The organism is Paracoccus haematequi (assembly GCF_900631945.1).
In the GTDB taxonomy this organism is placed as follows: Bacteria; Pseudomonadota; Alphaproteobacteria; order Rhodobacterales; family Rhodobacteraceae; genus Paracoccus; species Paracoccus haematequi_A.
The window spans coordinates 1-87,631 of the sequence record NZ_UZWE01000031.1 but is presented as its reverse complement, the minus strand read 5'-3'; the positions used below and the strand labels follow the sequence as shown (position 1 = coordinate 87,631).

Annotated in this window: 90 protein-coding genes and 1 pseudogene; 50 read left to right on the top strand and 41 right to left on the bottom strand. The window is 66.8% G+C overall.

Annotated elements, in window-relative coordinates; all coding sequences use genetic code 11:
• Positions 1-271 precede the first annotated feature (271 nt).
• Entirely contained in the window at positions 272-646 is a 375-nt protein-coding gene (locus PARHAE_RS11495) for a DUF2237 family protein (protein WP_126154756.1), read from the top strand.
• The gene (locus PARHAE_RS11490) at positions 633-1,232 is read left to right on the top strand and encodes a DUF4893 domain-containing protein (RefSeq protein WP_164555221.1); all 600 of its coding nucleotides are present in this window, start codon (positions 633-635) and stop codon (positions 1,230-1,232) included. Before PARHAE_RS11495 ends, PARHAE_RS11490 begins: the two co-directional genes overlap by 14 nt.
• Positions 1,233-1,234: 2 nt before the next feature.
• Here PARHAE_RS11490 and trpB read toward each other — a convergent pair whose 3' ends face one another.
• The 6 genes from trpB to rpsA all read right to left on the bottom strand — a co-directional run bounded on the left by trpB (position 1,235) and on the right by rpsA (position 6,224).
• Positions 1,235-2,461: a tryptophan synthase subunit beta gene (gene trpB / locus PARHAE_RS11485; RefSeq protein WP_126154754.1), complete on the bottom strand. Its 1,227-nt coding sequence runs from the start codon at positions 2,459-2,461 to the stop codon at positions 1,235-1,237.
• Positions 2,462-2,483: 22 nt separating this feature from the next.
• The gene (locus PARHAE_RS11480) at positions 2,484-2,930 is read right to left on the bottom strand and encodes a GNAT family N-acetyltransferase (protein ID WP_241232782.1); all 447 of its coding nucleotides are present in this window, start codon (positions 2,928-2,930) and stop codon (positions 2,484-2,486) included.
• Positions 2,927-3,559, bottom strand: coding sequence for a phosphoribosylanthranilate isomerase (locus tag PARHAE_RS21680; RefSeq protein WP_126154752.1), 633 nt, complete (start codon positions 3,557-3,559; stop codon positions 2,927-2,929). Before PARHAE_RS21680 ends, PARHAE_RS11480 begins: the two co-directional genes overlap by 4 nt.
• Positions 3,560-3,562: 3 nt before the next feature.
• Positions 3,563-3,985, bottom strand: coding sequence for a lipopolysaccharide assembly protein LapA domain-containing protein (locus tag PARHAE_RS11470; protein ID WP_126154751.1), 423 nt, complete (start codon positions 3,983-3,985; stop codon positions 3,563-3,565).
• A gap of 63 nt (positions 3,986-4,048) precedes the next feature.
• Positions 4,049-4,333 carry an integration host factor subunit beta gene (gene ihfB / locus PARHAE_RS11465; protein WP_089388111.1) on the bottom strand — a complete coding sequence of 95 codons (285 nt, stop codon included), beginning with the start codon at positions 4,331-4,333 and terminating at the stop codon, positions 4,049-4,051.
• A 211-nt stretch (positions 4,334-4,544) separates the two neighbouring features.
• Positions 4,545-6,224, bottom strand: a complete 1,680-nt coding sequence (gene rpsA, locus PARHAE_RS11460; RefSeq protein ID WP_126154750.1) for a 30S ribosomal protein S1 — start codon at positions 6,222-6,224, stop codon at positions 4,545-4,547.
• A 289-nt stretch (positions 6,225-6,513) separates the two neighbouring features.
• Between rpsA and modA the strand changes: the two genes are divergently transcribed.
• From modA to modC, 3 genes are read left to right on the top strand one after another with little or no spacing between them, the layout of a single operon-like run.
• Positions 6,514-7,257: a molybdate ABC transporter substrate-binding protein gene (gene modA, locus PARHAE_RS11455; RefSeq protein ID WP_126154749.1), complete on the top strand. Its 744-nt coding sequence runs from the start codon at positions 6,514-6,516 to the stop codon at positions 7,255-7,257.
• A 1-nt stretch (position 7,258) separates the two neighbouring features.
• Positions 7,259-7,954 carry a molybdate ABC transporter permease subunit gene (gene modB, locus PARHAE_RS11450; protein ID WP_126154748.1) on the top strand — a complete coding sequence of 232 codons (696 nt, stop codon included), beginning with the start codon at positions 7,259-7,261 and terminating at the stop codon, positions 7,952-7,954.
• Positions 7,951-9,039, top strand: a complete 1,089-nt coding sequence (gene modC / locus PARHAE_RS11445) for a molybdenum ABC transporter ATP-binding protein (RefSeq protein WP_126154764.1) — start codon at positions 7,951-7,953, stop codon at positions 9,037-9,039. The genes modB and modC overlap by 4 nt, the downstream gene beginning before the upstream one ends.
• On the opposite strand, the gene PARHAE_RS11440 is transcribed toward modC, so the two are convergent.
• The 10 genes from PARHAE_RS11440 to PARHAE_RS11395 all read right to left on the bottom strand — a co-directional run bounded on the left by PARHAE_RS11440 (position 8,979) and on the right by PARHAE_RS11395 (position 22,106).
• The gene (locus PARHAE_RS11440) at positions 8,979-9,827 is read right to left on the bottom strand and encodes a metallophosphoesterase family protein (RefSeq protein ID WP_126154747.1); all 849 of its coding nucleotides are present in this window, start codon (positions 9,825-9,827) and stop codon (positions 8,979-8,981) included. The genes modC and PARHAE_RS11440 overlap by 61 nt on opposite strands.
• On the bottom strand, positions 9,824-10,732 hold the full coding sequence (locus PARHAE_RS11435; RefSeq protein WP_241232781.1) for a diacylglycerol/lipid kinase family protein: 909 nt from the start codon (positions 10,730-10,732) through the stop codon (positions 9,824-9,826). The genes PARHAE_RS11440 and PARHAE_RS11435 overlap by 4 nt, the downstream gene beginning before the upstream one ends.
• Positions 10,733-10,845: 113 nt before the next feature.
• Complete coding sequence (locus PARHAE_RS11430) at positions 10,846-11,046, bottom strand: formate dehydrogenase subunit delta (RefSeq protein WP_126154745.1); 201 nt, start codon at positions 11,044-11,046, stop codon at positions 10,846-10,848.
• The gene (gene fdhD, locus PARHAE_RS11425; protein ID WP_126154744.1) at positions 11,036-11,860 is read right to left on the bottom strand and encodes a formate dehydrogenase accessory sulfurtransferase FdhD; all 825 of its coding nucleotides are present in this window, start codon (positions 11,858-11,860) and stop codon (positions 11,036-11,038) included. Before fdhD ends, PARHAE_RS11430 begins: the two co-directional genes overlap by 11 nt.
• A gap of 3 nt (positions 11,861-11,863) precedes the next feature.
• Positions 11,864-14,770 (bottom strand): formate dehydrogenase subunit alpha, encoded by a 2,907-nt coding sequence (fdhF, locus tag PARHAE_RS11420; protein ID WP_126154743.1) that lies wholly within the window; start codon positions 14,768-14,770, stop codon positions 11,864-11,866.
• On the bottom strand, positions 14,767-16,284 hold the full coding sequence (locus PARHAE_RS11415) for a formate dehydrogenase beta subunit (protein WP_126154742.1): 1,518 nt from the start codon (positions 16,282-16,284) through the stop codon (positions 14,767-14,769). The genes fdhF and PARHAE_RS11415 overlap by 4 nt, the downstream gene beginning before the upstream one ends.
• On the bottom strand, positions 16,281-16,757 hold the full coding sequence (locus tag PARHAE_RS11410; protein ID WP_126154741.1) for a formate dehydrogenase subunit gamma: 477 nt from the start codon (positions 16,755-16,757) through the stop codon (positions 16,281-16,283). The genes PARHAE_RS11415 and PARHAE_RS11410 overlap by 4 nt, the downstream gene beginning before the upstream one ends.
• Before the next feature lie 89 nt (positions 16,758-16,846).
• Positions 16,847-17,734 carry a LysR family transcriptional regulator gene (locus tag PARHAE_RS11405; RefSeq protein WP_126154740.1) on the bottom strand — a complete coding sequence of 296 codons (888 nt, stop codon included), beginning with the start codon at positions 17,732-17,734 and terminating at the stop codon, positions 16,847-16,849.
• Positions 17,731-20,853 carry an efflux RND transporter permease subunit gene (locus PARHAE_RS11400; protein ID WP_126154739.1) on the bottom strand — a complete coding sequence of 1,041 codons (3,123 nt, stop codon included), beginning with the start codon at positions 20,851-20,853 and terminating at the stop codon, positions 17,731-17,733. Before PARHAE_RS11400 ends, PARHAE_RS11405 begins: the two co-directional genes overlap by 4 nt.
• Before the next feature lie 29 nt (positions 20,854-20,882).
• Positions 20,883-22,106, bottom strand: coding sequence for an efflux RND transporter periplasmic adaptor subunit (locus PARHAE_RS11395; RefSeq protein WP_126154738.1), 1,224 nt, complete (start codon positions 22,104-22,106; stop codon positions 20,883-20,885).
• Between the two features lie 189 nt (positions 22,107-22,295).
• On the opposite strand from PARHAE_RS11395, the gene PARHAE_RS11390 reads away from it, so the two are divergent.
• Both PARHAE_RS11390 and PARHAE_RS11385 read left to right on the top strand, forming a co-directional pair.
• The gene (locus PARHAE_RS11390; RefSeq protein WP_126154737.1) at positions 22,296-22,622 is read left to right on the top strand and encodes a DUF1330 domain-containing protein; all 327 of its coding nucleotides are present in this window, start codon (positions 22,296-22,298) and stop codon (positions 22,620-22,622) included.
• Positions 22,623-22,700: 78 nt separating this feature from the next.
• Complete coding sequence (locus PARHAE_RS11385; protein WP_126154736.1) at positions 22,701-23,450, top strand: WecB/TagA/CpsF family glycosyltransferase; 750 nt, start codon at positions 22,701-22,703, stop codon at positions 23,448-23,450.
• Here the strand turns inward: PARHAE_RS11385 and PARHAE_RS11380 are convergent, their stop codons facing one another.
• Complete coding sequence (locus PARHAE_RS11380; protein WP_126154735.1) at positions 23,451-24,128, bottom strand: sugar transferase; 678 nt, start codon at positions 24,126-24,128, stop codon at positions 23,451-23,453.
• 316 nt (positions 24,129-24,444) lie between these two features.
• Here PARHAE_RS11380 and PARHAE_RS11375 point away from each other — a divergent pair, with 316 nt between their 5' ends.
• From PARHAE_RS11375 to lexA, 9 genes are all read left to right on the top strand, one after another.
• Positions 24,445-25,617 carry a toxic anion resistance protein gene (locus PARHAE_RS11375; RefSeq protein WP_126154734.1) on the top strand — a complete coding sequence of 391 codons (1,173 nt, stop codon included), beginning with the start codon at positions 24,445-24,447 and terminating at the stop codon, positions 25,615-25,617.
• Positions 25,614-26,639, top strand: a complete 1,026-nt coding sequence (locus PARHAE_RS11370) for a DUF2927 domain-containing protein (RefSeq protein ID WP_126154733.1) — start codon at positions 25,614-25,616, stop codon at positions 26,637-26,639. Before PARHAE_RS11375 ends, PARHAE_RS11370 begins: the two co-directional genes overlap by 4 nt.
• Before the next feature lie 58 nt (positions 26,640-26,697).
• Complete coding sequence (locus tag PARHAE_RS11365) at positions 26,698-27,810, top strand: SPFH domain-containing protein (protein ID WP_126154732.1); 1,113 nt, start codon at positions 26,698-26,700, stop codon at positions 27,808-27,810.
• 7 nt (positions 27,811-27,817) lie between these two features.
• A complete protein-coding gene (locus tag PARHAE_RS11360) occupies positions 27,818-29,077 on the top strand; it encodes a TFIIB-type zinc ribbon-containing protein (RefSeq protein ID WP_126154731.1) in 1,260 nt (419 codons plus the stop codon).
• 12 nt (positions 29,078-29,089) lie between these two features.
• Positions 29,090-30,001 carry a carbohydrate kinase family protein gene (locus PARHAE_RS11355; protein ID WP_126154730.1) on the top strand — a complete coding sequence of 304 codons (912 nt, stop codon included), beginning with the start codon at positions 29,090-29,092 and terminating at the stop codon, positions 29,999-30,001.
• A 42-nt stretch (positions 30,002-30,043) separates the two neighbouring features.
• Positions 30,044-30,835: an indole-3-glycerol phosphate synthase TrpC gene (trpC, locus tag PARHAE_RS11350; protein ID WP_126154729.1), complete on the top strand. Its 792-nt coding sequence runs from the start codon at positions 30,044-30,046 to the stop codon at positions 30,833-30,835.
• Entirely contained in the window at positions 30,832-31,305 is a 474-nt protein-coding gene (gene moaC, locus PARHAE_RS11345; protein ID WP_126154728.1) for a cyclic pyranopterin monophosphate synthase MoaC, read from the top strand. Before trpC ends, moaC begins: the two co-directional genes overlap by 4 nt.
• Positions 31,302-32,480 (top strand): molybdopterin molybdotransferase MoeA, encoded by a 1,179-nt coding sequence (locus tag PARHAE_RS11340; protein WP_126154727.1) that lies wholly within the window; start codon positions 31,302-31,304, stop codon positions 32,478-32,480. The genes moaC and PARHAE_RS11340 overlap by 4 nt, the downstream gene beginning before the upstream one ends.
• Positions 32,481-32,581: 101 nt before the next feature.
• Complete coding sequence (lexA, locus tag PARHAE_RS11335; RefSeq protein ID WP_126154763.1) at positions 32,582-33,301, top strand: transcriptional repressor LexA; 720 nt, start codon at positions 32,582-32,584, stop codon at positions 33,299-33,301.
• Between the two features lie 14 nt (positions 33,302-33,315).
• On the opposite strand, the gene hemC is transcribed toward lexA, so the two are convergent.
• On the bottom strand, positions 33,316-34,248 hold the full coding sequence (gene hemC / locus PARHAE_RS11330; protein ID WP_206436936.1) for a hydroxymethylbilane synthase: 933 nt from the start codon (positions 34,246-34,248) through the stop codon (positions 33,316-33,318).
• Between the two features lie 83 nt (positions 34,249-34,331).
• Here hemC and hemE point away from each other — a divergent pair, with 83 nt between their 5' ends.
• The gene (hemE, locus tag PARHAE_RS11325; protein WP_126154725.1) at positions 34,332-35,360 is read left to right on the top strand and encodes a uroporphyrinogen decarboxylase; all 1,029 of its coding nucleotides are present in this window, start codon (positions 34,332-34,334) and stop codon (positions 35,358-35,360) included.
• The gene (locus PARHAE_RS11320; RefSeq protein ID WP_126154724.1) at positions 35,357-36,232 is read left to right on the top strand and encodes a DMT family transporter; all 876 of its coding nucleotides are present in this window, start codon (positions 35,357-35,359) and stop codon (positions 36,230-36,232) included. Before hemE ends, PARHAE_RS11320 begins: the two co-directional genes overlap by 4 nt.
• Here PARHAE_RS11320 and hemF read toward each other — a convergent pair whose 3' ends face one another.
• A complete protein-coding gene (gene hemF / locus PARHAE_RS11315) occupies positions 36,233-37,087 on the bottom strand; it encodes an oxygen-dependent coproporphyrinogen oxidase (protein ID WP_126154723.1) in 855 nt (284 codons plus the stop codon).
• A gap of 77 nt (positions 37,088-37,164) precedes the next feature.
• Here hemF and PARHAE_RS11310 point away from each other — a divergent pair, with 77 nt between their 5' ends.
• Positions 37,165-37,584: a hypothetical protein gene (locus tag PARHAE_RS11310; protein ID WP_126154722.1), complete on the top strand. Its 420-nt coding sequence runs from the start codon at positions 37,165-37,167 to the stop codon at positions 37,582-37,584.
• Here the strand turns inward: PARHAE_RS11310 and PARHAE_RS11305 are convergent, their stop codons facing one another.
• From PARHAE_RS11305 to clpS, 3 genes are read right to left on the bottom strand one after another with little or no spacing between them, the layout of a single operon-like run.
• Complete coding sequence (locus PARHAE_RS11305; RefSeq protein ID WP_126154721.1) at positions 37,585-38,391, bottom strand: SDR family NAD(P)-dependent oxidoreductase; 807 nt, start codon at positions 38,389-38,391, stop codon at positions 37,585-37,587.
• Positions 38,391-39,389, bottom strand: coding sequence for a class I SAM-dependent methyltransferase (locus tag PARHAE_RS11300; RefSeq protein WP_241232780.1), 999 nt, complete (start codon positions 39,387-39,389; stop codon positions 38,391-38,393). The genes PARHAE_RS11305 and PARHAE_RS11300 overlap by 1 nt, the downstream gene beginning before the upstream one ends.
• A gap of 8 nt (positions 39,390-39,397) precedes the next feature.
• Entirely contained in the window at positions 39,398-39,715 is a 318-nt protein-coding gene (gene clpS / locus PARHAE_RS11295; RefSeq protein WP_126154762.1) for an ATP-dependent Clp protease adapter ClpS, read from the bottom strand.
• A gap of 217 nt (positions 39,716-39,932) precedes the next feature.
• Here clpS and PARHAE_RS11290 point away from each other — a divergent pair, with 217 nt between their 5' ends.
• Positions 39,933-41,576: a serine hydrolase gene (locus tag PARHAE_RS11290; protein WP_338142923.1), complete on the top strand. Its 1,644-nt coding sequence runs from the start codon at positions 39,933-39,935 to the stop codon at positions 41,574-41,576.
• An 84-nt stretch (positions 41,577-41,660) separates the two neighbouring features.
• Here the strand turns inward: PARHAE_RS11290 and ccoS are convergent, their stop codons facing one another.
• From ccoS to ppk2, 5 genes and pseudogenes are all read right to left on the bottom strand, one after another.
• Entirely contained in the window at positions 41,661-41,822 is a 162-nt protein-coding gene (gene ccoS, locus PARHAE_RS11285; RefSeq protein ID WP_126154718.1) for a cbb3-type cytochrome oxidase assembly protein CcoS, read from the bottom strand.
• An 11-nt stretch (positions 41,823-41,833) separates the two neighbouring features.
• A complete protein-coding gene (locus PARHAE_RS11280) occupies positions 41,834-44,023 on the bottom strand; it encodes a heavy metal translocating P-type ATPase (protein ID WP_126154717.1) in 2,190 nt (729 codons plus the stop codon).
• A 1-nt stretch (position 44,024) separates the two neighbouring features.
• Positions 44,025-44,489, bottom strand: a complete 465-nt coding sequence (locus PARHAE_RS11275) for a FixH family protein (RefSeq protein WP_126154761.1) — start codon at positions 44,487-44,489, stop codon at positions 44,025-44,027.
• Positions 44,489-46,039, bottom strand: coding sequence for a cytochrome c oxidase accessory protein CcoG (gene ccoG / locus PARHAE_RS11270; RefSeq protein ID WP_126154716.1), 1,551 nt, complete (start codon positions 46,037-46,039; stop codon positions 44,489-44,491). Before ccoG ends, PARHAE_RS11275 begins: the two co-directional genes overlap by 1 nt.
• 99 nt (positions 46,040-46,138) lie before the next feature.
• Positions 46,139-47,142, bottom strand: a pseudogene (ppk2, locus tag PARHAE_RS11265) (polyphosphate kinase 2).
• 144 nt (positions 47,143-47,286) lie between these two features.
• On the opposite strand from ppk2, the gene PARHAE_RS11260 reads away from it, so the two are divergent.
• The 5 genes from PARHAE_RS11260 to PARHAE_RS11240 all read left to right on the top strand — a co-directional run bounded on the left by PARHAE_RS11260 (position 47,287) and on the right by PARHAE_RS11240 (position 51,862).
• Entirely contained in the window at positions 47,287-47,946 is a 660-nt protein-coding gene (locus PARHAE_RS11260) for a glutathione S-transferase family protein (protein ID WP_126154715.1), read from the top strand.
• A gap of 191 nt (positions 47,947-48,137) precedes the next feature.
• Positions 48,138-50,096, top strand: coding sequence for a DNA topoisomerase IV subunit B (parE, locus tag PARHAE_RS11255; protein ID WP_126154714.1), 1,959 nt, complete (start codon positions 48,138-48,140; stop codon positions 50,094-50,096).
• Position 50,097: 1 nt separating this feature from the next.
• Positions 50,098-50,931 (top strand): thymidylate synthase, encoded by an 834-nt coding sequence (locus PARHAE_RS11250; RefSeq protein WP_126154713.1) that lies wholly within the window; start codon positions 50,098-50,100, stop codon positions 50,929-50,931.
• 1 nt (position 50,932) lies between these two features.
• Entirely contained in the window at positions 50,933-51,412 is a 480-nt protein-coding gene (locus PARHAE_RS11245; protein ID WP_126154712.1) for a dihydrofolate reductase, read from the top strand.
• 21 nt (positions 51,413-51,433) lie between these two features.
• A complete protein-coding gene (locus tag PARHAE_RS11240) occupies positions 51,434-51,862 on the top strand; it encodes a VOC family protein (RefSeq protein WP_126154711.1) in 429 nt (142 codons plus the stop codon).
• A 12-nt stretch (positions 51,863-51,874) separates the two neighbouring features.
• Here the strand turns inward: PARHAE_RS11240 and PARHAE_RS11235 are convergent, their stop codons facing one another.
• Together PARHAE_RS11235 and PARHAE_RS11230 are read right to left on the bottom strand one after the other, a co-directional pair.
• Entirely contained in the window at positions 51,875-52,375 is a 501-nt protein-coding gene (locus tag PARHAE_RS11235; protein ID WP_126154760.1) for a MarR family winged helix-turn-helix transcriptional regulator, read from the bottom strand.
• A 128-nt stretch (positions 52,376-52,503) separates the two neighbouring features.
• Complete coding sequence (locus PARHAE_RS11230; RefSeq protein ID WP_126154710.1) at positions 52,504-52,794, bottom strand: succinate dehydrogenase assembly factor 2; 291 nt, start codon at positions 52,792-52,794, stop codon at positions 52,504-52,506.
• Positions 52,795-52,880: 86 nt separating this feature from the next.
• Here PARHAE_RS11230 and PARHAE_RS11225 point away from each other — a divergent pair, with 86 nt between their 5' ends.
• On the top strand, positions 52,881-54,083 hold the full coding sequence (locus tag PARHAE_RS11225; protein ID WP_126154709.1) for a pyridoxal phosphate-dependent aminotransferase: 1,203 nt from the start codon (positions 52,881-52,883) through the stop codon (positions 54,081-54,083).
• A 45-nt stretch (positions 54,084-54,128) separates the two neighbouring features.
• Positions 54,129-54,509: a baeRF12 domain-containing protein gene (locus PARHAE_RS11220; protein ID WP_126154708.1), complete on the top strand. Its 381-nt coding sequence runs from the start codon at positions 54,129-54,131 to the stop codon at positions 54,507-54,509.
• Between the two features lie 36 nt (positions 54,510-54,545).
• Here the strand turns inward: PARHAE_RS11220 and PARHAE_RS11215 are convergent, their stop codons facing one another.
• A complete protein-coding gene (locus PARHAE_RS11215) occupies positions 54,546-55,328 on the bottom strand; it encodes a 3-hydroxybutyrate dehydrogenase (RefSeq protein ID WP_126154707.1) in 783 nt (260 codons plus the stop codon).
• Between the two features lie 302 nt (positions 55,329-55,630).
• Between PARHAE_RS11215 and PARHAE_RS11210 the strand changes: the two genes are divergently transcribed.
• The 3 genes from PARHAE_RS11210 to PARHAE_RS11205 are packed head-to-tail and all read left to right on the top strand — an operon-like array spanning position 55,631 to position 57,923.
• Positions 55,631-57,457, top strand: coding sequence for an extracellular solute-binding protein (locus PARHAE_RS11210; RefSeq protein ID WP_420899404.1), 1,827 nt, complete (start codon positions 55,631-55,633; stop codon positions 57,455-57,457).
• Positions 57,454-57,582 (top strand): hypothetical protein, encoded by a 129-nt coding sequence (locus PARHAE_RS21895; RefSeq protein ID WP_277600668.1) that lies wholly within the window; start codon positions 57,454-57,456, stop codon positions 57,580-57,582. The genes PARHAE_RS11210 and PARHAE_RS21895 overlap by 4 nt, the downstream gene beginning before the upstream one ends.
• Positions 57,582-57,923 carry a hypothetical protein gene (locus tag PARHAE_RS11205; RefSeq protein WP_126154705.1) on the top strand — a complete coding sequence of 114 codons (342 nt, stop codon included), beginning with the start codon at positions 57,582-57,584 and terminating at the stop codon, positions 57,921-57,923. The genes PARHAE_RS21895 and PARHAE_RS11205 overlap by 1 nt, the downstream gene beginning before the upstream one ends.
• A 3-nt stretch (positions 57,924-57,926) precedes the next feature.
• Here PARHAE_RS11205 and PARHAE_RS11200 read toward each other — a convergent pair whose 3' ends face one another.
• On the bottom strand, positions 57,927-58,253 hold the full coding sequence (locus tag PARHAE_RS11200) for a YnfA family protein (RefSeq protein WP_126154704.1): 327 nt from the start codon (positions 58,251-58,253) through the stop codon (positions 57,927-57,929).
• A 115-nt stretch (positions 58,254-58,368) separates the two neighbouring features.
• On the opposite strand from PARHAE_RS11200, the gene PARHAE_RS11195 reads away from it, so the two are divergent.
• Positions 58,369-59,256: a cation diffusion facilitator family transporter gene (locus PARHAE_RS11195; protein WP_126154703.1), complete on the top strand. Its 888-nt coding sequence runs from the start codon at positions 58,369-58,371 to the stop codon at positions 59,254-59,256.
• A gap of 2 nt (positions 59,257-59,258) precedes the next feature.
• On the opposite strand, the gene xth is transcribed toward PARHAE_RS11195, so the two are convergent.
• The gene (gene xth, locus PARHAE_RS11190; protein ID WP_126154702.1) at positions 59,259-60,044 is read right to left on the bottom strand and encodes an exodeoxyribonuclease III; all 786 of its coding nucleotides are present in this window, start codon (positions 60,042-60,044) and stop codon (positions 59,259-59,261) included.
• A gap of 62 nt (positions 60,045-60,106) precedes the next feature.
• Between xth and PARHAE_RS11185 the strand changes: the two genes are divergently transcribed.
• On the top strand, positions 60,107-60,676 hold the full coding sequence (locus tag PARHAE_RS11185; protein WP_126154701.1) for a hypothetical protein: 570 nt from the start codon (positions 60,107-60,109) through the stop codon (positions 60,674-60,676).
• Here PARHAE_RS11185 and PARHAE_RS11180 read toward each other — a convergent pair.
• On the bottom strand, positions 60,673-60,996 hold the full coding sequence (locus PARHAE_RS11180) for a HesB/IscA family protein (protein WP_126154700.1): 324 nt from the start codon (positions 60,994-60,996) through the stop codon (positions 60,673-60,675). The genes PARHAE_RS11185 and PARHAE_RS11180 overlap by 4 nt on opposite strands.
• A 75-nt stretch (positions 60,997-61,071) precedes the next feature.
• Here PARHAE_RS11180 and PARHAE_RS11175 point away from each other — a divergent pair, with 75 nt between their 5' ends.
• On the top strand, positions 61,072-62,229 hold the full coding sequence (locus tag PARHAE_RS11175) for a deoxyguanosinetriphosphate triphosphohydrolase (RefSeq protein ID WP_126154699.1): 1,158 nt from the start codon (positions 61,072-61,074) through the stop codon (positions 62,227-62,229).
• A gap of 44 nt (positions 62,230-62,273) precedes the next feature.
• Here PARHAE_RS11175 and PARHAE_RS21675 read toward each other — a convergent pair whose 3' ends face one another.
• Complete coding sequence (locus tag PARHAE_RS21675) at positions 62,274-63,062, bottom strand: histidine phosphatase family protein (RefSeq protein ID WP_126154698.1); 789 nt, start codon at positions 63,060-63,062, stop codon at positions 62,274-62,276.
• 151 nt (positions 63,063-63,213) lie between these two features.
• Between PARHAE_RS21675 and PARHAE_RS11165 the strand changes: the two genes are divergently transcribed.
• The 6 genes from PARHAE_RS11165 to PARHAE_RS11140 all read left to right on the top strand — a co-directional run bounded on the left by PARHAE_RS11165 (position 63,214) and on the right by PARHAE_RS11140 (position 67,384).
• Entirely contained in the window at positions 63,214-63,636 is a 423-nt protein-coding gene (locus PARHAE_RS11165) for an OsmC family protein (RefSeq protein WP_126154697.1), read from the top strand.
• Positions 63,636-64,478 carry a transglutaminase-like domain-containing protein gene (locus PARHAE_RS11160; protein WP_126154696.1) on the top strand — a complete coding sequence of 281 codons (843 nt, stop codon included), beginning with the start codon at positions 63,636-63,638 and terminating at the stop codon, positions 64,476-64,478. The genes PARHAE_RS11165 and PARHAE_RS11160 overlap by 1 nt, the downstream gene beginning before the upstream one ends.
• A gap of 57 nt (positions 64,479-64,535) precedes the next feature.
• A complete protein-coding gene (locus tag PARHAE_RS11155) occupies positions 64,536-65,423 on the top strand; it encodes a dihydrodipicolinate synthase family protein (RefSeq protein WP_126154695.1) in 888 nt (295 codons plus the stop codon).
• A 76-nt stretch (positions 65,424-65,499) separates the two neighbouring features.
• Positions 65,500-66,894 (top strand): class II fumarate hydratase, encoded by a 1,395-nt coding sequence (gene fumC / locus PARHAE_RS11150; protein WP_126154694.1) that lies wholly within the window; start codon positions 65,500-65,502, stop codon positions 66,892-66,894.
• A 69-nt stretch (positions 66,895-66,963) separates the two neighbouring features.
• Entirely contained in the window at positions 66,964-67,155 is a 192-nt protein-coding gene (locus PARHAE_RS11145) for a DUF4169 family protein (RefSeq protein WP_126154693.1), read from the top strand.
• A gap of 10 nt (positions 67,156-67,165) precedes the next feature.
• Positions 67,166-67,384: a ribbon-helix-helix domain-containing protein gene (locus tag PARHAE_RS11140; protein WP_241232778.1), complete on the top strand. Its 219-nt coding sequence runs from the start codon at positions 67,166-67,168 to the stop codon at positions 67,382-67,384.
• Between the two features lie 134 nt (positions 67,385-67,518).
• Here PARHAE_RS11140 and pheT read toward each other — a convergent pair whose 3' ends face one another.
• Positions 67,519-69,906, bottom strand: coding sequence for a phenylalanine--tRNA ligase subunit beta (gene pheT / locus PARHAE_RS11135; protein ID WP_126154691.1), 2,388 nt, complete (start codon positions 69,904-69,906; stop codon positions 67,519-67,521).
• A gap of 160 nt (positions 69,907-70,066) precedes the next feature.
• Here pheT and PARHAE_RS11130 point away from each other — a divergent pair, with 160 nt between their 5' ends.
• Together PARHAE_RS11130 and PARHAE_RS11125 are read left to right on the top strand one after the other, a co-directional pair.
• On the top strand, positions 70,067-71,341 hold the full coding sequence (locus PARHAE_RS11130; RefSeq protein ID WP_164555220.1) for a DVUA0089 family protein: 1,275 nt from the start codon (positions 70,067-70,069) through the stop codon (positions 71,339-71,341).
• A gap of 72 nt (positions 71,342-71,413) precedes the next feature.
• Entirely contained in the window at positions 71,414-71,731 is a 318-nt protein-coding gene (locus PARHAE_RS11125) for an NINE protein (RefSeq protein ID WP_241232777.1), read from the top strand.
• 54 nt (positions 71,732-71,785) lie between these two features.
• On the opposite strand, the gene infC is transcribed toward PARHAE_RS11125, so the two are convergent.
• Positions 71,786-72,274 (bottom strand): translation initiation factor IF-3, encoded by a 489-nt coding sequence (gene infC / locus PARHAE_RS11120; RefSeq protein WP_241232776.1) that lies wholly within the window; start codon positions 72,272-72,274, stop codon positions 71,786-71,788.
• A gap of 243 nt (positions 72,275-72,517) precedes the next feature.
• Between infC and PARHAE_RS11115 the strand changes: the two genes are divergently transcribed.
• From PARHAE_RS11115 to PARHAE_RS11090, 6 genes are all read left to right on the top strand, one after another.
• Positions 72,518-73,138: a hypothetical protein gene (locus PARHAE_RS11115; RefSeq protein ID WP_126154688.1), complete on the top strand. Its 621-nt coding sequence runs from the start codon at positions 72,518-72,520 to the stop codon at positions 73,136-73,138.
• A complete protein-coding gene (locus PARHAE_RS11110) occupies positions 73,135-73,998 on the top strand; it encodes a glycosyltransferase family 2 protein (RefSeq protein WP_241232775.1) in 864 nt (287 codons plus the stop codon). Before PARHAE_RS11115 ends, PARHAE_RS11110 begins: the two co-directional genes overlap by 4 nt.
• Before the next feature lie 91 nt (positions 73,999-74,089).
• The gene (ade, locus tag PARHAE_RS11105) at positions 74,090-75,784 is read left to right on the top strand and encodes an adenine deaminase (protein ID WP_126154687.1); all 1,695 of its coding nucleotides are present in this window, start codon (positions 74,090-74,092) and stop codon (positions 75,782-75,784) included.
• Between the two features lie 155 nt (positions 75,785-75,939).
• On the top strand, positions 75,940-76,992 hold the full coding sequence (locus tag PARHAE_RS11100) for a tartrate dehydrogenase (protein WP_126154686.1): 1,053 nt from the start codon (positions 75,940-75,942) through the stop codon (positions 76,990-76,992).
• The gene (locus PARHAE_RS11095) at positions 76,989-78,452 is read left to right on the top strand and encodes an NAD-dependent succinate-semialdehyde dehydrogenase (RefSeq protein ID WP_126154685.1); all 1,464 of its coding nucleotides are present in this window, start codon (positions 76,989-76,991) and stop codon (positions 78,450-78,452) included. The genes PARHAE_RS11100 and PARHAE_RS11095 overlap by 4 nt, the downstream gene beginning before the upstream one ends.
• 472 nt (positions 78,453-78,924) lie before the next feature.
• Positions 78,925-80,232, top strand: coding sequence for an MFS transporter (locus PARHAE_RS11090; protein ID WP_126154684.1), 1,308 nt, complete (start codon positions 78,925-78,927; stop codon positions 80,230-80,232).
• Positions 80,233-80,263: 31 nt separating this feature from the next.
• On the opposite strand, the gene PARHAE_RS11085 is transcribed toward PARHAE_RS11090, so the two are convergent.
• Positions 80,264-81,127, bottom strand: a complete 864-nt coding sequence (locus tag PARHAE_RS11085) for a LysR family transcriptional regulator (RefSeq protein WP_206436934.1) — start codon at positions 81,125-81,127, stop codon at positions 80,264-80,266.
• 192 nt (positions 81,128-81,319) lie between these two features.
• On the opposite strand from PARHAE_RS11085, the gene PARHAE_RS11080 reads away from it, so the two are divergent.
• The 3 genes from PARHAE_RS11080 (at position 81,320) to PARHAE_RS11070 (ending at position 83,806) form a co-directional block, all read left to right on the top strand.
• Complete coding sequence (locus PARHAE_RS11080; RefSeq protein ID WP_126154683.1) at positions 81,320-82,036, top strand: HAD-IA family hydrolase; 717 nt, start codon at positions 81,320-81,322, stop codon at positions 82,034-82,036.
• A 12-nt stretch (positions 82,037-82,048) separates the two neighbouring features.
• Positions 82,049-82,402, top strand: a complete 354-nt coding sequence (locus PARHAE_RS11075; RefSeq protein ID WP_126154682.1) for a cupin domain-containing protein — start codon at positions 82,049-82,051, stop codon at positions 82,400-82,402.
• A 99-nt stretch (positions 82,403-82,501) separates the two neighbouring features.
• A complete protein-coding gene (locus PARHAE_RS11070; RefSeq protein WP_126154681.1) occupies positions 82,502-83,806 on the top strand; it encodes an NAD(P)/FAD-dependent oxidoreductase in 1,305 nt (434 codons plus the stop codon).
• 57 nt (positions 83,807-83,863) lie between these two features.
• Here PARHAE_RS11070 and PARHAE_RS11065 read toward each other — a convergent pair whose 3' ends face one another.
• From PARHAE_RS11065 to PARHAE_RS11050, 4 genes are all read right to left on the bottom strand, one after another.
• Positions 83,864-84,358, bottom strand: coding sequence for an Lrp/AsnC family transcriptional regulator (locus PARHAE_RS11065; RefSeq protein WP_126154680.1), 495 nt, complete (start codon positions 84,356-84,358; stop codon positions 83,864-83,866).
• A gap of 28 nt (positions 84,359-84,386) precedes the next feature.
• Positions 84,387-85,109, bottom strand: coding sequence for a haloacid dehalogenase type II (locus tag PARHAE_RS11060; RefSeq protein ID WP_126154679.1), 723 nt, complete (start codon positions 85,107-85,109; stop codon positions 84,387-84,389).
• A gap of 11 nt (positions 85,110-85,120) precedes the next feature.
• Positions 85,121-86,473: an aminotransferase class III-fold pyridoxal phosphate-dependent enzyme gene (locus PARHAE_RS11055; RefSeq protein ID WP_126154678.1), complete on the bottom strand. Its 1,353-nt coding sequence runs from the start codon at positions 86,471-86,473 to the stop codon at positions 85,121-85,123.
• A 124-nt stretch (positions 86,474-86,597) separates the two neighbouring features.
• Positions 86,598-87,503: a 2-hydroxyacid dehydrogenase gene (locus tag PARHAE_RS11050; protein ID WP_126154677.1), complete on the bottom strand. Its 906-nt coding sequence runs from the start codon at positions 87,501-87,503 to the stop codon at positions 86,598-86,600.
• Between the last annotated feature and the right edge of the window lie 128 nt (positions 87,504-87,631).

The following is an 87,631-nucleotide window of genomic DNA, read 5'->3' as shown; positions in this document are numbered from 1 at the left end:
ATCCAATAGGGTCGGGACGCGCGCGCGGCGGCGAAGGCGGGGGGGGGGGGGGGGGCCCCCCCCCCCCCCCCCCCCCCCCCCCCCCCCCCCCGGATAGAAGAGCAACACCACCACCCCACCGCCACCCCCCCGCCCGGCGCGCCGCCGCGGACGCCCCCTGCCGCTGCGCCTGTCCCGGCGGTTTCCGAACAGCCCGCCAGCCTGACCGACAAGCTGCGGCAGTTGACGGATCGCTTCCGCCAGCCGTAGCCTTGCGGCAGGAGGATACGCCATGGAGCCATCGCTGAACGTGCTGGGAACCCGGCTGGAGCCCTGTTCGATGTCGCCGCTGACGGGATTTTACCGCAACGGCTGCTGCGATACCGGGCAAGGCGATGCGGGCAGTCATACGGTCTGCGTGATCGTCGATGCCGAATTCCTGGCGCTGTCGAAATACCTGGGCAACGACCTGTCGACGCCGCGTCCCGAATTCCGCTTCGACGGGTTGAAGCCGGGCGACCGCTGGTGTCTTTGCGCGGCGCGCTTCCTTCAAGCGGCGCAGGAGTTCGGCGCGCCCAAGGTGGTGCTGGAGGCGACCCATGCCCGCGCCCTGGACATCATTCCGCTGGAACTGCTGCGCGCCCATGCCGCCGATGCGCAGAACTGAGCTGCTGGCCGCCGCGCTGTGTCTGCTGCCCCTGGCAGGGCTGGCGCAGCAGTTGGGCGACGGCACGGCGATCCGTCCCGACGACGACCGCAGGCTGGGCGCGTTCCACGCGGCGGCAGGCGACGCGCTGTTGCAGGCTTTCGCAGGCGGCGATCCGGCCGACGTGGCGATGCTGGCCGATGTCTTGCAGGGCGCGCCGCTGCCGCCCGATCAGGCGCTGCCGCTGCTGGCGGGGGAATGGGCATGCCGGACGATCAAGATCGGCGGGCTGCTGCCGCTGACCGTCTATCCGCCGTTCCGCTGCCGGATCGGCAGCGACGGCAGTTTGGAAAAGCTGACCGGATCGCAGCGGACCAGGGGGCGCATCCATCGCGATGGCGACCGGCTGGTCTATCTGGGCGTGGGATTCATCGCGGGCGACACGCCGCCGCCCTATGCCGACCTGCCCGCCTTCGATCCCCAGGCCAGCCCGCAACGCACACCCCAGGTCGCGGTGGTCCAGATGACCGGCAAGACCGGGGGGCGGGTGATGTTCCCCGCCCCCCATCTTGAAAGCCGTTTCGATATTCTGACGCTAAGCCGCTGACATCATGTCTTGATATCAAATCCAAGATGCTTGGCGACGGTGAAGATGTCCTTGTCGCCGCGCCCGCACATGTTCATGACGATCAGGTGATCGCGCGGCAGGTCGGGCGCGATCTTCATCACATGCGCCAAGGCGTGGCTGGGTTCCAGGGCCGGGATGATGCCTTCAAGGGCGCAGCACAGCTGGAACGCCTCCAACGCCTCGGCATCGGTGATGCTGACATATTCGGCGCGGCCCGTGTCGTTCAGCCAGGCATGTTCCGGGCCGATGCCGGGATAATCCAAGCCGGCGCTGATCGAGTGGCCTTCCAGGATCTGACCGTCGTCGTCCTGCAACAGATAGGTGCGATTGCCGTGCAGCACGCCCGCCCGGCCGCCCGAAAGGCTGGCGCAATGCTCCATCCGGTCGTCGACGCCCTTGCCCCCGGCCTCGACCCCGATGATGCGCACGTCCTTGTCGTCCAGGAACGGATAGAACAGCCCCATGGCGTTCGACCCGCCGCCGATCGCGGCGATGATCGTGTCGGGCAGACGGCCCTCGCGGGGCAGGATCTGTTCCTTGACCTCTTTGCCGATGATCGACTGGAAATCGCGCACCATGGCCGGATAGGGATGCGGCCCCGCCACCGTGCCGATGCAATAGAAGGTGTCGCGCACATTCGTCACCCAGTCGCGCAGCGCGTCGTTCATCGCGTCCTTCAGCGTGCCCCGGCCGCTGGTGACGGGCACGACCTCGGCCCCCAGCAGGCGCATGCGGAACACGTTGGGCGCCTGGCGTTCAACGTCATGCGCGCCCATGTAGACCACGCATTTCAGCCCGAATCGCGCGCAGACCGTGGCCGTCGCCACGCCATGCTGGCCCGCGCCGGTTTCGGCGATGATCCGGGTCTTGCCCATCCGCCGCGCCAGCAGGATCTGGCCCAGCACGTTGTTGATCTTGTGCGCGCCGGTATGGTTCAGCTCGTCGCGCTTCATATAGATCTTGGCGCCGCCCAGATGCTCGGTCAGGCGTTCCGCGAAATACAGGGGCGAGGGGCGTCCGACGTAATGCGTCCACAGATCGTCCATCTCTGCCCAGAACGCGGTGTCGGTCTTGGCGCGTTCGTATTCGGCTTCCAGGTCCAGGATCAGCGGCATCAGCGTCTCGCTGACGAAGCGGCCGCCATAGATGCCGAAGCGGCCCTGTTCGTCGGGGCCGGTCTTGTAGCTGTTCACCAGATCGTCTGCCATGGGGCGCGCCTTCCCTGAAATCCTAGAGCGGCTTCTTATAGCCGATATGGCTGGGCGTGAAGCCCGTGCGGTCATAGAAGCGGTGCGCATCGACCCGCGTCCGGTTGGTCGTCAACTGCATCAGGCCGCATCCCGCCGCCCGCGCCCGATCCTCGGCATCCGCAATCAGGCGCGCGCCGATACCCCGGCCCCGCAGGTCCGAGGCGACGCGTACCCCTTCGATCTGGGCGCGCAGGCTGGCGGTCGCGGACAGACCGGGAATGAAGACGATCTGATAGCAGGCGACGATGCGGTCATCCGACAGACCCACCACCAGCATGTTGCCGCCCTGGGCCTGCATCGCGTCGAAGGCCGCCAGATAAGGCGCCATGTCCGCCCCTTCGCGGGTCCGGCCCAGGATGTCGTCGGCCAGCAGGGCCGCAACCGCCGGAATGTCGTCCCGATGCGCGGGACGGAACCGGACAGTCACGAGGCCGCCGCGACAAAGGCGCGGATCAGCCCTTCGTCCTTGATGCCCGGCTCGGTCTCTACCCCGGACGAGACATCGACCGCCGGGGCGCCGGTCAGGCGGATCGCCTCGGCCACGTTCTGCGGGGTCAGGCCTCCCGCCAGCATCCAGGGGCGCAGCCATTTCCGCCCGACCAGCAGCCGCCAGTCGAAGGACAGGCCGTTGCCGCCGGGCAGGTCGGCCCCCTTGGGCGGCTTGGCATCCACCAGCAGCATGTCGGCGACCAGCCCGTAATCGGTCAGCGCGGGAAGGTCTTCGGGACCGGACAGCCCCACCGCCTTCATCACCGGCAGGCCAGTCAGCGCCTTGACCTGCGCCACCCGGTCGGGACTTTCGTCGCCATGAAGCTGAATGATGTCCAGCGGCACACGGCCCAACACCTGATCCAGAAGCGCATCGTCCGGGTTCACGAACAGTCCGACCGCCGCCACGCCCATCGGGATGTGCTGCATCAGCAACGCCGCCTCCTCGACCGAGACGGCGCGCGGCGATTTCGGAAAGAACACCAGCCCGACATAGCGCGCCCCCGCCTGGGCCGCAGCCTCGATATGGTCGGGACGGCGCAGGCCGCAGATCTTGACCTGGGCCATTCCTCAGCGACCGGGGGCGGGCAATGTGGTGCCCGGCGCCGGTGCGGTCGTGGCGGCGGGAACGGTGGACGGCTTGGGCTTCGGCCGGTCCAGAATCGCCAGAACCTCGTCCTTGGGGGCGGCGTGGCGGTGGCGCAGGTGGCCGACCTCGTTTTCCAGCCGGGCGGCGCGGTCGGCCTGGGCCCGCGCCTCGCGCCGGATATGGGATTCGCGCAGCCATTCCCACACCAGTCCGGCCAGCATTCCCAGGGCGAAGGCCAGGAAGATCACCAGGAACAGCGGCAGGGCCACGGACCATTGCCCGCCCAGATATTGCCCGAAATTCGCAGGAAATGCCGACAGCGTCACCGTCTCGCGGTTGGCAAGAGCCACGGCCACCAAGATGAGGGCCAGCAACACCACGAAGATCACTCGAAGAAAGCGCATGGAATATCCTTGGTTGCGGCCGCAAGGGCGCGGCGCGGTGTCCTTACGGGCTTTCTATGCCGGTCAGGCGTCCCCGTTCAACCGATCGCGCAACAGTTTGCCGGTCTTGAAGAAGGGAACGTATTTCTGATCGACATCGACCGCCTCGCCGGTGCGAGGATTGCGGCCGGTGCGGGCATCGCGCTTCTTGACCGAGAAGGCGCCGAAGCCGCGCAGTTCGACCCGGTCCCCGCGCGCCATGGCGTCGATGATCTCCTCGAACACGGTGTTCACGATCCGCTCGACATCGCGCCGGAACAGATGCGGGTTTTCATCAGCGATAAGCTGGATCAGTTCGGACCGGATCATCATCCCCCCAGGTGGCGTAACGGGCTGCAAGGCGTCGTCCGCAAGACTTGCGACAAAAAGGCAACGCAGGAAAAGGTTCCCAGTTTCCATAGCGATGCCAGTTTTGCCCCCGCCACGCAAGATGCGTAAGCGGAACCCGGTCGCCCGGCGGGCACGAAAAAGCCCGTCCCGCGCAGGCGGAACGGGCGATGTCAGGCGGTCAGGACCGCGATCAGTTGCTGCGGTTCAGCGCGGCGCCCAGGATGTCGCCCAGCGAGGCGCCCGAATCCGAACTGCCGTACTGGTCGATGGCTTCCTTTTCCTCGGCGATCTCGCGGGCCTTGATCGACAGGCCCAGGCGGCGGGTCTTGGTGTCGATGTTGGTGACGCGGGCATCGACCTTGTCGCCGACCTGGAAGCGCTCGGGGCGCTGATCCTGGCGGTCGCGGGCCAGATCGGAACGGCGGATGAACGACTTGACGCCGTTGTATTCCACCTCGATCCCGCCGTCCTCGATGGCGGTCACTTCGACGGTGACGACCGAGCCGCGCTTCACGCCGTCAACGGCTTCGGCCATGTGCTCGTTTTCCAGGGACTTGATCGACAGGCTGATGCGCTCTTTCTCGACATCCACGTCCTGGACGACGGCTTTCACCACGTCGCCCTTGCGGAAGTCCTGGATCGCATCCTCGCCACGCGCATCCCACGAGATGTCGGACAGGTGGACCATGCCGTCGATATCGCCTTCCAAGCCGACGAACAGACCGAATTCGGTGATGTTCTTGACCTCGCCTTCGATGACGGTGCCCGAGGGATGCGTTTCCGCAAAGACTTCCCACGGGTTGCGCTGCGTCTGCTTCAGGCCCAGCGACACGCGGCGCTTGGCTTCGTCGATCTCGAGCACCATCACTTCGACTTCCTGCGAGGTCGAGACGATCTTGCCCGGATGGACGTTCTTTTTGGTCCAGCTCATTTCCGAAACGTGGACCAGACCCTCGACACCGGCTTCCAGTTCCACGAAGGCGCCGTAGTCGGTGATGTTGGTCACGCGGCCCTGATGGACCGAGCCGATCGGGAACTTGTCGCCGACGGTATCCCACGGATCGGCCTGAAGCTGCTTCATGCCCAGGCTGATGCGGTGGCTGTCCTTGTTGATCTTGATGACCTGGACCTTGAGGGTCTCGCCGATCGCCAGGATCTCGGACGGATGGTTGACGCGGCGCCAGGCCATGTCGGTGACGTGCAGCAGGCCGTCGACGCCGCCCAGATCGACGAAGGCGCCGTATTCGGTGATGTTCTTGACGACACCATCGACCACCTGGCCTTCGGTCAGGTTGGCGATCACCTCGGCGCGCTGTTCGGCGCGGGATTCTTCCAGGATGGCGCGGCGCGACACGACGATGTTGCCCCGGCGGCGGTCCATCTTGAGGATCTGGAACGGCTGTTTCAGACCCATCAGCGGGCCGGCATCGCGCACGGGGCGCACATCGACCTGCGAACCGGGCAGGAAGGCCACGGCGCCGCCCAGATCGACGGTGAAGCCGCCCTTGACGCGGCCGAAGATGGCGCCTTCGACGCGCTCTTCATCGGCATAGGCTTTTTCCAGACGGTCCCAGGCTTCCTCGCGGCGGGCCTTCTCGCGGCTGATTGAGGCTTCGCCGCGGGCGTTTTCCACGCGGTCCAGATAGACCTCGACCTCGTCGCCGACCTTGATGCTGGGTTCTTCGCCGGGATTTGCGAATTCTTTCAGATCGACGCGGCCTTCCATCTTGTAGCCGACGTCGATGATGGCCTGGCCCGCCTCGATGGCGATGACGCGGCCCTTGACGACCGAACCTTCGTCCGGGGTGTCGATGTCGAAGCTTTCGTTCAGGAGGGCTTCGAATTCCTCCATGGTCGCTTTAGCGCACATATATGATCGTTTTCCTTTGGGTCATGTTACTGGCCATGCGGTTGGCTCCGCCGGTCTTTATGGCTGCCTTCCGGGAACGACAAAGGGTCGCGGCGTTGACGCCCGACCCATTCCGATGCGGTCTGTTGTGACCATGTCGCCCATAAGACTGGCGGTCATATAGTCGTGTTCGGCCCGTGGTTCAATGCAAAAAGGGGCGGGCACCAGGTTATGTCCAACCGGAAATATCGCTTGCAGGCCCGCACGGCAGGGCGATAGGTTCGGGAAAACATATCCCACGAGGTTCCCGATGCGCCCCGCCCTGCTTGCCGCCGCCCTGTCTCTGACCGCCCTGCCCGCCTGGGCCGAGGATGTCAGCGTCTTCGCCGCCGCCTCGCTGAAAAACGCGCTGGACGAGGTTGCCGCGCAGTTCATCGCCGACACCGGCAACACCGTCACCATCTCCTATGCCGGGTCGAACGCTCTGGCCAAGCAGATCATCGAGGGCGCGCCGGCCGATCTGTTCATCTCGGCCAATGTCGAATGGGTGGACGAGGTCGAGAAGGCCGGTCTGGTCCAGACTCGCGACGATATCCTGGGCAACAGGCTGGTGCTGATCGCGCATGGCGACGCGCAGCCGGTCACGATGGGCTCTGACACCGACCTGGCCGGACTGCTGGACGGCGGCAAGCTGGCGATGGCCCTGGTCGAGTCCGTGCCCGCCGGGAAATACGGCAAGGCCGCGCTGGAAAACCTGGGCCTGTGGGACGGCGTTCAGGCCGATGTGGCGCAGTCCGACAATGTGCGCGCCGCCCTGGCCCTGGTCGCGACCGGAGAGGCCCCCTTTGGCATCGTCTATGCCACCGACGCCGCCGCCGAGGATGACGTGACCATCGTGGGCGAGTTTCCGGCCGACAGCTATCCGGCGATCATCTATCCGGCCGCCCTGCTGGCCGGGGCTGCGGACGATGCCGACCGCGCCTTCTACGACGCCTTGTCGGGCGATGCTGCGGATGCAATCTTCGAAAAGCATGGCTTCAGCGTGAAGGACTGACTTGACCGACTGGCTGACCCCCGAAGCGTGGCAGGCGGTCCGCCTGTCGCTGGAGGTATCGCTGTGGGCAGTCGCGGCCAGCCTGCCCCTGGGGATCCTAGTCGCCTATGCCTTGGCGCGATGGCGCTTTCCGGGGCATGGGCTGTTGAACGGGCTGGTGCATCTGCCGCTGGTGCTGCCGCCGGTCGTCACCGGCTATCTGCTGCTGCTGACCTTCGGACGGCGCGGCTGGGTGGGGCAATGGCTGGACCAGATCGGCATCGTCTTCGCCTTCCGCTGGACCGGCGCGGCGCTGGCCGCCGCGATCATGGCCTTTCCGCTGATGGTCCGCGCCATCCGCCTGGCAATCGAGGCGGTGGATCCCCGACTGGAACAGGCCGCCTCGACGCTGGGGGCGCCGCGCCTCTGGGTGTTTCTGACCGTGACGCTGCCGCTGATCCTGCCTGGCATCCTGGCGGGCGCGATCCTGGCCTTCGCCAAGGCGATGGGGGAATTCGGCGCGACGATCACCTTCGTGTCGAACATCCCCGGCCAGACGCAGACCCTGCCCTCGGCCATCTATGCCTTCCTGCAGGTGCCGGGGGGCGAGGCCGCCGCCGCCCGGCTGGTGCTGATCGCCGTCGCCGTCGCCATGGCTGCGCTGTTCCTGTCCGAATGGCTGTCGCGCCTGATCGCGCGGCGGATCCGGGGCGCCTGATGCTGTCGGTCGCGCTGCGCCACGCCTTCGCGGGCTTCACGTTGGACGCCGCCTTCCAGGCCCCCGCCGGGCTGACCGCGCTGTTCGGCCGGTCGGGTTCGGGCAAGACCACCATCGTCAACGCCGTCGCAGGCCTGCTGCGCCCGCAATCGGGGCGCGTCACGGTCCAGGACATTGTGCTGACCGACAGCGACCGGGGCATCTTCCTGCCGCCGCATCGGCGCGGCATCGGCTATGTCTTTCAGGACGCGCGGCTGTTTCCGCATCTGACGGTGCGGCAGAACCTGCTCTATGGCCATTGGTTCACGGCGCGCGGCCGCCCGTCCGATCTGCCGCGCGTGGTCGAGATGCTGGGCATCGGCCCGCTTCTGACCCGCCGCCCCGCCGCCCTGTCGGGGGGGGAACGCCAGCGTGTCGCCATCGGCCGGGCGCTGCTGTCACATCCCCGCCTGCTGCTGATGGACGAACCGCTAGCCGCGCTGGACCAGCCCCGCAAGGACGAGATCCTGCCCTATCTGGAACGGCTGCGCGATCAGGCCGGGCTGCCGATCCTCTATGTCAGCCATTCCACGGCCGAGGTCGCCCGGCTGGCGACCACCGTCGTCCTGCTGGATCGGGGCCGGGTGACGGCGGCGGGGCCGGTCGCCGCGCTGCTGTCGGACCCGGCGGTCGCCCCCTTGCTGGGCCTTGCCGAGGCGGGCGCCGTCCTGACCGCGCGGGTCGAAGCGCACGAATGCGACGGGTTGACCCGGCTGGCGGCCCCGGCAGGACCGCTGTTCCTGCCCCGGATCGCCGCGCCCATCGGTGCGCTGCTGCGGCTGCGCATCCTGGCGCAGGACGTGATGATCGCCACCGTGCCGCCGCAGGGAATTTCCGCGCTGAACGTGATCCCCGCACGGGTCCGCGACCTTAGCCCCGCTGGGGACAGCGTGCTGGTGCGGCTGGAGGCGGGCGATCAGGTGATCCTGTCGCGGATCACCGCGCGCTCGGCCGCCGCGCTGGACCTGCGCCCCGGCCTGCCGGTTCACGCGGTGCTGAAGGCGGTCTCGGTCGCGCCGGGGACGATCGGCGTTTCGGGCGGCTGATGGGCGACCCAGATCCCGCTCTCGCGCGAGAAATGCTCGTATTCCGGGGGGCGGAAATCCGGTTCGTTCATGGGCGCGATATGGCGTTCGACGGTCAGCATCGGCCCGTCGATCTGCAAGACCGCGAATTCGTTCTGCCGGTCCGACAGCCGCCCGCACAAAGCCGTGCCCGCCTGGATTTGCAGCACGCCCGGATGGGCCGTCTGTTCCAGCATCGCACCCGTCGCCCAGACATGCAGATGCCCCGACAGCACGATCTGCGCGCCCGCGCGGTCCAGCCGCGACAGGGCCTGCGGCGCGCGGCGGGCCAGTTCCTTGTCGACCTGGGCCAGATGTTCCAGCGGATGATGCAGCGCGACGATGTTCGTGGCCAACGGATCCAGGCCGCCGATCAGCCGCCCGATCTCTCCCTTGCGGATGATGCCCCGCTGCACGGCGAAGGGATCGACGCTGTTCAGGCCCAGAACCCGCGCGCCGCCCACCTGCCGCACAGGCGTCAGATGCCGTCCCATCGCCCGGCGAAATCCCGCATAGGGCGCCAGATAGCGGACGGCCAGGTTATACAGCGGCACGTCGTGATTGCCCGGCACCACCATCAGCGGCGCCCGGATCCGCGACAGGAAGGCGGCGGCCTGGGCATATTGGCCGCGCCGTCCGCGATGGGTCACGTCGCCGGTCACGACCACCAGATCGGCCCCGGCGCCGTTCACCCGCGCCAGCAGCGGTTCGGCAAGGGCGGCGCGATGGAATCCGAAATGCAGATCCGACAGGTGGACGATCCGCGTCACGCCCGCGCGTCCCTGGTTTTGCTGACGCCATCGGCGGGAACCAGAACCTTCAGGTCGCCATGCCGGACACGCAGGTGGAAGGGGCTGACCATGCGGGTCTTTTCGCCGTCATGGGCGATCAACTGCCGGCGCTTGCCGGTCTCGATCACCAGGCGGTCGGTCAGGATCAGGTCGAAATCGCTGTCCTTGGCGCTGAAGCCGAAAGCCAGCCGAAAGGCAGACCGCAGCAGCGGCAGGGGCTTGCGCGCCTTGGCAATCAGAACCGCGAAATTGCCCGCCCGGATCGCATCCGCGCCGTCCAGCCCGAAGGCGTCCAGTTGATAGGCGCTGCGGGCGACGAAAACCAGGGCAGTGGTGAAATGACGGTCCTGGCCGTCGACCGTGGCGGTCAGGCGCATCGGATGGCGCAGCCGCCGCATCGCCACCAGCACCGACCAATAGGCCGCCAGCCGCGACCGGCCCCAGCGTTCATAGATCCCCTCGCGCGTCTTGAGGATATGCGGATAGGCGCCCAGGCTGACATTGTTCAGGAACACCAGATCCTCGATCTGGCCGACATCGACGGGCCTGACCTTGGCGTCCAGCAGGGTTTCCAGCGCATCCTCGACCGTCTCGCCCACACCCAGGTCACGCGCGAAATAGTTGAAGGTGCCGCCCGGCAGCACGCCCATCACCGTCTGCGTCCCGGTCAGCGCGCCCGCCACGGCCGATTGGGTGCCGTCGCCGCCATAGGCCACCACGATGTCGAACCCATCCTCGACCGCGCGGCGGGCAAGGCCCGCCAACTGCTCTCCCCGGTCGGTCGCGCGCAGGGCGAATTCGGCGACCCGGCCTTCCAGCGCATCGCGGATCGCCTCGGCCTGCTGGCGGCCGTCCTTCTTTCCCGATCCAAGATTGCCGATCACGCACAATCGGCAGGCGGACAGATCCACCCTATCGGCTGTATCGCGCATCCGTCCCCCGAGGTGATTTCCCCCATCAACACGCAAGCCGACGGGACGGTTTCACGCCCGCCGCATCAAAGGTGCCGGACGGCCTCTTGCACCGAGGGGCGCAGGCCCGCTCCGCCCTGGGCGAGATAGGATTTCAACTGCTCGCGCATCCTCGGCTCCCAGAAGTCGCGCAGGTGGTCGGCGATCTTGTCGGGCGCGTGGCCCGGCTGGGTGTCGAAGAAGGTGGCGATCTGGTTGGCCATCATGACCATCTTTTCAGGCGACATCGGAAACCTCGGCGCGCAGCCGTTCGGGGTGGCAGAACAGATCGAAGCCCTCGCCCCGCGCGAATGCGGCAAGGGTCAGACCCGACCCTTGGGCCAGACGCAGGGCGTGCAGCGTCGGGGCGGAGACGGCGATCAGGATGGCACAGCCCGCCATGACGCATTTCTGCACCATCTCGGTGGACACGCGGCTGGTCAGGACGATGGCGCCCTGCGAAGGGTCGATCCCCTGCCGGGCCATCGCGCCGATCAGCTTGTCCAGGGCGTTGTGCCGCCCCACATCCTCGCGCGCCAGCACCACGCCCTGGCCGGGCAGCAGGAAGCCCGCCGCATGGACCGCGCGGGTCCGGTCGTGCAGCGGCTGCCAGCCGCGCAGCGATTCGGTCGCGGCGGCGACATCCTCGACCGTCAGGGCAGGCCCGGTGCCGGACAGATCCGGCAGGGACCGCACCGCCGCCTCGATGCTGTCGATGCCGCACAGCCCGCAGCCGACCGGCCCGGCCAGCGACCGGCGGCGCGCGGCCAGTGCCTCGCCGCGGTCCTCGGCCAGCCACATCTGCGCCTCGATCCCCTTGGGATGCGAGATCACCTCGCAACTGGCGATCTGGTCCAGGCCGGTGACGATGCCCTCGGTCAGCGAAAAGCCCGCCGCGAAGTCCTGCACATCGGCGGGCGTCGCCATCATCACCGCATGGGTCGAGCCGTGATAGACCATCGCGATCGCCACCTCCTCGGGCAGCGCGCGAGTGACCGCGACGCTGCTGCCGGGGCGATGGTGGGTGGCGTCCGAGGCCCCGAAGGGCGGCGGCAAGGTCATGGCTTACTCCGCAGCAGTCAGGATCCGCCGCGACCGTTCGGCCTGTTCGTTGTAACGCTCCTGCCAGTCCGTGGGACCGTTCGAGGGGCTGACCTGCACGGCGGTGACCTTGAATTCCGGGCAATTCGTCGCCCAGTCGGAAAAATCTGTGGTCACCACGTTAGCCTGGGTCGAGGGGTGATGGAAGGTCGTATAGACCACACCCGCCGCCACCCGGTCAGTCAGCGTCGCCCGCAGCGTGGTTTCCCCGGCGCGCGACGCCAGCCGCACCCAGTCGCCCTCGTTGATGCCGCGCTGTTCGGCGTCATGGGGGTTGATTTCCAGAACGTCCTCGGGGTGCCAGGCGACGTTCTCGGTGCGACGGGTCTGGGCGCCGACGTTGTAATGCGCCAGGATCCGCCCGGTGGTCAGCAGCAGCGGGAAGCGCGGCCCTGTGCGTTCGTCGGTGGCGACATACTCCGTCACCATGAAATGCCCCTTGCCCGACACGAAGCCGTCGATATGCATCAGCGGCGTGCCCTCGGGCGCAGTTGCATTGCAGGGCCACTGGACGGAACCCTTCTCCTCCAGCAGTTCATAGGTGACGCCGGCGAAGCTGGGCGTAGTGGCCGCGATCTCCTCCATGATCTGGCGGGGATGGGTATAATGCCAGTCCGCGCCCATGGCATTGGCCAGAAGCTGCGTGACCTCCCAGTCCTCGTAACCGTTGCGGGGCGCCATCACCTTGCGGACGCGGTTGATGCGGCGTTCGGCATTGGTGAAGGTGCCGTCCTTTTCCAGGAAGGTCGATCCCGGCAGAAAGACATGGGCATAGTTCGCCGTTTCGTTCAGGAACAGGTCGTGGACGATGACGCATTCCATCGCCGCAAGCCCGGCGGCGACGTGATGGGTGTCGGGGTCGGATTGCAGAATGTCCTCGCCCTGGCAGTACAGGCCCTTGAAGGTGCCCTCGACCGCCGCGTCCAGCATGTTCGGGATCCGCAGGCCGGGTTCGGGGTCGATCTCGCAGCCCCAGGCCTGTTCATAGATCGCCCGCACATCGGGCAGCTTGACATGGCGATAGCCGGGCAGTTCGTGCGGGAAGCTGCCCATGTCGCAACTGCCCTGCACGTTGTTCTGACCGCGCAGCGGGTTCACGCCGACGCCGGGGCGACCGATATTGCCGGTCAGCATGGCCAGGTTGGCGATGCCGATCACCGTGGTGGACCCCTGCGAATGCTCGGTCACGCCAAGACCGTAATAGATCGCCGCGTTCCCTCCCGTCGCATAAAGCCGCGCCGCCGCGCGCAGGTCGGCGGCGGGCACCCCGGTCAGCATCTCGACCGCTTCGGGGCTGTGGCGCGGATCGCTGACGAAATCGACATAGAACTGGAACTCGTCCCAATCGCAGCGGGTGCGGATGAAATCCTCGTCGAACAGCCCCTCGGTCACGATCACATGCGCCATCGCGGTCACGGTGGCGACGTTGGTGCCGGGCTTCAGCGGCAGGTGATATTGCGCCTGGATATGCGGAGACCGCACGATGTCGGTGCGGCGCGGATCGACCACGATCAGCTTCGCCCCCTGGCGCAGGCGCTTTTTCAGGCGGCTGGCGAAGACCGGATGGCCGTCGGTCGGGTTGGCGCCGATGATCATCACCACATCGACCTGTTCCACGCTGTCGAAGTCCTGCGTCCCGGCCGAGGTGCCATAGGTCTTGCCCAGCCCGTATCCGGTCGGTGAATGGCAGACGCGCGCGCAGGTGTCGGTATTGTTGTTGCCAAAGACCGCGCGGGTCAGTTTCTGCACCAGATAGGTTTCCTCGTTGGTGCAGCGGCTGGAGGTGATGACGCCCACCGACTTGCGGCCGTATTTCTGCTGGATGCCCTTCAGGCGGTTGGCGGCAAAGCTCAGCGCCTCGTCCCAGGACACTTCGCGCCAGGGTTCCTCGATGGTGTCGCGGATCATGGGGTGCAGGATCCGGTCCTTGTGCTGGGCATAGCCATAGGCGAAGCGGCCCTTGACGCAGGAATGGCCCCGGTTCGCCTTGCCGTGCTTGTAGGGGACCATGCGCACAAGCTGGTCGCCGTTCAGTTCCGCCTTGAAGGAACAGCCGACGCCGCAATAGGCGCAGGTGGTGATGACCGACCGTTCGGGCGTGCCCAGTTCGATCACCGATTTTTCCTGCAAGGTCGCGGTCGGGCAGGCCTGCACGCAGGCGCCGCAGGACACGCAGTCCGAGGTCAGGAAATCGTCGCCGATCGTCCCCGCCTTGACGCGGCTGTCGAATCCCCGCCCCTCGATGGTCAGGGCGAAGGTGCCCTGCACTTCTTCGCAGGCGCGGACGCAGCGGGAACAGACGATGCATTTCGCCGGATCATAGGTGAAATAGGGGTTGCTTTCGTCCTTGGGGACATACAGCGCATTGATCCCCGCCCCGTCGCGCGTGGCGAAGTGGTTCAGCAGGCTGCGTTCCTCGGGCGCCTTGTAGCGCACGTCGCGCAGGCCCACGGCGCCCGCCATGTCCTGCAATTCGCAATCGCCATTGGCCGCGCAGGTCAGGCAGTCCAGCGGGTGGTCGCTGATATACAGCTCCATCACGCCCTTGCGCATCCGGCGCAGCTTGTCCGACTGGGTATGGACCACCATGCCTTCCGTCACGGGCGTGGTGCAGGATGCGGGCGTTCCGCGCCGCCCCTCGATCTCGACCACGCACAGGCGGCAGGATCCGAAGGCCTCCAGATTGTCGCTGGCGCACAGTTTGGGGACCATGATTCCGGCCAAGGCTGCGGCGCGCATGACCGATGTGCCTTCCGGCACCGTGACGGGAAAGCCGTCCACGGTCAGCGTGACCGGCGCGCCGCTGCGGGCGGGGGTGCCCATGTCGCGGTCGTCGCCCGGCGGGTATTGGGGGATGATGAAATCTCTCATTCGGCTGCCTCCCGATAGGTGGCGAAATCGTCGGGGAAATTGGTCAGGGCGGACATGACGGGGAAGGGCGTGAAGCCGCCAAGCGCGCAGAGCGAGCCGTCCTTCATCGTCTCGCACAGGTCGGTCAGCAGCGGGATCGCCGCCGGGTCGCCCTGGGCGATCCGGTCGATGGTTTCCACCCCGCGCACCGCGCCGATCCGGCAGGGCGTGCATTTGCCGCAGGATTCGACGGCGCAGAATTCCATCGCGAAACGGGCCATGCGCAGCATGTCCACGCTGTCGTCGAACACCACCAGCCCGGCGTGGCCGATCAGCCCGCCGTTCTGGTCGAATTCCTCGTATCCCATCGGCGTGTGGAATTTCTCGACCGGCATATAGGCGCCCAGGGGGCCGCCCACCTGGACCGCCTTCACCGGGCGGCCGCTGGCGGTGCCGCCGCCGATCTCGTTCACGACCTGGCCCAGGGTCAGGCCGAAGGCGGTTTCGAACAGCCCGCCGCGCTTGACGTTGCCGGCGATCTGCAAGGTGACGGTGCCCCGCGACCGGCCCAGGCCGAAATCGGCGTAGTGGGCGGCGCCGCGTTCGAAGATCACGGGGATCGTGGTGAGCGAGATGACGTTGTTCACCACCGTCGGCTGGCCCAGGAACCCCTGCAACGCGGGCAACGGCGGCTTGGCGCGCACGGTGCCGCGCTTGCCTTCCAGGCTGTTCAGAAGCGACGTTTCCTCGCCGCAGACATAGGCGCCCGCGCCGGTGCGGACCTCCATCTCGAAGGCGCGGCCCGATCCCAGCACGTCGGGACCAAGCAGGCCCCGCTGGCGGGCGATGGAGACCGCGCGGGTCAGGATGGCGATGGCGTCGGGATATTCCGACCGCAGATAGACGTAGCCGCGCGTCGCGCCGACGCCCAGGCCCGCAATGGCCATGCCCTCGATCAGCTGGAAGGGATCGCCCTCGATGATCATGCGGTCGGCAAAGGTGCCGCTGTCGCCCTCATCGGCGTTGCAGACGATGTATTTCTGCGGCGCCTCGGCTTCGCTGACGGTTTTCCACTTGATGCCGGTGGGAAACCCCGCCCCGCCGCGCCCACGCAACCCGCTGTCAATGACCTCCTGCACGATCTGCGCCTTGGTCATGGTCAGCGCGCGGCGCAAACCGACCAGACCACCATTGGCCGCGTAATCGTCCAGATCCAGCGGGTCGATCACGCCGCAGCGGGCGAAGGTCAGGCGGGTCTGGCGGGCGAACCAGTCGATGTCCTCGACCCGGCCCAGGCTGTTCAACCTGCCGTCCAGCAGGTCGGGAACCTGATCCGGGGTCACATTTCCGTAACCGATGCGCCCTTGGGGGGTGTCGATTTCGACCAAGGGTTCTAGCCAGACCATGCCGCGCGTGCCGTTGCGGACAAGATGCAGGTCGAGCCCGCGCGCCCTGGCCTCGCGCGCGATCGCATCGGCCACGTCATCCGCGCCAAGCGCCTTGGCGGCGCTGTCCAGGGGGACGAAGATCTTCATGCGCCCACCTCGGCCAGGATGCGGTCCATGCGGGCATCGTCCACGCGGCCGACCACGCGGCCATCGACCATCGCGGCAGGCGCACAGGCGCACATGCCCAGGCAATAGACGGGTTCGACCGTCACCGCGCCGTTGGCTGTCGTGTCATGCCAGCCGATCCCCAGCTTTTGCAAGGTGGATTCGGCCAAAGCATTGGCGCCCATCGACTGGCAGGCCTCGGCCCGGCAGATTTTCAGGACGTGGCGGCCGGTCGGATGGGCGCGGAAATCGTGATAGAAGCTGATGACACCATGGATTTCCGCCCGGCCCAGATTCAGCACATCCGCCAGAACCGGCACGCATTCCTGCGGGACATACCCGTATACGTCCTGCAATGCGTGCAGCATAGGCAGAAGTGGCCCTTCCAGAGAGGCGAGCGGCGTGACAACGCTGCGGATCTCCTCCTCGGTCGGGGCTGGCGCATTGACATGCATAAGCTAGCCTTTCGACGATCCGTGTTCCGACCATCAGACCAGACCCGCCATCGCGAAATCAATATCATTGTTTCGTCAGTCGATAGAAATCATCTATCGTTAGCCATCCGCCGTGCTTCGGCCAGCAGCGCCTCCAGCACCGGCGTATGCGGTTCGCGCCAGGGTGCGACCAGGCCCACGGCATGGCTGGCGCCGTCGCCGTCCAGCGGGATGGTCCGCAGCGGCTTGCCTTCGGTCAGGAAGGCGGCGATGTCCTCGGGCAGGATGGTGATCCAGCCGCCCTCCAGCACATGCGCGACCAGCACCACGGTCGAACTGGATTCGACCGTCGCCTGCGGGGTCACGCCCGCCTCGATCAGGTTGCGGTTGATGATGCGGCGGTTCTGCATGTCGCTGGTCAGCAGGCACAGCCGATGCCCCGCCAGATCGGCCCAGCCGATACGGTCCTTTCCGGCCAGGGGCGAATCGGCCGCGCAGACCAGCATGTAGCGTTCGTCATACAGGCGGACCGTGCTGACCCGGCCCAGGGGTTCGTTGTCCAGATAGGAAATCCCCGCATCCACCGTCAGGTCGTCGATCATTTGCAGGATCTCGACCGAGGTGCGCGACAGGATGGTCATGCCGACATTCGGATGGGCGGCGCCGAAACGGGCGCTGATCCGGGCGGCCCATGTCAGCGCCGTGGGGATCACCGCGATCCGCAGCTGGCCGGACAGGCCGTGGCGGGTGGCGCGCATCTCGTCCCGCAACTGGCGGGCGTCGCCGACGATGCGGCGGGCCCAGACCAGGGCCGACTGGCCTTCGGGCGTCAGCCCGCCGAAGCGCGAGCCGCGAAAGATCAGCAGCACGCCAAGCTGTTCCTCAAGCTGCTTGATGCCCGCCGACAGCGTGGGCTGCGTCAGCCCCAGGCTTTCGGCGGCGCGGCCGAAATGGCGTTCCTTGGCGACCGCCAGGAACATTTCCAGCTTGTCGATCATGCGGCGGGCACCGCTGCGCCCTCATCCAGCTTGTCCTTGCGCCCCAGCAGGCGGCGCATCAGCACATAGAACAGCGGCGCGAACAGGATCCCCATCACGGTCGAGGCGACGGTCCCGCCGATCACCGTTGCGCCGATGGCGTTGCGACCGTTGGCCCCCGCCCCGGTGGAGAGCAGCAGCGGCAGCACCCCCAGCGTGAAGGCGATCGAGGTCATGATGATCGGGCGGAACCGCTGGCGCGCGGCCTCGACCACGGCCCGGAACAGGGGGACGCCCTGCTCGGACTGTTCTCGGGCGAATTCCACGATCAGGATGGCGTTCTTGCCGGTCAGGCCGATCACGGTCAGCAGCCCCACCTGGAAGAACACGCCGTTGTCGAAGCCGCCCAGATACGCCCCCAGCAGCGCGCCCAGAACGCCGATGGGCATGACCAGGATCACCGCCAGCGGGATCGACCAGCTTTCGTAAAGCGCCGCCAGGCACAGGAACACCGCCGCCAGCGACAGCGCATAGAGCAGCATGGTCTGGTCGCCTGATTCCTGCTCCTCAAGCGACAGGCCGGTCCAGGCGACGGCAAAGCCGGGCAGTTGGGATACCAGGCGCTCGACCTCGGCCATGGCGTCGCCGGAACTGACCCCCGGCGCGGGACCGCCCTGGATCTGCATCGCAGGAATGCCGTTATAACGGCTGAGTCCCTGCGGGCCGAAGGACCAGTTCCCGGTCGAGAAGTTCGAGAATGGCACCAGCCCGCCCATCGAATTGCGCACCCGCCACTTGTCAAAATCGCCGGGGGTGGACCGGGAATTCGCCTCGCCCTGGACATAGACGCGCTTGATGCGGCCCCGGTCCACGAAATCGTTGACGTAGCGGCCGGTCCAGGCGATCTGCAACAGGTTCGCCACGTCGGTCGCGGTGACGCCCATCGCGCCCGCCTTGCGCCAGTCGATGTCGAGGCTGAACTGGGCCGCATCCTCCAGCCCCGAGGGTCGGGCCTGGGCGATCAGCGGGCTTTGCGCCGCGATGCCCAGGAACTGGTTGCGGGCGTTCAGCAGATCCTCGTGCGACTGCCCGCCGCGCGCCTGCAAATAGAAATCGAAGCCCGAGACGTTGCCAAGCTCGATCACTGACGGGGGGACGATGGGAAAGACCATCGCGTCCTGAATGCCGGACAGCGCGCCGAAGGCCCGGCCCGCCACGGCCTGCACCGATTGCGAGGGGTCCAGCCGTTCGTCCCAATCCTTCATCCGCACGAAGGCCATGCCGACGTTCTGGCCCTGGCCCGCGAAACTGAAGCCCACCACGCCGAACATCGATTCGACCGAATCCTTTTCCTGGTTCAGGAAATAATCCCGCACCTGGTCGATGACGGCGGCGGTTCGTTCGGCGGTGGCGCCGGTCGGACCCTGGATCAGCACGAACATGATCCCCTGATCCTCGTCCGGCAGGAAGCCTTCGGGGGTGCGCAGGAACAGCAGCACCATCGCCGCGCCGATGGCGGCATAGACCAGCAGCGACCGCAGCGGGCGGCGCACGATCCAGCCCACGGCGCCGGTATAGCCGTTCGTCGTGCGGTCGAAGTTGCGGTTGAACCAGCCGAACAGGCCCTTCTTGGTGTGATGGTCCTTGGACCGCAACAGCGTCGCGCACAAGGCGGGCGTCAGGGTCAGCGCGACCAGAACCGACAGGCCCATGGCCGAAACGATGGTGATGGCGAACTGCTGATAGATGACCCCGGTCGAGCCGCCGAAGAAGGCCATCGGCACGAACACGGCCGACAAGACCAGGGCGATGCCGATCAGCGCGCCGGTGATCTGTCCCATGGACTTCCGCGTCGCCTCGCGCGGCTCCAACCCTTCCTCCTCCATGATGCGTTCGACGTTTTCGACGACCACGATGGCGTCGTCGACCAGCAGACCGATGGCCAGCACCATCGCCAGCATGGTCAGCGTGTTGATGGTGAAGCCGAAGGCCGCCATGATCCCGAACGTGCCCAGCAGGACGATGGGAACCGCCAAGGTCGGGATCAGCGTCGCCCGCCAGTTCTGCAAGAACACGTACATGACGATGAACACCAGCACGATGGCCTCGATCAGCGTCTTGACGACCTCCTCGATCGAGATCGACACGAAGGGCGACGTATCGAAGGGAATGACGTAATCGACGCCCTCGGGGAAGAATTCGGCGAATTCGACCATCCGCGCCTTGACCCGGTCGGCGGTATCAAGCGCGTTGGCCCCTGGCGCCAGCGACAGTGCCATCCCGGACGAGGGTCGCCCGTTGAAGGTCGCGTCGGTGGCATAGCTTTCCGACCCGATCTCGACCCGCGCCACGTCGCGCAGCAGCACAAGGCCGCCGTTTTCCTCGGCCCGAAGGACGATCTGGCGGAAATCCTCGGGCGTCGACAGCAACGACTGGGCGGTCACGGTGGCGTTCAGCTGCTGGCCCTGCACGGCGGGCAGGTCGCCGAAGGCCCCGGCGGAAATCTGCGTGTTCTGCGCCGTGACCGACGCCACCACGTCCGAAGGCGTGATCTCGTATGCCGCCAGCTTGTCGGGATCCAGCCAGATGCGCATCGCATAGGGCGCGCCGAAGACCTGGACGCTGCCGACGCCCTCGACCCGCGACAGATCGTCCACCAGGTTCGAGAACATATAGTCCGACAGGTCGGTCTGGTCATAGTTGTCGTCGCCGATCAGGCCGATGACCATCAGGAAGCCCGCGGTCGACTTCTCGACCACAACGCCCTGGCGCTGCACGGGTTCGGGCAGCAGGGGCGTCGCCTGGGACAGCTTGTTCTGGACCTGGACCTGGGCGATGTCCACATCGGTCCCGGTCTCGAACGTCAGGGTGGTGGACGACGATCCCGCCGAGGTCGAGTTGGACGAGATATAGCGCAGCCCATCCAGCCCGGTCATCTGCTGTTCGATCACCTGCGTCACGGTGTTCGAGATGGTTTCCGCCGAGGCGCCCGGATAGGTCGCGCGCACCGTGACCGAGGGCGGCGCGATCTGCGGATACTGGGCCACCGGCAGGGTCAGGATCGACAGGATGCCGATGCCCATGATGATGATCGAGATTACCCAGGCGAATACCGGACGGTCGATGAAGAAACGGGCCATGGTCTGTCACGCCTTCGCTGGCTGGAACGTCAGTTGGCGGACGCGGCTTCGGCCTGGGTCGCCTGGTCGGGATTTTCCGGTTCGGGGGCCGCTTCTCCGGGGGTAGCTGCCGGGGCGTCGGCATCCTCGCTGCCGCGTTCCTGCGGCGTGACCGGCGCGCCCGGCGCGATGCGCTGCACGCCCGCCACGATGATGCGGTCGCCGGCGGCAAGGCCCTTGGTCACGACCCATTGATTGCCGTGGTCCTGGGCGATTTCCAGGGCGCGTTCCTCGACCAGGTTCTGATCGTTCACGACCATGGCGACCGGACGGCCGCGCCGGTCGCGGCTGACGCCCTCTTGCGGGGCCAGGATGGCGTCCTTCAACTGCGCCTGCGGGATGTCGGCCAGCACGAACATGCCGGGCAGAAGGAACCCCTCGGGATTGGCGAATTCCATCCGCAATGTGATCACGCCGGTGGTTTCGTCCACATGCGGCTCGGCTGCGGTCAGGGATCCGGTATGTTCATAGGTGCTGCCATCGGCCAGGCGCAACGTCACGGTGCGGTCGGCGCCCTCGGGCAGCGCGGCGTCCGCTCCCATGCGCTGCCAGCGGATGATTTCCGCCGCCGATTGTGTCACGTCCACGCGCACCGGGTCGATGCGGCGGATCACGGCCAGGGGGTTGGCCTGCCCCGCCGTGACCAGGGCGCCGGGGCTGGCCTGGGCGAGGCCGATCACCCCGTCCAAAGGCGCGGTGATGGTGGTGCGGTCCAGGTCGATCTGGGCCGCCAGCAACTGCGCCTCGGCCGCCTTGACGGCAGCTTCGGCGGCGTCGCGGGCGGCGACGGCGCTGTCCTGGGTCTGTTCGCTGGCCACGCGCCGGTCGCGCAGGGCCACGACCCGTTCCGCCTCGCGTCGGGCGGCATCGGCCTGGGCCTGGGCCTGGGCCAAGGCCGCCTGCGCCTGGGCCTGCGCCGCCTCATAGCTGCGCGGGTCGATACGGTACAGGGGGTCGCCCTGCGCGACAGGGCTGCCTTCCTCGAACAGGCGTTCGACGATCAGACCGCCGACCTGGGGCCGCAGTTCCGCCTCGGCCGAGGCCACGACGCGGCCTGGCAGGCTGGCGGTCAGTGTCACGTCCTGGGCCTGCAAGGTCACGACGGTGACGGCAGGGGGCGGCATGTCGCCGCCGGGCGCCTGAGCCAGAAGGCCCTGCGGGGCAGCCGCCGCGACCAGGGCGGAAAAAACAAGGATTTGTCTCAGCGTCGCCATGCTGTCCGTCCGAAAGGTTTACCGATGCTGACCTGTGCCCGTTCGCGTAAGGCCCGTTTGCTGCCGCTCACGCTATCGTTAGCCGCAATGAAGGACAATGCGATTTTGTGCGCAGCCGACAGCCGTGCTTGCCTGATGCGCCGACCGCAGGCACTGTGTCCCCAGCAGATGAACCGGGGGGAGAATCCGATGACTGCCTATCTGATCGCGGACGTGACCGTGACCGACGATTCCTGGGTGCCCGATTACGCTGCCCGCGTCCACGAGATCGCGGCACGGCACGGCGGGCGCTATCTGTCGCGTTCGGGCAATATCGACACGCTGGAAGGCAAGGCCCTGGGCAACACCCTGATCGCGCTGATCGAGTTTCCGTCCACGGACGCCGCCCGCGCCTTTGCCGCCGATCCCGACTATGCCCCCTTCGCCCAGGCGCGCAAGGCGGGCAGCATCAGCAATTTCCACCTGATCGACGACACCGATCTGGCGGGCGCAATCCCCTATTTGCCGAAAGGTTGAACTGCCCGATTGCAGCCAGGACGCAAAGCTGCAAGGAAGCGGCAAAGGCCGGAACGCGGCCCGGTGCGGAACATGGCAATGCAGTTTTCCTATGGATCCTCGGTTGTTCGGGTGAACATGCCCGACCGCCCTTCGCTTCTGGCAGAAATTACCCGGCGGCTGCGCGGCGGCCAGGGCTTCGCGCTGGCGACCATCAACCTGGATCACCTGGTCAAGCTGCGGGCCGACGACACCTTCCGCAAGGCTTACGCCGGGCAGGATCTGGTGGTGGCGGACGGCAACCCCATCGTCTGGCTGTCGCGTCTGGCGCGCCGTCCGGTCGGGCTGGTGACGGGTTCGGATCTGGTGATCCCCCTGGCGCAGCTTGCCGCGGCCGAAGGCGTGGGCCTGGCCCTGGTCGGCACCACGGATGCAGCCCTGGCGGCAGCGGCGGACGAAATCCAACGGCGCGCACCGGGCTGCCGGATTGTTGCCCGGATCGCCCCGCCGATGGGGTTCGACCCCGATGGCGATGCGGCGCGCGACCTGCTGTTGCAGGTGCGGGACAGTGGCGCGGGACTGTGCTTCCTGGCGCTTGGCGCGCCGAAACAGGAACGGCTGGCGGCGCGGGGGCGCGAGGTCGCGCCGGGGGTCGGCTTCGCCTCGATCGGCGCGGGGCTGGATTTCCTGGCGGGCAATCAGACACGCGCGCCGCGTTGGGTCAGGCGGATCGCGATGGAATGGGCCTGGCGGATGCTGTCGGCGCCAAAGCGGCTGGTGCCGCGATACGCCCGCTGCGCCGCCATCCTGCCGTCCGAGGCGGTGGCGGCGCTGCGGCAGCGCCCCTGATCAGCAGCCGGTCCGGCCCAGCACCACGGACACGGTGCGCAGCAGGATCACGGCGTCGCCGGCGAAGGACAGGCTGCGTTCATAGCGGTCGTCATACCAGGCGCGGGCCGCAAAGGTCGTCTTGTTGCGCCCGGCGGTCTGCCAGAAGCCGGTGATGCCGGGACGCAGACGGTAATACCCCTGCCCCGAATACAGTGCCTGCTGATCGGGCATCATGGGACGGGGACCGACCAGGCTCATGTCTCCGGTGGCGACGTTCCACAGTTGAGGCAGCTCGTCCATGGAACTGGCGCGCAGAATCCGCCCGAAGGCGGTCACGCGCGGATCGTCGCGCAGCTTCTGCGTCGCGTTCCATTCCTGCCGGGCCTGGGGATCGCGGTCCAGATGCTCCTCCAGCCGCTGATCGGCGTCGGGGACCATGCTGCGCAGCTTCCACATGCGGAACGTCCGGCCGTCGCGGCCGACGCGCTGCTGCGAATAGAACGGCTTCCTGCCGTCCAGCATCACGATCAGCGCCAGCAGCAGGACCAGCGGAACCACCACCGGAGAGGTCAGCAGCACCAGCATCAGGTCCAGCGGACGCTTGATCAGGCTGCGATACAGCCAAGGACGCGAGGTTTCGACAGAAGGGACGGCCGCGACACGGGCCAGGGCAACCGACTGGGATTTCACCGACATCTTTACCTGCACTAACACTTGGAAAAAATATGCCCCTGAAATCGGGGACGGCACCTGCTAACGGGACGACATTAGCACCCTGGAGCAGGGAAGAATATGCATAAAGTTTGATTTAACTGCGTTAATGACCTGACATTTTGGATAGGGTTCAGCAGTTCCGCGCCCCCGACCCGCCCGACGGCCACCCGAATCGCCCCCTGTTGCGGGGCTGCATGGACCGCATATTTTCGCGCGGCGCTTTGTTGAACTGCGCCGCATTCCGCCTATGCTGCGCCGCAACATGCCTGGCTTGCACAGGCCCAGGGAAGGAAGCGCCATGACCGACGAGACCCGCCGCCGCGCCGAAGACATCCGCACCGAGATCGAGACGGTGACATCGGCGCCCCTGCCCCAGCCCAAGGCCGATCCGCTGTCGGTCCGCGACGCCGATCCCCAGCTTCAGGCCGAAATCCGCCGCCGCATGGACGAGATCGACCTGGGCGATACCGGATCCATCGTCCGCTTCGGCACCCGCGCGCAGGCGGGCTTGCAGGAAATCAGCCAGAAGATGCTGGCCGATGTCAAAAGCAAGGATGTCGGTCCCGCGGGCGAAAGCCTGCGCAGCATCGTGACGACGATCCGCGGCTTCTCGACCAGCGAGCTGGACATGCGGCGGACGCGCAGCTGGTGGGAAAAGCTGCTGGGCCGGTCGGCGCCCTTCGCGAAATTCGTGGCGAATTACGAACAGGTCCAGACCCAGATCGACCGCATCACGGTCGAACTGGAACGGCACGAACAGACGCTGCTGAAGGACATCAAGTCGCTGGACCTGCTGTATGACCACACGCTGAACTTCTATGACGAACTGGCGCTGTACATCGCCGCCGGAGAAGAGAAGTTGCGGGAACTGGACAGCACCACCATCCCCGAGATGGAGGCCCGCGTGAAGGCCGCCCCCGAGGATCAGCAGGTCATGCAGGCCCAGGCGCTGCGCGACCTGCGGGCGGGCCGCGACGACCTGGAACGCCGCGTCCACGACCTGAAGCTGACGCGGCAGGTGACGATGCAGTCCCTGCCCTCGATCCGGCTGGTGCAGGAAAACGACAAGTCGCTGGTCACCAAGATCAACTCGACCCTGGTGAACACCGTGCCGCTGTGGGAAACGCAGCTTGCCCAGGCGGTGACGATCCAGCGCAGCGCCGAGGCCGCGCGCGCCGTCAAGGAAGCCAGCGATCTGACCAACGACCTGCTGACCCGCAACGCCGACAACCTGCGTCAGGCCAATGCGCAGATCCGCACCCAGACCGAACGGGGCGTCTTCGACATCAACTCGGTCAAGGCGGCCAATGCGCAACTGATCGCCACGATCGAGGACAGCCTGCGCATCGCCGACGAGGGCCGCGCCCGCCGCGCCGCCGCCGAAAGCGACCTGACCAAGATGGAGGCCGATCTTCGCGACACGTTGGCCCGCGCCACGGCGCAGGGTCAGGGGACTCCGGCGCGGACATGAGCCACAGGACAGACGGCTTGCGCAGCCTGCCGCTGCTGGCGCTGTTGGCCCTGGCGGCGTGCCAGGCGCCCGAAACCGAACCGCAGCCGGTTCCCGTTCCGCGCCCGGTCGCGCGGCCCCAGGATGACGGCCCGTCGCAGGCGGAGTTGCGCAAGGCCCGCGCGGAACGCAATCGCGCCGCCAACGCCGCCGCGTCCCAGGCCCTGACCCAGGCCAGCCTTGCAAGCACGGCGCAGCGGGATTTCTATGCCCGCGCCGAACGCGCGCTTCTGGACCAGGGCCGCCTGCGCCGGGAACGGGTGCCCCTGGACGCGCCCATCGACGAAGACGCGCTGACCCGCGATTTCATCGCCATCGCGCTGCGCGACGAATATGGCGCGGGCGGCATCCAAGCCAGGGACAGCGGCACCCCCGCGCCCCTGCGCCGCTGGCAGGATCCGGTGCGGATCCAGATGGAATTCGGGGCCGTCGTCGATGTGGCCACCCGCCGCGCCTATCGGGTCGAGGTCAGCCAGTTCGCCGCGCGGCTGGCGCAGGCGACCGGGCACAGCGTTTCGCTGGCCGAGAACGGCGGAAATTTCGTGGTCATGGTCCTGTCCGACGACGAACGCCGTGCCATCGGCCCGCGCCTGGCGCAGCTGGTGCCCGGCATCCCCGCGCAGGATATCGCGGTCATGCAGGCCCTGGACGCGGACAATTTCTGCACCGTCTTCGCCTATTCGCGGGGCGCGTCGCCGGTCTATTCCAATGCCGTGGCGCTGATCCGGGCCGAACTGCCGCCGCTGTTGCAGACATCCTGCATCCACGAGGAACTGGCCCAGGGCATGGGCCTTGCCAATGACAGCCCCGACGCCCGCCCGTCGATCTTCAACGACGACGAGGAATTCGCCCTGCTGACCCGGCACGACGAATTGCTGCTGCGGATCCTCTATGACCCGCGCCTGCGTCCCGGCATGTCGGCGGCCGAGGCCGAGCCGATCGTCCGCCGCATCGCGGCCGAGCTGCTGGCGCAAAGCATCTGACTTGCGCGGCGGCGGGGCTTGGCCGCATACAGGCACAAGACATCCTGCGGAGGGACAGATGGCGATCTTCGACATTCTCGGCGGCGAATTCATCGAGGTCATCGAATGGACCGACGACACCCGCGACACGATGGTCTGGCGCTATCCGACCGTTGGCAACGCGATCAAATACGGCGCCAAGCTGACGGTGCGAGAGGGCCAGGCCGCCGTCTTCATCCATGAAGGGCAATTGGCCGATACCTTCGGCCCCGGCCTCTACATGCTGGAAACCAACAACCTGCCGATCCTGACGCGATTGCAGCATTGGGACCACGGCTTTCGCAGCCCCTTCAAGTCCGAGATCTATTTCGTCAACACCACGCGCTTCAACGACCTGAAATGGGGCACCAAGAACCCGGTGATGGCGCGCGACCCGGAATTCGGCCCGGTGCGGCTGCGCGCCTTCGGCACCTATTCCCTGCGCGTAACCGACCCGGCGCGGTTCATGACGGAAATCGTCGGCACCGACGGCGAATTCACCCGCGACGAGATCGCCTTCCAGATCCGCAATGTGATCGTGCAGGAGTTTTCCCGCATCATCGCCGGATCTGGGATCCCGGTGCTGGACATGGCCGCGAACACCGGCGACCTGGGCAAGCTGGTCGCCACCGCGATCGAACCGACGATCAGCGCCTATGGCCTGACGATCCCGGAATTCTACATCGAAAACATCAGCTTGCCCCAGGAAGTCGAGAAGATGCTGGACAAGCGCACCTCGATGGGAATCCTGGGCGACCTGGACCGCTTTGGCCGATATGCGGCGGGCGAGGCGATGGTGAATGCCAGCCAGAACCCCGGCGCCGCGGGGGCCGGGATGGGTGCTGCCATGGGCGCGGCGCTTGGCGCCGGCATGGCGGCGCGCCCGGCCTCGGGTCCGTGGGGCAGCGTTCCGCAGGCCGGGGCTGCGACCCCTCCGCCCCTGCCGCAGGACGCGGCGGTCTGGCATGTCGCGCTGAACGGCCGGGCCGAGGGGCCGTTCGACCGTGCCGGTTTGCAGCGCCTGTCGGCCGAGGGTCGCGTCCTGCACGACACGCTGGTCTGGACGCCGGGCCAGGACGGCTGGCGCAAGGCGGGCGATATTCCCGAACTGGCGCATCTGTTCCCGACCATGCCGCCGCCCCTGCCCGGCTGACCGCTTCATGCCGACCCCGCCGGCCGAACACCGTTACCCTTGCGAACAATGCGGGGCCAGCCTGCGCTTCCAGCCGGGCCAGCAGGTGCTGGTCTGCGACTGGTGCGGGCACCGGCAGGCCATCGGCGACGGCCCGGCCCGCGCGCCCGCCCGCCAGACCCGGGGTGGGGCGGAGGGCGAGGATGCGATCCTGGCCGATCCCGAAACAGGCCGCGCCCTGCAATGGGATGCCGGGCACAAGGCGCCGGAACTGGCGGAAATCCCGCTGGAGCAGGGCCTTCGCCTGGATGCCGGATCCGATCTTGCCGCGACGGTCCGCCTGCTGTCCTGCCCCAATTGCGGCGCCCAGATCGAGGTGGGCGACAGCAGCCATGCCGGGGCCTGCCCGTTCTGCGCGACGCCGGTCGTCACCGACACCGGCACCAGCCGCAAGATCAAGCCCCAGGGCGTCCTGCCCTTTCGCCTGGCCGAGGATCAGGCCCATCGCGCCATGCAGGACTGGCTGGGCGGGCTGTGGTTCGCGCCGTCGGGGCTGACCGCCTATGCCCGGCGGGGGCGGCGGATGCGCGGCGTCTATTCGCCGTTCTGGACCTTCGACGCCCGCACCCGGTCCAGCTATGCCGGGCAGCGGGGCGATTATTATTACGAGACCGTCTATGTCACGCAGCAGGTGAACGGCCGCAGCCAGCAGGTCGCCCGGCAGGTCCGCCGCACCCGCTGGCGCCCGGCGCAGGGCCGCGTGGCGCGCGACTTCAACGATGTGGTGGTGCTGGCCTCGGCCTCGCTGCCGCGCAAGTTCTCGGACGGGCTGGCGCCTTGGGATCTGTCGCATCTGCGTCCCTATCGCCCGGACTATCTGGCCGGGCTGGAAGCCGAGGCCTATACGATCCCGCTTTACGACGGCCACAAGACCGCGCGGGCGGAAATGGCCGGGGTGATCCTGAACGACGCGCGGCGCGCCATCGGCGGCGACGAACAGCGCGTCGATCACATCAGCACCGACTATGCCGACGAGACGTTCAAGCATATCCTGCTGCCGGTCTGGACGGCGGCCTATCGTTATAACGGCAAAAGCTATCGCTTCGTGGTCAACGGCCAGTCGGGCCGCGTGGTCGGAGAGCGCCCGTGGTCGGTCTGGAAAATCACCGCAGCGGCGATCACCGCACTGGTTGCGCTAGCAGCTTTCCTGTATCTGGCCGAGGCGGGGGGCTACATCGATCTGGGCGGCGTGCTGGAACGGTCGGGCGATGTGGTCAGGATTTACTGAACGGAGGGGACGATGATCCTGTGCGCGGGCGAATCGCTGATCGACATGGTGCCGGAGGATGGCAGTTTCCGGCCTTTGGCGGGGGGATCGGTCTATAACACCGCCATCGCGCTTGGCCGTCTTGGGGAATCCGTGTCCTATCTGTGGCCGATCAGCCGCGACGCCTTCGGCGACATGCTGCTGCGCCCGCTGGCCGAGGCGGGGGTCGACACCGACCTGTGCCCCCGCACCGACCGGCTGACCACGCTGGCCCTCGTGACGCTGACCGGGGGCGAGGCGCGCTATTCCTTCTATGACGAAGGATCGGCCGGGCGGATGCTGGCGCCCAAGGATATTCCGACCCTGCCCGACGCCATCGACGCGCTGTTCGCGGGTGGCATCAGCCTGGTGCCCGATCCCTGCGGCGCGGCCATCGAATCGCTGATCACCCGCGAAGGCGGGCGCCTGCCGGTGATGCTGGATCCGAACATCCGGCCCTTCTTCATCCCCGACGCCGAGGCCTATCGTGCCCGGCTGGCACGGCTGATCGCCCGGTCCGACATCGTGAAGCTGTCGGGCGACGACCTGGAATGGCTGTATCCCGACCTGCCCCTGGAAGACGCCGCGCGGCGGGTGCTGGCGCAGGGGCCTCGGCTGGTGCTGCAAACCGGCGGCGCGGCAGGGGCTCGGGCGCATTGGGCGGGCGATCCGGTCGCGGCGCCCGCGATCCGCACCACCGTGGCCGACACCATCGGCGCGGGGGACACCTTCAACGCTGGCGTCCTTGCCAGCCTGCGCCGCCAGGGTGTCCTGACCAAGGCGGGGCTGGCCACCATCACGCCGGACCAGATCGCCGCCGCGCTGACCCTGGGCGCACGGGCCGCAGCCATCACCGTGTCCCGTCCCGGCGCCAATCCGCCCTGGGCGCATGAGATGCCCGCCTGAACGCCCTTGTCCCGGCCCTGCGGGCGGCGTTAAAACCGTCCCATGGATATTCTGGACAAGATCAAGACCTATAAGCTGGACGAGATCGCCGCCGCCAAGGCCGCGCGTCCCCTGGCCGATGTCGAGGCAGCGGCCCGCGCCGCCACGCCCCCCCGCGGCTTTGCCCGCGCCCTGACGGCCAAGGCTGCGACCGGGCCGGCGTTGATCGCGGAAATCAAGAAGGCCAGTCCCTCCAAAGGTTTGATCCGTCCCGATTTCGACCCGCCCGCCCTGGCACGGGCCTATGAACAGGGCGGCGCGGCCTGCCTGTCGGTTCTGACCGACGCCCCCAGTTTTCAGGGCACGCCGGAATTCCTGATCCAGGCCCGTGTGGCCTGCGGCCTGCCGGTTCTGCGCAAGGATTTTCTCTATGACCCCTATCAGGTGGCCGAGGCGCGGGCCTGGGGGGCCGACTGCATCCTGATCATCATGGCCTCGGTGGACGACGCCCTGGCCGCCGAGCTGGAGGATGCCGCCTTCCACTGGGGCATGGACGCGCTGATCGAGGTTCACGACAGCGCCGAACTGGACCGCGCGCTGCGGTTGAAGTCGCCGCTGATCGGGATAAACAACCGCAATCTCAAGACTTTCGAGCTGTCATTGGATGTAACGCGCGAACTGGCCCCCTGCATTCCGGCGGATCGGGACGTGGTTTGCGAAAGCGGCCTGTTCAGCGCCGCCGACCTTGCCGCAATGATGCAGGTGGGCGCGCGCCGCTTCCTGATCGGGGAAAGCCTGATGCGGCAGTCCGATGTGACGGCCGCGACCCGCCAGATCCTGGATGTCGCCGCATGACCCTGACGCATTTCGATGCCGCCGGGCAGGCCCATATGGTCGACGTATCCGGCAAGGCGGTCACCACGCGCGAAGCGGTGGCAGAAGGCTGCGTCGCCATGTCGCCGGAAACGCTGGCCCTGGCCCAGGGCGGCGCGGCCAAGGGCGATGTGATGGGCGTCGCCCGACTGGCGGGCATCATGGCGGCCAAACGCACCGCCGACCTGATCCCGCTGTGCCACCCCTTGCCGATCAGCAAGGTTTCGCTGGACCTGACGCCCGATCCGTCGCTGCCCGGTATCCGTGTGTCGGCAACGGTCCGCACCACCGGCCAGACCGGGGTCGAGATGGAGGCGCTGACCGCCGTATCGATCGCCTGTCTGACGATCTATGACATGCTGAAGGCCGCCGAAAAGTCGATGACCATCCAGGATATCCGCCTGACCCGAAAAAGCGGCGGAAAATCCGGCGATTACGAGGCGCAGCGGTGATTTCGGTCGAACAGGCCCTGGCGCAGGTTCTGTCCCTTGCGCCCGCGCCGAGGGGCGAACGGGTGCCCTTGGACCAGGCCTGGGGCCGCATCCTTCTGGAACCGGCCGTGTCGCGGATGACCCAGCCGCCCTTCGACGCCTCGGCCATGGACGGCTATGCGATCCGCGCCGCCGATATCGGCCAAACCCTGCGCGTCGTGGGCGAGGCCGCGGCGGGCCATCCCTATGCCGGGAAGGCCGCACCGGGCGTGGCAGTGCGCATCTTCACCGGCGCGCCCGTCCCCGCGGGTTTCGACCGCGTGATCATGCAGGAAAACGTCGCGCGCGACGCGGACAGCATCACCATCACGGATCCCTCTGGCACCGCCAACATCCGTCCTGCGGGGGATGATTTCCGGGAAGGCCACCGGCTGGAGGCGGGCCGCAAGCTGTCGGCGGCCGATATCGCCCTGCTGGCCGCCATGAACGTGCCCGTCGTGACCGTCGCCCGGCGCGCCCGCGTGGCAATCCTTGCCGGCGGTGACGAACTGGTGCCCCCCGGCGTGGCGCCTGGACCGGGCCAGATCATCAGTTCCAACGACTTGGCCATTGCCGGTTTGGTCAGGCAGGCCGGGGCCGATCCGCATATCCTGCCCATCGCGCGGGATACCGAAGACAGCCTGCGCGCCGGGTTCGCTGCGGCGCAGGGTTCCGACCTGCTGGTGACAATCGGCGGCGCCTCGGTCGGGGATCACGACCTGATCGGCAAGGTCTCGGCCGATCTGGGTCTGCAACGCGCGTTCTATCGGGTCGCCATGCGTCCGGGAAAGCCGCTGATGGCCGGGACGCTCGGCGACATTCCGATGCTTGGTCTGCCGGGGAATCCTGTTTCGGCAATGGTTTGCGCGATCTTGTTCGTGCAACCCATCATCGCTGCGACGCAGGGCTGGTCATTCGAAAGGCCGTTGCGGAAGGCCCGCCTTGCAGCGGATCTTCCGGCCGAGGGGAACCGTCAGCACTACCTGCGCGCCCGGCTGACCGATGGACCCGATCTGCCCGTGATCCAGCCCTTTCCCAGCCAGGATTCGGCCCGGCTGTCGCTGATGGCCCAGGCGGATGCGCTGCTTGTCCGTCCCGCGGGCGATCCGCCCCGGCTTGCGGGGGATATCGTCGAATACCTGTCCTTGACCGGCTGAGGATTAACGAAATTTTCAGTTCCTTATGCTCTGTTCGTTGACGCAAGGCGATGCGTGCGATAGAACATAAAAGGAACAATACCATGCCGGGGATGGACGCGATGTTGACCAAGAAACAGATCCAGCTTCTGGATTTCATTCAGAAGCGGATGTCGCGCGATGGTGTCCCGCCGTCTTTCGACGAAATGAAGGAAGCCCTGGATCTGCGGTCGAAATCCGGGATCCACCGCCTGGTCACGGCGTTGGAGGAGCGGGGCTTCATCCGCCGCCTTCCGCACCGGGCGCGCGCCCTGGAAATCGTGCGCCTTCCCGACGCGCTGATGGCCGACTCCACCGCCGCTGCGGCCGATGACAGGAAGGCCGGCTTCACCCCCCGCGTGGTCGCCAATTCGCGGCCTGCCCGCCCGCGCGGCGCCATGACGATCATGGACAGCCCGGCGGTCGAACTGCCGCTGATGGGCCGGATCGCCGCCGGTGTCCCGATCGAGGCGATCTCTGAGGTGTCGCACCATGTGGCGGTGCCGGGGACCATGCTATCGGGTCGCGAACACCATTATGCGCTTGAGGTGCAAGGCGATTCGATGATCGAGGCGGGGATCAACGACGGCGATGTGGTCGTGATCCGCGAACAGGACACGGCGGATAACGGCGACATCATCGTGGCCCTGGTCGACGGCAGCGAGGCGACGCTGAAACGGTATCGCCGTCGCGGCGGAATGATCGCGCTCGAAGCCGCTAACCCCGCCTATGAACCCCGCATCCTGCCCGAGGATCGGGTCCGCATTCAGGGTCGTCTGGTGGGACTGATCCGCAGTTATTGAACCCGGCTGCGGGGTCAAAGGTGATCGAAAAACCCCGCGCCCGCCCTGCCCAGCAGCTCCTGGGCCAGATCGCTGCCCATGGCCGGACCGTCGTGCAGACTGCCTTCCCGATATCCGCTGATTGCCGCCGATCCGTCGGGACGCAGGATTTCTCCGCGCAGCAGCAAGGTCTCTTCGCGAATCTCGGCCAAGCCCGCGATGGGTGTCTGGCAAGAGCCGTCCAGCCTGGCCAGGAAAGCGCGCTCCGCCGCGATCCGATGCCCGGTCGGATCGTGATGGATCGCCGCCAGCAGCGCCGCCGCCAACTCGTCCTCGACGCGGCGTTCCACCCCGATGGCTCCCTGGGCCACCGCAGGCAGCATCTCGGCCGGATCGATGGGACCGCGCGCGAGATGCAGCATGCCCAAGCGCGACAGCCCCGCCATTGCCAGGAAGGTCGCCGTCGCCACCCCGTCGTCCAGCTTCTTCAGACGCGTCTGAACGTTGCCGCGGAATTCGACCAGATGCAGGTCCGGGCGGCGATGCGCCAGTTGCGCCCTGCGTCGCAGGCTGGAGGTTCCGACGATGGCCCCGGCGGGAAGATCAGCGATGGCCTGGGCGGTTGGGCTGACAAAGGCGTCGCGCACGTCCTCTCGCGGCAGAAGGCAGTCGATCACCAGGCCGTCCGGCTGGATCGTCGGCATGTCCTTCATGGAATGCACGGCGATGTCGATCCCGCCCGAGATCAGCGCATCCTCGATCTCGCGCGTGAACAGGCCCTTGCCGCCGATTTCCTTCAGAGGCCGGTCGGTAATCCGGTCGCCGGTCGTCTTGATCACGACGATCTCGAACGCCTCGGCAGGCAAGCCATGCGCGGCGGACAGCCGGTCGCGCGTCTCGTGCGCCTGGGCAAGCGCCAGCTTGGATCCTCGGGTGCCGATCTTCAGGGGACGGGTGGGGTCGGGCATCTGCATCATGATCCCGGCATAGCCGCAGGCAGGCTGCTTGACAACGCCCCCCGCCTCGCCTTGAACGGGCCGCAGGAGGCCCCATGACCAAACTTCTGATGCGCGCCCTTGCCGGGGAAAGCCTGCCCACCCCGCCGATCTGGATGATGCGCCAGGCCGGCCGCTATCTGCCGGAATATCGCGCGACCCGCGCACAGGCGGGGGATTTCCTGTCGCTGTGCTACAATCCCGAGCTGGCGGCCGAGGTGACGTTGCAGCCGATCCGCCGCTTTGGCTTCGACGCGGCGATCCTGTTCGCCGACATCCTGCTGGTTCCGCAGGCCCTGGGCGCCGATCTGTGGTTCGCCACCGGAGAGGGGCCGCGCCTGTCGACCATCACCTCGGCCAAGGATCTGGCGAGCCTTGGACCGGCCGACCAGATCCACGACCGCCTGGCCCCGGTCTATGAAACGCTGCGCATCCTGGCGCGCGAATTGCCGCAGGAGACCGCGCTGATCGGCTTTGCCGGCGCGCCCTGGACGGTCGCCACCTATATGATCGCCGGTCGCGGTACGCCCGACCAAGGCCCGGCCCATGCGCTGAAGGACCAAGACCGCGCCACCTTCACCGCGCTGATCGACCGCATCACCGACGCGACGATCGATTACCTGTCCGCCCAGATCGAGGCGGGGGCCGAGGTCGTCAAGCTGTTCGACAGCTGGGCGGGCAGCCTGAAGGGCGCCGATTTCGACGATTTCGCCGTGGCGCCCACCCGCCGGATCATCGCGGCGCTGAAGGATCGTCATCCCGGCGTCCCGATCATCGCCTTCCCCAGGGAGGCGGGCGAACGCTATGTCGGATTCGCGCGCGCGACCGGCGCGGATTGCGTGGCCCTGGACAATTCGGTCGACGCGGACTGGGCGGCGCGGCATGTCCAGCCCGACGGCTGCGTCCAGGGCAACATGGATCCGCGGCATATGGTCACGGGCGGTCCTGCCCTGGTGGCCGAGGCGCAGCGCATCACCCGCGCGTTGCGGGGCGGACCGCATATCTTCAACCTGGGCCACGGCATCACCCCTGACGCCGACCCCGACAACGTCGCCGCCATGATCGAGGCTGTCCGCAGCGCATGATCTGGGTGGCCGCAACCCTGATCGCGGCCACCGCGCAAACCGCCCGGAATGCAGCGCAGGCGGGATTGACGCGTCAGGTCGGCACCGTCGGCGCGACCGCGGTGCGGTTTGTCTTCGGCTTTCCCTTCGCCGCGCTCGCCCTGGCCCTGGCCGCGATCTGGATGCCAATTCCCCGGCCCGATACGATGGTCCTGGCTTGGGCCGCGCTTGGCGCCCTGGCCCAGATCGGGGCGACGGCGTTCATGCTGATGACCATGCGGGGCCAGGGATTCGGCGTCGCCACCGCGCTGATGAAGACGGAACCGATCACGCTGGCCCTGATCGGCGCGGTGATCCTGGCCGAGCCGCTTGGCCCCGCCCGGCTGGGCGCGATCGCGGTCGCGACGCTGGGCGTCGTGCTGGCTTCAGGCGTCGCGTGGAAACGGGCGGCTTGGGGGCCGGTCGCGACCGGAGTGCTGTCGGGCGCGCTGTTCGGGCTGTCGGCAATCGGCTTTCGCGGGGCGCTGCTGGCCCTGCCCGATGCGGGCTATGCGATCCGCGCCCTGACCATCCTGGCGATCACCCTGGGGATGCAGGCGGTGGTGATGGCCGCCTGGCTGGTCCTGCGCGACCGCCGCGCCCTGGCGGGGATCATGGCCGAATGGCGGGTGTCGCTGGGCGCCGGGGTGCTGGGAGCTTTCGCCTCATTGTTCTGGTTCATCGGCTTTGCGCTGACCCCCGCCGCCAATGTCCGCACCCTGGCTTTGGTCGAGGTGGTGATGGCGCAGGCCCTGTCCGGGCGTCTGTTCCGCCAGACGGTAGGTCCGCTGCAACTGGCCGGAATTGGCCTGATCGTGGTCGGGGTCGGCTGGCTGCTGAGCGTGGCGGCCTAGCTAGACCCATTTCGCCAGCGGCGGCAAGCTCATCAGGACGGCGTCGGCATTGTGGCCGGTTTCCAGCCCGAATTTCGTGCCGCGGTCGTAGACGAGGTTGTATTCCGCATAAAGTCCGCGATGGATCAGCTGGGTGTCGCGGTCCGCGTCGGTGAACGACTGGGCCATCCGCGCTTCGGCCAGGGGCAGGAAGGCGGGCAGGAACGCCTCTCCGACCGCGCGGGTGAAGGCGAAATCGGCCTGCCAGTCGCCGGTGTTCAGGTCGTCGAAGAAGATGCCGCCCACACCCCGCGCCCGCCCGCGATGAGGGATGAAGAAGTAATCGTCCGCCCAGGCCTTGAAGCGGCCGTAATAGCCGCTGTCATGGGCATCGCAGGCTGCGCGCAGGGTGGCGTGGAAATGGGCGGTGTCGGCGGGATATTCGATGCAGGGGTTGAGGTCGGCGCCGCCGCCGAACCACCAGGCGCCGGGGGTCCAGAACATGCGCGTGTTCATGTGGACGGCGGGCGCCTGCGGGTTCTGCATATGCGCGACCAGGCTGATGCCGCTGGCCCAGAAACGCGGGTCGCGGTCGATCCCCGGCACCCCCCTGGAGGCCATCGCCGCCTGCGCGCGCGGCGCCAGGGTGCCGTGGACCTCGGACCAGTTCACGCCGACCTTTTCAAAGACGCGCCCCCCCCGCATCACCGACATCAGGCCGCCGCCGCCATCTTCGGCGCGGGTGGTCGGGGTCACGTCGAACCGGCCCGCCGGCGCCGCGCCGGGGCCGCGATCCTCCAGCCCCTCGAAGGCCGCGACGATGCGGTCGCGCAGGCTGCGGAACCAAGCGGCGGCGGTGCTGCGTTCCTGTTCCATCGACGCTCTCCAAACTTGATTTGCCAGCCCGACCGGGCAGCGTTAGCATCCCAGAGCCTGCTGTAAAGAGACCCGCCATGACCCGCAACACCGCCCTTGCCGCGACCCTTGCCCTGCCCTTGCTGCTGGCGGCCTGCGGCACCCCCCAGGAACGCTGCATCAGCGGCAACACCGCCGAGTACCGCACCGTCAGCCGTTTGCTGGCCGAGGTCGAGGGCAACCTGGCGCGCGGCTATGCGTGGGAGGAACGGCAGGTCGTGCGCGACCGCCTGACGCAATGCCGGTCGGTGTGGCGCGACAAGGACGGGCGCGCGGTCGTGGGCTATGAGCCCTGCTGGCGCGATTACGTGGATACCGAACGCTATCGCGTTCCCATCGACCCTGCGGCCGAACAGCGCAAGCGCGACAATCTGGCCGCGCGCAAGGCGCAACTGAGCGACCGGGCAGCGGCCGTCGTCCAGGCCTGCCGCGAGGCTTTCCCGGAAGACCAAGGCTGATCAGACGGTCTGCACCGCCACCCGGTCAGAGAGGCTGCGCCCGCCATCCACGGTCACGATCTGCCCGGTAACAAAGCGGGACGCTTCGCTGGCCAGATACAGCACCGTGTCAACCAGTTCGTCGGCGGCTGCGATGCGCCCCATCGGGGTCGCCGCGACGATCTTGCTGCGCAGATCGGGCTTGTCGCGCAGGGAATCCTTCAACTCGTGGGACATGACGCTGCCGAAGCGGACCCCGTTCACCCGGATCCTGTGCGGGGCAAGCGCCAGGGCCATTCCGCGCGTGGCCTGTTCCTGCGCCGCATAGGCGATGGAATAGCCCAGCATGGTGGGCACCGGATGCAGCGCCGCCAGGGTCGAGATGTTGACGATGGCCCCTGCCGCCCCGGTCTCGGGATCGGCCTCGGCCTGCTTGATCATCCGCTTGGCCACGATCTGGGTCATCCGCAGCCCGGCCATCATGTTCTGGCGCAGCAATTGTTCCAGCACGTCCAGATCCGTGTCCAGCGGATCCGACGCCTTGACCAGCCGGTGCGCGTTGACAAGGATGTCCACACGGTCGAAAGCGTCCAGCGTCGCCGACAGCAGGTTCGCCGTCGCCAGCTTTTCCGACATCCGGCCGGAAAAGCCGCGCACATGCGGGTCGCGTTCGTCGTAATCCGACATCGCCTCGGCCAGGGCGGCTTCGTCGGTATCGGCGAACATCACATGAGCGCCGCGTTCGACGAAATGGCGTGCGACGGCCAGCCCGATGCCGCGCCCGGCCCCGGTGACAATCGCGGTCTTGCCCTGGATCGACAGGCTCATCAGCGGCGGCCCTTGCGCGCGGCGCCGCGTCCCGCGCCGGTCGCCTCGATCACCTTGAAGCGGTTGTCGCCCCGCAGTTCCGTCACCTGCGCGAAATGCTGCGAAAGGACGGCTTCATAGGGCAGATGCCGATTGGCGACCATCCACAGACGCCCCGCCCCCGTCAGCAGGCGCGCGGCAGCCGCGATGAAATCGGCCCCGATCCGGGGATCGGCCGCGCGCCCGTCATGGAAAGGCGGGTTCATGATCACGCCGTTCACGGGTTCTGAAAGGGCGAAGTCGCGCGCATCGGCCCAGTGGAAACGGGCGCGCGGATCGGCGATGTTGTCGCGGGCCGATTCCAGAGCGGCGTGATCGGCCTCGACCAGATGAATGACCTCGATCCCCGGACCGGCCAGGGCCTGCGCGGACAGCCAGCCCCATCCCGCCCCCAGGTCGACCACGCGGGTCGGCATCCGGTCGGGCAGCGCCTGCGCCAGCATCGCCGAGCCGGGATCGACGCCATCGGCGGAAAACACCCCGGGACGGGTCACGAAACCCGGCGCGACCTCTTGAGCGCGGGCGGACCAGTCGGGCGGCAGCCAATCTCCCACAGGCACGGTCACGCGGAATATCTTGCCATGGGCCTTGCTGTGAACCTCGTCCACCGGGGCCAATCGCCGCAAGTCCCGCAGCATGGAATCGACGCCGTCGGTCTTTTGCCCGTCGATCCACACAACCGCGCCGGGCGACAGGCGGGACGCGGCATCGGCGATGCGGGCCCGCCCCTCGGCCTTGGCGCGGGGCAGCACGGCCAGGGCCGCGTTGAAACGGCCCTCGACGACAGGCGCGACCTGGAAGCCGCGCGCGGCCAGGGCGCGATGGTCGGGGAAGTGCCCCTGCTGAATGCGGGTGCGAGCCGGGTCCAGCGGCGACAGATCGTCCGCCCCGCGCGCTCCGATGACAAGAAAATCGCCTCCGGGATGACCATCCGGGAGGGCGAGGGAAAGGCGCGTCACGGTCACTGCTATTCTTTTTCCATGGTGCATTGCAGCGGGTGCTGCTGCCGTCGCGCCAGTTCCATCACCTGCGCGACCTTGGTTTCGGCGACCTCGTGCGAGAAGACGCCGACGACCGCCACCCCCTTGCGATGGACGGTCAGCATGATCTCGATCGCCTGGGCGTGGGTCATGTTGAACAGCCGTTCCAGCACATGTACCACGAATTCCATCGGCGTGAAATCGTCGTTCAGCATCAGGACCTTGTACATCGGCGGGCGCTGCGTGCGCGTGCGCGGCTTGACCACCAGTTCGATCTGGTCGTCAGGTCCGTCGCCCTCTGTCATCCACTGCGCCATGTCGTTCGATCTGGTCATGCTGATCCTGTTTGCGGAACAATATAGTCGATTTCCCGCCCGAGAAAAGCCCGCCCAGGGGCGAGCGAAGACAGGAAAATACACCAAATGAGCGGTTACATGGCGAAAGATGTCGTGCTATTATCCGAATATTAAGCAAGGGCATGCGACAAACGACATGCCGCCCCGAGGCAGAGAGACCGCGACAGTGATCCGAATTTCCCAGACAGCCCGGCTGTGGGCCTTTCTTGTGCTGGCCATGCTTGTTCCGGCGACGCTTTCGGCGGCCCCGTTTGCCGCCTATGTGATGGACGCGCGCACCGGCCAACCGATCTACAAGCAAAACGAGGATACGCGGCTGCATCCCGCGTCCCTGACCAAGATGATGACGCTGTACATGGCCTTTACCGCGATCGAACGCGGGCAGGTCCGGCTGGATTCGCAATTCCCCGTTTCCACCAACGCGGCATCTGAACCGCCTTCCAAGCTGGGCCTGAAGGCGGGCCAGCGAATCGAGCTGCGCTATCTGATCCGCGCCGCCGCGATCAAGTCGGCCAATGACGCCGCCACCACCATCGGCGAAGGGCTGGCGGGATCCGAGGCCGCCTTTGCCCAGCAGATGACGCAGATGGCCCGCGCGCTCGGCATGACGAACACCAACTTCCGCAATGCCCACGGGCTGACGCAGGAGGGGCATTATTCGACCGCCCGCGACATGACCATCCTGGGCCGCCGGCTGTTCTACGACTTCCCTCAATACTACAACATCTTCTCGCGCCGCTCGGCGGATGCGGGGATCGCGCAGGTCGCCTCGACCAACAAGCGGTTCCTGGACGCCTATGAAGGCGCGGACGGGATCAAGACGGGTTATACCCGCGCGGCGGGCTTCAACCTGACCGCTTCGGCGCAGCGCGGCAACAAGCGGCTGATCGCGACAGTCCTGGGCGGCACCTCGACCGCGCATCGCAATCAGGTCATGGCGCAACTGCTGGACGCAGGCTTCACGCGGGTTCCCAATCGCGTCCGCGAAGTCCGGCCCGAGGCGCCGCGCCTGCTGGCGCAACGCGTGGTGCGCCGCGCCCAGGTCGAGCCATCGGCCGCCGCCACCGCGCCCCAGCCGCAACGGCTGGTGCTGTCGGCCTCGGCCCCGCCGGTGCGGGTCAGCCGCCCTGCCCTGGCATCGACCGCCGCCGTGGCCCAGGCTCCGCAACCCGCGCCTCAGGCGGCCCCGACGGGCGGCCTGACCCTGACGGCCAGTGCCCGCCCCGCCAGCCGCCGCGCGCCGGAACCCGCCACCGTGGCCGCCGCGCCGGAACCCACGCCGCAGGCGCAATCGGCCAGCCTTGCAGCCCCGGTGCTGGCGGCATCCGTCCGCCCTGCCCCGGCGCCCCGGTCCCGCACCGCCGCCAAGGCCGAGGCCGCGCATCCCGGCGCCGACCCCCAAGCCATCGCCCGCGCCGTGGCCGAGGCCGTTCCGCAGAACGGCGGCACCTCGCTGTCGCTGCTGGCTTCTCCCGCGCCCAAGCCCCGGTCGGAAACGGTGATCCTGGCCGCGATGGGCGAAGGCGACCTGGCCGATCCCGAAGCTTTGGAGATCGTGTCCCGCCCCGCCACCAGCGGTCGCGGCTGGGGCGTGACGCTGGGGTTGTTCACCTCCAGGGCCGAGGCTGAAAAGCTGTTGTTGCGCAGCGCCTTGCAGGACGGGGCGATCTTGGGTGGAGCGGCGCGCCATGTCGCCGACACCCGGCGCGGCTTCCAGCCCAGCTTCGCGAATCTGACCAAGGCCAATGCCGAACTGGTCTGCGAACGCTTCGCAAGCCGGTCGCAGGAATGTCAGGTGGTCGGGCGCTGATCGGCCGGTACCATTTGAAACGGAACGGGGGCGGAGATAACTCCGCCCCCGTTTTCTTTGGCCCGCTTTCCTTCGCCGAACCGATCAGTCGGGTTTGGGCCGGTCGTCCCATTTGTCGCTGAGGATGCGTTCCGCATCGCCCTTCGGATCCTCGAACTGGCGCGACCGCAAGGCCCAGATGAAGGCCACCAGGCCAGCCCCACCCAGGGCCAGCGAAACCGGGATCAGGATGGACAGGATCTCCATGGCGTTCCCCTTCAGTCCCGCAGGCGCAGCGCGTTCAGCGTCACGGTGATCGAACTGATCGACATCGCCAATGCTGCGATCAGCGGCGTCACCATCCCGGCCACAGCCAGCGGCACCGCCACGATATTATAGGCGATCGAGATCGCAAAGTTCTGTCGGATGCGGCGGGTGGCAAGGCGGGCGGTCGCCACGGCCTCGGCCACGGGCACCAGATCGCTGCCAGTCAACACCATGTCGCTTGCCACCCGCGCCGCGTCAAGGGCGCTTGCGGGCGAGATCGAGGCATGGGCGCGGGCAAGCGCCGCCGTGTCGTTCAGCCCGTCGCCCACCATCAGGACGCGCGCGCCCTGGGCGGCAAGATCGGCGACCATGGACTCTTTCCCCTGGGGATCGACGGCGGCGCGGAAGTCCTGGATGCCCAGGCGATCGGCCAGATCCGCCACCGCCGCCTGCCGGTCGCCCGAGATCAGCACGACACCCAGCCCGGCCTTGCGCAGCGCCGCCACGCAATCCGCCGCGCCAGGACGCAGCTCGTCGGTGAATTCCAGGCGCACGGGGGGCTGGCCCTCGATCGCAAGCCAGGTCGCACTGGTGGGCCTGTTTTCATCGTCGTCGGCCACGCCCAGCCAGTCGGCCCGGCCCAGCCGAACCACCCGTCCCTGCCAGCGCCCCGAGACGCCGAAGCCCGGATGTTCGGTCACCTCGGTCAGGTCGGCCGGCCGATCCTGCAAGGCCGCGGCCAGGGCGACCGACAGCGGATGCGAGGAGGCCTGCGCCAAGGCGCGGGCGACCGGGCGCAGATCGGCGGGCAGCGGATCGGCGCTGACCAGGACCGGACGGCCCATGGTCAGGGTGCCGGTCTTGTCGAAGACGACCGTATCGACCTCGGCCAAGCGTTCCAGGGCGGTGCCGTCCTTGATCAGCAACCCGCGCCGGAACAAGCGGCCCGAGGCCGCCGTGGCGACCGCCGGAACCGCCAGGCCAAGCGCGCAGGGACAGGTCACGATCAACACCGCCGCCGCGATGTTCACGGCCAGGCGCAGGTCGCCCGTGGCCCATATCCAGCCCGCAAAGCTGCACAGCGCGATCAGGTGAACGCTGGGCGAATAGGCGCGCGAGGCCCGGTCCGCCAGTGACGTATAGCGCCCGCGCGCGGATTCCGCGGCCTCGACCAAGGCGGTCAGGCGGGCGAGCGACGAATCGCGCCCGGCCGCCGTCACCCGCAGCACCAGCGGGCCGGTCAGGTTCACCTCGCCCGCCGACAGCATCTGGCCGGGCGCGGCCAGCACCGGCAGGGTTTCTCCGGTCAGCAGGGCGCGGTCGATTTCCGACCGGCCCTCGACGATCTCGCCATCGGCGGGAATCCGGGCGCCGGGGCGGATGCGGATCAGGTCGCCGGGACGCAGCATGGCGACGGGGACCACCTGTTCGGCCCCGTCTGCCAGCAATGTGGCGCGCGGAACCTCCAATGCGGTCAGTTCGGCGGCGGCGGACCGGGCAATGGCGCGGGTGCGATGATCCAGGTAGCGGCCGATCAGCAGGAAGAAGCACAGCATCGTCACGCCGTCGAAATAGGCGTGATGGCCGGAATTCATCGTCTCATAGACAGAGATCGCGCTGGCCAGGATCAGCGCCAGCGAGATCGGCACGTCCATGCCCAACCGCCCGACGCGCAGCGCGGACCAGGCGCTGCGGAAGAAGGGCTGGCCCGCGAAGAAAACCGTGGGCAGCGCGATGGCGCCGCTGATCCAGTGGAACAGGTCGCGGGTCGCGGCCTCGGCACCCGACCAGACGGCGACCGACAGGATCATGATGTTCATCATCGCGAAACCGGAAACGCCGATCCGCATCAGCAGGTCGCGGCCCTGCCGGTCGGCGGTCGTCGCCGACAGCGCGTCGGGATCCAGTTCATGCGCCTCGTATCCTACGCCCGCCAGCACCGGGATCAGGTCGTCGGCGGTCAGGCCCGGCGCATCGACCGTGACGCGGCGCAGGGTCAGGTTGACGCGCGCCGACTTGACGCCGGGATGGGCGGTCAGCGCGGTTTCCACATCGGTGATGCAGGCCGCGCAATGGGCGGTCGGCAGAGACAGGATGACGGTGCCCTGCGCGATCTCGGCCCGGTCGGCCAGCCGTTGGGCCAGGGGCGCGGCATCGCAGGCAGGGCAGGCGCTGAAGCCCGAGGCTGTCAGGTCGGCCATATCAGTTCACCCGTGCCCCGGCGTAATGGTCCAGCCGCTGCCGGAACGGAGTGCCGTCCGGCGACATCGCCTGGACATGGATGTTCCAGATCCCCGGTTCCAGCACCAGCGGCGCGCGATAGACGCCCCCCACCACCTGGAACTGCGGCGTCACGTCGGCGCGCGTGTGCGTGGGCCGTCCGATCGTCGCGGTGAAATCGCGCAATATCGGATGGGCGCCGGTGCGGTCGACGATCTCGATGGCGATCTCCTTGCCGTCATAGCTGGCCCTGGCCGTCCAGCCCAGGCTTTCCTGCGCATGCCTGTCGCGGTCGAATTCCTGGGACGCGACATAGCTGTTCTTGACCTCCAGCCCCGGAAAGCTGCCGACGGCCAGGAAGGCCATGACCAGGTTGACGGCGATGATGACGCCGAAGGCCGCCAGCGTGATGATCAGAACATGCCGCCCCGTCAGTTCCCTAGTCATCATTCGCCCTTTCCGTGGAAGACGGTCCCGACCGAGGCGGCCGTTCCGTCGACATCGTCGCGCACCACCAGATCCAACGCTGTCGTTTCCGCCGATGCAAGCGGCGATCCGACCGGAGCCGTCACATAGAGCCTGCGGCTGAGGGTTTCGTCGGCCGGCACCTGAACCGTGCCGCCGGATGCGCCCTCGACAGCAAGGGTCAGGTCATCGGCACCTTCGACCGCGAAGCTGAAGCTGCGCGCCTCGTGCTGCTTGTTGCGCAGGCGCACCTCGTAGGTGTTGCGGATGGCGCCGTCCGACAGGGTGACGAACAGAGGATTGCGGACCGGCGAGACGTTCAGATCCAGCGGCGAGCGGACGAACAGCGCGACGATCAGCCCGATGCCGATCCCGGACCACAGCGTGAAATACAGGATCGTGCGGGGGCGGAAGATATGCCGCCAGACCGATTTCGGCGCGGCGCCCGCGCGTTCGGCGGTCTCGTCCTTCAGGGCCATATAGTCGATCAGCCCGCGCGGCTTGCCGATCTTGTCCATGATCTCGTCGCAGGCGTCGATGCACAGCGCGCAGGTGATGCATTCCATCTGCTGGCCGTCGCGGATGTCGATGCCCATCGGGCAGACGTTCACGCAGGCCATGCAGTCGATGCAGTCGCCCGCCGAATCCACCGGGATCGGCCCGCCGACGCCGGTGCGCACGCCGGGATAGGGCACCGGCGGATATTGACCCCCGGCGGTCGGACCGGCCGCGTGGCTTTCGGATTCGGCCTTCAGGGCGACGGCGGCGGGGCGGTGGCGGACATTGCCCTTGCCGCGCGGTTCCCCCCTCCATTCGCGATAGGCGACGGTCAGCGTGTCCTCGTCCATCATCGCGGCCTGGATGCGCGGCCACGGGCAGGCATAGATGCAGATTTGTTCACGCGCGAAGCCGCCGAAGAAGAAGGTCGTCGCGGTCAGGATCGCCATGGTGATATAGGCGACCGGATGCGCGTCGCCGGTCAGCAGGTTGCGCAGCAGCGTCGGCGCGTCGGTGAAATAGAAGATCCAGGCCCCGCCGGTCATCAGCGCGATCACCAGCCAGACCGCCCATTTCGCCAGGCTGAGGCGGATTTTCTGCGCGTCCCATTTCTGGCGGTGCAGGCGGATGCGGGCGTTTCGGTCGCCCTCGATCCAGCGTTCGACAAGGATGAACAGGTCGGTCCACACGGTCTGCGGGCAGGCATAGCCGCACCACACCCGCCCCAGGGCGGATGTGAACAGGAACAGGCCCAGCCCCGCCATGACCAGCAGGCCCGCCACGAAATAGAATTCGTGGGGCCAGATCTCGATCCAGAAGAAGAAGAAGCGGCGGTTGGCCAGATCGACCAGCACCGCCTGATCGGGCATGGTCGGGCCGCGGTCCCACCGCAGCCAGGGCATGACGTAATAGACCGTCAGGGCCACGGCCATGACGATCCACTTGAGGTTCCTGAACCGCCCTTGCACACGCTTGGGGAAGATCGGCTCCCGCTTGGCGTAAAGGCTGGGGGGGTCCATCTCGGGGGTGGACATTGAAGAATCGCTCCTGTTTCGCCCATCGGGTCTAGACCGGACGGGCGGTGGATTCCTTGACCTGCATCAAATGCAAGGCGGCGCGCCCCGTCCGCCGCGTCAGGCCTGACGGACGGCGGTCTTGCGGATGTCGGGATGCAGCGCGCGGCCCAGGATATGGGCGGCGCTGTGGACGACATGGGTCGCGGGGCCGACGATCAGCGGGTCGGGCGGCACGGCGATGGCCGGATCCTTGTCGGGATAGTCCAGCGTCGCCAGGAAATGCCTCATGCAGTTCAGGCGGGCACGCTTCTTGTCGTTCGACTTGACGATGATCCATGGCGCATCGGCGGTGTCGGTATAGAAGAACATCGCCTCTTTCGCCTCGGTATAGTCGTCCCACTTGTCCAGGCTGGCCTCGTCGATGGGCGACAGCTTCCAGCGTTTCAGCGGGTCGGTCTTGCGCGCCTCGAACCGCGCGCGCTGTTCGTCCTGCGTGACCGAGAACCAGTATTTGTAAAGCCGGATGCCGGACCGCACCAGCATCCGTTCGAATTCCGGCGCCTGGCGCATGAATTCCAGGTAATCGTTGCCGAACAGAACCCCATCACCCGTTCGACCCCGGCGCGGTTGTACCAGCTGCGGTCGTAAAAGACCATCTCGCCCGAGGTCGGCAGATGCCGGACATAGCGCTGGAAATACCATTGCCCCCGCTCCTCGTCCGTGGGCTTGTTCAAGGCGACCACGCGGGCGGCGCGGGGGTTCAGGTGTTCGTTGAACCGCTTGCTGGTGCCGCCCTTGCCCGCCGCGTCGCGCCCTTCGAACAGGATCACGAATTTCTGGCCGGTGTCCTGCGCCCAGATCTGGACCTTCAGCAGTTCGGCCTGCAACAGCGCCTTTTCGGCCTCGTACTGGCGGCGGCTCATGCGAGTTCGATAGGGATAGCGTCCGGTCTCGAAAGCCTCGCGCACGGCATCGGGATCCGACGGCGCCCTGGTTCTGCGGGTCGCCCGCTGCGGGGCGACAGGAGCATCTTCGGGGGTTTCCTCGGCGGCCGGGGGAACCGCGTCTGCCTGGATCTGGGGTTCGGCAGGTTCGCGGCTGGCAAGAAGGTCATCGGCCATGGATCGTCCTTTCGCAAAGCCTCTTGGCGGGATGTCACGATTCTGTCACGGATGCCGATCGCCCGCCTTGCGCAGGATCAAATCATCGTGCTTTCCGGCGATCTTTTGCTGACGTAACCTGCACCCCCGACGAAGGAGCCTTTCATGCTGACCATCCACGGCGTCACCCGTTCGCGTGCCTCGCGCATCGTCTGGCTGTGCCACGAAATCGGGCTGGAGTTCCGCCAGAACCCGGTGATCCAGGCCTATCGCCTGGCCGATCCCGACGCGCCGGACGCGCCGTTGAACACCCATTCGCCGTCCTTCCTGGCGCTGTCGCCCGCCGGGACCATTCCGGTGATCGAGGATGACGGCCTGACCCTGAGCGAATCCCTGGCCGCCACGCTGTATCTGGCGCGCAAGTACGGCGGCGATCTCGGCCCCGCCGACTTGTCCGAAGACGCCCTGATGATGCAGTGGAGCTTCTACGCCGCGACCGCCATCGAACCCGATGCGCTGACGATCCTGTTCCTGCACGCCCCGTCGCGCCTGCAGGCGGGCGAGGATCAGGCCCATGTCGCCAATGCGGCCGAACGCCTGATCCGCCCGCTGAAGGTCGTCGAGGCGCATCTTGCCACCCACGCCCATCTGGTCGGCGGCCGCTTCACCGTGGCCGACATCAATCTGGCCGAAATCCTGCGCTATGCCCAAGGCTATGCAGAGTTGATGGGCCAATTCCCGGCGACGATGGCCTGGCTTGAGGAATGCCAGTCCCGTCCTGCCTTCCGCAGGATGTGGGAGGAACGCCTCGCCGAACCGGAGTGAGGCAGGGACAGGCAATCCTATACGCATAAAAGAATGACATGACCCGCCTGCCGACCCATCACATCTGCACGATGACGAATCGCGCGAACCGCATAGGGTTCCTGAAGGCTCCGGCGGGCATGATCCGGCGGGCTGGCCTTGGCCGCGCTTGCATGAGATAGTTCCCCGACCCAGAACAAGAGCAGACCCAGATGGCCGACGACCTTCTTTCCGCCGTTGACGCGACAGACAGCTATTCCGCCGCCTCGATCGAGGTGCTGGAGGGGCTGGAGCCGGTCCGCAAGCGCCCCGGCATGTATATCGGCGGCACCGACGAACGCGCGCTGCATCACCTGGTGGCGGAAATCCTCGACAACTCGATGGACGAGGCGGTGGCGGGCCATGCCACCCGGATCGAGGTCGAACTGCTGGCCGACTACAGCGTGGTCGTGCGCGACAACGGCCGCGGCATCCCCATCGACCCGCATCCGAAATTCCCCGGCAAGTCCGCGCTCGAGGTGATCCTCTGCACGCTACACGCGGGGGGCAAGTTCTCGGGCGACGCATACCAGACCTCGGGCGGGCTGCACGGCGTCGGCGCCTCGGTCGTGAACGCGCTGTCGGACGTGATGATCGTGCAGGTCGCGCGCAACAAGGAACTGTTCGAACAGCGGTTCTCGCGCGGGATTCCGCAGGGGCCGGTGGCGAAGATCGGCGCCGCCCCCAACCGGCGCGGGACCACCGTCACCTTCCACGCGGACGAGGAGATCTTCGGCCATCACCGCTTCAAGCCCGCGCGGCTGCTGAAGATGGTGAAGTCCAAGGCCTATCTGTTCAGCGGCGTCGAAATCCGCTGGAAATCGGAGATCGACGATGGCGAGACCCCGCGCGAGGCCACATTCCATTTCCCTGGCGGCCTGGCGGACTATCTGTCCGAAACCCTGACCGGCGCCAGCACCTATGCGGACCGCCCCTTCGCGGGCAGCGTCGATTTCCGCCGCCAGGGCGCGCCGGGTAAGGTCGATTGGGCGATCAACTGGACGCCGGTGCGCGACGGCTTCATCCAGTCCTATTGCAATACCGTCCCGACCCCCGAAGGCGGCACTCACGAGGCGGGCTTCTGGGCCGCCATCCTGAAGGGCGTGCGCGCCTATGGCGAGCGGATCAGCAACAAGAAGGCCGCCAACATCACGCGCGAGGATCTGCTGACCGGAGGCTGCGCCCTGGTATCCTGCTTCATCCGGGAACCGGAATTCGTCGGCCAGACCAAGGACCGCCTGGCCACGACCGAGGCTGCCCGGCTGGTCGAGAACGCCGTGCGCGATCATTTCGACACCTGGCTGGCGGCGGATACGAAATCGGCGGGCGCGATCCTGGATTTCCTGATCCTGCGGGCCGACGAGCGTCTGCGCCGCAAGCAGGAAAAGGAAACCGCGCGAAAGACCGCCACGAAAAAGCTGCGCCTGCCCGGCAAGCTGGTGGATTGCAGCGCGACCAGCCGCGAGGGAACGGAACTGTTCATCGTCGAAGGCGACAGCGCGGGCGGATCGGCCAAGATGGCCCGCGACCGCACCACCCAGGCCCTGCTGCCCCTGCGCGGCAAGATCCTCAACGTGCTGGGCGCGGCGTCCACCAAGATGGGGGCCAACCAGGAAATCAGCAATCTGTGCCAGGCCCTTGGCGTCGATATGGGATCCCGCTTCAAGATCGACGATCTGCGCTATGACAAGGTCATCATCATGACCGACGCCGATGTGGACGGGGCGCATATCGCCAGCCTGCTGATGACGTTCTTCTTCACGCAGATGCGGCCGATGATCGACAAGGGCCACCTGTATCTGGCCTGCCCGCCGCTCTATCGGCTGACGCAGGGGGCGCATCGGGTCTATGTGGCCGACGATGCGGAAAAGGAACGGATGCTGGCCAAGGGCCTGGGCGGCCGCGGCAAGATCGACGTGCAGCGGTTCAAGGGCTTGGGCGAGATGGACGCCAAGGACTTGAAGGACACGACGATGAACCCGAAGACGCGCAAGCTGATCCGGGTCAGCATCGACGATGACGAAGGCGGCGAAACCGGCGATCTGGTGGAACGGCTGATGGGCAAGAAGCCGGAACTGCGCTTCGAATACATCCAGGAAAACGCGCGTTTCGCCGAAGAACTGGACGTCTGACATGCGGCAATATCACGACGCCCTGCGGACGGTCCTGGAACAGGGGCTGGAAAGCACGGACCGCACGGGGACGGGCACGATCAGCCATTTCGGGCTGCAATGCCGATACCCGCTGGCCGAAGGTTTTCCGCTGGTCACGACCAAGAAGCTGCACCTGAAATCGATCATCCACGAACTGCTGTGGTTCCTGTCGGGCGACACGAATGTCCGTTACTTGCAGCAGAACGGCGTCTCGATCTGGGATGAATGGGCAGACGCGAACGGCGACCTGGGGCCGGTCTATGGCCGGCAGTGGCGGCATTTCCCGAAGCTTGTGCCCAGCGGGCTGAATGCCGAAGGACGCCCGCTGTTCTTCGCGGGCCAGGTCGATCAGATCACCGATCTGGTGGAGGCGATCCGCCAGACGCCGGATTCGCGCCGCCTGATCGTGTCGGCCTGGAATCCCGGCGACGTGCCTGACATGGCGCTGCCGCCCTGCCATACGCTGTGGCAGGTGCGGATCCTGGCGGGCAGGCTGCATTTGCAGCTTTACCAGCGGTCGGCGGACATGTTCCTGGGGGTGCCGTTCAACATCGCCTCCTATGCGCTGTTGCAGGTGATGCTGGCCCATGTGACCGGCTATGAGCCGGGCGATTTCATCCATGCCATCGGCGACGCGCATATCTATTCCAACCATCTGGAGCAGGTGCGGACCCAGCTTGCGCGAACCCCGAAGCCCCTGCCCCGGCTTCGCCTGCGCCGCGACGTGCCGTCGATCTTCGACTTCCGCTATGAGGATTTCGAGGTGCTGGACTATGATCCCGATCCGGCCATCAAGGCCCCGGTGGCGGTCTGAGATGCTGACCCTGATCGCAGCACGCGACCGCAACGGCGCCATCGGCAAGGACAATGACATCCCCTGGCGCGCGCCCGAGGATCTGGCCTTCTTCCAGCGCGAGACGACCGGGGGGGCAGTCGTCATGGGCCGGAAGACCTGGAAAAGCCTGCCGATCAAGCCGCTGAAGAACCGCCTGAGCCTGGTCATCTCCTCGGATCCGGCGACGGCCGAACAGGTTTTCGCCACACCGGAGGCCGCAGTCGATCACGCCCACCGCACGGGCCATCGCCGGGTCTATGGGATCGGCGGGGCGGGCATCTATCGGGCACTGCTGCCGCTGGCCGACCGGCTGCTGCTGACCGAGGTGGACCTGGCGGTGCCGGATGCAGACGCGTTTTTCCCCGCCTTCGACCTGGACCAATGGGACTGCCTTGGGTCCGTAGGCCTGCGCGCCGACGCCCCGCGCTGCACCCTGTTCGAATACCTGCGCCGCCGCTGACCCAAAAACGGAGGATACCCGATGAACATCCGCTATCTGCACACCATGGTCCGGGTCGCCGACCTGGACAAGACCATGGAATTCTTCAGGCTGCTGGGGCTTGAGGAAACCCGTCGCGTCGACAACGACAAGGGCCGCTTCACCCTGGTCTTCATGGCCCCGCCGGGCCAGCCGGAATGCCCGGTCGAATTGACCTATAACTGGGACGGCGACGAGGGCCTGCCCTCGGACAGCCGCCATTTCGGCCATCTGGCCTATCGCGTCGGCAATATCTATGACCTGTGCCAGAAGCTGATGGATGCAGGCGTCATCATCAACCGGCCGCCGCGCGACGGACACATGGCCTTCGTGCGCAGCCCGGACAACATCTCGATCGAACTGTTGCAGGAAGGCGATGCCCTGCCCCCGGCCGAGCCTTGGGCCAGTATGGAAAACACCGGCCACTGGTAGGGCTGCCGCCGGTCAGTAGATGTAGCGGATCTGTTCCAGCCAGAACCGTTCGATCCGGCGGCTTTGCAGGTTGACCTGTTCCAGAGGGGGGTCTTCCAGCACGCCGGACATCGCAAGGCCTTCGGCGTGGCGCAGGAACAGGCGGTGGACCATGTCGCGCACCGCCTGGCCATCTTCGGTCAGCTTGACCCGCACCGAACGGCGATCCATGTCGCAGCGTTCGTGATGGACATAGCCCATCGTCACCAGCTTCTTCAGGTTATAGCTGACATTCGATCCCTGATACATGCCGCGGGTCCGCAATTCGCCCGCCGTCACCTCTGCCCCGCCCAGGTTATAGAGGATCATCGCCTGGACCGGAGTCAGATCGTTCCGACCCAGCCGTTCGAATTCGTCCTTGACCAGATCCAGCATCAGCCGGTGCAGCCGTTCCAGAAGCTGCAAGGATTCCAGATAGGCTTCTGTCGTATCTGCCAGATCCGGCAGGGCCTGAACATCGGCCTGGGGGCGCATATCGCGCGGCGCGGGGGAAATCATGGCGGCTCGCGGTCCTGATTTGTTCGTCATGTCCGCATCATTGCCGCAAAAATGAAAATCTTCAGTTAATGCCGCAAAACTTCCGCAGAAGATTAGAGAAAGTTTTAGCGAATGGGTTTCAGGCGATCCGCCGCATGGTCGGCAATGCGGTCCAGGATGGCCGCGATTCCGGCAGGACCGCGCCCGGCACCGCCATTGATCCGCGCGGTGATCCACAGATACAGATCCTGGTCGTTTTCCGACAGCACGGCCTCGTAGGCGTCCAGGTCCGCCGCGCCCAGCGTCGCCAGGGGGCCGTCGGCGAAATGGCCCAGGATCAGGTCCATTTCCTTCATCCCCCTGCGCCAGCTGCGCATCTTCAGGCGGCGCAGACGGGTTTCAGCCGATTCGATCATTGTTCCATCCTTCTGGCGCGCTTGCCGTCCCTGACCGGGCAGCATAAGCCATGCGGGCAAGACGTTCAAACCACCAAGGGGCGCCCATGGCTTTCCTGTCCGACCGCCTGAACCGGATCAAGCCCTCTCCGACCATCGCGATGACGACCCGCGCGGCCGAATTGCGGGCACAGGGCCGAGACATCATCGGCCTCTCCGCCGGAGAGCCGGATTTCGACACACCCGCCCATATCCGCGATGCCGCCAAGGCCGCCATCGACGCCGGCCACACGCGATACACCGCCGTGGACGGCACGCCGTCGCTGAAACGGGCGATCCGCGACAAGTTCGCGCGGGAAAACGGGCTGGATTATGCGCCCGCGCAGATCACGGTCGGCACCGGCGGCAAGCAGATCCTGTTCAATGCGCTGATGGCCACGCTGGACGACGGCGACGAGGCGATCATCCCCGCCCCCTACTGGGTCAGCTATCCCGACATGGTGCTGCTGGCAGGGGGTGTGCCGGTGATCGTCGAATGCGGTCTGGACCAGGGCTTCCGCCTGACGCCCGAAGCGTTGGAGGCCGCGATCACTCCGCGCACCAAATGGCTGATCCTGAATTCGCCGTCGAACCCTTCGGGCGCGGGCTATGACCGCGCGGCGATGCAGGCGCTGACCGATGTACTGCTGCGCCATCCGCAGGTCTGGGTGCTGGCGGACGACATCTATGAGCACCTGGTCTTCGACGGCTTCGAATTCGTCACCCCCGCCCAGGTCGAACCGCGCCTGAAGGACCGGATACTGACGATGAACGGCGTCAGCAAGGCCTATGCGATGACCGGCTGGCGCATCGGCTATGGCGCGGCGCCCGAATCGCTGATCAAGGCGATGGCCAAGCTGCAATCGCAATCGACCTCGAACCCCTGCTCGATTAGTCAATACGCGGCCGAGGCGGCGTTGACCGGGCCGCAGGACTATATCGCGGAAAGCCGCGCCGTCTTCCAGCGCCGCCGCGACCTGGTGGTGGCCGGGCTGAACGCCTGTCCCGGCATCGACTGCCCGACGCCGCAGGGGGCCTTCTATGTCTATCCCTCGATCGCGGGGCTGATCGGCAAGACATCGGCCGCGGGAACGGTTCTCACGGACGACGAAGCCTTCGCGAATGCTCTGCTGGATGAGGCCGGGGTGGCGGTGGTGTTCGGCGCGGCCTTCGGCCTCAGCCCGCATTTCCGCATCTCGTACGCGACCAGCGACGAACAATTGACCGAGGCCGTCGCCCGCATCCGCCGGTTCTGCGAAGGCTGCAACTGACCTCGGCAGAGGCGCGTTAACCGGCAGCACAAAACGGAGACTGACATGCTGCCCCATAACGCCCTGGTTGTCGTGGCTGACGGCCATTCCGCAAGGTTGTTCCGCAATACGGCGAAGCATGGCCTGGAACTGACCGAGACCGAACAGCTTACGCTGGCAAGTCTCAACAGGCCCAAGGCAGGCGATGCCATTCCCGATGTGGTGCCCGGCGACGATCCAGACCTGTTCGCGGCGCAACTGGCCGACCACCTGAATGCCATGGTGCTGAAGCACAAGGTGGACGACATCGCGGTGATCGCCGACCCTTCGACCTTGGGCGTCCTGCGCAAGCGGTATCACAAGGAATTGCAATTCCGCCTGCGCAAGGAAGTGACCAAGAACCTGTCCAATTCCGACCTGCGCGCCATCGAGGACGCGCTGGCCTGACCCGTGAGCGCCGCCCCCGACCGGGCGGCGTTTCCGTTACATCGCGGTCCAGCCGCCGTCGACGCTGATGGTCGTGCCGGTGATCTGCGCGGCCGCGTCGCTGCACAGGAAGGCGGTGGTGTCGCCCAACTGTTCCACCGTCACGAACTCCTTGGACGGCTGGCGTTCCAGCATCACCTTCTGGATCACCTCGTCCCGGTCCATGCCGTATTCCTTCATGGTGTCGGGAATCTGCGCCTCGACCAGCGGGGTCAGGACATAGCCGGGGCAGACGGCGTTGCAGGTGATCGGTTCCCGCGCGGTTTCCAGGGCCGTCACCTTGGACAGCCCGATGATCCCGTGCTTGGCCGCGACATAGGCCGACTTGAAGGCGCTTGCCGTCAGGCCGTGGGCCGATGCGATATTGACGATCCGGCCCCATCCGGCGGCGCGCATCAGCGGCAGGGCGGCCGCCGTGGTGTGGAAGGCCGAGGACAGGTTGATCGCGATGATCGCGTCCCATTTCTCGGCCGGGAAGTCCGGGATCGGCGCGACATGCTGGATGCCGGCGTTGTTGACCAGGATGTCGCAGCGCCCCGCCCGTTCGATCAACGCGCGGCATTCGTCGCCCTTGGACATGTCGGCCCCGATATAGCGGACGGCGACACCGTGTTCGCGGGCCAGGGACTCGGCCAGGGCATGATCCTCGTCCCGGTCGGTGAAGCTGTTCAGGACGATGTCGGCCCCGGCCATTGCCAGACGATGCGCCACCCCCAGCCCGATTCCAGAGTTAGACCCCGTCACGATTGCGGTTTTACCACCTAGAAATTTTTGGAACATCGCGCCCCTCCTCACTGACCGCTTCAAGGGCCTGACAAGGCGTGCCAAGCCGTTTGCGGGTGCAGCATGAGGAAAAAAAAGCGCCCGCACAAGGCGGGCGCAAGTCATGAGGCAGGTTTCATACAGGCAAGAAACCTATCGAGCAGTAAGCCATTTATACGCCAACGCATGTCAGAGTCCAACGAAGAAGTTTGCCCCGCCATTGACGATCCCCGCCCGAGTTTGTTGAATTTGTATCGAAAACAAGAAAAGCGGGCAGTCGGGCGATGCGAATCTTAAGAAACCTTAACAAATCCGTGCTTATGCGCGCCTTGTGCCTGATTTCCGGGGCTTTTCTGGGTGTTGCATCAATGTCGCTGGCAAGCCGCGCCGAGCCTCTCCACGGGCTTGCGATGTATGGCGAACCCGCTCTGCCGAAGGGATTTTCGGCCCTTCCCTATGTCAACCCCGACGCGCCCCAGGGGGGGATGATTCGCCTCGCCGAACCGGGAGGCTTCGACTCGCTCAAGCCCTGGGTGCTCAAGGGCAATGCTGCATGGGCAATCGGTGTGCATGTGACCGAAACCCTGATGTATCGCACCCTGGACGAGCCGTTTACCCTTTACGGCCTTCTGGCGCAGTCGGTCGAGGTCGCGCCGGATCGGTCCTGGGTCGAATTCACGCTGCGCCCCGAGGCGCGGTTCTCGGACGGCTCGCCGGTCACCGTTGCCGATGTGATGTGGTCTTACGAGACTTTGGGAACGCAGGGCCACCCCCGCTATCACGGCGCCTGGTCCAAAGTCGCGAAGATGGAGCAGACTGGCGACCGCAGCCTTCGCTTCACCTTCGCCGAGAACGACCGCGAACTGGCGATGCTGATGGGCCTGCGCCCGGTCCTGAAGAAAGCCCAGTGGGAGGGGAAGGATTTCGCCGCATCGGGGTTGGAGGCGCCGATCGGGTCCGGCCCCTATGTGGTGGATCGGGTCGATCCGGGTCGCATGATCACCTTCCGGCGCAACCCCGATTACTGGGGCAAGGATCTGGCGGTCAATCGCGGGCGCAACAACCTGGACGTGATCCGCTATGACTATTTCGGCGATGCGAACGCCATGTTCGAGGCGTTCAAGGCAGGCGAGGTCACCGTCTGGAGAGAACTGTCGGCGCTGAAATGGGACCGCGACTATCACTTTCCGCTGATCGCGCGCGGCGATGCGGTCAAGGCGGAAATCCCGAACGGGCGTCCCTCGGGGATCATGGGTCTGGTGATGAACACCCGCAATCCGCTGTTCGCCGACTGGCGCGTCCGGCAGGCGATGATCGAGGCGTTCAACTTCCGCTTCATCAACGACACGCTGAACGGCGGCAAGGATCGGCGCATCACCTCTTATTTCGCCAATTCCCGCTTGGCGATGCAGCCCGGCCCCGCCACGGGCCGCGTGGCCGACCTGCTGGCGCCCTTTGCCGCCGACCTGCCGCCTGGCACACTCGAAGGCTATGCCCTGCCCGAAGGATCGGACCGCGCCCTTGACCGGGCGGGCTTGCGCCGGGCCATCGCGCTGTTGTCCGATGCCGGCTGGACCGTTCAGGACGGCGTCCTGCGCGACGCCCAGGGCCGCCCCTTCGCGTTCGAGATCCTGCTGAACCAGTCGGGCACCGCGATGCGCACGGCGTCCGAAACCCAGCAGATCGCCGACATCTATGTCCAGGCGCTGCGGAACCTGGGGATGCAGGCGCGCATCACCTTGCTGGATTCGGCGCAGTTCGTGCAGCGCACCAACGAATTCCAGTTCGACATGACCTGGTACGAACGCGCGCTGTCGCTGTCGCCCGGCAACGAACAGATGCTGTACTGGGGATCCGCCGCCGCCGACCAGCCGGGCAGCCGCAACTGGATGGGCATGAAAAGCCCTGCGGCCGAATCCGTGATCGCCGCGATGGTCGCGTCGCGGACGGATGCCGACTTCACTGCCGCCGTCCAGGCGCTGGATCGAATCCTGACGGCGGGACGTTACGTGATACCGGCCGGGTTCTCGCCGGTCTCGCGGCTGGCCCATGCCGCGGACCTGCGGTATCCTGCCGGGACAACGCCGCTTTACGGAGATTGGCCGGGCTTCATGCCCGAGCTGTGGTGGCAGGAGGCAGAGAAATGAGAGCAGTGATAGGCGCGCTTCTGGCCTGCGCGATGCTGGCCGGGTGCAACACGGTCGCGGGCGTGGGCGAAGACATAACCGGGGTCGCCAACTGGGCGCAGTCCTCGATGGGAGGCGGATACTGATGAAATGGCAGCATGTGCAGCAGAACTGGGCCGCCTTCTATGAGGCCATCGTCGAGAAATGGCCCGAGGTCGACGAATCCGACCTGGACGAGATCGACGGCGATCAGCGCGCCTTCGTGGCCTATCTGGCCGAGGCAACCGGGCAGGAGCCATCCGAAATCCGCGAGGAACTGCGCGAATGGCTGGCCGGGGAAATCCCGTCCGACGTGGTGATGGACCCCACCCATGACAACCACTCCATCGCGCTCAGCGCCAAGTATGTGGGCGAGGGCGAGGATGAATTCGCCGACGACGCCCGTTTCGGCGATGACGACGAATATCCCGACGACGGCGACGACTGACCGTCAGGCGGCGCGCGGTCCCCACAGGATCAGCGCCGCGCCCGCCAGGCAGATCGCAGTGCCGGTCACGTCCCATTGATCCGGCCTGCGCCCCTCGGCCAGCCACATCCACAGAACCGAGGCGGTGATGTAGACCCCGCCATAGACGGCATAGGCCCTGCCCGCGTGATCCGCCGGGCTGAGCGTCAGAAGCCAGGCGAACAGCGCCAGCGATGCCATGCCGGGGACCAGCCACCAGGGCGACCTGTTCAGCCGCAGCCAGGCCCAGAAGGCGAAGCAACCGGCGATCTCGGACAGGGCGGCGGCGAGGTAAAGCGCGAATGGCTGCATTCCGCCATGGCTAGTCAAACCGGCCCGCGCCGTCCAGCACCCCTTTCCAGTTGCAACTGGCGCCGGGTTCTGTCAGATGCCGCCCGACGGGGGGATGACACGAAGGACCGTCGCGATGAACCGCACCATCAGAATCGCCAGGGGCAGCATCGCAATCGGGATCGTGGTCCTGGGGCTGAAGACCCTGGCCTGGTGGCTGACCGGATCGGTGGCGCTGCTGTCGGACGCCTTGGAAAGCACCGTCAACGTCGCGACCGCCTTGGCCGCGCTGATCGCCATCCGCATCGCCCAGCGGCCCGCCGATCCTGGCCATCCTTATGGCCACCACAAGGCGGAATTCCTGTCGGCCGTTCTGGAAGGCGTGATGATCATCGTCGCCGCGATGCTGATCCTCCAGGAAGCCTATCACGGCATCCGCAACCCCCGCCCGCTGGACGCCCCGGTTCTGGGACTGGCGATCAACGCCTTGGCGGGGATCGTCAACGCCGTTTGGTGCGGCGTTCTGATCCGCCAGGGGCAGCGCCTGAAATCGCCCGCGCTTGTGGCCGATGGGCGGCATCTGCTGTCGGATGTCGTGACCTCGGCCGGGGTGATCCTGGGGGTGGCCCTGGCCGCCGCCACCGGACATGCGATCCTGGATCCGATCCTGGCGGCGGGGGTGGCGGTCAATATCCTGTGGTCGGGATGGAAAGTCATGACCGCCTCGCTGGGCGGGCTGATGGACGAGGCGGTGTCCGACGACATGCTGCGCGACATCAGGGCCACGATCTCGGACCATGCCGCCGGCGCGATCGAGGCGCATGACCTGCGCACCCGCCACGCGGGCAGCATGACCTTCATCGACTTTCACCTGGTGGTGGACGGAGACACGCCGGTCGCCCAGGCCCATGCCATCTGCGACCGGATCGAGGCCGCGCTGAAGCGGAAACTGGACGACGCCCAGATCACCATCCATGTCGAACCCGAACACAAGGCCAAGCATTCGGGCGTGCTGGTGATCTAGGCTCAGGCGGCCAGCCTGACCCAGACGGGAACGTGATCGCTGGGCTTTTCACCCGCGCGGGCTTCCTTGTCGATGCCGGTCTCGATCAGCAGGTCGGCGGCCTGCGGGGACAGCAGCAGGTGGTCGATGCGGATGCCGTCGTCGCGCGACCAGGCGCCCGCCTGGTAATCCCAGAAGGTGAACGGCCCGCGCGTGGCCCAGGGGTCGCGGATCCGCACCGCATCCGTCCAGCCCTGATGGAGGATCCGCCGGAATGCCGCACGGCTTTCCGGCAGGAACAGCGCGTCATCGACCCAGGCCTGCGGCCGGGCCGCGTCGCGGGGTTCGGGGATGATGTTGAAATCGCCCAGCATCACCACCGGCATCTCGCTGGCCAGCAACTCGGCGCCACGCAGGCGCAGCCGCTCCATCCAAGCCAGCTTGTAGTCGTATTTCGGCCCCGGCGCGGGATTGCCGTTCGGCAGATACAGCCCGGCGATGCGGACCGGGATAGAATCGATCACCGTCGCCTCGATATAGCGGGCCTGTTCGTCGGCCTCGTCGCCGGGCAGGCCGCGCGCCACATCCTCAAGCGGCAGCCTGGACAGGATCGCCACGCCGTTGAAGCCCTTTTGCCCGTGGGTTTCGACGGTCCAGCCCAGATCCTCGAAATGCTCGCGGGGGAAACCTTCGTCCACAGACTTGATTTCCTGCAGGACCACCACGTCGGCCCCGGCGGCGGCCAGCCAGTCGGTCAGCGCCTGGATGCGCGCCTTGACGCCGTTGATGTTGAATGTCGCGATCTTCATGGCGGCACCATGACCGCCCGCGCGCCGATTGGCAACCAAGCGTCATGCGGTTACGATGCGCCATGCGCCGCGTGTTCGCCCTGCTGATGATGATCGCCCTGGCCCTGCCCGCCTGGGCCGAGGATCGGCCGCGCGCCGGGCTGATGTGGAACCGCAGCGGCCTGCCCGCGACCCTGCCGCTGGTGGTCAAGACCATGCCGGGCCGCGATTACGTCGTGTTCCTGGCCCCGCAGGACGGCGGCGATCCGGTCATGGCGGGCTATATCCACGGCGGCGAATTCTTCCGGCTGCTGGTGCCGCCGGGAACCTGGACGGTCCTGTTCGCCCATGGCCGCGAATGGCAGGGCGAGGACGCGCTGTTCGGCCCACTGACCGAGTGGACCCGGATGGACCGGCCGATGAGCTTCGGCGCGGGCGTCGCGCGCAAACAGGGCCACATCATCCGCCTGATCGAGAATGGCGGCCAGATGCAGATCGTGTCCGCCGGGCCGCTGGATCTGTGCCAGGGCCTGACCCTGACCACCGAACGGATCGACCTGGACGACAAACGCGACGATCCCAACCGGCTTCCGACGCCCGGCCTCCGCAGGCTGGACAACGACCTGGATACCCGCAGCCGCGTCTGCGGCTAGATGGAAAAGGACGTGCCGCAGCCGCAGCTGGACGAGGCGTTGGGATTGTCGATGACGAATCGCGCCCCGATCAGTTCGTCGGCGAAGTCGATGATGGCCCCCGCGAGATAGGGCAGCGACACCGGATCCACCACGACCCGCTGGCCCGCGCCTTCCAGCACCAGGTCGTCGGCCTCGGCCTGGTCCAGGCGGATGTCGTACTGAAAGCCTGAACAGCCGCCCCCGGCAACCGCCACGCGCAGCGGGCGGGCATCGCCCGATTCGTTGATCTCGGCCAGGCGGGCAAAGGCGCGTTCGGTGACTTTCGGAGGCAGGTTCATGGGGCGTTTCCGTTTTCGAAGGCCTGCCCTAGATATAGGCTCGACAGCACCTGTTGCAAGGAAGGCCCTGCCCCTGTGAACGCCCCCTATGCCTGCCATCCCGATGCCAGCCGCGGGCGGCTGCATCCCGAACGCATGTCCACCTTCCGCAGCCCCTGGCAGCGCGACCGCGACCGGATCATCCATTCCAGCGCCTTCCGCCGCCTGAAGCACAAGACCCAGGTTTTCGTCGAACATGACGGAGAGGCGTATCGCGGCGATTATTTCCGCACCCGCCTGACCCACACGATCGAGGTCGCCCAGGTCGCCCGCACCATCGCCGCCGCCCTGGGCCTGAACACCGACCTGGCCGAGACCGTGGCCCTGGCCCATGATCTGGGCCACCCGCCCTTCGGCCATACCGGCGAAGACGCCCTGGCCGCGCTGATGGCCCCCTATGGCGGCTTCGACCACAACGCCCAGGCGCTGCGCATCGTCACGCGGCTGGAACGCCATTACGCCGATTTCGACGGGCTGAACCTGACCTGGGAGGCTCTGGAGGGTATCGCCAAGCATAACGGTCCCGTCACCGGCCCCCTGCCCTATGCCCTGGCCGAGGTGAACGCCGAATGGGATCTGGAACTGCACACCAACGCCAGCGCCGAGGCGCAGGTGGCGGCAGTGGCCGACGACGTGGCCTATAACCACCACGACCTGCATGACGGACTGCGCGCCGAACTGTTCACCGAGGATGACCTGGCGGAACTGCCCGTGGTCGGTCCCGCCTTCGCCGAGGTGGACCGGCTTTACCCCGGCCTCGACCCCACCCGCCGCCGCTACGAGGCGCTGCGCCGGGTCTTCGGCGTCATGGTCGAGGACGTGATCGCCGTGGCCCAGAACCGCTTGGCGGGGTTGCAGCCGCAATCGGCGCAAGACATCCGCGACATGGACGGGCCGATCATCCGCTTTTCCAAGCCGCTGTATCAGAACATCAAGGCGATCAAGTCTTTCCTGTTCGCGCGCATGTATCGCGCGCCCTCGGTCGTGGTCGAACGCGGCAATGTCACCGCGATGCTGAACGACCTGTTCCCGCTGTTCCTGCGCGATCCGGGCCAGATGCCCGACCATTGGTCCCGCATCGCGCGCGACGCGGTGGACGAGACGCAATGCGCGCGTATCGTCCTGGATTACGTGGCGGGCATGACCGACCGCTTCGCCATCGCCGAACACCAGCGGCTGTTCGGGCACGGCTGACGGGTTGACCGGGGCCTGACCGGCCCCGGCGCTGCCCTGGCCGGTCAGGCCGCCTTGCGGAACCGGCGTGCGGCGCCCAGCCCGCCGATGGCCGCGACCAGCAGCACGCCCGAGGCGGGCAGCGGAACCGGCGCGGGCTGCGGGCCGGCCGCGTCGAAGGACGTGCCGTCCCAGTTGCCGACCAGCGGGTTGCCCTGCGAATCCAGCACCACCTGCACGATGGCGGTGTTGCGCAGCCCATGCCCCAAGCCATAGCCCGCCGGGACGTTGCTGGCGAAGAAGGGCATCGTCCAGCCGATGGAGCCGCCATGGCCGACGATGGCGACCACGCCGTCCTTGTCCTTGTGACGCTCGATGATCTGGCGATAGCCGGGCAGGACGCGGGCGTTCAGATCGTCCAGCGATTCGGCGCCGTCGATCTTGGCGGCGGTGTCGCCCGCCGCCCATTTGCCCATGACCTCGGCCAGCTGCGCATAAAGGTCGCCGGTCAAAGCGCCATTCAATTGCCATTCGCCGATCTCGGGCATGGCCACCGGGGTCAGGCCCTTATCCGCCGCGGTTGGGGCAATGGTCAAAGCGGTGCGTTGATAGCCGCTGACATAGATATGGGTCAGCGGGACATCGGCCAGCGTCAGCGCCAGATCCAGCGCCTGCTGCTTGCCCAGGTCGGTCAGGGGCGGGTTCAGCATCTCCTCGGGGGTCGAGGCCTCGCCGGTATTGGCGGTGCTTTCCGCGTGACGGATGAAATAGAAGGTCGCCGCATCGGCGGTATCGGCCTGGGCGGCAAGCCCAAGGGAGGCGACGGCGAAAACAAGAACAGGACGCAGGGTCATCAAAACACTTCGGTGATGGGGTGTTTTTAAGCATGACCGGCAATCGCAACGGCTTCGTGACAGGCTGCGGCGATAAATCGCGTTCGCCGCGCCGAACCGCCGTCGCCCGGCTGCGTTAGGCCCCGAAGATCACCAAGCGAAGGAGACGATCATGGTCACACGCAGCGGATCGGCCGAATGGCAAGGCGGGCTGAAGGACGGCAAGGGCACGGTCTCGACCCAGTCGGGCGCGCTGAAGGATCTGTCCTATGGCTTCAACACCCGGTTCGGCGACACCCCCGGCACCAACCCCGAGGAACTGATCGGCGCGGCCCATGCCGCCTGCTTCAGCATGGCCTTGTCCAAGATGCTGGGCGAGGCGGGAATCGGCGATATCGACATCAAGACCACCTCGAAGATCACGCTGGAACAGGACGGCGACGGCTTTACCGTCACCAAGGCGCATCTGGTCACCCAGATATCGGGCGACGGCGACAAGGCGCGGATCCAGGATCTGGCCCAGCAGGCCAAGGCGGGCTGCCCCATTTCCAAGCTGCTGAACGCCGAGGTCACGATGGACGCGACGGTCGCCTGATGCGTATCCGGGTCGGGCACGAGATGACGATCGAGACGCCCCAGGACACGCCCCTGATTAGTCTCACCACCCCGGAAGCGGCGCGTCACCGCGATTACGTCCTTCCCGAGGATTTCCGGACCACGCCGTCGGTGCCCGTCCAAAGCTATGTCGACCGCTTCGGCAATATCTGCCGGCGCCTGGTGGCGCCGGCGGGAACCTTCACCCTGTTCAGCGACATCACCCTGAACGATCCCGGAACACGGGACGAGACCAACTTCAACGCCGCCGAATGGCCCATCGAAGCCCTGCCGCCCGAGGTGCTGGGCTTCCTGACCGCCTCGCGCTATGTCGAAACAGATCTGGTCAGCGACGAGGCCTGGCAGTTGTTCGGCCATATCTCCCCCGGCTGGAACCGGGTCCAGTATATCGTCGATCATGTGAACGGCAGCCTGGTCTTCGATTACAAGCTGGCCTCTCAATTCCGCACCGCCGCCAGCGCGCGCAGCGACCGGGTGGCCGTCTGCCGGGATTTCGCGCATCTGACGCTGGCCTATCTGCGGGCGCTGAACATCCCGGCGCGATACGTCAACGGCTATGTCGGCGATATCGGCGTGCCGCCCGTCCCCGCCCCGATGGACTTCGCCGCCTGGATCGAGGTTTTCCTGGGTGGCAAGTGGTGGACCTTCGATCCCCGCAACAACGACCGCCGCATCGGCCGGGTGGTGGTGGCGCGCGGCCTGGACGCGGCGGACGTGCCGCTGATCAACACCTTCGGTCCCCACACCCTTACCGGCTTCAAGGTCTGGTGCCATCCCGTCGATGACCGGGGGAACGAACTGGACGGGATGCTGTTCGCCTGATCCTTGCCAAACCGCCTGCCGCATGGCCATCTGCACGCGCGGCAACCCGAGGATCCCATGTCCCCCTTTCAGGGCCTATCGGCCTTTCCGATCACCCCTGCCGACCCCGAGGGCCGGGTTCTGGCCGACGACCTGCGCGCCATCTTGCGCCGCTGCGCCGAGGCCGGGGTGGATTCGATCTGCGTTCTGGGCAGCACCGGCGGCTATGCCTATCTGGATCCCGACCAGCGGCGCGCGACGGCCGAGGCCGCGATGGCCGAGATCGGCGGCCAGGTGCCCGTCATCGTCGGCGTGGGCGCATTGCGCACCAGCATGGCCCAGTCGCTGGCGCGCCATGCGCAGGACAGCGGCGCCGATGGGCTTCTGGTCGCGCCGATCTCCTACACTCCGCTGACCGAGGATGAGGTTTTCGCCCATTACGCTGCGATTGCCGAGGCCAGCGACCTGCCGATCTGCGTCTATGACAACCCGACCACGACCCATTTCAGCTTTTCCGTGAACCTGCTGCGGCGTCTGGCCGCCATTCCGACGATTCGCGCGGTCAAGATGCCGCTTCCCGCAGGCGGCGCCTTTGCGGCCAAGATCGCGGACCTGCGCGCGGCGCTTCCAAACGGGTTTTCGCTGGGCTACAGCGGCGACTGGGGCTGCGGCGCGTCGATGCTGGCCGGGGCGGATGCGTTCTACAGCGTGGCGGCGGGCATCTGGCCTGCCCGGATGCTGCGCCTTGTCCGCGCGGCGCAGGCGGGCGACGCAGCGGAAGCCGCCCGGATCGACGCGGCCCTGGATCCGCTGTGGACGCAGTTCCGGCAGGCGGGCAGCATCCGTGTCGTCCATCGGGCCGCGAACCTGCTGGGCCTGTCCAGGGCGCAGCCCCCGCGCCCGATCCTGCCTTTCGGCGACGATCCGGCCCTGCGCCGGGCCATGGATGCGTTGGAGCGGATTTAGGCATACCATCGCATACGAATTGCCTATCCGCGCGGCGGCCGCTAGAACCCTGGCAAAATTGCGAGGGAGCGATCCGATGACCAAGACCCGCCTTGAGACCGACAGCTTCGGCCCGCTGGAGGTCGACGCCTCCAAATACTGGGGTGCGCAGACGCAGCGTTCGATCCAGAATTTCCCCATTGGCTGGGAACGCCAGCCGGTCGCCATCATCCGCGCGCTTGGCGCGATCAAGCTGGCGGCGGCGCGGGTGAACCAGGCCAATGGCGATCTGGACCCGGCCATCGGCAAGGCGATGGAACAGGCCGCGACCGAGGTTTTCGAGGGCAAGTTCGACGACAACTTCCCGCTGGTGGTCTGGCAGACGGGTTCCGGCACCCAGTCGAACATGAACGCGAACGAGGTGATCAGCAACCGCGCCATCGAGATCCTGGGCGGCGAGTTGGGGTCTAAGAAGCCGGTCCATCCGAATGACCATGTGAACATGGGCCAGTCGTCCAACGACACCTTCCCCACCGCGATGCATGTCGCTATCGGCATGGTGGCGCGCGACACGCTGATCCCCGGCCTGGAAAAGCTGCACAAGGCCTTGATCGCGAAGTCCGAGGAATTCAAGGACATCATCAAGATCGGCCGCACCCATACCCAGGATGCGACGCCGCTGACGCTGGGCCAGGAATTCGGCGGCTATGCCCATCAGGTCAAGATGGGGATCGAGCGGGTGAAGCTGTGCCTGCCGCAGATCTATGAGCTGGCGCAGGGCGGCACCGCCGTCGGCACCGGGCTGAACACGAAGAAAGGCTGGGACACCGCCATCGCGGCGGAAATCGCCCGGATCACCGGCCTGCCCTTCGTCACCGCGCCGAACAAGTTCGAGGCCCTGGCCGCCCATGACGCGATGGTGTTCTTCTCGGGCGCGCTGAAAACGGTTGCCGCCAGCCTGTTCAAGATCGCGAACGACATGCGTCTGCTGGGGTCCGGGCCGCGTTCGGGCCTGGGAGAGCTGATCCTGCCCGAGAACGAGCCGGGATCCTCGATCATGCCGGGCAAGGTCAACCCGACCCAGGCCGAGGCGCTGACCATGGTCTGCGCGCATGTGATGGGCAATGACGCGGCCGTGACCTTCGCCGGGTCGCAGGGGCATTTCGAACTGAACGTCTATAACCCGATGATGTCCTATAACGTGCTGCAATCCATGCAGTTGCTGGGCGACGCGGCGGGCAGCTTTACCGACAACATGGTCGTGGGCACCCAGGCCAATGTCGCGCGGATCGAGAAGCTGATGAAGGAATCGCTGATGCTGGTGACGGCCTTGGCGCCGACCATCGGCTATGACAATGCCACCAAGGTCGCCAAGACCGCGCACAAGAACGGCACCACCCTGCGCGAGGAAGCCATCGCCCTGGGCTTCGTGGACGGGGAGACCTTCGACCGCGTGGTCCGCCCCGAGGACATGATCAGCCCCAAGGGCTGATCGGCGCTTGACCTGATCGGGCCGGGGCGCGGTAGAATATCCGCGCCCCGGCTTTTTCATGGGAACCGCATGACCAAGATCATCAACCTGCGCCAGGCCCGCAAGCAACGCGACCGCGATGCGCGCCGCGCGGCGGGCGACGCGAGTGCCGCGAAGTTCGGCGAGGCCAAGTCCGCGCGCGAAATCCGGCAGGCCGAGGCAGAGCGCGCCGAGCGCAGGCTTGACGCGCATCGCCGCGACGATGGGCCGGATGCCGATTGACCTGCCTCCGATGACCCCGCCCGTGAAGCGGTCGGTGACGATCGACGGGCATCGCACCTCGGTATCGCTGGAGGATGCCTTCTGGCGTGGCATGGCCGAGGCCGCCCGCGCGCGGGGTCTTACGCGGGCGCAGCTGATCGGGCAGATCGACCATGCCCGCCCGCCCGAGGTCGGGCTGGCGACCGCGCTGCGGCTGTTCGTGATGGCGGAATTGCGTCCCCAAGACTGATCGCGTCCCGCGAAGGGCGGGGGCGCTTCGCCCCCGTTCGGGCCTGCCGGCCCCTTCCTCACTGAAAAAGGTCCACTGGACCTTTTTCCGGGCGTTCGGAAGCCCCGAGGATATTCAAGGCCCAAAGCAGGCCATCAGGCGCGCAGCGTGCCGCCGGTCGCCTTCTGCACCTTGTCGATGATCTTCTGGCTGACGGCCTCGATATCCGCATCCGTCAGGGTCTTGTCGCGCGGTTGCAGGCGGGCGGTGATGGCGATGGACTTGCGGCCGCCCTCCAGCCCCGTGAACTGGTCGAACACCGTCACGCTGTCGATCAACGCCTTGTCGGCCCCGGCGGCGGCATTGACCAAGGTCAGCGCCTCGACCTGCGGGTCGACGACGAAGGCGAAGTCGCGTTCCACCGCCTGCAATTCCGAAATGTTCAGGGCGGGGCGCGTCGCCGTGCGGGCCTTGGGGAAAGGCACGCTGGCGATGCGGACGGTGAAGGCCACAGCCGCGCCCTTCACGTCGAAGGCCCGCAGGATCCGGGGGTGGACTTCGCCGAAGGTCGCCAGCACGTTAGGGCCAAGCGCGATATTGCCCGCTCGGCCCGGATGCCACCAGGGATCCAGCTTGCGGTTCACCTGCACCTTGGCGGGGGCGCCGATGGCCGCCAGCACGGCTTCGGCATCGGCCTTGGCGTCATAGAGGTCCACCTTGCGGCGGCTTCCGAAGGGGTCGCGCGGCGCGGTATGGCCGACCATCAACCCCGAGATCTGGGTGGCCTGCTCGCCCGGTTCGCCCCCCGCGAAGACCGGCCCAAGCTCGAACAGCGCCAGATCGGCGAAGCCACGCGCCTGATTGCGGGCGGCGGCGGCCAGAAGGCCAGGCAGCAGGTCGGGGCGCAGATGCGTCATCTCGCTGCTGATCGGGTTCTCGACGCGCACGGCATCGGCACCGCCGCCGAACAGGTCAGCCGAGGCCTTGTCGATGAAGCTGTAGGTGACGCATTCGTTATAGCCAAGCGCCGCCGCCTGCCGCCGCGCTGCTTTCTCGCGGACCTGCAAGGGAGTCAGCACCGGCTTCGGCACACCAGGACGCGGGCGCGGCAGGGGCTGGCCTTGCAGCTTGGTCAGGCTGGCAATGCGGGCGATTTCCTCGACCAGATCGGCCTCGCCCAGCACGTCGGGGCGCCAGGAGGGGACGTGGGCCATCTCGCCCTCCATGCGGAAGCCGAGCGCGGTCAGGGTGGCGCGCTGCACATCCGCCGGGATGTCCAGGCCGACCAGGCTGGCGGTGCGGGCGGTGTCCAGCCGATAGGCGCGGGCAGTGTCTGGAACGGCCCCCGCCTCGACCACCTCGGACGGCTCGCCGCCGCAGAGATCCAGGATCATCTGCGTCGCAAGTTCCAGCCCCGGTCGGGTGAAGGCCGGGTCCACGCCGCGTTCGAAGCGGTAGCGGGCGTCGCTGTTGATCTTCATCGCCCGCCCCGTGGCGGCAATCGCGATGGGATCCCAATAGGCGCTTTCCAGGAACACCTCCGTCGTGTCGTCGGAACAGCCCGTAACCTCGCCGCCCATGATGCCCGCAATGCTTTCGGGGCCATTGTCGTCGGCGATCACCATCGCGCCTTCGGGCAGCGCATAGGCCTTGCCGTCGAGCGCCAGGATTTCCTCGCCCGCCGCTGCGGGGCGAACATGCAGATTGCCGGAAACCTTTGCCATGTCAAAGACATGCAGCGGCCTGTTCATGTCATAGGTGAACAGGTTGGTGATATCGACCAGCGTGTTGATGGGCCGCAGGCCGATGGCCTTCAGACGCTGTTGCAGCCAGTCGGGCGAGGGGCCGTTCCTGACGCCCCGGATCACGCGGCCCGTGAAATAGGGCGCCTTTTCGGCGACCGCCGGATCAATGGTCACGAGGATGGGGCTGGCGAAACGGCCCGGCACCGCCGTATCGGCCACCGGCTTCAGCACCCCCAGGCCGCGCGCCGCCAGATCGCGGGCGATGCCGTGGACGCCAAGCGCGTCGGGGCGGTTGGGCGTGATTTTGATGTGGATCATCGGATCCACCTTCTCGGGCGCGTTTTCGGCCAGCCAGTCCACGAAACGCTGGCCGACCTGACCCGAGGGCAGTTCGATGATGCCGTCATGTTCGTCCGACAGTTCCAGCTCCCGCTCCGAGGCCATCATGCCCTGGCTTTCGACCCCCCGGATCTTGCCCACGCCCAGCGTCACGTCGATGCCCGGAACGTAGTCGCCGGGCTTGGCCAGAACGACCGTGATACCCTCGCGGGCGTTGGGCGCGCCGCAGACGATCTGCTTCTCGCCCTCGTCCGTCAGCACGCGGCAGACGCGCAGCCGGTCTGCGTCGGGATGCTGCTGGGCGTGCAGCACGCGGGCCAGGGTGAAGGTCCGCAGCTTCGCCGCCGGATCGCGGACTTCCTCGACCTCCAGGCCCAGGTCGGTCAGCGCCTCGGTGATCTCATCGAGGGTCGCGGTGGTGTCGAGATGCTCTTTGAGCCAGGAGAGAGTGAACTTCATGACGCAGCTTTCCGGTTTCGCCCGCACGGGCGTTTGCCAGCGTTGAACCGTTCCGGGGCAGGATGGTCAAGCGTCAAGCCGCCCGCATCCGCCGAATTTATCGCAGAACCCGATTGTCCAGGCTTTCGACGAATGCCACAGTCCGCCCCAAACAGTTCCCTTGCCGACCGAGTCCCTCATGCCGCACCGCCCCTGCCCCATCCTCCTCGGCCTGGCCGCCGCCATCGGTCTGGGCCTGCCCGCCGCCGCGCAGCAGGCCCCGGACAGCCCCCGGATCTGCGGCGGCGATCCGCAATGGCTGGGCGGAGAGGGTCAGGACATCGCCACCAGCCCCGATCCCTTGTCCACCCTGGCCCAGGTCTCGGGCGGTCAGGCTCTGTTCGCCTTTCGCGTCGGCGCCGACAGCCAGGCGCTGCGGGTCGAGGCAAGCGCCGAGAATGGCGATCCGGCGATCTCGCTGCTGACCGAGGATGGCGACCTGATCGCCGAGAACGACGACACGCCCGTGTCGCTGAATTCGGCCCTGGAAACCACGGTCGGGCCAGGCGTCTATTGCGTCGCGCTGCGGTCGGTCAGCAACGATGCGATGGCGGCGACCGTCCAGGTTTCCCGGCCGGAACAGGCCCCCCTGCTGACCGAGGGGCCGGGGGACGCCGGGATCGACCGGATTGCCGCTTGCACCGCCGACACCCCTGCCGAGGCCCTGGCGCCCGGCGGCACGCTGGATCAGCGGCTGGACCAGGGCGCGGTCACGGCGACGCTGGATGGAACGCAGACCGGCTATTACCGCTTTACGCTGGCGCAGCCCGCGCCCGTGACCTTGCGCGCGTCCAGCCCGGAACTGGACCCCGTGCTGCGCCTCTATGACGGCCAGGGCGGGCTGCTGGCGGAAAACGACGATGCCGACGGGCTGAATTCCCGGCTGGATTTCGCGGCGCCCCTGGCAGCCGGGGATTATTGCGTGGCCGTCGCGGCGCTGAGCGCGCAGCCCGGCGCACTGACGGTCAGCGCCGAAAAGCTGGACGTGGAGGCCTTCCTGCGCAACGCCTATCGCAAGGGAGAGCTGAGCCCGCCCGCCGACGGCAGCTATCCGATCCAGGCGTTGGATCTGTTCCAGACCAGGCAGACGGTGGTGCTGCATGACGGCGCGACGCAATGGCTGGGCTTCGATCTGGACCAGCCGACGGTGGTGATCGTCGGCGCCTACGGCGGGCTGGTCGGGGCCGACCCGAAGCTGGTCCTGTTCGCCGCGTCGGGCGGGGTGATGGCCGAAAACGACGACGCGGGCGGCAGCACCGACGCCCGGCTGGGGCCGGTCCTGCTGGAACCGGGCCGCTATCACCTGGGGGTCGTCGATGTGGGCCGCAACGATGGAAGCACCGGGCCGATCCGCCCCATCGGCCTGACCTTCGACCGCTTCCTGCGGGCCGAGTAATCCTTGCAGCCGACGCAGGGGTTCCTATCTATGGGCAAGGGGCGGCTGTCGCCCCCATCCATGGAGAGGCCCTTGCCGGAAACTGTTCAGCAACAGCTTTTGATCGAACAGCGCGTTGCCAACGAATCGAGATCGCAACTGGTCGCCTATCTGCTGGCGCTCCTGCTGTGGGGACTTGGCGTTCACCGGATGTATCTGGGCCGGTGGGCTAGCGGGATCATCATGCTGGCCTTGTCGGGAATCGGTGCGCTGACCGCGCCCATCCTGATCGGCTGGATTCCCCTGGCCTTCGTCTGGGTCTGGGCCGTGATCGACCTGTTCCTGATCCCCGGCATGATCCGCGACGACCAGGCGGTGATCCGGCAGCGGCTGATGGCGGGACGGTTCTGACAGAAAGGCCGCGCCGGCAATCACGGCGCGGCCCCTTTTCGACGGCGGATCGCCCTATTTCGGGGCGATCATCATCACCATCTGCCGGCCTTCCAGCTTGGGCATGGATTCGATCTTGCCCGCCTCGCCCACGTCGTCGCGGACGCGGTTCAGCAGTTCCAGCCCCAGATCCTGGTGGGCCATTTCGCGGCCGCGGAAACGCAGCGTCACCTTGACCTTGTCGCCTTCGCCCAGGAACTTCATGACGGACCGCATCTTCACATCGTAATCGTGGGTATCGGTTCCCGGACGGAACTTGATTTCCTTGATCTCGATGATCTTCTGCTTCTTGCGGGCCTCGGCCTCGCGCTTCTGCTGTTCATACTTGAACTTGCCCAGGTCCATGACCTTGCAGACGGGCGGCGTCGCGTTGGGCGAGATTTCGACCAGATCCAGCCCGGCGTCCTGCGCCATCTGCAACCCGACCGAGGGCGGAACCACGCCGACATTCTCTCCGTCGGCGCCGATCAGGCGAATTTCGGATACGCGGATGCGTTCGTTCACGCGGGGTCCGGTATCACGGGTGGGCGGTGCGTTATGCGGTCGGCGGGCTATGGCGATGCTCCTTGGATAGCCAATGTGGAATGGACGGAAAATAAGCGTCAAAGCGGGATGATTCAACCGGATTTGATGTCGGGAATCGCTCGCACGGTAGAATTGGAGCCTGCTTGACGCGCCCGGCGGCTTTTCCGCGCCATGCCCCTGTGGCATAGGATTTGGCGAACCCCTGCAAGGAACAGCCCCGCCATGCGCATTCTTCCGGCCCTGATCGTGATTCTGGCTCTTGGCCTGGGGGGATGGTGGCTCTGGCAGGACGGACGCACCGAAACCGCTTCTCCTGCCGTTACGCAAGCGCCTGCGGCCGACGCGGCCCCCGCTGCCACCCAGGCGACCGAGGCCGCCGCCGACGCGGCAGCCGATGCCGCCGCGATCGCCGCCGATGTCGCGGCCGAGGCGGTCCAGGCGTCCGAGGATGCGGGCGTCGCCCCCGTCAGCGACGCCGCGGCCGAGGCCGAGGCCGCCGCCGAAGCGGCCCTGGACGCGGCCGACCGCGCGGCAGATGCCGCAGCCACCGCCGCCAGCGGCGCGGCCGCCCCCGTTGCCCAAGCCGCCGAGGACGCGGCCCAGGCCGCTCATGATGCCGCAGCGGCGACGGACCAGGCCGCAACGGCCGCCGTCACCGCCGCGCGGATCCAGACGCTGTTGACGCCCGAGGGGTTCGACGCGGCCGAGGTGGCCCGGCTGATCGACGCCGCCGCCATCGGCGAGACGCAGAAGGCCACGCTGAAGCGCCTGGTCGAAACCGCCGGAAGCAATCCCGACCTGCTGCGCCAGGCCCTCGACCAGGTCAAGGCCGTGATGCCGTGACGGCGCATCCGCCGCTGGCGGCGTTCCTGAAGGCGCGCCCCCCGGTTCTTGCGCGCGGCCCCATCGCCCTCATCCTGATCGAGGACGACGCGGCGGTCGAAGAAACGTTGCGCCATCACCTGGCCCTCGGCTTTCGCCACATCCTTGCGCTGTCGCCGGGTCCGGTTCCTGTCCCGCCGGACGCAGGGGGGCGCGTGACCAACCTGCACTGGAACACCCGTGACGCCCTGGCCCATCAGGGCGCGGTGGATGCGGTGATCCGGGCCGTTCCCGCCGGAACCTGGCTTTACTACTGCTACAACGCGGAATTCCTGTTCTTTCCCTTTTCCGAAACTCGCACCGTGTCCGAGCTTCTGGCCTTCCACGCCGAGGAACGGCGCGACGCGATGCTGACCTATGTGATCGACCTCTATGCGCCCGATCTGGCCCGTGATCCGAACGCGGTCAACCTGACCGAGGCGATGTTCGACCGGGCGGGCTATTTTGCGCTTGGCCGCAAGGGATCGGACGGGCAACCGCTGGACCGGCAACTGGATTTCCACGGCGGCCTGCGCTGGCGGTTCGAGGAGCACGTACCCCCCGCCCGCCGCCGCATCGACCGCATCGCCCTGTTCCGTGCGGCCCCCGGCCTGCGCATCGAGGCCGATCACCGCTTCAACGTCCCGGAATACAACACCTATGCCTGCCCCTGGCATCACAACCTGACCGCCGCCATCGCCTCTTTCCGCGCCGCCAAGGCCCTGGCGACCAATCCCGGATCCCGAGACGCGGTGGACAGCTTCAGGTGGCGAAATTCCGAGCCCTTCCAGTGGCGCGCCCGGCAACTGATGGATCTGGGGCTGATGGAACCGGGGCAGTAGTTCTAGGCGATTACAACCTTGCGCCCTTCCTCATCCCCTCTGGACGCCGCCCCCTGCGTCGGGTCTTCTAACGCGAACGGAGGGTGCGCATATGGACGATCTGGAACGCCGTATTGCCCAAGCGCGGGGCGACGAACCCGCCGATCTGCTGCTGCGGGGCGGGCGGGTCTTCGACCTGATCACCGGGGCGCTGATGGCGGGGGACGTGGCGATCTGCGGCGACCGGATCGCGGGGATCGGCGACTACGAGGCGCGGCAGGTGATCGACGTGACCGGCCTGACCCTGGTGCCGGGCTTTATCGACACGCATCTGCATGTCGAAAGCAGCCTGGTCACGCCCCATGAATTCGACCGCTGCGTGACGCCGCGCGGCATCACCACCGCCATCTGCGATCCGCACGAAATCGCGAATGTCATCGGCCTGGACGGCATCCGCTGGTTCCAGAAGGCCAGCGAATGCCTGCTGATGGACCTGCGCGTGCAACTGTCGTCCTGCGTGCCCTCGACCGAGATGGAGACCTCGGGCGCGCGGATCGAGGCGGCGGATCTGCAAAGGGTGATGGGTCACCCGTCGTCTATCGGGCTGGCCGAGTTCATGAACTATCCCGGCGTCATCCACCGCGATCCCGCCGCCATGGCCAAGCTGCGGCTGTTCGCGGGCGGCCATGTCGACGGCCATTGCCCGCAACTGACCGGGCGCGACCTGTCGGCCTATGTCGCGGCGGGCATCCGCACGGAACACGAGGCGACGACCGCCGCCGAGGCGCTGGAAAAGCTGCGCAACGGAATGCGCGTCCTGATCCGCGAGGGATCTGTCAGCAAGGATCTGGCGGCGCTCCAGCCGGTGCTGACCGATGTGACCGCGCCCTATATGTGCCTTTGCACCGACGACCGGAACCCGCTGGACATCGCGGAACACGGGCACCTGGACCACATGATCCGGGAACTGATCCGGCGCGGCAGCCCGGTGCTGGCGGTCTATCGCGCGGCCTCGCTGTCGGCGGCCGAGGCTTTCGGATTGAAGGATCGCGGGCTGATCGCGCCAGGGATGCGCGCCGACATCGTGGCACTGGACAGTCTGGAAAGCTGCCGGGCGCAGGCGGTGCTGTGCGGCGGGCGGGTCGTCGATGACGCGGCCTTTGCCGCGCGGCCGCCGTCCCGGCCGGTGGCCCGCGCCTCGGTCAAGGCGCCGCATGTCGGACCGCAGGACTTCCGCTGCGCCGGAAACCGCAGCGAAACCCCGGTGATCGGTATCATCGAGGGCAAGATCATCACCGCCCACCTGACCCACGACATCGCGCCCCAGGATGGCGACAAGCGCCCCGATCCGGCCCGCGATCTGGCCCGCATCGCCGTGATCGAACGCCACGGCCGGAACGGCAACATCGCCACGGGCTTTGTCCAGGGTTTCGGGATCCGGCGCGGGGCCATCGCCTCGACCGTGTGCCACGATCATCACAACATTGCCGTCGTCGGCGCCGATTACGACGACATGGCGCGGGCCGCGAACCGCCTGTCGCAGATCGAGGGCGGCTTCGTCGTCGCGGGCGGGGGCGACATCCTGGCCGAACTGCCCCTGCCCGTCGCGGGGCTGATGAGCCTCGATCCGTTCGAGATGGTCCGCGACCGGCTGATCCTGCTGCGCGACGCGGCCAAGTCGCTGGGGGTCACGCTGGAGGAACCCTTCCTGCAACTGGCCTTCCTGGCCCTGCCAGTCATCCCGGCGCTGAAGATCACCGACCGGGGGATGATCGACGTGACGCGGTTCGAGATTCTGCCCGGATGACGGCACGGGCGCGGCCGACTGCGACATAAAATTCCGTCGGCCCGCCCCTGCGTGGCGAAAACTGCCGGAGGCGGGTCATCTTCGAAACCTAACGCCAGGCGTTCGGTGGCATGACTTTCGCCAAACCACGCAATCACGACCATGCAGGAGTCTTCATGACCACATACACGCTTGCGCTGATTCCGGGCGACGGCATCGGGGTCGATGTTACCGATGCGGCGATGCAGGTGCTGGACGCCGCCGCCGCGCGTTTCGGCCTGGGCCTGGACAAGACGCGCTTCGACTGGTCCTGCGAAACCTATCTGGCGACCGGCCGGATGATGCCCGAAGACGGCATCGACCAGTTGCGGTCCTTCGACGCGATCTTTCTGGGTGCGGTCGGCTGGCCCGCCACGGTGCCGGATTCAGTGTCGCTGCACGGATTGCTGCTGCCGATCCGCAAGGCCTTCGACCAATACGCCAATATCCGCCCGCACCGCCTGCTGCCCGGCGTCGAAGGCCCGCTGCGTGCGCAGGGCTTCGACATCCTCTGCATCCGCGAGAACACCGAGGGCGAATATTCCGGCGCTGGGGGCCGCGTCCACCAGGGCCGCGACAACGAGGTCGCGGTGGAAACCTCGATCTTCACCCGCAAGGGGGTGGAACGGATCCTGCGCTTCGGCTTCGAACAGGCAAGGGCGCGCAGGAAGCACCTGACCTCGGTCACGAAATCGAACGCGCAGAAATACTCGATGGTGTTCTGGGACGAGGTGACGCGCGAACTGGCCGCCGAATACCCGGACGTGACGGTCAGTCCCATGCATATCGACGCAATGGCCGCCAAGATGGTGATGGCGCCCCAGGATCTGGACGTGGTGGTGGCGTCGAACCTGTTCGGCGACATCCTGACCGACCTGGGCGCGGCGATCCAGGGCGGCCTGGGCTTCGCGGCCTCGGCCAACATCAATCCCGACCGCAGCGTGCCGTCGATGTTCGAACCCGTGCATGGCTCGGCCCCCGATATCGCGGGCAAGAACATCGCCAACCCCATCGCCGCGATCTGGTCGGGGGCGCAGATGCTGGAACACCTGGGCGAAACCGACGCCGCCGCCGCTGTGCTGGCCGCCATCGAATCGGCGACCGCGCGCGGCATCGGCATCCGTCCCGGCCTGCACGGAACCCAGGAAATCACCGCCGCCGTGATCGCCGCGCTGGAGGAGAACGCATGACCACCACTCCGAACGACATCCGCAGCGCCCTGAAGGATCCCGGCCTGTTCCGCGAAGCCGCGCTGATCGACGGCGAATGGCTGGCGCGGGCCGACATGGACGTGATCGACCCTGCGACCGGCGACGTGCTGGGCCGGATGCCCGACTGCACGGCGGCCGAGACCGAGGCCGCCATCGCCGCCGCCGAAACCGCCATGAAAGCATGGAAGGCGCGCACCCATGCCGACCGCGCCGACCTGCTGATGGCCTGGCACCAGCTGATCCTGGACCATGCCGACGACCTGGCGCTGATCCTGACCCGCGAACAGGGCAAGCCCTTGGCCGAGGCGCGGGGAGAGATCCTGTATGGCGCCAGCTTCGTGCGCTGGTTCGCCGAGGAAGCGCGGCGGATCAACGGCAAGATCATCCCCTCGCCCGTGCCGGGCAAGAAGATCTTTGCGATGAAAGAGCCGGTCGGCGTCTGCGCCATCATCACGCCGTGGAACTTTCCCAATGCGATGATCACCCGCAAGGTCGCGCCTGGCCTGGCGGCGGGCTGCACGATGGTCATCAAGCCCTCGGATTTCACCCCCTATTCGGCGCTGGCGCTTGGCGTGCTGGCGGAACGCGCGGGGATCCCGGCGGGCGTGCTGAACATCCTGACCGGCCGGCCCGAGGCGATCGGCAGCGCGCTGACCGCAAGCCCGGTGGTGCGCAAGCTGTCCTTCACCGGATCGACCCGCGTCGGCGCCCTGCTGGCCGAGCAATGCGCGCCGACGCTGAAGAAGATGTCGCTGGAACTGGGCGGCAACGCGCCCTTCATCGTCTTCGACGACGCGGATCTGGATGCCGCGGTGGAAGGCGCGATGGTCAGCAAGTTCCGCAACGGCGGGCAGACCTGCGTCTGCGCGAACCGCATCCTTGTGCAATCGGGCATCCACGACGCCTTCGTCGCGGCGCTGGCCGCCCGCGTCGATGCGCTGAAGGTCGGCCCCGGCACCGAACCGGGGGTCCAGATCGGCCCGATGATCAACCCCGCCGCCATCGACAAGATCGGCGCCCATATCGACGACGCGCTGTCCAAGGGCGCAACCCGCGCCACCGCGACACGCGACCTGGGGCAGCAGTTCGCCGACCCGACCGTGTTGGTGGGCGCCACGACCGAAATGCGGCTGGCCTCGGAGGAAACCTTCGGCCCGGTCGCGCCGATCTTCCGCTTCGAGACCGAGGACGAGGCGCTGGCCATCGCCAATGGCACGCCCTTCGGCCTGGCCGCCTATTTCTTCACCCGCGACATGGCCCGCGCCTTCCGCTTCGGCGAGGCGCTGGAGGCCGGGCTGGTCGGCCTGAACACCGGCGCGGTCAGCCATGCCGAGGCGCCCTTCGGCGGCGTCAAGGCCTCGGGCCTGGGCCGCGAGGGCGCGCAGGAGGGGATCGAGGAATACCTGGAAACCAAGGCGTTCCATTTCGGCGGGCTGTAAGCCATCCTGCCCCGCCACCTGCGGGGTTGCGGGGCCGGACCAAAGCCGGGTCGTTCCATGACCGAGATCCGGACCGGCACGGCCATCGTCATGCGCCTGCACCCTCTCGGCGGCGGCAGGATTGTAGGGACCGACATTTCGAGCGCCTTCAGGGCGCTTGAGCAAGGGCGCCTGACGGGGCGCCTTTTCCCTTGAAGACCGGACTGCAAGATCGCCTCGCGCGTCATGCACGGGCCGCAGATCGAAAATGCCGATGGTTTCGATGACCATTTGTCATTCGCCCAAATCCTCCTGAAAATGTTAAGGATTTCCGGTACCGTGCCGGGCGCCGCCTCCGCATGACCGGCGTGCTGCCTGTCGCAAACGGCATGGATCCCGTCGCCCGCGCAGCAACACGCACCCTCGATCTGCGTAGCCATCACGGTCATCGCGGGCCTTGCCGCCCGGCCAAGACATCTCTGGGAGGAGATACATGATACTGACTGAGACTGCCGGAACCTCCGATCCGTCGGGGCTGGATCTGGCGCCCCTCAAACGCATCCATATCGTCGCCACGGCGGCGATCCTGGGGGGCGCCGCCCTGGACGGATATGTCCTGGGCATCATCGGGCCGTCGCTAGCCCTGGCCAGCACCGAAATGCAGCTTTCCAGCCTGAACCAGGGCCTGATCGCCGCAAGCGCCCTGATCGGCGTGTTCATCGGCGGGCTGATCTTCGGCAACCTGGCCGACCGCTATGGCCGCCGCCCGGTCTTCGCCTGGAACCTGGCGGCTTTCGTGGTGCTGTCCCTGCTGCAATATCTGGTGCAGGACATGTGGCAGCTTGTGGTGCTGCGGCTGGCACTGGGACTGGCCATCGGCGTGGAATACGCGGTGGGCACCGCCGTGCTGGCCGAATTCTCTCGCCGTCGCGGCCGGGGGGTGCTGCTGGGCAGTTTCGCGCTGGCCTGGCAAATTGGCTTCAGCGTCGCCTTCTTCGTGGGGATGGCCTACGAGGGCGACAACTGGCGGCTGCTGCTGGCCAGCAGCGCGATCCCGGCGGCGATCACGTTCCTGCTGCGGCTGGGCCTGCCCGAAAGCCCCATGTGGCTCAAGGCGCGCGGCCGAGAGCAAGAGGCCGAGGACATCGTCCGCAGGCATTTCGGAACCGGCTACACCATCCCGACCATCGCGCTTGAGGAAACCCACCCCTCGCCGGTCGAGCTGTTCCGGCACCCGAACTGGCGGGCGCATCTTTACGCCGGTCTCTTCTGGTTCTGCCAGATCGGCCCGTTCTTCGCCATCTTCACCTTTGCGCTGCCGGTCTTCAAATCCCTGGGCATCGAAAGCGGCCTGACGGTCGACATCCTGCTGAACGGCTTGCAGATTCTTGGCGCGGTCTTCGGGCTGTGGCTGCTGCACTGGCTGACGCGCAGAAGCTTCGTGATCTCGACCTTCGCGATCATGTTCGTCCTGCTGCTGGGCCTGGGATTGCTGCCCGATGCGCCGACCTGGCTGGTGGTGTCGCTGTTCGCGGGCTACATGTTCATCGCGCCCGCCGCCAACAACATGCAGTTCGTCTATCCGTCCGAGATCTTCGAAACCCGCATCCGGTCCACCGGGGTCGGCTTCGCCGCCGCATTCTCTCGCATTTCCGCCGCCGCCGCGACCTATCTGCTGCCGGTGGCGATGCAGGAATACGGGGTCTCGGCCACGTTGCTGATCATGGCCGCCTTCCCGCTGGTGGGACTGGTCGTGTCGCTGGTCTGGGCGCCCGAAACCAAGCGCGCGCAACTGAGATAGGAACCGGCCGCGCCACCCAGGCGCGGCCCATTCATTTCGGGATGTCGTCCTTCATTTCCAGAAGGATGGCATCGGCGAAATTCCGTTCCAGCCGCGACGGCAGCGCCGCCCGGCTGCGCAGCACATGCGAGACCGAGGGCATGGCGGGAAGGTCCGAATGCAGTTCGGTCAATCCTTCCTCAAGGTTGCTGCGGCCCAGCAGGCCGATCCCGAAGCCGCTCTTGATGCCCGCGCGGATGCCTTCCTTGCCCGGACATTCCAGCACCACCCGCAGGCTCCGTCCGGTGGCCGTCAGCGCCTGCATGGCCGCCAGCTTGTAGAACGAATTGCTGTCGAAGGACACGAAGGGGATGCTGTCGCCCAGTTGCGGAGGATGGTCGATGCTGCGGACCCAGATCAGATCCTCGCGCCACAGTTCGATGTCGTCCGGCTCCATGTCCTTGGTGAAGGTTTGCAGGATCGCCATGTCGATCTCGCCGGTGGTCAGCCAGAAATTCAGCATCAGGCTTTGCGCCACCCGCGCATACAGCGAGACGTTGGGATGCACGCGGCCGAATCGGCCCAGCACCTTGGCCAGTTCGGCGCTGGTCGCGTCCTCGGTCGCGCCCAGCCGGATCTGCCCCGCCAGATCCGAGGACCGAAAATGCTGCGCCGCCTCGTCATGCAACGAGATCAGGCGTTCGGCGTAATGCAGCAGCCCCTGCCCGTCCGAGGTCGGCACCATCCCGTGTTCGCCCCTCATCAGGATCGGCCGGCCGACGCGGCTTTCCAGCCGGGTGATCTTGTGGCTGACCGCCGATTGCGTCAGGTTCAGCGCCTTGGCCGCGCGGGTCACGCCGCCATGATCCAGCACCGCCTTGAAGGCGCGCAGGGATTCGATGTCCAACCGCATCATTCGGACTCCTATGACAGGAATGCGTGGCCGCCGGTGGGCAGCTTCGTCATGTCGGGATGGCCGGATATAACCTGACCGCACCGTATCACACCATGCCAAATTGTCATGTTCCTGATGAAATCATGTCAGTTCGGAGGGCAACGAGTCTGGGGTAAACGGATCCCATCCAGTTGCCCTAGGGGGAGAGACACCATGGCCCTGACCGACCGCAAAATCCTGACCTTCGACGTCGTCGGCACGCTTGTCGACTTCGAAGCCGGCGTCATCAACTTCTTCCGGCCCGTCTTCGACAAGGCCGGCGTCGAGATCGAGGACGCCAGGATCCTGACCGAATTCGCCGACGCCGAGGACGAACAGCACCACCTGACCCCCGGCATCCCCTTTACCTGGATGCTGCCCGAGGTCTATCGCACCATCGCCACCAAATACGGCCTGCCGATCGACGACGACCACCTGGACGGTCTGCGCCGGTCGATGACCGACTGGCCGGCCTTCCCGGATGCGGTCGAGGGCATGAAGGCGCTGCGCAAGCGCTTCCGCTTGGTGGCGCTGACCAATGCCGACAACTGGGCCTATGAGCAGTTCTCGGCTACGCTGGATCACCCCTTCGACGACAAGGTGACGGCCGAGGATGTCGAGGTCTGCAAGCCCGATCCGCAGGTGTTCTCCTATGTCCGCGGCCGCAACAGCCATCTGGGCTTCCGCCTCAAGGACTATCTGCACGTCGCGCAAAGCCAGTTCCACGACATCCGCGTGGCGAAGAAGCTGGGCATCCAGGTCGCCTGGATCGAGCGGCGCAAGGGCCTGGAAGGCTATGGCGGCTCGCCCGCGGTCGCTGACGCGGCGGTGCCGGACTATCACTTCGCCTCGATCGCCGAACTGGTCGAAGCCGTCGAAGCGGGCAAGTAAGGGGTCCGCGCCATGTCGCAGATGATCGTGTTCGACCTGGAAAACCTCGGCGCGCCCGAACTGTCGCAAGCTGCGCCCGACCGGCTGGTCGAGGGCAATCCCAGCTACAAGACCTGGGAACAGGACGTGGTCGACGGCGGCCGCATCCGCAGCGGCGTCTGGGAAGCGACGCCGGGCGCCACCCGCTCGATCAAGGGCGAGACCTGGGAGTTCTGCCATGTCCTGTCGGGCGTGGTCGAACTGACCGAGGACGGCGGCGAGACGCGGCGCCTGACGGCGGGCGACACCTTCATCATGCGCCCCGGCTTCGTCGGCACCTGGCGCACCATCGAGACGGTGCGCAAGCTGTGGGTCATCGTGTCCTAGGGCCTTTGGGTCCGACCCGGACAAGTCCAGCCGCGCGGGCAGGGGCATCTGCCCTTTGCCCGCGCCGGTCATTTTCACCCTGGAAACGAAAGACAGATCATGTCCCAATCCCTGCCGATCGCCGATGTCCGTTCGCTGTGGCAGGCCACGGCGGTCAACCGACCCCAGGCGCCCGAGTTGCGCGGGGCGAAGCAATATGATGTCGCCATCATCGGCGGCGGCTTCACCGGCCTTTCCACCGCCCGCTACCTGGCGAAACGCGGGCTGTCCTGCGCCATCCTGGAGGCCAACGCCATCGGCTGGGGATGCAGCGGCCGCAACGGCGGCGTGGTTTCCGCCAAATACCGCATCACCTATCCCGAGATCGCCCGCATCCACGGCCTTGAGGCCGCGCGGCGGATGCACGCCCTGGGGCGTGAGACGGTCGAGCATCTGAACGAGCTGGTCGAGGATTACGGCATCGAGGCCGCCCATTACCGCCAGGGCGGCTGGCTTTTGTGCGCCCATACGCACAGCTACATGCGCAAGATCGAAAAAGAGATCGAGTGGATGCGCGTCAACCTGGGCGACACCACCAACCGCCTGGTCAGTGCCGAGGAAGTCCATGCCGAGACCAGCTCGCGCGATTTCGTCGGCGGCATGCTGACCTCGTTCGGGGGCACGCTGCACCCGCTGAACCTGGTCTTCGGCATGGCGAACGGGGTGATGCGGGACGGGGTCTCGATCTATCAGAACTCGCCGGTGCTCAAGACGCATCAGTCGGGCGGCCGCGTGGTGCTGGAAACCCCGAACGGCACCGTCAGCGCCCGGCAGATGGTCATCGGGACGGACGGCTATAACGAACTGACCCCGGCGACCGGGGGCGTGCGCAAGGCCATCGTGCCGTTCCGGTCGGCCATGATCGTCAGCGAGCCGCTGGAGCAGTCGGTGGCCGACAGCCTGTTCACCGAAGGCCGCAGCTATGCCGAGACGCGCCGGATGATGCGCTGGTTCCGCAAGGTCGACAACCGGCTGATGTATGGCGGCCGCGGCGCCTTCGGCAAGGAGGATTCGGAATCCGCCTTCGAGGCGCTGCGCCGCGCGATGTTCCGGCAGTTCCCGCAGCTTGAGGGCAAGCGGATCACGCATCGCTGGTCGGGGCTGGTGGCGCTGACGCTGGACAGCATCCCGCATCTGGGCCGGCTGGACGACAAGACGGTCTACGCCATGGGCTACAACGGCACGGGGGTCGCCATGTCCTCGGCCATTGGGAAATACGTGGCGGCGGTGGTTGTCGGGGAAAAGCCGGACCTGGGCCTGATTACCGCGACCCCGCTGAAGCAGGTGCCGATGTACGGGGTCCGCGAACCCGCCGTGCGCATGGTGGCGGGCTGGTATCAGTTCCTGGATGCCATCGGGAAATGATCCGGCATGGAAAAAGGGCGGCTGCGATGCCGCCCTTATTCGTCCGCCGCCATAGGATCAGCGATTTTCCCGGATCAATGACTTGAGCGGAACATAGCCCCGGTCCAGCAGCGTCTGGATCACGATATAGCTGAAATATTTCGCCACGCCGATATTCTTCTCCAGCACGTCCAGGATGATCTCCTGGTAATGCAGCATGTTGCGCACCGTGAATTTCAGCAGATAATCATAGCCCCCGGAAATCAGGTGCATTTCCTGGAGGTTTTCGATCTTGCGGATCTCGCGTTCGAATTTCTGGAAATCCTCGCGGCGGTGGTCGGCCAGTGTCACTTCGGTAAAGACCATGACGCTTTCGGCCAGCTTGCGGATATTGATCTGCGCGCGATAGCTTTCGATGAAACCGGCCTTTTCCAGCCGCTTCACCCGTTGCAGGCAAGGCGACGGAGACAGGCCGACGGCGTCCGCCAGCCTGACATTGGTCATGCCGCTGTCGGCCTGAAGCTGCGCAAGGATGTTGACATCGATTCGGTCGAGCCGTGGATTTTCCGCCATGCCTGTTCCCTCTTGCGCAGACGCCGGATCAGGCGCGCAGTTCTTCCTGATGGGCTTTTACCAGATCGGCCATCGAGTTGAACCGGAAGTCGTAGGTCGGCATCTCGCCCGGATTCATCGTCGCGCCGAAACCCTTCTGGTCGTGGCGGCGATAGATCCAGCAGTTCGCCAGGCCGAACTTGTTGGCCGGGCCGTGGTCGTGGAACATGCTTTCGGCGGTATGCAGGATGTCGGACTTCTGAAGCCCCAGCGAGGTGATCTTTTCCAGCATATAGTCGAAGTTCCGGTCGAACGGCTTGTAGCTGCCGACATCCTCGGCGGTATAGGCGCCGTCGAAATGCACGCCCAGCTTTTCGTTCGAGCCCTTGAAGCTGTCGTTGTCGGTATTGGTCAGGACGATCAGCTTATAGTGCTTCTTCAGATATTGCAGCGCGCCTTCGCTGTCGGGGAAGGCGGGCCATTTCTTGACCGATTCGCCGTATTCGACGCATTCCTCGCGCGTGAAGGGCACGCCCCATTCCTCGGCCAGGCGCTTATAGACGATTTGCAGCAGTTCGCTGTATTTCTTGGCGGGGGTGTATTTCTGCTGGCTGGATTCGTGGCGGGCGTGCGCCTCCAGGATTTCGTCGCGCGACAGGTCGCGGTCGACGCGGGCGGTCAGGCCCTTCAGCCCCTCGATCATGCCGCTTTCCCAGTCGATCAGCGTGCCGTAAACGTCGAAGGTCAGCGCCTTGAAGTCGGTCAGTTTCATCGGATTGTCCTTTATGCGTTGGAAATTTCGGTCAGGGTGGCGTCGACGCGGTCGATCAGCAGATCGACTTCGTCCTCGGTGATGCAGATCGGCGGCGCGAAGCCCAGCGTTCCGTCGTTGAAGGCGCGGAAGATGATGCCGTTGCGATAGCCGATCTCGGCCAGGCGGGGGCCGATGCGGGCCTCGGCGGGGAATTTCGCCTTGGTCGCCTTGTCGCTGACCAGCTCGATCGCCGCCAGCAGGCCCTTGCCGCGCACCTCGCCCACCAGCGGGCGGTCGCGGAACTCGGCCAGGCGTCGGGTGAAATAGGCGCCGACGCTGTGGGCGTTGTCGATCATCCCGCCGCGATAGAGCTTCAGCACCTCAAGTCCCACGGCGGCGCTGACCGGATGGCCGGAATAGGTCAGGCCATGGCCCAACGCCACCCCTTCGGGCGCGCCGTCGGCGATCACCTGATAGACCCGATCCGCCATCAGCACCGCGCCCATCGGCGCATAGCCCGAGGTCAGGCCCTTGGCGATGGTGATGAAATCCGGCGTCAGCCCTTCGTGTTCGCAGGCGAAGATCGGGCCGGTGCGGCCGAAGCCGGTGATGACCTCATCGACGACGAACAGGATGTCCAGTTCCCGGCAGGCTTCCTGCATCGCCTTGGCGAAACCGGCGGGCGGCACGATGACGCCGCCGGACCCTTGGATCGGCTCCATGATGAAGGCGGCGACGTTTTCCGCGCCCAGTTCCGCCACCTTGTCGCGGAAGGATTGCACCACCGCGGCGCTGACCGCATCGCCGTCCGGCCCGGCCGGGTGGCGATAGGGGTTGGGCGACGGAATATGGTGCTGGCGCGCGCCCGGCACGTCGAAGCCTTCGTGGAACAGCGGCAGCGCCGTCAGCCCCGATCCGGTGGACGACGATCCGTGATAGCCCGATTGCAGCGCGATGAAGTTCTTCTTCGCGGTCTGGCCGCGCGCGTTCCAATAGTAACGCACCAGCCGAATCACCGAATCGACCGCATCCGACCCGCCCAGCGTGAAGAACACGTGGTCCACGCCTTCCGGCGCAAGCTCGGCCAGTTCTGCGGCCAGGCGAATCGCCGGTTCGCTGCCGAAATGGAAATAGCCCGTCGCATAGGGCAGCCGCATCATCTGTTCTGCCGCCGCATCGACGATGCTTTTATGGCCATAGCCCGCGTTCACGCACCACAGGCCGGCGAAACCGTCCAGCAGCCGGTTTCCGGCGCTGTCGGTCAGAAAACAGCCCTGCCCCGACTGAAGGATCGTCACGCCGCGCCGTTCATGCTCGCGCAGCGAGACGACGGGATGGATCAGATGAGCCTTGTCGAGGGCTTCAAGCGAATTGGCCAGCATCGGAGTTCCCTTTCTTCCTGCCGCTTTCACCTGCAATATGCCCTGAAAACGGTATCATTTTTTCCCTATTCCGACGCCTGTTCGGCATCGCATGACAAATTCGCCTGCCATGCAGCAGGAAATGTCATGATTCCCGCACGGCCTCGAACTGGGCGCAGGTGCGTCTCCACAATTCCAGATAGGCGTCGCGGGTCATGTAGGCGGCATGGGCGGTCAGGGTCACGTCCTGGCGGCCGGGCAGCGGGTCGTCGGGCGACAGGGGTTCGGCGTCGAACACGTCCGTCGCCAGGTGGCCCGCCTGCCCGCTGTCCAGGGCGGCGATCAGCGCGGCGGGGTCGATCAGCTGCGACCGGGCGGTGTTGACCAGCAGAAAGCCCGGCGCGGGCAGTGCCAGCCGGGCGGAGTTCAGAAAGCCGCGCGTCGCCTCGGTCAGGGCCAGGTGCAGCGACACCACCTCGGCGCCATGCAGCGCCTGGTTCAGGTCGGCGCAGAACAGCGGGTGGTCCAGCGGGCTGCGATTCCAGCCCGCCACCCGCATCCCGAAAGCGGCGCAGCGTTCCGCGAAGGCCTGCCCGATGCCCCCCATGCCCAGCACAGCGACCTTGCGGCCAGCAAGCTGCATACCGCCGCGCGGCTGCCAGACGCCCGCGCGAATGTCGCGGTCCATCCGCGCCACCTGCCGCGCCCCGGCCATCATCAGCGCGAAGGCATGTTCCGCAACCGCCACCGAACCATAGCCGGGCGTCGTCAGCACCGGCACGCCCCGCGCCCGCGCCAGGGCGGCGTTGACATAGGTGCCCGCGCCCGTGCCCATGAAGACGATGGCGCGCAGGGTCGGCGCCTGGGTCAGCACCGCGTCGGGGATCAGCGTATGTTCGACCATCAGCACCTCGGCATCGCGGGCCATGGCCAGGATCGCCGCGTCGTCGGGATCGCCGCGATGAATGCGCACGCCCGGCGGCACCGGCGCCGCGCCCGAATCGAACAACCGGGCCAGTTCCGGGGTGCAGTCGATGAACCAGGCTTTCATGCGCGTCTCCTGCGGCTGTGTCGGCGATACTCTAGGGTCTGTGGGGATTCATCGTGAGTTGATAACGGCGGCAGCGAGGTAGATCATTGCTTCAAAGCTCCGGTCGGTCTTGCAAGCACGCATGGCGA

Coding starts and splice junctions, on each gene's coding strand:
- PARHAE_RS11320 (WP_126154724.1), top strand. CDS start 35,357: ATGATCTGGGTGGCCGCAACCCTGATCGCGGCCACCGCGCAAACCGCC.
- clpS (WP_126154762.1), bottom strand. CDS start 39,715: ATGACAGAGGGCGACGGACCTGACGACCAGATCGAACTGGTGGTCAAG.
- rpsA (WP_126154750.1), bottom strand. CDS start 6,224: ATGTGCGCTAAAGCGACCATGGAGGAATTCGAAGCCCTCCTGAACGAA.
- ade (WP_126154687.1), top strand. CDS start 74,090: ATGGACGATCTGGAACGCCGTATTGCCCAAGCGCGGGGCGACGAACCC.
- PARHAE_RS11100 (WP_126154686.1), top strand. CDS start 75,940: ATGACCACATACACGCTTGCGCTGATTCCGGGCGACGGCATCGGGGTC.
- fdhF (WP_126154743.1), bottom strand. CDS start 14,770: ATGAGAGATTTCATCATCCCCCAATACCCGCCGGGCGACGACCGCGAC.
- PARHAE_RS11495 (WP_126154756.1), top strand. CDS start 272: ATGGAGCCATCGCTGAACGTGCTGGGAACCCGGCTGGAGCCCTGTTCG.
- PARHAE_RS11305 (WP_126154721.1), bottom strand. CDS start 38,391: ATGAGCCTGTCGATCCAGGGCAAGACCGCGATTGTCACCGGGGCCGGG.
- PARHAE_RS11310 (WP_126154722.1), top strand. CDS start 37,165: ATGACCCGCAACACCGCCCTTGCCGCGACCCTTGCCCTGCCCTTGCTG.
- PARHAE_RS11245 (WP_126154712.1), top strand. CDS start 50,933: ATGCTGACCCTGATCGCAGCACGCGACCGCAACGGCGCCATCGGCAAG.
- hemC (WP_206436936.1), bottom strand. CDS start 34,248: ATGCCCGACCCCACCCGTCCCCTGAAGATCGGCACCCGAGGATCCAAG.
- ihfB (WP_089388111.1), bottom strand. CDS start 4,333: ATGATCCGGTCCGAACTGATCCAGCTTATCGCTGATGAAAACCCGCAT.
- PARHAE_RS11050 (WP_126154677.1), bottom strand. CDS start 87,503: ATGAAAGCCTGGTTCATCGACTGCACCCCGGAACTGGCCCGGTTGTTC.
- PARHAE_RS11355 (WP_126154730.1), top strand. CDS start 29,090: ATGATCCTGTGCGCGGGCGAATCGCTGATCGACATGGTGCCGGAGGAT.
- parE (WP_126154714.1), top strand. CDS start 48,138: ATGGCCGACGACCTTCTTTCCGCCGTTGACGCGACAGACAGCTATTCC.
- PARHAE_RS11145 (WP_126154693.1), top strand. CDS start 66,964: ATGACCAAGATCATCAACCTGCGCCAGGCCCGCAAGCAACGCGACCGC.
- PARHAE_RS11380 (WP_126154735.1), bottom strand. CDS start 24,128: ATGTCGGTGAAATCCCAGTCGGTTGCCCTGGCCCGTGTCGCGGCCGTC.
- PARHAE_RS11075 (WP_126154682.1), top strand. CDS start 82,049: ATGTCGCAGATGATCGTGTTCGACCTGGAAAACCTCGGCGCGCCCGAA.
- ccoG (WP_126154716.1), bottom strand. CDS start 46,039: ATGTCCACCCCCGAGATGGACCCCCCCAGCCTTTACGCCAAGCGGGAG.
- PARHAE_RS11065 (WP_126154680.1), bottom strand. CDS start 84,358: ATGGCGGAAAATCCACGGCTCGACCGAATCGATGTCAACATCCTTGCG.
- modA (WP_126154749.1), top strand. CDS start 6,514: ATGCGCCCCGCCCTGCTTGCCGCCGCCCTGTCTCTGACCGCCCTGCCC.
- PARHAE_RS11140 (WP_241232778.1), top strand. CDS start 67,166: ATGACCCCGCCCGTGAAGCGGTCGGTGACGATCGACGGGCATCGCACC.
- PARHAE_RS11225 (WP_126154709.1), top strand. CDS start 52,881: ATGGCTTTCCTGTCCGACCGCCTGAACCGGATCAAGCCCTCTCCGACC.
- hemF (WP_126154723.1), bottom strand. CDS start 37,087: ATGGAACAGGAACGCAGCACCGCCGCCGCTTGGTTCCGCAGCCTGCGC.
- PARHAE_RS11280 (WP_126154717.1), bottom strand. CDS start 44,023: ATGGCCGACCTGACAGCCTCGGGCTTCAGCGCCTGCCCTGCCTGCGAT.
- PARHAE_RS11410 (WP_126154741.1), bottom strand. CDS start 16,757: ATGCATGTCAATGCGCCAGCCCCGACCGAGGAGGAGATCCGCAGCGTT.
- PARHAE_RS11080 (WP_126154683.1), top strand. CDS start 81,320: ATGGCCCTGACCGACCGCAAAATCCTGACCTTCGACGTCGTCGGCACG.
- PARHAE_RS11210 (WP_420899404.1), top strand. CDS start 55,631: ATGCGCGCCTTGTGCCTGATTTCCGGGGCTTTTCTGGGTGTTGCATCA.
- hemE (WP_126154725.1), top strand. CDS start 34,332: ATGACCAAACTTCTGATGCGCGCCCTTGCCGGGGAAAGCCTGCCCACC.
- PARHAE_RS11205 (WP_126154705.1), top strand. CDS start 57,582: ATGAAATGGCAGCATGTGCAGCAGAACTGGGCCGCCTTCTATGAGGCC.
- PARHAE_RS11260 (WP_126154715.1), top strand. CDS start 47,287: ATGCTGACCATCCACGGCGTCACCCGTTCGCGTGCCTCGCGCATCGTC.
- PARHAE_RS11365 (WP_126154732.1), top strand. CDS start 26,698: ATGGCGATCTTCGACATTCTCGGCGGCGAATTCATCGAGGTCATCGAA.
- PARHAE_RS11160 (WP_126154696.1), top strand. CDS start 63,636: ATGCGTATCCGGGTCGGGCACGAGATGACGATCGAGACGCCCCAGGAC.
- PARHAE_RS11405 (WP_126154740.1), bottom strand. CDS start 17,734: ATGATCGACAAGCTGGAAATGTTCCTGGCGGTCGCCAAGGAACGCCAT.
- PARHAE_RS11055 (WP_126154678.1), bottom strand. CDS start 86,473: ATGCTGGCCAATTCGCTTGAAGCCCTCGACAAGGCTCATCTGATCCAT.
- PARHAE_RS11275 (WP_126154761.1), bottom strand. CDS start 44,489: ATGACTAGGGAACTGACGGGGCGGCATGTTCTGATCATCACGCTGGCG.
- PARHAE_RS11215 (WP_126154707.1), bottom strand. CDS start 55,328: ATGTTCCAAAAATTTCTAGGTGGTAAAACCGCAATCGTGACGGGGTCT.
- PARHAE_RS11430 (WP_126154745.1), bottom strand. CDS start 11,046: ATGTCGCCTGAAAAGATGGTCATGATGGCCAACCAGATCGCCACCTTC.
- PARHAE_RS11060 (WP_126154679.1), bottom strand. CDS start 85,109: ATGAAACTGACCGACTTCAAGGCGCTGACCTTCGACGTTTACGGCACG.
- PARHAE_RS11400 (WP_126154739.1), bottom strand. CDS start 20,853: ATGGCCCGTTTCTTCATCGACCGTCCGGTATTCGCCTGGGTAATCTCG.
- PARHAE_RS11235 (WP_126154760.1), bottom strand. CDS start 52,375: ATGCGCCCCCAGGCCGATGTTCAGGCCCTGCCGGATCTGGCAGATACG.
- PARHAE_RS11230 (WP_126154710.1), bottom strand. CDS start 52,794: ATGATCGAATCGGCTGAAACCCGTCTGCGCCGCCTGAAGATGCGCAGC.
- PARHAE_RS11180 (WP_126154700.1), bottom strand. CDS start 60,996: ATGAACCTGCCTCCGAAAGTCACCGAACGCGCCTTTGCCCGCCTGGCC.
- PARHAE_RS11415 (WP_126154742.1), bottom strand. CDS start 16,284: ATGAAGATCTTCGTCCCCCTGGACAGCGCCGCCAAGGCGCTTGGCGCG.
- PARHAE_RS11240 (WP_126154711.1), top strand. CDS start 51,434: ATGAACATCCGCTATCTGCACACCATGGTCCGGGTCGCCGACCTGGAC.
- PARHAE_RS11375 (WP_126154734.1), top strand. CDS start 24,445: ATGACCGACGAGACCCGCCGCCGCGCCGAAGACATCCGCACCGAGATC.
- pheT (WP_126154691.1), bottom strand. CDS start 69,906: ATGAAGTTCACTCTCTCCTGGCTCAAAGAGCATCTCGACACCACCGCG.
- PARHAE_RS11490 (WP_164555221.1), top strand. CDS start 633: ATGCGCAGAACTGAGCTGCTGGCCGCCGCGCTGTGTCTGCTGCCCCTG.
- PARHAE_RS21680 (WP_126154752.1), bottom strand. CDS start 3,559: ATGGCCCAGGTCAAGATCTGCGGCCTGCGCCGTCCCGACCATATCGAG.
- PARHAE_RS11370 (WP_126154733.1), top strand. CDS start 25,614: ATGAGCCACAGGACAGACGGCTTGCGCAGCCTGCCGCTGCTGGCGCTG.
- PARHAE_RS11070 (WP_126154681.1), top strand. CDS start 82,502: ATGTCCCAATCCCTGCCGATCGCCGATGTCCGTTCGCTGTGGCAGGCC.
- PARHAE_RS21895 (WP_277600668.1), top strand. CDS start 57,454: ATGAGAGCAGTGATAGGCGCGCTTCTGGCCTGCGCGATGCTGGCCGGG.
- PARHAE_RS11185 (WP_126154701.1), top strand. CDS start 60,107: ATGCGCCGCGTGTTCGCCCTGCTGATGATGATCGCCCTGGCCCTGCCC.
- xth (WP_126154702.1), bottom strand. CDS start 60,044: ATGAAGATCGCGACATTCAACATCAACGGCGTCAAGGCGCGCATCCAG.
- PARHAE_RS11155 (WP_126154695.1), top strand. CDS start 64,536: ATGTCCCCCTTTCAGGGCCTATCGGCCTTTCCGATCACCCCTGCCGAC.
- trpB (WP_126154754.1), bottom strand. CDS start 2,461: ATGGCAGACGATCTGGTGAACAGCTACAAGACCGGCCCCGACGAACAG.
- PARHAE_RS21675 (WP_126154698.1), bottom strand. CDS start 63,062: ATGACCCTGCGTCCTGTTCTTGTTTTCGCCGTCGCCTCCCTTGGGCTT.
- PARHAE_RS11165 (WP_126154697.1), top strand. CDS start 63,214: ATGGTCACACGCAGCGGATCGGCCGAATGGCAAGGCGGGCTGAAGGAC.
- PARHAE_RS11390 (WP_126154737.1), top strand. CDS start 22,296: ATGACTGCCTATCTGATCGCGGACGTGACCGTGACCGACGATTCCTGG.
- PARHAE_RS11220 (WP_126154708.1), top strand. CDS start 54,129: ATGCTGCCCCATAACGCCCTGGTTGTCGTGGCTGACGGCCATTCCGCA.
- moaC (WP_126154728.1), top strand. CDS start 30,832: ATGACCCTGACGCATTTCGATGCCGCCGGGCAGGCCCATATGGTCGAC.
- fdhD (WP_126154744.1), bottom strand. CDS start 11,860: ATGACCTTGCCGCCGCCCTTCGGGGCCTCGGACGCCACCCACCATCGC.
- PARHAE_RS11085 (WP_206436934.1), bottom strand. CDS start 81,127: ATGATGCGGTTGGACATCGAATCCCTGCGCGCCTTCAAGGCGGTGCTG.
- PARHAE_RS11385 (WP_126154736.1), top strand. CDS start 22,701: ATGCAGTTTTCCTATGGATCCTCGGTTGTTCGGGTGAACATGCCCGAC.
- PARHAE_RS11360 (WP_126154731.1), top strand. CDS start 27,818: ATGCCGACCCCGCCGGCCGAACACCGTTACCCTTGCGAACAATGCGGG.
- fumC (WP_126154694.1), top strand. CDS start 65,500: ATGACCAAGACCCGCCTTGAGACCGACAGCTTCGGCCCGCTGGAGGTC.
- PARHAE_RS11470 (WP_126154751.1), bottom strand. CDS start 3,985: ATGCGCTTTCTTCGAGTGATCTTCGTGGTGTTGCTGGCCCTCATCTTG.
- ccoS (WP_126154718.1), bottom strand. CDS start 41,822: ATGGAGATCCTGTCCATCCTGATCCCGGTTTCGCTGGCCCTGGGTGGG.
- PARHAE_RS11395 (WP_126154738.1), bottom strand. CDS start 22,106: ATGGCGACGCTGAGACAAATCCTTGTTTTTTCCGCCCTGGTCGCGGCG.
- lexA (WP_126154763.1), top strand. CDS start 32,582: ATGTTGACCAAGAAACAGATCCAGCTTCTGGATTTCATTCAGAAGCGG.
- PARHAE_RS11115 (WP_126154688.1), top strand. CDS start 72,518: ATGCGCATTCTTCCGGCCCTGATCGTGATTCTGGCTCTTGGCCTGGGG.
- PARHAE_RS11200 (WP_126154704.1), bottom strand. CDS start 58,253: ATGCAGCCATTCGCGCTTTACCTCGCCGCCGCCCTGTCCGAGATCGCC.
- PARHAE_RS11250 (WP_126154713.1), top strand. CDS start 50,098: ATGCGGCAATATCACGACGCCCTGCGGACGGTCCTGGAACAGGGGCTG.
- PARHAE_RS11195 (WP_126154703.1), top strand. CDS start 58,369: ATGAACCGCACCATCAGAATCGCCAGGGGCAGCATCGCAATCGGGATC.
- PARHAE_RS11095 (WP_126154685.1), top strand. CDS start 76,989: ATGACCACCACTCCGAACGACATCCGCAGCGCCCTGAAGGATCCCGGC.
- trpC (WP_126154729.1), top strand. CDS start 30,044: ATGGATATTCTGGACAAGATCAAGACCTATAAGCTGGACGAGATCGCC.
- PARHAE_RS11090 (WP_126154684.1), top strand. CDS start 78,925: ATGATACTGACTGAGACTGCCGGAACCTCCGATCCGTCGGGGCTGGAT.